This is a genomic window from Solibacillus silvestris, from assembly GCF_051967575.1.
GTDB lineage: Bacteria > Bacillota > Bacilli > Bacillales_A > Planococcaceae > Solibacillus > Solibacillus silvestris_B.
This window is the reverse complement of the sequence record NZ_JBQCJW010000006.1, coordinates 1-115,343: the sequence shown is the minus strand read 5'-3', so window position 1 is coordinate 115,343 and position 115,343 is coordinate 1. Positions and strand designations below refer to the sequence as shown.

General features: G+C 40.8%; 114 protein-coding genes and 5 pseudogenes (1 of these 119 running past the window's edge). 33 read left to right on the top strand and 86 right to left on the bottom strand.

Translation table 11 applies throughout. The features are described 5' to 3' along the window. A protein-coding gene (locus tag ACTHOQ_RS05890; protein WP_440494804.1) for a YusW family protein crosses the window boundary here: on the top strand, positions 1–68 show its final stretch. Its footprint begins 403 nt before the window's first position; only the last 68 of its 471 coding nucleotides appear in the window; its start codon lies off the left edge, out of view; its stop codon occupies positions 66–68. A 71-nt stretch (positions 69–139) separates the two neighbouring features. Here the strand turns inward: ACTHOQ_RS05890 and ACTHOQ_RS05885 are convergent, their stop codons facing one another. The 4 genes from ACTHOQ_RS05885 to ACTHOQ_RS05870 form a co-directional block, all read right to left on the bottom strand. Beyond that, entirely contained in the window at positions 140–1,957 is a 1,818-nt protein-coding gene (locus ACTHOQ_RS05885; RefSeq protein WP_440494802.1) for an S-layer homology domain-containing protein, read from the bottom strand. 296 nt (positions 1,958–2,253) lie between these two features. Further along, positions 2,254–4,062: an ABC transporter substrate-binding protein gene (locus tag ACTHOQ_RS05880; protein WP_440494801.1), complete on the bottom strand. Its 1,809-nt coding sequence runs from the start codon at positions 4,060–4,062 to the stop codon at positions 2,254–2,256. A 20-nt stretch (positions 4,063–4,082) separates the two neighbouring features. Then, entirely contained in the window at positions 4,083–5,579 is a 1,497-nt protein-coding gene (locus tag ACTHOQ_RS05875; protein WP_440494800.1) for an ABC transporter permease, read from the bottom strand. Between the two features lie 14 nt (positions 5,580–5,593). After that, entirely contained in the window at positions 5,594–6,835 is a 1,242-nt protein-coding gene (locus ACTHOQ_RS05870; RefSeq protein ID WP_440494894.1) for an ABC transporter permease, read from the bottom strand. A 471-nt stretch (positions 6,836–7,306) separates the two neighbouring features. On the opposite strand from ACTHOQ_RS05870, the gene ACTHOQ_RS05865 reads away from it, so the two are divergent. Continuing rightward, positions 7,307–9,043, top strand: coding sequence for an ABC transporter ATP-binding protein (locus ACTHOQ_RS05865; protein WP_440494798.1), 1,737 nt, complete (start codon positions 7,307–7,309; stop codon positions 9,041–9,043). Positions 9,044–9,192: 149 nt separating this feature from the next. On the opposite strand, the gene ACTHOQ_RS05860 is transcribed toward ACTHOQ_RS05865, so the two are convergent. From ACTHOQ_RS05860 to ACTHOQ_RS05800, 13 genes are all read right to left on the bottom strand, one after another. Next, positions 9,193–10,317: a Ger(x)C family spore germination protein gene (locus ACTHOQ_RS05860; RefSeq protein WP_440494797.1), complete on the bottom strand. Its 1,125-nt coding sequence runs from the start codon at positions 10,315–10,317 to the stop codon at positions 9,193–9,195. Further along, on the bottom strand, positions 10,292–11,407 hold the full coding sequence (locus ACTHOQ_RS05855) for a GerAB/ArcD/ProY family transporter (RefSeq protein WP_440494795.1): 1,116 nt from the start codon (positions 11,405–11,407) through the stop codon (positions 10,292–10,294). The genes ACTHOQ_RS05860 and ACTHOQ_RS05855 overlap by 26 nt, the downstream gene beginning before the upstream one ends. Beyond that, positions 11,404–12,747, bottom strand: a complete 1,344-nt coding sequence (locus ACTHOQ_RS05850; protein ID WP_440494794.1) for a spore germination protein — start codon at positions 12,745–12,747, stop codon at positions 11,404–11,406. The genes ACTHOQ_RS05855 and ACTHOQ_RS05850 overlap by 4 nt, the downstream gene beginning before the upstream one ends. A 218-nt stretch (positions 12,748–12,965) precedes the next feature. Continuing rightward, entirely contained in the window at positions 12,966–13,556 is a 591-nt protein-coding gene (gene leuD, locus ACTHOQ_RS05845) for a 3-isopropylmalate dehydratase small subunit (protein WP_440494793.1), read from the bottom strand. A 12-nt stretch (positions 13,557–13,568) separates the two neighbouring features. Then, complete coding sequence (gene leuC, locus ACTHOQ_RS05840; RefSeq protein ID WP_440494792.1) at positions 13,569–14,978, bottom strand: 3-isopropylmalate dehydratase large subunit; 1,410 nt, start codon at positions 14,976–14,978, stop codon at positions 13,569–13,571. 15 nt (positions 14,979–14,993) lie between these two features. Continuing rightward, positions 14,994–16,094: a 3-isopropylmalate dehydrogenase gene (gene leuB / locus ACTHOQ_RS05835; RefSeq protein WP_440494791.1), complete on the bottom strand. Its 1,101-nt coding sequence runs from the start codon at positions 16,092–16,094 to the stop codon at positions 14,994–14,996. 75 nt (positions 16,095–16,169) lie between these two features. After that, a complete protein-coding gene (locus ACTHOQ_RS05830; protein ID WP_440494789.1) occupies positions 16,170–17,714 on the bottom strand; it encodes a 2-isopropylmalate synthase in 1,545 nt (514 codons plus the stop codon). Position 17,715: 1 nt separating this feature from the next. Further along, positions 17,716–18,729 (bottom strand): ketol-acid reductoisomerase, encoded by a 1,014-nt coding sequence (gene ilvC, locus ACTHOQ_RS05825; protein ID WP_440494788.1) that lies wholly within the window; start codon positions 18,727–18,729, stop codon positions 17,716–17,718. An 85-nt stretch (positions 18,730–18,814) separates the two neighbouring features. After that, positions 18,815–19,330 (bottom strand): acetolactate synthase small subunit, encoded by a 516-nt coding sequence (ilvN, locus tag ACTHOQ_RS05820; RefSeq protein ID WP_440494787.1) that lies wholly within the window; start codon positions 19,328–19,330, stop codon positions 18,815–18,817. Beyond that, entirely contained in the window at positions 19,327–21,075 is a 1,749-nt protein-coding gene (gene ilvB / locus ACTHOQ_RS05815) for a biosynthetic-type acetolactate synthase large subunit (protein WP_440494786.1), read from the bottom strand. Before ilvB ends, ilvN begins: the two co-directional genes overlap by 4 nt. Positions 21,076–21,510: 435 nt before the next feature. Then, positions 21,511–23,181 (bottom strand): dihydroxy-acid dehydratase, encoded by a 1,671-nt coding sequence (gene ilvD, locus ACTHOQ_RS05810; RefSeq protein WP_440494784.1) that lies wholly within the window; start codon positions 23,179–23,181, stop codon positions 21,511–21,513. Positions 23,182–23,542: 361 nt separating this feature from the next. Beyond that, a complete protein-coding gene (locus ACTHOQ_RS05805; RefSeq protein ID WP_440494782.1) occupies positions 23,543–24,865 on the bottom strand; it encodes a D-arabinono-1,4-lactone oxidase in 1,323 nt (440 codons plus the stop codon). Beyond that, positions 24,853–26,028, bottom strand: a complete 1,176-nt coding sequence (locus ACTHOQ_RS05800; protein WP_440494781.1) for an alanine racemase — start codon at positions 26,026–26,028, stop codon at positions 24,853–24,855. Before ACTHOQ_RS05800 ends, ACTHOQ_RS05805 begins: the two co-directional genes overlap by 13 nt. Before the next feature lie 369 nt (positions 26,029–26,397). Between ACTHOQ_RS05800 and ACTHOQ_RS05795 the strand changes: the two genes are divergently transcribed. Together ACTHOQ_RS05795 and ACTHOQ_RS05790 are read left to right on the top strand one after the other, a co-directional pair. After that, positions 26,398–26,943, top strand: a complete 546-nt coding sequence (locus ACTHOQ_RS05795; RefSeq protein ID WP_440494779.1) for a cysteine hydrolase family protein — start codon at positions 26,398–26,400, stop codon at positions 26,941–26,943. A gap of 114 nt (positions 26,944–27,057) precedes the next feature. Next, positions 27,058–27,315, top strand: a complete 258-nt coding sequence (locus tag ACTHOQ_RS05790; RefSeq protein ID WP_440494777.1) for a GlsB/YeaQ/YmgE family stress response membrane protein — start codon at positions 27,058–27,060, stop codon at positions 27,313–27,315. A gap of 51 nt (positions 27,316–27,366) precedes the next feature. Here the strand turns inward: ACTHOQ_RS05790 and ACTHOQ_RS05785 are convergent, their stop codons facing one another. After that, on the bottom strand, positions 27,367–28,059 hold the full coding sequence (locus tag ACTHOQ_RS05785; RefSeq protein ID WP_440494776.1) for a lytic transglycosylase domain-containing protein: 693 nt from the start codon (positions 28,057–28,059) through the stop codon (positions 27,367–27,369). 159 nt (positions 28,060–28,218) lie between these two features. Here ACTHOQ_RS05785 and mscL point away from each other — a divergent pair, with 159 nt between their 5' ends. The 3 genes from mscL (at position 28,219) to ACTHOQ_RS05770 (ending at position 31,069) form a co-directional block, all read left to right on the top strand. Next, complete coding sequence (mscL, locus tag ACTHOQ_RS05780) at positions 28,219–28,611, top strand: large conductance mechanosensitive channel protein MscL (protein ID WP_440494774.1); 393 nt, start codon at positions 28,219–28,221, stop codon at positions 28,609–28,611. Between the two features lie 182 nt (positions 28,612–28,793). Further along, positions 28,794–29,909, top strand: a complete 1,116-nt coding sequence (locus ACTHOQ_RS05775; RefSeq protein ID WP_440494772.1) for a methionine biosynthesis PLP-dependent protein — start codon at positions 28,794–28,796, stop codon at positions 29,907–29,909. Then, on the top strand, positions 29,906–31,069 hold the full coding sequence (locus tag ACTHOQ_RS05770; RefSeq protein WP_440494771.1) for an aminotransferase class I/II-fold pyridoxal phosphate-dependent enzyme: 1,164 nt from the start codon (positions 29,906–29,908) through the stop codon (positions 31,067–31,069). Before ACTHOQ_RS05775 ends, ACTHOQ_RS05770 begins: the two co-directional genes overlap by 4 nt. Positions 31,070–31,125: 56 nt before the next feature. Here the strand turns inward: ACTHOQ_RS05770 and ACTHOQ_RS05765 are convergent, their stop codons facing one another. Both ACTHOQ_RS05765 and ACTHOQ_RS05760 read right to left on the bottom strand, forming a co-directional pair. Then, positions 31,126–32,259: a DUF4362 domain-containing protein gene (locus ACTHOQ_RS05765; protein ID WP_440494769.1), complete on the bottom strand. Its 1,134-nt coding sequence runs from the start codon at positions 32,257–32,259 to the stop codon at positions 31,126–31,128. Next, positions 32,259–32,672, bottom strand: a complete 414-nt coding sequence (locus ACTHOQ_RS05760) for a hypothetical protein (RefSeq protein WP_440494768.1) — start codon at positions 32,670–32,672, stop codon at positions 32,259–32,261. Before ACTHOQ_RS05760 ends, ACTHOQ_RS05765 begins: the two co-directional genes overlap by 1 nt. A 137-nt stretch (positions 32,673–32,809) precedes the next feature. Here ACTHOQ_RS05760 and ACTHOQ_RS05755 point away from each other — a divergent pair, with 137 nt between their 5' ends. Genes ACTHOQ_RS05755 through ACTHOQ_RS05745 form a run of 3 tightly spaced genes read left to right on the top strand, consistent with a single transcriptional unit; the run spans position 32,810 to position 35,277 of the window. Continuing rightward, a complete protein-coding gene (locus ACTHOQ_RS05755) occupies positions 32,810–33,244 on the top strand; it encodes a MarR family winged helix-turn-helix transcriptional regulator (protein WP_440494767.1) in 435 nt (144 codons plus the stop codon). A 25-nt stretch (positions 33,245–33,269) separates the two neighbouring features. Beyond that, positions 33,270–34,208 (top strand): ring-cleaving dioxygenase, encoded by a 939-nt coding sequence (locus tag ACTHOQ_RS05750; protein ID WP_440494765.1) that lies wholly within the window; start codon positions 33,270–33,272, stop codon positions 34,206–34,208. Between the two features lie 13 nt (positions 34,209–34,221). Next, positions 34,222–35,277: an LLM class flavin-dependent oxidoreductase gene (locus ACTHOQ_RS05745; RefSeq protein ID WP_440494763.1), complete on the top strand. Its 1,056-nt coding sequence runs from the start codon at positions 34,222–34,224 to the stop codon at positions 35,275–35,277. Positions 35,278–35,321: 44 nt separating this feature from the next. Here the strand turns inward: ACTHOQ_RS05745 and ssuE are convergent, their stop codons facing one another. The 5 genes and pseudogenes from ssuE to ACTHOQ_RS05720 form a co-directional block, all read right to left on the bottom strand. Then, a complete protein-coding gene (gene ssuE, locus ACTHOQ_RS05740; protein WP_440494761.1) occupies positions 35,322–35,858 on the bottom strand; it encodes an NADPH-dependent FMN reductase in 537 nt (178 codons plus the stop codon). A 244-nt stretch (positions 35,859–36,102) separates the two neighbouring features. Next, a complete protein-coding gene (locus ACTHOQ_RS05735; protein ID WP_440494759.1) occupies positions 36,103–36,333 on the bottom strand; it encodes a hypothetical protein in 231 nt (76 codons plus the stop codon). A gap of 69 nt (positions 36,334–36,402) precedes the next feature. Beyond that, a pseudogene (locus ACTHOQ_RS05730) lies at positions 36,403–36,513 on the bottom strand (amidohydrolase family protein); the annotation flags it as partial. A 4-nt stretch (positions 36,514–36,517) separates the two neighbouring features. Next, positions 36,518–36,631: pseudogene (locus ACTHOQ_RS05725) on the bottom strand (amidohydrolase family protein); the annotation flags it as partial. Between the two features lie 281 nt (positions 36,632–36,912). Then, positions 36,913–37,806, bottom strand: a complete 894-nt coding sequence (locus tag ACTHOQ_RS05720) for a 3-hydroxyacyl-CoA dehydrogenase (protein WP_440494757.1) — start codon at positions 37,804–37,806, stop codon at positions 36,913–36,915. 124 nt (positions 37,807–37,930) lie between these two features. Here ACTHOQ_RS05720 and ACTHOQ_RS05715 point away from each other — a divergent pair, with 124 nt between their 5' ends. Together ACTHOQ_RS05715 and ACTHOQ_RS05710 are read left to right on the top strand one after the other, a co-directional pair. Continuing rightward, the gene (locus ACTHOQ_RS05715) at positions 37,931–39,016 is read left to right on the top strand and encodes a response regulator transcription factor (protein WP_440494755.1); all 1,086 of its coding nucleotides are present in this window, start codon (positions 37,931–37,933) and stop codon (positions 39,014–39,016) included. Between the two features lie 158 nt (positions 39,017–39,174). Then, positions 39,175–39,483: a hypothetical protein gene (locus ACTHOQ_RS05710; protein ID WP_440494753.1), complete on the top strand. Its 309-nt coding sequence runs from the start codon at positions 39,175–39,177 to the stop codon at positions 39,481–39,483. A gap of 8 nt (positions 39,484–39,491) precedes the next feature. Here ACTHOQ_RS05710 and ACTHOQ_RS05705 read toward each other — a convergent pair whose 3' ends face one another. Further along, a complete protein-coding gene (locus ACTHOQ_RS05705; protein ID WP_440494751.1) occupies positions 39,492–39,929 on the bottom strand; it encodes a hypothetical protein in 438 nt (145 codons plus the stop codon). Positions 39,930–40,006: 77 nt separating this feature from the next. On the opposite strand from ACTHOQ_RS05705, the gene ACTHOQ_RS05700 reads away from it, so the two are divergent. Continuing rightward, the gene (locus ACTHOQ_RS05700; RefSeq protein WP_440494893.1) at positions 40,007–40,297 is read left to right on the top strand and encodes a multicopper oxidase domain-containing protein; all 291 of its coding nucleotides are present in this window, start codon (positions 40,007–40,009) and stop codon (positions 40,295–40,297) included. A gap of 437 nt (positions 40,298–40,734) precedes the next feature. Here the strand turns inward: ACTHOQ_RS05700 and ACTHOQ_RS05695 are convergent, their stop codons facing one another. Both ACTHOQ_RS05695 and ACTHOQ_RS05690 read right to left on the bottom strand, forming a co-directional pair. Beyond that, positions 40,735–41,409: a hypothetical protein gene (locus tag ACTHOQ_RS05695; RefSeq protein ID WP_440494750.1), complete on the bottom strand. Its 675-nt coding sequence runs from the start codon at positions 41,407–41,409 to the stop codon at positions 40,735–40,737. A gap of 27 nt (positions 41,410–41,436) precedes the next feature. Then, positions 41,437–41,748 (bottom strand): hypothetical protein, encoded by a 312-nt coding sequence (locus tag ACTHOQ_RS05690; RefSeq protein ID WP_440494749.1) that lies wholly within the window; start codon positions 41,746–41,748, stop codon positions 41,437–41,439. Positions 41,749–42,433: 685 nt separating this feature from the next. Between ACTHOQ_RS05690 and ACTHOQ_RS05685 the strand changes: the two genes are divergently transcribed. Beyond that, positions 42,434–43,186, top strand: a complete 753-nt coding sequence (locus tag ACTHOQ_RS05685; RefSeq protein ID WP_440494747.1) for a lysozyme inhibitor LprI family protein — start codon at positions 42,434–42,436, stop codon at positions 43,184–43,186. 31 nt (positions 43,187–43,217) lie between these two features. Further along, positions 43,218–43,727 (top strand): SH3 domain-containing protein, encoded by a 510-nt coding sequence (locus ACTHOQ_RS05680; RefSeq protein ID WP_440494745.1) that lies wholly within the window; start codon positions 43,218–43,220, stop codon positions 43,725–43,727. A 211-nt stretch (positions 43,728–43,938) separates the two neighbouring features. Here ACTHOQ_RS05680 and ACTHOQ_RS05675 read toward each other — a convergent pair whose 3' ends face one another. Further along, complete coding sequence (locus ACTHOQ_RS05675; RefSeq protein WP_440494743.1) at positions 43,939–44,082, bottom strand: hypothetical protein; 144 nt, start codon at positions 44,080–44,082, stop codon at positions 43,939–43,941. 569 nt (positions 44,083–44,651) lie between these two features. Here ACTHOQ_RS05675 and ACTHOQ_RS05670 point away from each other — a divergent pair. Continuing rightward, a complete protein-coding gene (locus ACTHOQ_RS05670; RefSeq protein WP_440494892.1) occupies positions 44,652–45,896 on the top strand; it encodes a GntP family permease in 1,245 nt (414 codons plus the stop codon). 66 nt (positions 45,897–45,962) lie between these two features. After that, positions 45,963–46,718 carry an SDR family oxidoreductase gene (locus ACTHOQ_RS05665; protein WP_440494741.1) on the top strand — a complete coding sequence of 252 codons (756 nt, stop codon included), beginning with the start codon at positions 45,963–45,965 and terminating at the stop codon, positions 46,716–46,718. Positions 46,719–46,961: 243 nt separating this feature from the next. On the opposite strand, the gene ACTHOQ_RS05660 is transcribed toward ACTHOQ_RS05665, so the two are convergent. From ACTHOQ_RS05660 to ACTHOQ_RS05650, 3 genes are all read right to left on the bottom strand, one after another. Then, on the bottom strand, positions 46,962–47,696 hold the full coding sequence (locus tag ACTHOQ_RS05660; RefSeq protein ID WP_440494739.1) for a glucose 1-dehydrogenase: 735 nt from the start codon (positions 47,694–47,696) through the stop codon (positions 46,962–46,964). A 78-nt stretch (positions 47,697–47,774) separates the two neighbouring features. Then, positions 47,775–48,407: a TetR/AcrR family transcriptional regulator gene (locus ACTHOQ_RS05655; protein ID WP_440494737.1), complete on the bottom strand. Its 633-nt coding sequence runs from the start codon at positions 48,405–48,407 to the stop codon at positions 47,775–47,777. Between the two features lie 32 nt (positions 48,408–48,439). Continuing rightward, positions 48,440–48,808, bottom strand: coding sequence for an SLAP domain-containing protein (locus tag ACTHOQ_RS05650; protein WP_440494735.1), 369 nt, complete (start codon positions 48,806–48,808; stop codon positions 48,440–48,442). A gap of 112 nt (positions 48,809–48,920) precedes the next feature. Between ACTHOQ_RS05650 and ACTHOQ_RS05645 the strand changes: the two genes are divergently transcribed. Then, complete coding sequence (locus tag ACTHOQ_RS05645; protein WP_440494733.1) at positions 48,921–49,304, top strand: SET domain-containing protein; 384 nt, start codon at positions 48,921–48,923, stop codon at positions 49,302–49,304. A 130-nt stretch (positions 49,305–49,434) separates the two neighbouring features. Here ACTHOQ_RS05645 and ACTHOQ_RS05640 read toward each other — a convergent pair whose 3' ends face one another. Beyond that, the gene (locus ACTHOQ_RS05640; protein WP_440494731.1) at positions 49,435–50,163 is read right to left on the bottom strand and encodes an alpha/beta hydrolase; all 729 of its coding nucleotides are present in this window, start codon (positions 50,161–50,163) and stop codon (positions 49,435–49,437) included. A 169-nt stretch (positions 50,164–50,332) separates the two neighbouring features. Here ACTHOQ_RS05640 and ACTHOQ_RS05635 point away from each other — a divergent pair, with 169 nt between their 5' ends. Then, entirely contained in the window at positions 50,333–50,887 is a 555-nt protein-coding gene (locus ACTHOQ_RS05635) for a copper resistance CopC family protein (protein WP_440494730.1), read from the top strand. Further along, positions 50,884–51,963, top strand: coding sequence for a CopD family protein (locus ACTHOQ_RS05630; RefSeq protein WP_440494729.1), 1,080 nt, complete (start codon positions 50,884–50,886; stop codon positions 51,961–51,963). The genes ACTHOQ_RS05635 and ACTHOQ_RS05630 overlap by 4 nt, the downstream gene beginning before the upstream one ends. Positions 51,964–52,056: 93 nt before the next feature. On the opposite strand, the gene ACTHOQ_RS05625 is transcribed toward ACTHOQ_RS05630, so the two are convergent. The 7 genes from ACTHOQ_RS05625 to ACTHOQ_RS05595 form a co-directional block, all read right to left on the bottom strand. Next, positions 52,057–52,677, bottom strand: coding sequence for a LysE family translocator (locus ACTHOQ_RS05625; protein WP_440494727.1), 621 nt, complete (start codon positions 52,675–52,677; stop codon positions 52,057–52,059). Positions 52,678–52,749: 72 nt separating this feature from the next. Beyond that, on the bottom strand, positions 52,750–53,130 hold the full coding sequence (locus ACTHOQ_RS05620) for a VOC family protein (protein WP_440494725.1): 381 nt from the start codon (positions 53,128–53,130) through the stop codon (positions 52,750–52,752). A gap of 1,157 nt (positions 53,131–54,287) precedes the next feature. Then, a complete protein-coding gene (locus ACTHOQ_RS05615; RefSeq protein WP_440494724.1) occupies positions 54,288–55,574 on the bottom strand; it encodes a M48 family metallopeptidase in 1,287 nt (428 codons plus the stop codon). Positions 55,575–55,836: 262 nt separating this feature from the next. Further along, positions 55,837–57,030 (bottom strand): hypothetical protein, encoded by a 1,194-nt coding sequence (locus ACTHOQ_RS05610; RefSeq protein ID WP_440494722.1) that lies wholly within the window; start codon positions 57,028–57,030, stop codon positions 55,837–55,839. Positions 57,031–57,047: 17 nt separating this feature from the next. Then, on the bottom strand, positions 57,048–58,013 hold the full coding sequence (locus ACTHOQ_RS05605) for a M23 family metallopeptidase (RefSeq protein ID WP_440494720.1): 966 nt from the start codon (positions 58,011–58,013) through the stop codon (positions 57,048–57,050). 998 nt (positions 58,014–59,011) lie between these two features. Further along, on the bottom strand, positions 59,012–60,211 hold the full coding sequence (locus ACTHOQ_RS05600; RefSeq protein ID WP_440494718.1) for a DUF2812 domain-containing protein: 1,200 nt from the start codon (positions 60,209–60,211) through the stop codon (positions 59,012–59,014). Continuing rightward, positions 60,204–60,521 (bottom strand): PadR family transcriptional regulator, encoded by a 318-nt coding sequence (locus ACTHOQ_RS05595; protein ID WP_440494716.1) that lies wholly within the window; start codon positions 60,519–60,521, stop codon positions 60,204–60,206. Before ACTHOQ_RS05595 ends, ACTHOQ_RS05600 begins: the two co-directional genes overlap by 8 nt. A gap of 416 nt (positions 60,522–60,937) precedes the next feature. Here ACTHOQ_RS05595 and ACTHOQ_RS05590 point away from each other — a divergent pair, with 416 nt between their 5' ends. Beyond that, positions 60,938–61,135 carry a hypothetical protein gene (locus ACTHOQ_RS05590; RefSeq protein WP_440494714.1) on the top strand — a complete coding sequence of 66 codons (198 nt, stop codon included), beginning with the start codon at positions 60,938–60,940 and terminating at the stop codon, positions 61,133–61,135. 292 nt (positions 61,136–61,427) lie between these two features. Here ACTHOQ_RS05590 and ACTHOQ_RS05585 read toward each other — a convergent pair whose 3' ends face one another. Beyond that, a complete protein-coding gene (locus ACTHOQ_RS05585) occupies positions 61,428–61,742 on the bottom strand; it encodes a spore coat protein (protein ID WP_440494712.1) in 315 nt (104 codons plus the stop codon). A gap of 17 nt (positions 61,743–61,759) precedes the next feature. Further along, entirely contained in the window at positions 61,760–61,966 is a 207-nt protein-coding gene (locus ACTHOQ_RS05580; RefSeq protein ID WP_440494710.1) for a spore coat protein, read from the bottom strand. Positions 61,967–62,186: 220 nt separating this feature from the next. Between ACTHOQ_RS05580 and ACTHOQ_RS05575 the strand changes: the two genes are divergently transcribed. Next, entirely contained in the window at positions 62,187–62,972 is a 786-nt protein-coding gene (locus ACTHOQ_RS05575) for a M15 family metallopeptidase (protein WP_440494709.1), read from the top strand. A 142-nt stretch (positions 62,973–63,114) separates the two neighbouring features. On the opposite strand, the gene ACTHOQ_RS05570 is transcribed toward ACTHOQ_RS05575, so the two are convergent. From ACTHOQ_RS05570 to ACTHOQ_RS05545, 6 genes are all read right to left on the bottom strand, one after another. After that, positions 63,115–64,332 carry an MDR family MFS transporter gene (locus ACTHOQ_RS05570; protein WP_440494708.1) on the bottom strand — a complete coding sequence of 406 codons (1,218 nt, stop codon included), beginning with the start codon at positions 64,330–64,332 and terminating at the stop codon, positions 63,115–63,117. A gap of 521 nt (positions 64,333–64,853) precedes the next feature. After that, positions 64,854–65,486, bottom strand: a complete 633-nt coding sequence (locus ACTHOQ_RS05565; protein WP_440494707.1) for a LysE family transporter — start codon at positions 65,484–65,486, stop codon at positions 64,854–64,856. Positions 65,487–65,687: 201 nt separating this feature from the next. Next, positions 65,688–66,302 (bottom strand): SCO family protein, encoded by a 615-nt coding sequence (locus ACTHOQ_RS05560; RefSeq protein WP_440494705.1) that lies wholly within the window; start codon positions 66,300–66,302, stop codon positions 65,688–65,690. A 115-nt stretch (positions 66,303–66,417) separates the two neighbouring features. Next, positions 66,418–66,558, bottom strand: coding sequence for a YvrJ family protein (locus tag ACTHOQ_RS05555; protein ID WP_440494704.1), 141 nt, complete (start codon positions 66,556–66,558; stop codon positions 66,418–66,420). Between the two features lie 93 nt (positions 66,559–66,651). Beyond that, entirely contained in the window at positions 66,652–66,873 is a 222-nt protein-coding gene (locus ACTHOQ_RS05550) for a DUF2922 domain-containing protein (RefSeq protein WP_440494702.1), read from the bottom strand. A 32-nt stretch (positions 66,874–66,905) separates the two neighbouring features. Then, positions 66,906–67,124 carry a DUF1659 domain-containing protein gene (locus ACTHOQ_RS05545; protein ID WP_440494701.1) on the bottom strand — a complete coding sequence of 73 codons (219 nt, stop codon included), beginning with the start codon at positions 67,122–67,124 and terminating at the stop codon, positions 66,906–66,908. Positions 67,125–67,243: 119 nt separating this feature from the next. On the opposite strand from ACTHOQ_RS05545, the gene ACTHOQ_RS05540 reads away from it, so the two are divergent. Then, the gene (locus ACTHOQ_RS05540; RefSeq protein WP_440494890.1) at positions 67,244–67,678 is read left to right on the top strand and encodes a DUF2621 domain-containing protein; all 435 of its coding nucleotides are present in this window, start codon (positions 67,244–67,246) and stop codon (positions 67,676–67,678) included. Between the two features lie 75 nt (positions 67,679–67,753). On the opposite strand, the gene ACTHOQ_RS05535 is transcribed toward ACTHOQ_RS05540, so the two are convergent. From ACTHOQ_RS05535 to ACTHOQ_RS05500, 8 genes are all read right to left on the bottom strand, one after another. Further along, positions 67,754–68,245 carry a CcdC family protein gene (locus ACTHOQ_RS05535; protein WP_440494700.1) on the bottom strand — a complete coding sequence of 164 codons (492 nt, stop codon included), beginning with the start codon at positions 68,243–68,245 and terminating at the stop codon, positions 67,754–67,756. 138 nt (positions 68,246–68,383) lie between these two features. Then, positions 68,384–68,773, bottom strand: coding sequence for a response regulator (locus ACTHOQ_RS05530; RefSeq protein ID WP_440494698.1), 390 nt, complete (start codon positions 68,771–68,773; stop codon positions 68,384–68,386). A gap of 55 nt (positions 68,774–68,828) precedes the next feature. Further along, a complete protein-coding gene (locus ACTHOQ_RS05525) occupies positions 68,829–69,539 on the bottom strand; it encodes a cytochrome c biogenesis CcdA family protein (protein WP_440494697.1) in 711 nt (236 codons plus the stop codon). A 136-nt stretch (positions 69,540–69,675) separates the two neighbouring features. After that, entirely contained in the window at positions 69,676–70,053 is a 378-nt protein-coding gene (locus tag ACTHOQ_RS05520; RefSeq protein ID WP_440494696.1) for a hypothetical protein, read from the bottom strand. 125 nt (positions 70,054–70,178) lie between these two features. Beyond that, a complete protein-coding gene (locus ACTHOQ_RS05515; RefSeq protein WP_440494695.1) occupies positions 70,179–70,811 on the bottom strand; it encodes a GIY-YIG nuclease family protein in 633 nt (210 codons plus the stop codon). 968 nt (positions 70,812–71,779) lie between these two features. Continuing rightward, positions 71,780–72,496: a DUF2812 domain-containing protein gene (locus ACTHOQ_RS05510; RefSeq protein WP_440494694.1), complete on the bottom strand. Its 717-nt coding sequence runs from the start codon at positions 72,494–72,496 to the stop codon at positions 71,780–71,782. Continuing rightward, on the bottom strand, positions 72,493–72,810 hold the full coding sequence (locus ACTHOQ_RS05505) for a PadR family transcriptional regulator (protein ID WP_440494693.1): 318 nt from the start codon (positions 72,808–72,810) through the stop codon (positions 72,493–72,495). Before ACTHOQ_RS05505 ends, ACTHOQ_RS05510 begins: the two co-directional genes overlap by 4 nt. A 601-nt stretch (positions 72,811–73,411) precedes the next feature. Further along, the gene (locus tag ACTHOQ_RS05500; protein ID WP_440494692.1) at positions 73,412–73,855 is read right to left on the bottom strand and encodes an immunity protein CdiI family protein; all 444 of its coding nucleotides are present in this window, start codon (positions 73,853–73,855) and stop codon (positions 73,412–73,414) included. 483 nt (positions 73,856–74,338) lie between these two features. Here ACTHOQ_RS05500 and ACTHOQ_RS05495 point away from each other — a divergent pair, with 483 nt between their 5' ends. Next, on the top strand, positions 74,339–74,686 hold the full coding sequence (locus ACTHOQ_RS05495; RefSeq protein WP_440494691.1) for a hypothetical protein: 348 nt from the start codon (positions 74,339–74,341) through the stop codon (positions 74,684–74,686). Positions 74,687–74,751: 65 nt separating this feature from the next. On the opposite strand, the gene ACTHOQ_RS05490 is transcribed toward ACTHOQ_RS05495, so the two are convergent. The 12 genes from ACTHOQ_RS05490 to ACTHOQ_RS05430 all read right to left on the bottom strand — a co-directional run bounded on the left by ACTHOQ_RS05490 (position 74,752) and on the right by ACTHOQ_RS05430 (position 88,147). After that, positions 74,752–74,955 (bottom strand): hypothetical protein, encoded by a 204-nt coding sequence (locus ACTHOQ_RS05490; RefSeq protein ID WP_440494690.1) that lies wholly within the window; start codon positions 74,953–74,955, stop codon positions 74,752–74,754. A gap of 245 nt (positions 74,956–75,200) precedes the next feature. Beyond that, complete coding sequence (locus tag ACTHOQ_RS05480) at positions 75,201–75,440, bottom strand: transposase (protein WP_440494689.1); 240 nt, start codon at positions 75,438–75,440, stop codon at positions 75,201–75,203. A 137-nt stretch (positions 75,441–75,577) separates the two neighbouring features. Beyond that, on the bottom strand, positions 75,578–77,509 hold the full coding sequence (locus tag ACTHOQ_RS05475) for a M28 family metallopeptidase (RefSeq protein ID WP_440494688.1): 1,932 nt from the start codon (positions 77,507–77,509) through the stop codon (positions 75,578–75,580). A gap of 427 nt (positions 77,510–77,936) precedes the next feature. Continuing rightward, positions 77,937–78,119 carry a hypothetical protein gene (locus ACTHOQ_RS05470; protein WP_440494687.1) on the bottom strand — a complete coding sequence of 61 codons (183 nt, stop codon included), beginning with the start codon at positions 78,117–78,119 and terminating at the stop codon, positions 77,937–77,939. Next, the gene (gene cbpA / locus ACTHOQ_RS05465; protein ID WP_440494686.1) at positions 78,120–78,761 is read right to left on the bottom strand and encodes a cyclic di-AMP binding protein CbpA; all 642 of its coding nucleotides are present in this window, start codon (positions 78,759–78,761) and stop codon (positions 78,120–78,122) included. 115 nt (positions 78,762–78,876) lie between these two features. Then, the gene (locus ACTHOQ_RS05460; RefSeq protein ID WP_440494685.1) at positions 78,877–80,211 is read right to left on the bottom strand and encodes a dehydrogenase; all 1,335 of its coding nucleotides are present in this window, start codon (positions 80,209–80,211) and stop codon (positions 78,877–78,879) included. A gap of 15 nt (positions 80,212–80,226) precedes the next feature. Next, positions 80,227–80,850 carry a serine protease gene (locus tag ACTHOQ_RS05455; protein WP_440494684.1) on the bottom strand — a complete coding sequence of 208 codons (624 nt, stop codon included), beginning with the start codon at positions 80,848–80,850 and terminating at the stop codon, positions 80,227–80,229. Positions 80,851–81,225: 375 nt separating this feature from the next. After that, complete coding sequence (locus ACTHOQ_RS05450; protein ID WP_440494682.1) at positions 81,226–82,413, bottom strand: NAD(P)/FAD-dependent oxidoreductase; 1,188 nt, start codon at positions 82,411–82,413, stop codon at positions 81,226–81,228. 123 nt (positions 82,414–82,536) lie between these two features. After that, positions 82,537–82,962, bottom strand: a complete 426-nt coding sequence (locus tag ACTHOQ_RS05445) for a DUF1641 domain-containing protein (protein ID WP_440494681.1) — start codon at positions 82,960–82,962, stop codon at positions 82,537–82,539. 641 nt (positions 82,963–83,603) lie between these two features. Beyond that, positions 83,604–84,503, bottom strand: coding sequence for an EamA family transporter RarD (rarD, locus tag ACTHOQ_RS05440; protein WP_440494680.1), 900 nt, complete (start codon positions 84,501–84,503; stop codon positions 83,604–83,606). A 124-nt stretch (positions 84,504–84,627) separates the two neighbouring features. Beyond that, entirely contained in the window at positions 84,628–86,394 is a 1,767-nt protein-coding gene (locus ACTHOQ_RS05435) for an ABC transporter ATP-binding protein (protein ID WP_440494678.1), read from the bottom strand. Next, positions 86,384–88,147 carry an ABC transporter ATP-binding protein gene (locus ACTHOQ_RS05430; protein WP_440494677.1) on the bottom strand — a complete coding sequence of 588 codons (1,764 nt, stop codon included), beginning with the start codon at positions 88,145–88,147 and terminating at the stop codon, positions 86,384–86,386. Before ACTHOQ_RS05430 ends, ACTHOQ_RS05435 begins: the two co-directional genes overlap by 11 nt. Before the next feature lie 317 nt (positions 88,148–88,464). On the opposite strand from ACTHOQ_RS05430, the gene ACTHOQ_RS05425 reads away from it, so the two are divergent. Beyond that, positions 88,465–89,043, top strand: a complete 579-nt coding sequence (locus ACTHOQ_RS05425; RefSeq protein WP_440494676.1) for a copper resistance CopC family protein — start codon at positions 88,465–88,467, stop codon at positions 89,041–89,043. Between the two features lie 875 nt (positions 89,044–89,918). Here the strand turns inward: ACTHOQ_RS05425 and ACTHOQ_RS05420 are convergent. From ACTHOQ_RS05420 to ACTHOQ_RS05390, 7 genes are all read right to left on the bottom strand, one after another. Further along, positions 89,919–90,107, bottom strand: a complete 189-nt coding sequence (locus ACTHOQ_RS05420) for a hypothetical protein (protein ID WP_440494675.1) — start codon at positions 90,105–90,107, stop codon at positions 89,919–89,921. 173 nt (positions 90,108–90,280) lie between these two features. After that, complete coding sequence (locus ACTHOQ_RS05415) at positions 90,281–91,474, bottom strand: class I SAM-dependent rRNA methyltransferase (protein ID WP_440494674.1); 1,194 nt, start codon at positions 91,472–91,474, stop codon at positions 90,281–90,283. A gap of 188 nt (positions 91,475–91,662) precedes the next feature. Beyond that, positions 91,663–93,486, bottom strand: coding sequence for an ABC transporter ATP-binding protein (locus tag ACTHOQ_RS05410; RefSeq protein WP_440494673.1), 1,824 nt, complete (start codon positions 93,484–93,486; stop codon positions 91,663–91,665). Further along, on the bottom strand, positions 93,476–95,233 hold the full coding sequence (locus ACTHOQ_RS05405; RefSeq protein WP_440494671.1) for an ABC transporter ATP-binding protein: 1,758 nt from the start codon (positions 95,231–95,233) through the stop codon (positions 93,476–93,478). Before ACTHOQ_RS05405 ends, ACTHOQ_RS05410 begins: the two co-directional genes overlap by 11 nt. Before the next feature lie 273 nt (positions 95,234–95,506). Further along, a complete protein-coding gene (locus ACTHOQ_RS05400; RefSeq protein ID WP_440494670.1) occupies positions 95,507–96,511 on the bottom strand; it encodes a YeiH family protein in 1,005 nt (334 codons plus the stop codon). Positions 96,512–96,775: 264 nt separating this feature from the next. Continuing rightward, the gene (gene bioB, locus ACTHOQ_RS05395) at positions 96,776–97,771 is read right to left on the bottom strand and encodes a biotin synthase BioB (protein ID WP_440494669.1); all 996 of its coding nucleotides are present in this window, start codon (positions 97,769–97,771) and stop codon (positions 96,776–96,778) included. Between the two features lie 12 nt (positions 97,772–97,783). Continuing rightward, a complete protein-coding gene (locus ACTHOQ_RS05390) occupies positions 97,784–98,377 on the bottom strand; it encodes a biotin transporter BioY (RefSeq protein ID WP_440494667.1) in 594 nt (197 codons plus the stop codon). 377 nt (positions 98,378–98,754) lie between these two features. On the opposite strand from ACTHOQ_RS05390, the pseudogene ACTHOQ_RS05385 reads away from it, so the two are divergent. Next, positions 98,755–99,042 (top strand): annotated as a pseudogene (locus ACTHOQ_RS05385) (VOC family protein); the annotation flags it as partial. Between the two features lie 132 nt (positions 99,043–99,174). Next, a pseudogene (locus tag ACTHOQ_RS05380) lies at positions 99,175–99,387 on the top strand (IS1595 family transposase); the annotation flags it as partial. 162 nt (positions 99,388–99,549) lie between these two features. Here the strand turns inward: ACTHOQ_RS05380 and ACTHOQ_RS05375 are convergent. The 6 genes and pseudogenes from ACTHOQ_RS05375 to ACTHOQ_RS05350 all read right to left on the bottom strand — a co-directional run. Next, positions 99,550–99,810: a hypothetical protein gene (locus ACTHOQ_RS05375; RefSeq protein WP_440494666.1), complete on the bottom strand. Its 261-nt coding sequence runs from the start codon at positions 99,808–99,810 to the stop codon at positions 99,550–99,552. Between the two features lie 280 nt (positions 99,811–100,090). Further along, a complete protein-coding gene (locus tag ACTHOQ_RS05370; RefSeq protein ID WP_440494665.1) occupies positions 100,091–101,332 on the bottom strand; it encodes an ABC transporter permease in 1,242 nt (413 codons plus the stop codon). Next, positions 101,316–102,218 carry an ABC transporter ATP-binding protein gene (locus ACTHOQ_RS05365; protein WP_440494663.1) on the bottom strand — a complete coding sequence of 301 codons (903 nt, stop codon included), beginning with the start codon at positions 102,216–102,218 and terminating at the stop codon, positions 101,316–101,318. The genes ACTHOQ_RS05370 and ACTHOQ_RS05365 overlap by 17 nt, the downstream gene beginning before the upstream one ends. Before the next feature lie 14 nt (positions 102,219–102,232). Continuing rightward, a complete protein-coding gene (locus ACTHOQ_RS05360) occupies positions 102,233–102,769 on the bottom strand; it encodes a DUF2812 domain-containing protein (protein ID WP_440494662.1) in 537 nt (178 codons plus the stop codon). Then, positions 102,769–103,080: a PadR family transcriptional regulator gene (locus tag ACTHOQ_RS05355; RefSeq protein ID WP_440494661.1), complete on the bottom strand. Its 312-nt coding sequence runs from the start codon at positions 103,078–103,080 to the stop codon at positions 102,769–102,771. Before ACTHOQ_RS05355 ends, ACTHOQ_RS05360 begins: the two co-directional genes overlap by 1 nt. A gap of 377 nt (positions 103,081–103,457) precedes the next feature. Beyond that, a pseudogene (locus tag ACTHOQ_RS05350) lies at positions 103,458–103,617 on the bottom strand (VOC family protein); the annotation flags it as partial. Between the two features lie 750 nt (positions 103,618–104,367). Here ACTHOQ_RS05350 and ACTHOQ_RS05345 point away from each other — a divergent pair. Further along, a complete protein-coding gene (locus ACTHOQ_RS05345; protein WP_440494660.1) occupies positions 104,368–104,829 on the top strand; it encodes a hypothetical protein in 462 nt (153 codons plus the stop codon). 69 nt (positions 104,830–104,898) lie between these two features. On the opposite strand, the gene ACTHOQ_RS05340 is transcribed toward ACTHOQ_RS05345, so the two are convergent. From ACTHOQ_RS05340 to ACTHOQ_RS05330, 3 genes are all read right to left on the bottom strand, one after another. Beyond that, positions 104,899–106,773: an N-acetylmuramoyl-L-alanine amidase gene (locus ACTHOQ_RS05340; protein ID WP_440494659.1), complete on the bottom strand. Its 1,875-nt coding sequence runs from the start codon at positions 106,771–106,773 to the stop codon at positions 104,899–104,901. Between the two features lie 284 nt (positions 106,774–107,057). Then, on the bottom strand, positions 107,058–107,960 hold the full coding sequence (locus tag ACTHOQ_RS05335; protein ID WP_440494657.1) for a stalk domain-containing protein: 903 nt from the start codon (positions 107,958–107,960) through the stop codon (positions 107,058–107,060). Positions 107,961–108,021: 61 nt separating this feature from the next. Further along, positions 108,022–108,756, bottom strand: a complete 735-nt coding sequence (locus tag ACTHOQ_RS05330) for an N-acetylmuramoyl-L-alanine amidase (RefSeq protein WP_440494656.1) — start codon at positions 108,754–108,756, stop codon at positions 108,022–108,024. A 116-nt stretch (positions 108,757–108,872) separates the two neighbouring features. Between ACTHOQ_RS05330 and ACTHOQ_RS05325 the strand changes: the two genes are divergently transcribed. Next, positions 108,873–109,772: an EamA family transporter gene (locus ACTHOQ_RS05325; RefSeq protein ID WP_440494655.1), complete on the top strand. Its 900-nt coding sequence runs from the start codon at positions 108,873–108,875 to the stop codon at positions 109,770–109,772. A 126-nt stretch (positions 109,773–109,898) separates the two neighbouring features. On the opposite strand, the gene ACTHOQ_RS05320 is transcribed toward ACTHOQ_RS05325, so the two are convergent. After that, positions 109,899–110,921 carry a serine hydrolase domain-containing protein gene (locus ACTHOQ_RS05320; protein WP_440494654.1) on the bottom strand — a complete coding sequence of 341 codons (1,023 nt, stop codon included), beginning with the start codon at positions 110,919–110,921 and terminating at the stop codon, positions 109,899–109,901. Positions 110,922–111,155: 234 nt separating this feature from the next. Next, positions 111,156–111,602, bottom strand: a complete 447-nt coding sequence (locus tag ACTHOQ_RS05315) for a hypothetical protein (RefSeq protein WP_440494653.1) — start codon at positions 111,600–111,602, stop codon at positions 111,156–111,158. A gap of 517 nt (positions 111,603–112,119) precedes the next feature. Here ACTHOQ_RS05315 and ACTHOQ_RS05310 point away from each other — a divergent pair. From ACTHOQ_RS05310 to ACTHOQ_RS05295, 4 genes are all read left to right on the top strand, one after another. Next, positions 112,120–112,851, top strand: a complete 732-nt coding sequence (locus ACTHOQ_RS05310; RefSeq protein WP_440494651.1) for a conserved phage C-terminal domain-containing protein — start codon at positions 112,120–112,122, stop codon at positions 112,849–112,851. Then, positions 112,848–114,104, top strand: coding sequence for a replicative DNA helicase (locus tag ACTHOQ_RS05305; RefSeq protein ID WP_440494650.1), 1,257 nt, complete (start codon positions 112,848–112,850; stop codon positions 114,102–114,104). Before ACTHOQ_RS05310 ends, ACTHOQ_RS05305 begins: the two co-directional genes overlap by 4 nt. Positions 114,105–114,107: 3 nt before the next feature. Continuing rightward, on the top strand, positions 114,108–114,587 hold the full coding sequence (locus ACTHOQ_RS05300; RefSeq protein WP_440494649.1) for a hypothetical protein: 480 nt from the start codon (positions 114,108–114,110) through the stop codon (positions 114,585–114,587). Between the two features lie 152 nt (positions 114,588–114,739). Continuing rightward, positions 114,740–114,931 carry a hypothetical protein gene (locus ACTHOQ_RS05295; RefSeq protein ID WP_440494648.1) on the top strand — a complete coding sequence of 64 codons (192 nt, stop codon included), beginning with the start codon at positions 114,740–114,742 and terminating at the stop codon, positions 114,929–114,931. The last annotated feature ends 412 nt before the right edge of the window (positions 114,932–115,343 follow it).

The window sequence follows — 115,343 nt, the reverse complement described above, 5'->3', positions numbered from 1 at the left end:
TTTTGGAAGTGGAAATTGAAATAAAATTTGCTGACGGCACGACAAAGGAATACCACCGGACGCAATAAAAACAAGTGTGCAAATATTCCGTTTGCACACTTGTTTTTTATATAATTACAACGCCCTACCTTTGGCATTATTACATCATTTTTGCTATTTGCAATGTACGGTACAATACTTTCGCCATTTGGGAACGTGTCAACTTGCCATCCGGATCAAACCTGCCATTTTCCTTTCCTCCAAAAATGCCAAAATCATATGCCAATGCGATATAGTAGCGATCAGAAGAAGAAAGCTGTTTGACATCGGTAAAAGGATTACTTGAATAATCCGGGTCGGCAATCGCAACTCCCGCATGCTGAAGCAAACGAATGGACATGATTGCCGCTTCCTTCCGTGTCATGATTCGTTCTGCATGAAGGAAATTGGATTGCCTTTGCTCTAAAACGCCTGCCTCTATAAGGGACTGAATAGACGATTCATACCATTTCCCTTGTACATCGCGGTATGCGGAGCCTTCATTTGCCGTTAATGCCATTGCACGGGAAACCATCGTCGCATATTGCGCCAATGTTACATGTTCACGCGGTTTAAATGAATTATTCTCATCTCCTTCAACAATTTTCCGTTTTGCCAATTGCTCAATTTCATAACGATGCCCGTCTGCATGAATATCGAATAATCGGGGCTGATTATTTGTTGCCGTATACTCACCGGAAGTTTTCGTTTTAATAATATGTTTATTCGCCACTCTCGTATAAGGTGTAGCGCTATATTCTCCATCATCGCCTAAACGCAGCAATGTCGCCGTAGCTGGCAAGCCTTTCACTTCAATATCAATATAAGAGGCAAACTGCAGATTATCATTGTATAAACTTGCAGAGAATGATACTGATTGTCCGCTTGTTTCCTCTATCGTCATTGCGACTACCGCTTGCTCATTTGTGCCAGGTATCGCATCACGCGGAATCGAAAGCGCAATATTATTGGAAACGGTTATTTTTGTCGGTGTATAGCGATTCATATCCGAAACAGGCATTAAAACCGTATATGTTTGATCTTGCTTCGTCACTTCAATCCTTGTCGGGCTTTCCTTTTCCTGTAGCTGTTCGTCATCATAATAATATGGGTCCCAGCCATGGGGAATATTGCTTTGCACGTCCTCTATATATATCAGATCTTTAATATTGGTCACTAAGCTTTGCTGCGATATGTTTAATCCATTATATTGAGCGCGCACTTCTTCCACTTGCTGTTTCGTCGAAGAAGTCGTTAAGTTCGAAATGGCCGTCATTACTTGCTGAGCAATTGAGCGATTATATGAAGGAGAATGAAATGTTTCATATTCCCTCATTTTGTCGTTTGCCATTGTCGTCAATAACAACTTAAAATCATACGGAAGCAAATTGTATGCATACATCGCAGACTGATAATTGGATACATAATTTCCGTCTTTTACATTCAATTGTTCAAAGCTCTGTTGAACAGCCTCCGTTTTTCTTGCATTTTCCACATAATTTTGAAGCTGTATGTATAAATGATGCGGTATGACCGCTTTTTGGCCGGCCGTCAATGAATTGTAATAACGATTGGCTTCTTCAATATCACGGATAAATGTACTATTCCGAGAAGAAATCGCAGCCATTTTTGCAGCAAATGTATTTTGCGCATGCTGCTGATTTTCATTTGTGCCTAAATAATAAAATAAAGTCGCCGCATTACGTACTTGTGTTTGCTGGTAATAAGTTAGTGCATTGTAGGCATTGCGCGCTTCCGTTAAATAGTATTGGTATGTAGTGTTCGCAGGGTTAATTTGGTCAATCAAATTTTCTGCATTTTGAACTTGCCAATCATACGAATACGATGTGTTCGCGGAAACGGGTGCATCGCCCACCACCGCAGCTGTTGCGGGAATGGCGAAAAGCGCCAATAATGCTGCTGATTTTTTGTATGCCATGAAATTCAACCTTCCTTTAGTCAATTATGCTTCTGTATAGTATTACTTTCAGTTTATCACGAAATATGCAGTTGTTGTTTATTTTACCAAATTTTGATTATACAGTCCCTTCATTTAATTGTTTAAAATAAATGGCTATTCGCAGGGCTGCTGCTTTTTCTTAGGATGTGCAGGGCTGGCCAAATTGAAGCTGATGATGAGTGAAAAGCGTACACCGTTGTACAGTATTCCCGTTCGCACGCAAAAGAAAAAAACCGGGGTACCCTATAAAGAGTACGCCAGTTTGCTGAATTCCTTTATTTAGATTCGTTGTAAGCATTTAAAAATTCTTTTACTTTTGCACTGTCTGCTTCCAGTTTTAAACCTGTGTCTATTAAAGGTGTTACAGTTGATACAGCAGGCTTTTTCTTGCCTTGGTAGTAGCTGATGAACTCATCTTGATTAATCGAGTATAGCACCGCTTTGCGTAAGTCTGCTGATTTTGCAGTTTCGCGGCCGTTTGTGTTGAATAATAAGTACGATACCGCATTGCTGTCAGCTGTTTTTAGCTGCAGGTTTTCATCGCCTTCCACAACATCGGTTTTTGTTTCAGGCACTGATTGCAATACATGAATCTCGCCATTGCGCAATGCTGAAAGTGCGCTGTCATTGTCTTGGATAAAGCGAACACTAATATTGTCGATATTCGGCTCGTTTTCTGTTCCGACTTGATAAGCTGGATTTTTTACAAATGTTGCTTCATAGTCGTTTTTCTTTACTAAAACATATGGTCCGGATGCGGCTAAATGGTTTGCATAGCCTGCACCTTCCGTAATTGTCGACTGGTCGCCGTAAGCAATATCCGAGTTCGGGTCATAGCTTGCAACATCAAATGTATTCACTGCTGTTACGGCAGCTTCCGAAACAATACCGCCGGATTGGTGCGCCAAGTAGTTTAATACTTGCGGGAAAGGATTTGGTGTCGTCAATTTAACAACCTGATATTTCCCTGCTGCATTGTCTACGTCTTTTTCATCCGTCACGACTTCGGAAATCGCTGCCGGCAATTCATCTGATAATTCTTCTAAAACTGACTTGCCATCTGCTGTTTTCACAGATTCCAAAGAAGTAATATCCGATACGATTTCAACTGTCTCAATATTTTCATGGATTGAATATGTGCGGTGGTCCGGCACCGATGTTTCGTCTTTCGCACGATTAAGCGAGAATACAACATCTTCCGCAGAAACTAAATCGCCCGTATCGACCGCTTTTTCGCCTTCCACTTTTGCGAAGTTAATATCATCGCGCAGTACAAAATAATATTCTTCGTTGTTTTCAGCAATTGCATGGTCATATGATAATGAGCCTTCAGACACAACTTCATCTGTATCAGATAAGTTCACTAATCGAACATACATATTTGTATTTAATGTGTTAATGGAACCGTCATTTGCTTTTACTGGGTCAAGCGATGTCAAAGAGGCCAACGCTTGGTGCAGTACCAAAGTTTCCGAAGCATTTTTCCCTTCATCGTTGAATGAAATTGTTTCCCAAGCTTGAGCACGTGATTTCGGAAGACGAACTGTATCAGGATTTACTTCTGTTTTATAAATACCCTGGAATTTTTGAGAAATATATAATGGTGCGATATAAGCATTGTCGAATACTAATGCCTGTTCCAGTTCTTTATATTTTTCCTTTGCTTCATCACCTGTCAAAGTGCTCGCCTCATCGATTAATTTATCGACTGTTTCATCAGCTGTACGGCTATAGTCGCCGCCTGTTTTGAACAAGCCGCGCACTGCATAGTCCGGGTTCCCTGTTACAGTCGTCCAGCTTGAAATGGCGATATCAAAATTCCCTGCATCTTGCTGTGCTGTGAATGAACCGTAATCAGGCTGGATGTTCAGTTTCACATCAAAGCCGTTTTTCACTAATTGGTCACGTACGATATTCATATCCTGCTCAGAAGAAGACATGCCCAATAGTTCGATAACCGGCTTTGCACCAGTGTTTTCTGATGCATCATTTTCTTTTACATCCGATTTTGTTTCAACACAGCCTGTCAATGCTACCGCCGCTACTGTCGCAGTTGATGCTAACGTAAATAATTTTTTATTCATGAAAAATTCCTCCAAAATGATTAATTAGATTTTGGGTCCAATGCGTCACGCAATCCATCGCCAAAAAAGTTGAACGATAAAACGAGCAGCATAATGCATAGCCCTGGGAAAATCGCTAAATAAGAATGTGACTCTAAGTAAGTGCTCCCAACTTTTAAAATATTGCCCCACTCTGGAATATGAGGCTCAATGCCAAGACCGAGGAAGCTTAAACTGCTTGTTGAAATAACCGCCCCGCCAATTGTTAATGTCGCTTTTACAATCATCGGCGCCAAAGCATTTGGAACGATATGCCTGAAAATAATCGAGCGATCGGTAGCCCCTAATGCACGCGCCGACTCGACAAATTCATAGTTGGAAATTTGCATTACATTGGCCCGCATCGTACGTGCATATGTTGGAATCGCCCCGACACTTAATGCGATGATTAAGTTCGTCGTGTTCGCTCCAAACGCCGCAATAATGGCAATCGCAAGTAAAATACCGGGAATGGCATATAAAATGTCCAATGCACGCATAATGATATTGTCCGTATTTTTACCGTAATATCCTGAAATCGCACCGAGCGCCCCGCCGATTAATGCAGGAATAATCGTTGCGCTAAATCCGACAATCAATGAAATCTGCGCCCCGAACACAATGCGGGAAAATAAATCCCGCCCGAAATTATCGGTGCCTAAAGGATATTCAAGTGTCGGTGTTTGCAATAATACGGCGTAATTGTTTTCTACCGCGAAATCATAGTCAAATGTCCATGAGCTGACAACAGATAAACTAAACATGAATACGATGAAAAACAAGCCGAAAACCGCCATCGTATTGCGCAAAATTTTGTTCCATGTTTTTTGCCATTTTTCAACAGCGGACGGGTCTGTATTGCGCGCTTTCCTTATTAACGTAATCGCTAATAGCAACGAGAAAAAGTTCCCTGTTACTGTCGGGATTAGCAATATAATTCCTAATGGCAGCATCCATTTTGGCGCTGAATCCACAGTTGCATATTTTGCAATTAAAGCGGCTGTTATTAAATACAGCAGTGCCAATACAGCAAATGCGCCCATTGCGAGCAGAAAAGTATCGACAACATACGGCTTGAAAATATTGAAACCGGAAATCATCATGATGAAGATTTGCGTCAAAAATGCATAAACAGCAAATGTATATTCAGCCGTTTTATTTTTCGATGCAAGCATAAAGCCGAATCCTGCCGCAAATACATTGCCTGCGAAAATTGTTAAAATCAACGGGATACCGAGAAATCGTGTACGCTTTGTCAGTTCTCGGTGCTTCGCTAAATCCTTTTTAATAAGCAGTGATATTAGCCATACGTATATTGTTGTACTAATATAAATCGCAAAAAATACAAGTACATAAGGCCGCCATACACCTTCTGAAAAATTAAAGCTATAAAGTAAAAACAGCAATGAAAAAATCGCAGAAAAAGCTATGGTAAACTGTCCATTTACATACTCTTGTGTTATTTTCAACAGCAGTTTTACGTCTGATATGAATTTCACGTCGTTGCCCTCTCCTAAGATTTTTTCATTTTTGATCGTATTCTTGGGTCAAAGAATGCGTATAAAATATCGATGAGCATATTGACAATCGAAATCGTAATCGCGATATATACAACCCCGCCCAAAATAGCAGGAATATCGGGAATGAATTGTTTATCGACAATATAGCTTCCGATACCGCTAATATTAAATACTTTCTCCGTTACGGAAGCACCGCCAAGCATTCCGCCAAATAATAATCCGATCACCGTAATAATCGGAATCATCGCATTGCGAATGGCATGTTTCGTAATGACTTTTCGTTCACTTAAACCTTTTGCTTTCGCTGTAATAATATAATCTTCGTGGATGACTTCCAGCATACTCGATCTCGTCATACGCGCAATCGAAGCGGTAATCGAAGTTCCAAGCACGACAATCGGCAGAACAATCGACATCCAATTCCCTGGGTTATACGTTGCCGGGAACCATTTCAGTTCCAGCGAGAACGTCATAATGAAAATTAGCCCTTGCCAAAAACTTGGGATTGATAGCCCGATTAAAGCAATCAGCATAAACATATAATCGATAAACGAATTAGGACGCACTGCCGAAATAATGCCGACCGGAATTGCAATTGCAATCGCCATCAATAAGGAGAACAAAGCAATTTCAAGCGTTACTGGAAACTTGTTTAAAATACTTTGCGTCACATCCTCCTTCCCTGCAAAAGAAGTCCCTAAATCAAATGTAAAAAGTCCTGATAAGGAATGCCAAAGCTGAACTAAATACGGCTGATCTAACCCGTAAAGCTTATTAAAGTTTTCGATTTGTGCAGGTGTCGCTTCCACCCCAAGCAAATTTCGCGCCGGATCAAAAGGCGAAATGTACAAAATCGTAAACACGAGTGTTGCCACGCCAATAATGACGAATACACTTTGAAGTAAGCGTTCAAAAATAAAGCGAATAAATGGATTGCTCGTAACTATTAATAGTAAATACATGAAAATACCAGGTATTATACTAATAATTAAAAATGGGGGTTTTTTAAGTAGATTGCTAAAATAACTTTTATACGAATCTTTTAAAGCACCTGTAGCAGCAAGCTGTTTCTCCACTTCCCGGTTCAATTTTTGCTCTGTTAACATATTGGCCGTTGCGCTAATTTTTTGCTCATCGATTACCTTTTTGAAAAACCGCGCTTTCGTACGCTCTTCCACTTCATATTGCTTTTGCCAATGCAGTACTGCCCCATCGTCTATCCACTGTTGTTTCACGTTCAATGCTTTTTCCGCATACGCTGATTTAGAACGATTTGCTAAATAGAATGGAAATGTGACGATGTGCACGAGTAGACCGAGCAGTACATATGCAAAATAGTAGCTTTTTTTGAAGCATTTTTTTGAAAGCTTTCAAAAAATAAATGCTGCATGTGAATATGACAGCTCCTTTCTTATATATTTTTGCTGCTCGTTATAGCATTAGGAATAGTAGCTATTAATAATTTGAATGCAATTAAGTGAATGCATAATTGATATATTGTATAATTCCTACCTGTATAGTAATGTATTATGTAGAACGGAAATCAATAAGTCAATAATATTATTTTATTTTCAATCAATTATACTGAGGTGTATCTTGATTCAGCATGCGTCCTAGAATCTCGCTGAATCTTACTAAAAAAGCATTGATCACTCACTTGAACAGATGAGTGTTTACTGCTGAATTAAAATAAAGGATGAACATTTATGAGTGAAAAGTTGCTTCATGTAAATAATTTACGCGTTTCTTTTATTACAGGCGAACAAGAATTCGAAGCAGTAAAAGGCGTTAGTTTCCATGTGAATAAAGGAGAAACAGTAGGAATTGTCGGTGAATCCGGAAGCGGTAAAAGTGTAACTGCGCGCTCAATCATGCGGCTCCTTCCGTCTCCCCCGTCATTTTTAAAAGAGGGGACAATTGAATTCCAAGGGAAAAATTTGATCACACAAACAGAAAAACAAATGGAAGGAATACGCGGAAAAGATATAAGCATGATTTTCCAGGATCCGATGACATCAACAAATCCTACCATCCGCATCGGAGACCAAATTGCTGAAGGTATTATGAAACACCAAGGGCTCTCGAAAAAAGAAGCTTATGCGAACACGATGGAGCTGCTAAAACTTGTCGGCATTAAAAATAGTGAAGAACGCTATAATCAATACCCGCATGAATTTAGCGGAGGAATGCGTCAGCGTGTCATGATTGCGATGGCCCTTGCCTGCAATCCATCTCTTCTGATTGCAGACGAACCGACAACAGCGCTTGATGTAACAATACAAGCACAAATTTTATCGTTAATGAAGGAAATGCAAGAGCGCTTCGGTACATCTATTATATTAATTACCCACGATTTAGGTGTCGTAGCAGGTATGTGCGATCGGGTCGTCGTTATGAAAGAAGGCGAGGTTGTGGAACAAGGTACAACAGAGGAGATTTTCGCAAACCCGCAGCACTCTTATACAAAGCGCCTTTTGAATGCACTGCCGAAGCTTCATGAAAAGAAGGAACCGAAAGCAATGCCTAATTTATCGGCAGATTTGGATATAAATATGCCTTTAGTGGAAGTAAAGAATATTTCAAAGCACTTCGAACTAGCAAAAGGCAATGTATTAAAAGCGGTAAATGATTTATCATTTCATATTTATCCGGGTGAAACACTTGGTCTAGTCGGAGAATCAGGTTCTGGTAAATCAACTACAGGACGCACATTATTGCAGCTGCATGAGCCAACTGACGGTGAAGTGCTATATAAAGGGGTGCCTGTTAGCCGCTTAACGAAAAATGAATTAAAAAGTATGCGCCGCTATATGCAAATTATTTTCCAGGACCCTTATTCAAGCTTAAATCCAAGGAAAAAGGTGCTGGATATTATCGGTGAAGCGCTTGATGTGCATAATTTAATCTCATCCAGAGAATCACGCCGTACTCGTGTGGAGGAATTATTAGAGCTTGTAGGATTAAAAAAGGAGCATGCTCTCCGCTACCCCCACGAATTCAGCGGCGGTCAGCGCCAGCGAATCGGAATTGCCCGTGCACTCGCAGTCGAGCCCCAATTCATTGTCTGTGATGAACCATTATCTGCATTGGATGTATCGATTCAGAAGCAAGTCGTCGATTTATTAAAGGACTTGCAGCAGAAGCTCGGATTAACTTATTTATTTATCGCGCATGATTTGTCAATGGTAAAGCATATTAGTGATCGTGTCGCCGTTATGTATGGCGGAAAAATCGTCGAGTTGGCCGAAAGTGAAGAGCTGTATGCAAATCCGCAGCATCCGTACACGAAAATGCTGCTTGACTCGATTCCCATTCCGGACCCGGTAATTGAAAAACAGAAGAAGCGTCGTGTTATGACCGACGAAGAGCTCATTTCCAATCGTTTTGATGTGGAAAATACGAAGCTTGTTGAAGTGTCAAAAGGGCATTGGGTGGCGATTTAACAATAGAAATATATTTAATAACAACAGTTAATGAACCTTACTTGAATCATAAGAAAAATCGATTGTTTCCGCTTTTGGCTAAACAATCGATTTTTTTGCGGTAAAATAATGATTCCCTGGTCGGATAAGCTCTTTAGCAAATCCATTCCCTATTGAATCGACCCAGTACTTTTTAGACCGGGTGTTACCTTTACATTAATTTGCGCATTTTTATATGCCTCTTCCCATTCCGTATCACTCATGCGTCGGTTGTGAAGCACTTTTCCTTTATAATCAATTCCAAAACCAAGCGGGTCATAACCCTCTTCTATCATTTTTGAAATAAATTCAGTAATTACCTCCTCGCCCTCTTCCTTTAGTAGTTTATTGTATTTGGGCAAATCCCGATTTAATAGCGGTTTTTTGGATTCAGATATATAGCCGTACAAACCGACTTTCAGTTCCAATTCGATATTTTCGGATTTTTTGATGTTCACTTTGTATTTTGATTTGATTGTATCAATTCTTGCAATAAAATGTTCATCGTCTCTTTTTATAAGAAAATCTGCATGTTTCGTTTCCTTCGCCAGCATATTATAGATCCCGGTATTTAAAGAATCCAGTTCGTACGGTTCCTTTTTGTCAGCCAATACTAGTGATTTATTAATTTCAAAATGTGTCCCTTCCTCACTGACTTTGATGATTGGAACAACAGTATCAATTCCCCGCTCTTCCATATTTCTTCTAAATTCAAATAAATAGGTTGTGACAATATATTGACTTGTCGTTCCATGATGATCGAAATAATTGAAAAGTTCGGGGTATGCGGCTGTTTCCCCTTGCGGAATTATTTTGATTACTTCCTCTGCAGTTGGTTTTCCACTCGCAATCCAGGAGATCATTTGTATATCCGGTCTTCTTAACAAAAAATCCAGAATTTCTTTACTTCGATTTTCTTTAAGCAGCTCTTCTCCAATGATCAGTAGTTTGGAGTGGCCAAATTCCAGCTCCTTATCTGAGGCCGATTGAAGTACACGGATTGCTTCAGACAAAGTTTCACCTGTTTGTGTGAGATACGAATAGCCGGGCTGTGTCGTCTCTTTAAACGAGCCGGTTGGTTCATACAGCTTCAATGTTATTTTATAAGGTTTATCTTCTTCTTCTGATTTATCAATAGCAATCATCGCGACAAATACACTTTTATCAATATCTTTAAATGCACAGCCTGTTAAAACAAAAAGGCTGAAAAAAAAGAGAATAATGGCTAATTTAGTTTTTAGAAAGGGATTCGGCATTTTTCATCCTCCTTTTTATAAACAAAAATAAAACGACCATTAAAGGGAAAATAAATACTAATATGTTATAAAAATACCTCGTGTAAAGGAATAGCTGATATTCATTTACTTTACGTACTATTACTAGTGAAATAACGATGAAAAACGGTATTGGAAGTAAAGTACCAACAATCTTTCCTTTATATTTTATTTTTTCCAGCTTAAAGACAAATTTCAGAAATTCCATCGCTGCATGCCAGTGGATGAGAATGCTTAAAAAAGCGATGCCCAAATAGAACAGCAGGAAAATGAACAGAACGCGTTCAATTACAAAAAAGTCCATTCTTAACGAGTCTGTTGTCGTAATCCAAGGATAAACAAGCTGATCAATATTTTCAAAGCCATTAAATCCAATTGGAATAAAGTATGTTGTAAATAAAGTCGCAATCGATATGCATACAAGTATAGCAATTTGCTTAAAGCCGAATGTTTGTTTCTCAGTAAAGAAACGATTGAAAACAAACAAATTGGCTGCCCCCAAAAATAAGAAAAAGCAGGCGGAAAATGAATGGTAATTCGGCATTTGGTTAATATATAAAGCCGCTTCCTTTACAAAATCCCAATTTAAACTTTGCGCACTGTACGCTTTAATAAAAATAAAAAAGATGAGTGGACATGTGATGAGTATTAATATTTCAATCGTATAGAAAACACGCTCTGTTTTCATAACACATCCAAAGATGACGGCCAAAATAATCGTCAGGCATATTTGAATAATGGGCATTTCCGGCGACAGGTATCGAATTAGAAGAAATGTAAAAGTAATCAATGTAATTAAGCCTGCTGTAAACCAAAGGACAGCAAGCGAGAAGACGAACGGCAAGTAAAACCATTTTGAGGTTGTTTTTTGCAGTAGTTCGGGCAATGTTGTTCCGGGAAAGGAAATAAAAAAGCGGGTGTATATTGTTACAAGAACGACACCTGCAACCGCCCCCAAAATCATTGAAGAAACCGCCCCATCCTTATGGGAAGACAGAAGAATCGCAGGGACGGAAGCGATAATATTCGCCACCATATTAATCAATATTAAGTAGTAATAAAATCGACTCATGTATTCCCTCCTGGTTTTCCCTTGCCCGCTTTTGAAGGAGAAATTTTTAAATACGGTTCCCCAAAACTGTTAATGCTTACCAAATACATAATAAATGCAAATAAGCCGAGCGTTAATCCTGCTAATCCAAAAATCGTTGTCGTAAATATAAAAAATAGCCGTACTATTCGAATTGCAAACGCCATTTCATTCACGGGAATGACAAAGGTCGAGATCGCTACAGCGGAAACAAGGATAACCATGACATTCGATGCAAGTGATGCCTCTGTCACGGCAGTCCCTAATATCAATCCGCCTACAGTGGTGGCAGTGGCACTTACAGCTTTCGGGAGCCGAATACTTGCTTCTAACAGCATTTCCATAAAAAGGAGCATAAACAGCACTTCGATGAATGATGAAAATGGAACCCCAATTCTGCTCCCTGCGATTGTCAGCGCAAGCTCCGTTCTGAATACTTCCGGTGCAAATGATGTAATGCCAATATAAAGACCCGGCAAAAGCAGACTGATGATTAACCCGATATAGCGCAGCAATCTTAAAAAAAAGGAGATAAAAAACGTATGGTAATTGTCCTCCATTGTCGTCATAAAATCAAAAAAAGCAACAGGTGCTGCAAGTGCTTGAGGATTTGCATCCAACAGCAGGACAACTTTGCCGTTTGATAGATTGTAGGCGATGCGGTCCGGCCGTTCTGTCATAATCATTTGGGGAAATAATGAAATCCGTCTATTATTCAAAAAGTTATTCAATTGATTGGTCGATGTAATGAGCTGTTTATCGATTTTCCGGAGTCTTTCCTGAATCACCTTTAATACCTTTTTATTTACTTTTTCTTGGTCGTAAATAATAGCGAGTTTTTGCTGATTGACTTCTCCTAAAACTAAATATTCCACATATAAAGTTTGCTGATGGTAATTAGTGCGGATGATATTTATATTTGTTGCGAGATTGTCGCTAAGTGCAAGTTGCGAGCCATGGATTGTCATTTCCACGGATGTTGTATTCACCTGATCGTTTGTTGAAAATTTCAAATCCAGCAAAAAGTATTCATTTTGAATAACGACGAGTATATTCCCGCTTAATAATTCTAATTGCAGCTGTTCTTTTGAATTGGTTTCCTGATACTGCGGCAATGCTTTCAAATATTGGATAAATTTATTTCCATCCGTCATTTCAAAAAAGGGCTTAATGATGATTTGCTGGAGCTGTTCCATGTTAATAAGGGGCTTTATATAAAATAGCAATGCCTGCCTTTCCTCGTTTTCCAAGGTCTTCTTCGTTAATTCGTTCGTATTCGCGAGCTGTTCTGTGATCCACTTAACGGTTTCTGCAGAAGACATATAAATTCTCCAATCATTTATAAAAATATTATTATTAGATTGCCCAATATTTGAAATATAATTCATAGAAGACGAGAAAATATGAGTGAAAAAAAGACAGTTCGCTTCAATATCTCGCATGTTGATATCGCTTGGGATTTGGTTACTTACATTTCCTTTTCCCCGCAAAAAAAAAACGCTTCAAACAGCCGGTGTGACCATTCGAAGCGAATCTATATTTAATAGGCAATGCGTTTTTTCTCAAATTCCGCGATTTGTTCTTCGTATTGAAACGTCAACGAAATTTCATCCCAGCCATTTAATAGCATTTGTTTATAATATGGGTCAATCGTAAATGCATATGTCTTGCCATAGCCGGTTGTGACAGTTTGCTGCTCTAAATTCACTTCAATTGCCTGTGCGTTTGCCATGCCTTTTTCCAAAAGCTCATTACATTCGGCTTCCGTCAGCTTAATCGGCAAAATGCCATTTTTGAAGCAGTTGTTATGGAAAATATCCGCAAAGCTTGGTGCAATCACTACACGGAAGCCATAATCCAAAATTGCCCAAGGTGCGTGCTCGCGTGATGAGCCGCAGCCAAAGTTGTCTTGTGCAACCAAAATTTCAGCGCCATTATATTCCGGTTTATTTAAAACGAAATCCTCGACCTGCTTGCCGTCTTTATCAAAACGCCAATGATAAAAAACAAATTGGCCGAAACCAGTGCGCTCAATACGCTTTAAAAATTCCTTTGATATAATTTGGTCTGTATCAACATTTTTGCGGTCAAGCGGTGCATAAATGCTGTTCACGATATTAATCGGTTCCATACTAATCTCTCCTTATGCTTCCTGCTTTTGCAGTTTTCGAACATCTACAAAGCGACCGTGAATCGCCGCTGCCGCTGCCATAGCCGGTGATACAAGATGCGTTCGTGCACCGGCACCTTGACGTCCTTCAAAGTTGCGGTTTGAAGTTGATGCGCATCGCTCGCCGGATGGAATGATATCTTCATTCATCCCTAAGCAAGCCGAGCAGCCTGACTCACGCCATTCAAAACCTGCATCAAGGAAAATTAGATGGAGTCCTTCTTCTTCTGCTTGACGCTTTGTAGACCAGGAGCCGGGAACGACAATCCCTTTCACGCCAGATGCCAGCTTTTCGCCTTTTACAATTTCAGCTGCTGCACGCAAGTCATTAATGCGCGAGTTCGTGCATGAGCCGATAAATACATGCTGAATTTCAATATCAGTAATTTTTTGGCCTTCTTGCAAATCCATATATTTCAGCGCTTTGTCCAATGCCGCCTTATCTGTATCATTATCGTAATCGGCCGCAGTCGGCACAGTTTTCGTTACGCCGACGCCCATCGCCGGGTTCGTGCCCCATGTTACGATTGGCTCGATTTCCACTGCTTCGATTTCCAGTACAGCATCATACGTCGCATCCGCATCAGACGCTAAGCTTAACCAGTATTTCGCAGCTTCTTCAAATTTCTCTCCTTGGGGTGCATGACGGCGCCCGCGAAGGAAATCGACCGTTGTTTCGTCAGGGGAAATTAAACCGGCCTTTGCCCCCGCTTCAATCGACATATTACAAATCGTCATACGTTCTTCCATTGAAAGCTTCCGTATCGCTTCACCAGTGTACTCAACGATATGGCCAGTTCCGATACCGATACCCCATTTTGCGATGATCGCCAAAATGATGTCCTTTGCTGTCACACCAACTCCAAGCTCTCCATTCACGCGGATTTCCATTGTCGGTGGCTTCAGTTGCCACAATGTTTGTGTTGATAATACATGCTCGACTTCCGATGTTCCGATACCGAATGCAATCGCGCCGAATGCACCATGTGTGGCGGTATGCGAATCACCGCAAACAATAGTTTTGCCTGGTTGTGTAAGTCCGAGTTCCGGTCCGATAACATGCACAATCCCTTGATCAGGATGTCCGATATCCGCTAGTTCAATGCCGAATTCCTTTGCGTTTTCCGCCAGTGTCATAATTTGCTTTTTCGCGATCGGATCGTTGATTGTCGGCAAGTTTTTCGTCGGTACATTGTGATCCATCGTTGCAAAAGAAAGATCTGTCCGGCGCACTTTTCGCCCTGCTAAGCGAAGCCCCTCGAACGCTTGCGGACTCGTAACTTCATGAATTAAATGCAGATCGATATAAAGTAAGTCCGGCTTCCCTTCTTCGCGATGCACGACATGCTGTTCCCACACTTTTTCAATAATATTTTTCCCCATAGTTCTCACCGTTCCTTAATTGTATGAAATCATAATGCTATCCGAGACGAAGCTTGCGTCGATTTCGTTCAGCACTTTCTCTGTCCATTCTTCTGTTGATAGTGAACGTGTATGTTCTTGTGCCAAATCCGCGGTATAGTATCCATCATCGAATACGGCTGTAACCGCACGTTCGATTTCCGCTGCTTCTTCTTTCAGGCCGAATGAATATTGAAGCATCATTGCCACCGACAGAATTGTTGCCGCAGGGTTGGCGACACCTTGCCCTGCAATTTCCGGTGCTGAGCCATGCACGGGCTCATAAAGTCCGAAATTATCGCCGCGAATTGATGCGGAAGGCAATACGCCGAGTGAACCTGTAATAACAGAAGCTTCATCACTTAAAATGTCGCCGAACAGGTTTTCCGTCACGATAACATCATAATGACCAGGGTTTGTAATAAGTTTCATCGCCACCGAGTCAACTAAGTTATGTTCTGTTTCTACATCTGGGTACTGCTTTTTCTTCTCTTCGACAATTTCACGCCACAAACGTGAAGTGTCAAGTACATTTGCTTTGTCTACCGAGCAAAGTTTTCCACGACGTAAACGAGCTAATTCAAAAGCATTTTCGACAATGCGCTCGATTTCTTCACGGGAATACACACATGTATCAATAGCACCTGCATCTGTTTTTTTACGTGGTTCCCCAAAATATAGCCCGCCTGTCAATTCACGAACGATCATTAAGTCTACATTTTCTGCAACTTCACGTTTTAATGGAGAAGATGCAAGTAAACTAGGGAAAGCTTTCACAGGACGTAAATTCGCAAATAAATCAAAGTGCTTGCGGATTTTCAGTAAACCTTTTTCCGGACGTAATTCAGGTGTGTTGTTATCCCACTTCGGTCCCCCGACAGCACCTAATAAAATCGCATCACTCGCTTCACACATTAAAATCGTCTCATTTGGCAATGGATTGTTGAACTGATCGATTGCCGCCCCGCCGATTGCTCCGTAATTTAAATGAAATGTATGATTAAAACGTTTCCCGATTACTTGTAATACTTTTACTGCACTTGCAACAACTTCAGGACCAATTCCGTCCCCTGGTAGTACTGCAATTTTCTTTTCCATTTGAAAAACACCTTTCTTTCTTCGTGAAGTTACTTGATGTAGAAGCGCCATCAGCTGTGATGGCGCACAATGATTTTATTGCGCAACAGCTTGCTCTTCCCGAACATGCTGTTGGATCAATTGTCGGTTAACTGCATTTAAATAGGCTTTTGCGCTTGCTTCCAGTACATCCTGCGCTGAATCTCGCCCTGTTGATGTATAGCCGTTATATTTCAGATTAATGACTGCTTCTCCAAGTGCGTCGCGGCCTTTGCCGACGGATTGCACACGGTAATCCAAAATATTGACTTTGCCTTGTACAAGCTGTTCGAGTGTATTGAATATAGCTTCGACTGAGCCTGATCCTGTTGATGCAAGTGTTTTTGTTTCGCCTTCAGGGGTCAAAACAGATGCGGTAGCCGTCGGGATATTTTCCGTGCCGTACTGTACTTGAACCGATTTCAGTTCAAATAATGGAACATCTCCAACAGAAACTTGCTGCTCCGTTAAAATTGTCGTTAAATCTTCTTCTGTCACTTCTTTTTTGCGATCTGCCAATTTTTTGAACTCTGTAAATGCTTTATTCAGCTTTTCATCCGACAGTTCAAAGCCCATCGTCTCTGCACGGTCACGGAATGCCGCACGCCCAGAATGCTTCCCTAAAACTAACGGGATGTCATCTTCACCTACAAGTGCAGGAGAAATAATCTCGTATGTTTCAGGATTTTTCAATACCCCATCTTGGTGAATGCCCGATTCATGCGCGAACGCGTTTTTCCCGACAACCGCTTTATTTGGCTGGATGACAACATTCGTCAGGCGGCTGACCATTTGCGAAGTGCGCTTAATTTCCTTTAAATTCAGTCCTGTTTCAACACCGTAAAAATCTTTTCGGATGTGCAATGCAACACCGATTTCCTCCAATGCGGCGTTTCCTGCACGTTCACCGATCCCATTAATCGTACATTCCACTTGGTCTGCACCGTTTTGGATGGCCGCCAAAGAATTTGCTACAGCCATCCCTAAATCATCATGGCAATGTGCGGAAAACTTGATTTTCTCTGCACCGTTTACATTTTCCCGCAAATAGCGGAATAATGCGCCATACTCTTCAGGTGAAGCATAGCCAACTGTATCGGGAATATTGATTGTTGTGGCACCGGCTTTAATCACTTCACGGCAAATGCGCACTAAAAACTCCTTATCAGATCGGAAGCCATCTTCAGCGGAAAATTCTACAAGCGAAAATTTTTCTTTTGCGTACTTTACAGCTGCAACTGCCTGCTCGACTACTTCATCCGGATTCTTTTTAAGTTTGTATTCCATATGGATCGGGCTCGTTGCGATAAATGTATGAACATGTGGCTGCTCAGCATGGCGAATTGCTTGCCAAACAGCATCAATATCCCCTTTAACAGCGCGGGCCAATCCCGTAACGATCGAATTTTTCACTGTTTTCGCAATTAGCGATACTGCTTCCAAGTCACCTGGTGATGAGGCAGGAAATCCCGCCTCAATGATTGTGACACCTAAACGCTCTAGTTGTTTTGCGATTTCAACCTTTTCTGCTGTATTTAAATTAATGCCAGCCGATTGTTCGCCATCGCGCAATGTTGTATCAAAAATGTCAATTTTCTTCATATTATTTCACTGTTACCTTTTGTTTTCCCTGGTTGATGAATGGCATCATTGCACGTAATTTTGCGCCAACCTCTTCAATTTGGTGGTTTGCCCCAGCCTCTTTGAATTTCGTATATTCTGGACGACCATTTTCGTTTTCAGCGATCCAGCGTTTAGCGAATGTACCGTCTTGAATATCTGTTAATACATCTTTCATGCGCGCTTTTACAGATGCGTCGATAATGCGCGGACCTGAAACATAGTCGCCCCACTCCGCCGTATCCGAAATCGAGTAGCGCATTGTCGCCATGCCGCCTTCGAACATTAAGTCAACGATCAATTTCAGTTCATGCAATGTTTCGAAATATGCCAATTCTGGTTGGTAGCCAGCTTCCACCAATGTCTCGAAACCAGCTTTTACAAGCTCTGTTGTACCGCCGCATAATACCGCTTGCTCACCGAATAGATCTGTTACCGTTTCTTCGGCGAATGTTGTTTCAAGCAGACCGCCGCGTGCTGAACCGATTCCTTTGCCGTATGCAAGCGCTAATTCACGAGCAGTGCCTGTAGCATCTTGGTGGATTGCGAATAAGCCTGGCACGCCTGCACCTTCCGTGAATTGGCGACGTACTAAGTGACCTGGGCCTTTTGGCGCTACTAAGAATACGTCAACATCTGCTGGTGGTGTAATTTGACCGAAGTGTACATTGAAGCCATGTGCGAACATTAATGCTTTGCCAGCTGTTAAATATGGGGCGATTTCTGCTTCATAAACCGCTTTTTGGCGCTCATCCGGAAGCAGGATTTGGATTACATCTGCTTCTGCTGCTGCTTCTGCTACTGATTTAACTTCTACGCCATCTTCTTTTGCTGCATCATATGATTTACCTGGTCGAATGCCTACTACTACATCAAAACCTGATTCTTTTAAGTTAAGCGCATGTGCATGACCTTGTGAACCATAACCGATGATCGCGATTTTTTTCCCTGTAAGTACTTGCTCGTTGATTTCGTTTTCATAATACATTTTTGACATTTTCATTTCCTCCAATTAATTTAAGTAATTTATTTTTGATATAAGGGCATTGGATGGCATCCGCCGCCCCGTATGGAATGCCATGCTATTTTAAAATCGAAAGCTGGGGGCCTTCGACTTTCTGTGCTTCGCGTATTGATGCTGTTGCGCCTGTTCGAGTCAATTCCTTGATGCCATATGGCCGGATAAGCTCGATAAAGGCATCGATTTTTTCCGGGTGGCCGACCACTTCATATGTCACGACATTTTTGGAAGTGTCGACGACTTGCGGACGGAATGGCTCGACAATTGCATTCATCTCTAAGCGCAAATTTGGCGGCGATACAACTTTTATAAGCGCCAATTCGCGAAGGACAATTGATTTTTCGGTAATATCATTTACTTTCAATACGTCAATCTGCTTTGATAGCTGTTTAATTAGCTGTTCGATTTTATTTTCATCTTCCACATGTACGATGAACGTCATCTTTGAAAAGTTTGGCTGTTCCGAATGACCAACCGTAATCGATTCAATATTGAATTGACGTTTCATTAATAAACCTGTTATACGATTCAGTACACCACTTTGGTTAATTACTGTAACTGTGAGAACGCGTTTCATGGCTTTTTCACTCCAATCATTTCATGTAATCCTTTTCCTGGTGCAACCATTGGGAACACGTTTACAAGCTGCTTGACACGGCAGTCAATTACGACCGGCTCATCCGAATTGATCGCTTCGGCAAATATCGCTTCCGCCTCTGACAATGTTTCGATTTTATAGCCTTTAATTCCATATGCATCCGCTAACTTCACGAAGTCTGGCTGGATTGGCATTAAACTTTGTGAATACCGTTCCTCGTAAAACGTTTCTTGCCATTGGCGCACCATCCCTAAACAGCTGTTATTTAAAATGACAACTTTTACTGGTAAGTTGAACTCCTTCAGCAATGCCAATTCTTGGTTCGTCATTTGGAAGCCTGCATCACCGACGATGGAGATTACTTTCTTTTCCGGCTTTGCAAACTGTGCGCCAATTGCTGCCGGGAAACCGAAGCCCATCGTTCCTAAGCCGCCTGATGTCACCCAGCCGTGCGGATTGTTCAAATGATAATATTGTGCCGCCCACATTTGGTGCTGCCCAACATCTGTCGTGACAATTGCCTCGCCATTTGTCAGTCTATGGAGAATTTCTATTGCCTGCTGCGGCAAAATTTCTTCGCCGGCTTCCTCGTACCAGAGCGGATATTTTTCGCGGCTATCATTCAAGTAGTGAATCCACTCGCTCGTATCCGGGCCTTGAAAATCTTTTTTCAGCAATGCATATAATGCTTCTTTCGCATCTGCCACGATCGGAATGTCGGTCGGGACATTTTTTCCGATTTCTGCAGGGTCGATATCGATATGGATAATTGTAGCGTTAGGCGCAAATGTTGCCAGGTTTCCTGTTAAGCGGTCATCGAAGCGTGCGCCAATATTGATTAATAAGTCGCATTTTGTAATGGCATCATTTGCTGTAGCATAGCCGTGCATCCCAGCCATCCCAAAAAATTTCTCATGTTTTCCGTGAACACTTCCTAAGCCAAGCAACGTATTGACAATAGGCAAATTGTATTTTTCGATAAATTCCGTCAATTGCTCGCGCGCATCGGCAAATAATACACCTGCACCTGCAAGAACTAATGGTTTTTTCGCTAATGATAATGCTTGGATCGCTTTTTGAATCTGTAAATAGTTCGGCTTGGTCGTTGGTTGATAGCCAGGCAAATAAATATCATCCGGTGCTTTAATTTCTTCAAAGAGCACTGTTTGCGAAATATTTTTCGGGAAATCTATGACAACCGGCCCTTTACGTCCTGTATTCGCAATATGGAATGCTTCTTTAATAATGCGGGGAATATCAGCTACATCCTGCACTTGGTAATTGTGCTTCGTAATCGGTGTCGTGATCCCCATAATATCCGCTTCCTGGAATGCATCTGTGCCGATTACCGAAGTAGCGACCTGACCCGTGAAAATAACTAACGGAATAGAATCAATCATCGCATCCGCTATTCCCGTCACTAAGTTTGTCGCACCCGGTCCTGATGTGGCGATGACAACACCCGGCTTATTCGTAACACGGGCATATCCTTCCGCTGCATGAATCGCACCTTGTTCGTGGCGAGTCAGGATGTGACGGATCGGATTGCGGTATAGCGCATCATAAATTTGCAGAACGGCACCGCCTGGATACCCGAAAATGATATCCACATCCTGTTCATGTAATGCTTGCACTAAAATATCTGCGCCATCTCTCGGTTTTGTTATTTGTTGTTGTTCATCGGGCTTTTCAATTTCTTGGTTTATAGAAACATTTGCACTCATATAAAATTCTCCTTCCTTTTTTGAAAATCTATGTGAATTATTATTAATGAAAAAAAGAAAAAGCCTCTTCTCCGCACGCAAAAGAAAACCTCTTGCGCAGGGATGAAAAAGACTTTTCATGGTACCACCCTCGTTTATAACATCGGTGAAAAGCCTTTTTGAAAGACATTTTCAACCTTGTTACCTCGCGAACCGCTATCATCTCTCCATTCCAAACCCCCTATTAGGAAATTTGTGCAACTAAATGTAGAGAACGATTCATTAATAACGAGCATTTGGATTATGCCCGGAGCTATCTAATGGCTTATGCGTTTAACAGCTCACTCCGAGGGGATGTCGAATATAGTTGTATCACCGGCTTCCACCAGCACCGGCTCTCTGGCAAATACAAATATCCATATTCTTTAACCTCATCAACGTTTTAAATTATTCAATTTATATTTTCATGATGCCGCCTTGCGAGGCATTCGTCACTAATGCTGAGTAGCGTGCCAGCCAGCCGCGCTTAATCTTTGGTTCGAATGGCTGCAAGCTTTGACGACGCTCTGCAAGAACATCATCCGGCACTTGTAAATTAATCGTTCTGTTCGGCAGATCGATTTCAATTGTATCCCCGTTTACGACTAAAGCGATTGGACCGCCTTCAGCCGCTTCCGGAGAAATATGGCCGATTGAAATGCCGCGTGATGCACCAGAAAAACGTCCATCCGTAATGAGCGCGACTTTCGTTCCTAATCCTCGGCCTTGAATCGCGGATGTTGGTGCCAGCATTTCCGGCATACCCGGACCGCCTTTTGGACCTTCATAACGAATGACGACAACATGGCCTTCTCGAACTATGCCAGCATCAATCGCCTGCTGTGCCTCTTCTTGAGAATCGAATACAATCGCTTCTCCTGTAAAAGTCTGTATCGAAGGATCGACCGCACCTACTTTAATGACTGAACCTTCCGGAGCGATATTTCCGAACAATACTGACAAGCCGCCTACAGCACTGTATGGATTATCCTTTGTGCGAATGACACGCTCATTTGTAATTTCATAATCTTTTACAAGCTCTCTCATTGAAACGCCTGCGATTGTCGGCCTGTCAGGGTGAATTGCCCCTGGAATTTTCGTTAATTCATTAATAATTGCCTGAACACCGCCCGCTTTTGCAATGTCATCCATCGAAACATCCGATGCCGGCATAATTTTCGCAATGTATGGAACACGTTCCGCTACTTTATTAATCTCTTCAATGTTGTATTCGATTTCCGCTTCATTGGCGATCGCCAATGTATGAAGCACTGTATTTGTCGAACCGCCCATTGCCATATCCAATGCAAATGCATCATCAATCGCTTCTTTTGTCACAATATCGCGCGGCTTTACATCTTCTTTAATCATGCGAACTAAATGTTTCGCTGCTTCGTAAATCAGCTCTTTCCGTTTTTCGCTTGTTGCAACAATTGTACCGTTACCCGGCAATGCCAAGCCTAGCATTTCCATCAAGCAGTTCATCGAGTTTGCCGTGAACATCCCTGAACATGAGCCGCATGTCGGACATGCATTGTTTTCAATATCGAGCAGCTCTTCAGCCGACATTGTGCCCGCTTTATGTGCACCGACACCTTCAAATACGCTTGTTAATGATAATGGTTTACCAGCTGATGATGTTCCAGCCTCCATCGGACCGCCTGAGACAAAAACAGAAGGCACATTCGTACGAACAGCAGCCATTAGCATACCCGGTGTAATTTTGTCGCAGTTTGGAATATAGAACACACCGTCAAACCAGTGTGCGTTAATAACTGTCTCCGCTGCGTCCGCAATAATTTCCCTTGATGGCAACGAATAGCGCATCCCGATATGTCCCATCGCAATGCCGTCATCAACGCCAATCGTATTGAATTCGAATGGAATTCCGCCTGCTTCTATAATGGCTTCCTTTACAACATCTGCAAACTCACGCAAATGAACATGGCCTGGAATAATATCAATATATGAATTGCATACACCGATAAACGGCTTCTCTAAATCTTTTGCCTTTACTTTCCCTGTAGCATATAAAAGACTACGGTGCGGAGCCCGGTCAACTCCAAGTTTGATCATATCACTTCTCATATTAAACGCCCCTCAACGCATTGCTTATACTCTTGTTGTCATCTTTATCTATTTTCATATTTCGATGATCCTAAAATAATTTGAATATTCAAACTTCTTTAATTAGGAGTTATCGAATATGCCACCTCATACGATACAGCTTAACATTGCTTTGCCGTGCTTGAATGATGTGGTGTACTAAATTGTTGTTATCATAGTACGAAACGATTGCGGACGTCAACACTATTTTTTGAATTTTTTATACAATTCCAAAAGTTCTAATTTATTGGAATCGCTTTCATCTTGATTGCTGTGCCCTTTCTTCTCTTTCATTACCTGTTTTCCGAAATTTGAATTTTTTAAAAATTTAATTCATTTTTATTTATTCATCGAAAATATTTTTAAAATACGTTGTTAAAAATACATTTTGCGGATCCATTAATTTTCGTTGTTCATTAAAAAGAGAGGCGTTTCCATAAAATTCTTCTATATTATTTTTGCTGTAATGATTCACTTTCCCCCAATGCGGTCTCCCTCCATAGCGCTTCATCATCTGACGTATCCATGTAAAATAGATCGATTCATCCATTCCTTTATACATATGAAAAGCAATGAACGCGCTTTCCTGCCCTTGTGTCGGACTTAAATATCCCTGCTCCCCGGCAGTTGTGCGGATTTCAATCGGAAAATGCACATGAAATTTCCCGCTTTTGAACATTGCATGCACTTCCTCGATACATGACTCGAAATGGCTGAGCGGAATGGCATATTCTGTTTCGACGAACTTTACATTGCGGGGCGAAGGGTAAATTTCGTAGCTCTTTCCTGTACGGCTTTCCTGGCCGACAACCTTTGATGCGAGCCGGCTGATCGCCAAACTTTGCGACGGCTTGTACTTGCAAAGCTCGGATGCGACATAGAACAGCCCATTTTCCAATGCCTGGATTTTCGCTTGCTCGACATATTTTTCCCATTTTGGCTGATCGATCGGCGCGACAGCCTTCATTTTTTTCACTTGGATATGCTCGCTTCCCGGAAAGTAAAACCATTCAATATTTCGGTGATTACGTATTTCACTTTGGAAGTTTTTTACTTCTGATTGCAAATTTGATCTTTCCGAAACATATGCCAAGCTGTATAATGGCACGACTTTCAGCACGACGGTCACGACGATTCCCAATAAACCGACAGATAGATGCAGCGCCTCGGAAATCGCGTCTGTCGTCCGTTCAATTTCGATATATTCCCCTTCACCCGTCACGATCCCCCACCGCAGCACCATAGAGGAAAACGAACCTAGTGAGATGCCTGTACCATGTGTCCCCGTGGAAATTGCCCCAGCCAGTGTCTGCTGCTGGATATCGCCCATATTGCTCAATGCCAAGCCGTACTGGGCGAGCATTGGACCGACTTCGTATAAGTAAGTGCCAGCATGAAACGTGGCTGTATAATCATCTTTTTGCACCGATATGAGCCCGCGCATATTGTGCAGTGACAGTGCCGTTTGCTCAGGCATTGCGACAGGGCTAAATGAATGGGCGGCACCTGTCACACGAATCGTCCTTTTTTCATATGCATGCTGCTTTACAATTTCGCATAATTCTTCAATCGTGTTCGGTGCGTAAAATTGACTTGGATATGCTGTATAATTTTCACACCAGTTTGTCCATTTTTGCCCGTTGCGCCACTTTTTTATAGAAAACATTGTCCATCCCCCCGATATGTTTGAAACTGTTCTTTGTAAAGTCCATCCTCAATCGCATGCAGCACTAAAAATCTTTCACACAGCTCCCCCGCCTTCGCATGCCGGAAATAAACGGTATCGCCAATTTTGGTTTTGCCCTTTTTGACGATAACCGGTGTTTGCACTTCACCTGCCCCTTCTAATGGCACTAAGGAAAAACGGTCTTTTTCCATAAATACAGGTGAACGGTCTGGCCCTGATGCCCCTGAAGCAATATAGCCTCCTCCATGGCATACGACAATATTTTCGGAAAATTGCCGTGTTACACGAAGGGCAAACCCAGCGGCAGGCTTTAATGATAAGCTTTTGTATTGGTCGAATAATGCTGAAGCAAAAAATGCAGAGCCTACCGTCACTTCTGTCACATCTTTTTGCACGGCTGTTTGTGCCATGCTCCCGGAGCCCCCAGCGTTCACAAATGCTATATTGTACATCGCTTTTAAATGGGCGACCAAAAATTGGCGCGATTTTATTAGCGTTTTCGCAGATTGCTTTTTTAATAGACTGATAAGGGCATCTTTTGCACCGAAATAGAGCTTTGTTTTGTCTGTCACACCAGCAATTTGCGCATCATAACCCATCACCCCTTGAACTGTTACATGCTGAAGCTTATCAATTTGCTGCAATAATTCATTTAAACTATGAAAATTGGAAATTGGCGAGCGCTTCGTGCCGAAATAAAGCACTTTAAAATCGGTCGATACATTCAAATCGATGCATATCGAAAATTGCAGCTCGTCGCGTTGTGCTATATCGTTAAGCAATTGCGCTTGCTGAATATGATCTACCATAAATGTGATGGATTTCCCTCTCTTCACCCAATGAGCAAGTTTTAAAATCGCGTTTCTTTCATAAACCGGATAGCCAATTAACAGTTCGTCGAGCCCTTGTTCCAGCAAGTAGTTCGTTTCGCTTGCAGTAAATGTCATGTAGCCTGCAAAATGGGTTAAACGTTTTGCTATGTATTGGAGCAATGGGACGGAACGAATTGATTTTGTCGCAATACGTATTTTTTTTTCGCCGCATGCTTGATTGACATAGTCGATATTTTGCTGCAATGCATTCAGGTCAATCCATGCAAACGGATGTTCAACATTCGCAAAAACTTCATTTAAATGCTTCATATGTTCACCTCAATTGGAAGTCTATTCATTTTACTTTTAATAGTTGTGAAATATTCTTCTGTAAAAAATAAGAACCTAGCATTGTTTTGCTAGGTTTATAAATATTTTATTCGATTAAATTAATAACAATTCAATTGCAAAGTTCAATATGATTAAGCTGTGGATTGCTGCAAAAGCCAGACCTTGACGATTCAACTTTTTCATTAATGCCATATCCATCATTAACCACCCCATTAATTTTTATATTCCTACTATACAATAACCAAGCGCGTAAATCAAAATATTTCGAATATTTTGTGAACATTTTTCTTCAACATTTTTTCTTCTGCCATGGCATAATGGTTTTACAACATATGAGGAGGATTGGCTATGTCGAAAAAAGCATTGATTGTCATTGATTATACGTATGATTTTGTCGCAACGGACGGTAAATTGACAAGTGGAGCACCAGGGCAGGCAATCGATAAAAAAATCAGCTCTTTAATCGAACAGTTCGTTCAGCAAAATGAGGTCGTTGTTTTTGCGAATGATTTACATGTCGAAAATGATCCGTATCATCCGGAATCAAAATTATTCCCGCCGCATAATATAGAAGGAACAAAAGGTCGGGAACTATTTGGCACGGTAAAAGAGATGTATGAAACATATAAGGAACATGTCATTTCGTTTGATAAAACACGTTACAGCGCGTTTGCGGGAACGAATCTGGATATTTTATTGCGTGAGCGGAAAATCGAAGAAGTTGTGCTAGTTGGGGTTTGCACAGATATTTGTGTGCTTCATACCGCTGTGGACAGTTATAATTTAGGCTATAAGATTACGGTGCCGGAACATGCTGTCGCAAGCTTTAATGAGGCTGGTCATAGTTGGGCACTTGATCATTTCAAATCAAGTTTAGGCGCAAAAATCATTTAATTTAATAAAACAAATACACTTATTAATAAAAATATGTTTAACCCTTTGCAAGATAGGAAATAATTAATTAGATGCAATTATCTTTAAATAATTTCTACAAAGGAGTTGGACAGTATGATGAGTTTCATTTGGTTTTTAATCATCGGAGGTATTTTAGGTTGGTTAGCAGGTGTTATTTTAGGTAAGGATGTTCCGGGAGGCATTATCGGTAATATTATTGCAGGTATCGTTGGTTCTTGGATTGGAAGCATGATATTAGGCAACTGGGGTTGGAAAGTTTCCGACTTCTATGTATTCCCGGCATTAATCGGTGCCATCGTATTGATTTTCATCGTAAGCTTTATTTTAAGATCTATGCGTAAAGCAACGTAATTCATGCATCTAGAATAACTTGCAAAAAGTGTGACGCAATGTCACACTTTTTTATTTTGGCTCTTCCATTGCGATTTGCTTTAATTGGTCCCCATAATCGCGGTACAGCTTGTAATAATATAGAATATCTTCTACATATGCATCACTATGGTTATATTGGAAAATTGCCTTTTTCAATTCGCCATTATTTACACCGGCAATCGATAAAAACTTCGCTGCGCTAAATACAGCATCTTCAATATCAAAAGGATCTGCAATGCCGTCGCCATTTGCATCCACCCCATACCCGCCATATTTATTGATGATCGCAGGGTCCGTTTTATCTTTTTTCGGGATTTCCCCTTCGCCCAACCCTTTGCATGATGGATGTTTCCACCCGACAAATGTGCAAGGCATAAATTGCAGATGTCCTTCTGCCCCAACTGGCGAAACAAGTGTTTTCATAGTGGAAAACCGTGTTTCGACACGATGATGTGCGGCAAGAAGCGTCCAGGGCACATTATATTTTTGTTCTGCAGCGACGTAGACCGGTATGTATTCGATTGGTATTTCCAAATCAAATTGCTCCTGAATTTGCTGGTATACCGATTTTTCTGTGAAGCGCTCGATAAAAGGCAACACGCGGAGTTGCTGCCAGCTGAAAAAAGCAAAAATGTAAATCGTTAAAGTGATCGGAATTAATAAAACGATTAAGTATATTTTTGTTTTTGGGGACAACAATAGTTTTTTTTTGCTTTTTGCCATATACGCCACCAATCTTTAATTTGTAAACTGATAAATAAGCACCCTTCTTATTATCTTCCATTTTACTAAAATTTCAACTCTATTTCATAGTTGATATATTTTGGAGCTATCGGTAAAATAGATAATCGCAGAAACAATAGTCATTAGGAGTTGTTAAATATGTGGAAAGACTTTAAAGAATTTGCCATGAAAGGGAATGTCATCGATTTAGCTGTTGCTGTAGTAATTGGCGCGGCATTCGGCAAAATTGTTACATCTTTAGTGGAAAACATTATTATGCCGCTTGTCGGAATGCTGACAGGCGGAATCGATTTAACAAATGAATGGAAATTTGGCTCAGGTGAAGCTCAGGTCGCGCTTGGTGTATTTGCCCAATCCATTATAGACTTTATTATCATTGCCTTTGCAATCTTTATGGCATTGCGTTTATTAAGCAAATTAAATCGCAAAAAAGAGGCGGAAGTCGTTGAGGCACCGACACCGGAACTTGATGCGAAAGAAGAGCTATTAAAAGAAATTCGCGATCTATTGAAAAAAGAACAAGCTGAATAATCGTCCAATCCTAGCATACTTCTTTCACGGTATTCTAGGATTTTTTGTTTTTTGCATGAATTAGCGCCCATTTTATTAATTACTTGTTTCCTCTATTGTTCGTTTCATCTGTTCATGTTAAATTGATTTAATAATCGATTCATTCCAAATGTTTCGCAAATTAAGTGTAAGGAAGTGTTTTCATGTCACAACGTTCAATTGAAACAAAATTAGTTCAGCTTGGCAATTTAAGCGATGCAAAGACAGGGGCAATCAATCCCCCGATTTATATGTCAACAGCGTATCAGCATACGGGAATCGGCGAATCTACCGGCTATGACTATACACGCACGAAAAATCCGACGCGCACCATTCTGGAAAATGGAATTGCGGAGCTGGAAGGCGGCGATGCAGGATTTGCATGTAGTTCGGGGATGGCGGCGATTCAGCTTGTCATGTCACTTTTTAAACCGGGCGATGAACTGATCGTACCCGAAGATTTATATGGCGGGACATATCGTCTCTTTAAGACATTTGCCGAAAACTACAATATTAAGCCTGTTTATGATTCGTTTGCAGCTGTCCACGGTGTCGAAAGTTTAATAAACGAAAACACGAAGGCATTATTTATCGAAACACCAACAAACCCGCTCATGCAAGAAATTGATTTAGCCGCATATGCAGCTTTAGCAAAAAAACATAATTTATTATTAATCGTCGACAATACCTTTTACACGCCGTATTTCCAACGTCCGATCGAGTTAGGCGCACATATCGTATTACATAGTGCAACAAAATATATTGGCGGGCATAATGATGTATTGGCTGGGCTGGTCGTTGCAAAAGGTGCGGAGCTATGCGAAAAACTAGGCTATTACCATAACGGGATCGGCATGGTGCTGTCACCGATGGATTCCTGGCTGCTCATTCGCGGGCTTAAAACAATGCATCTGCGTTTAAAGCAGCATGACGCAAACGCGAAAAAAATTGCCTACTATTTGGCGGATGAACCGCTTGTTACAGATGTATTATATACAGGAAAAGGCGGCATGCTGTCATTCCGGGTAAAGGATGCCGCGATGGTGAATGCGTTTTTAAAAGGGATAAAACTTATTACATTTGCGGAAAGTTTAGGCGGTGTGGAAAGCTTTATTACATACCCTGCCACGCAAACACATGCCGATATGCCTTATGACGAACGAGTTGCCCGCGGTGTATGTGACCGATTATTGCGTTTTTCAGTGGGAATTGAAGAGGCAGAAGATTTAATCGCCGATCTGCAGCAAGTTTTCGATACACTGCGAGGTGAATTTGCATGACAAACCGTATCGAAACAGCACTTATTCATGGAGCAATCCGCGAAGGCTATGCCGATAAAAAAGGTGCGGTCAATGTACCGATGTATTTATCGTCCACTTTCCATCAGGAATCAATCGATGAATTTGGCGAATATGATTATGCGCGCTCCGGCAACCCGACACGTGCGGGCCTAGAAAAAGCAATCGCTGAACTGGAAGGCGGCATCCGCGGATTTGCGTTTGCAACAGGGATGGCTGCCGTTTCTGCTTGCTTTATGGTGCTGAGTGCCGGCGATCATATCGTCATCACAGAGGATGTATACGGCGGGACGTACCGTTTCGTCACAAAAGTGCTGCCCCGCTACGGCATTACACATACATTTGCAGACTTTACGGATATCGAGGCCGTAAAAGCGGCAGTACGCCCTGAAACGAAATTGCTTTATATCGAGACACCGTCAAATCCAACATTGGGCATTACCGATATTCGTGCCGTTGTAGCGATTGCGAAACAATATGGTGCAATGACATTTTTGGATAATACATTTATGACCCCATTGCATCAAAAGCCGCTTGAGCTAGGTGTGGATGTTGTTATTCATTCCGCGACAAAGTTTTTGTCTGGACATTCGGATATCGTTGCCGGTTTAGTTGTGACAAAGGATGAAGAGCTAGGCAATCAAATTTATTTCATCCAAAATTCATTTGGCTCTGTGCTTGGTGTGCAAGATTGCTACACGCTAATCCAAAATATGAAAACAACCGCAGTGCGCTTTAACGAAGAATCGCGTGTCGCAATGCGCATTGCACAGTTCCTGCATGCACATCCATTAGTTGAAAATGTGTATTACCCGGGCCTGCCGACACATCACGGCTATGAAATTCATGCAGCCCAGTCCACTTCCGCCGGTGCGGTATTATCGTTTAGCCTGCCGAACTATGAAACCGCCAAAGCTTTTGTGGAAGCGATGAAAATTCCTGTTTTTGCCGTCAGTCTTGGCGGTGTCGAGTCGATTTTGTCATACCCTGCAAAAATGAGTCATGCGGCGATGGAACAGGAAGAACGTGCGAAACGCGGCATTACTGATGGCTTATTACGCTTTTCGGTCGGTTTGGAAAATGAAGAAGATCTCATCGAGGACTTCACACAAGCATTGGAAATCGCCCGTACAGCGAAATAATTTTAAGGTCAATAAAATCTCCATAGCGGATTTTATTGACCTTTTATTTTTATCGATTATTCAATTATTAATGCTGTTGCATATGTTGCACGGTTTTCTCCCCAATAGCCTACAAATTCCACAATGACAGGTCCTCTTTCTTTAATATCCGTGAGCGAATTGTATGTCGCAATAATTCCTTCATCATTCCAAACGTTAAATTCTACATTAGTAGGCTCCCTTTCAAACATGATTTCGATAGGATCATTCAAATTTACTTTCATCCCGCTCGCAATATCAATCATTTGATTCGGCGAAGCGTGGTCCGTCATGGTCGTTACCGTTTGACCTGTTGATGCATCTAAGTATTGCCATGAATAGGCGCCTTTATATGTTTTTATTTCCTTATTCCCTATTGTAAAGCTGACATCCGGAATTTGAAGCTTATTAAATGCTGACGTATTTTCCGTTTCTATCGACAATAAATTCAGTTCAAAATCTCCGCCGCAAGCCGTAAAGTTATAATCGATCAATGTCCCGGTTGCAGCCCGCTCCAGATTGTCGCATCGGTAATGTTCAATTTCTTTGCTACCAAAGGCATCTTCTCGATTATCGATTTCAATGTCAAATTGCTCGCCGTCATATTTGGCAGTCCAATAAATTGGATCACCTTCAATCGTATAGCGTGTCACCTTAATTGCCGTTTGCCTATTTACTTCTATATCCGCTAAAAACCGCTCGAATTGCTCGACATTTTCAAGCTGGCCATGCCGATCGATCACATGATTCCTATCACCCGTTTTTGTATCCAGCAGCTGTTTAAACGGTTTGCCGTACTTTGCAGCCAATCGGCCAAACCCTTCTGCTTCCACATTGCTTATTATCGTCATCGAATCATTTTGCTCAAACCAGATGAGGTAATCGTCAATCCGTTCCGGCATGTTTTGTTCCGCTTCAACGAATAGTTTTAAGTTTACATCTTCGTGCCTTGCCATATCCGGCTTCGTATTCGGCTGCCAATCCGTCTGCGATAAATAATGCCGGATGTCTTCAAGCTCCTCTGCATCAAAAACCATTATTTCCTCAGTTTGCCCTTTTTCGCCGTCAACTTTCGTTTCGATCACAGCGCGCTCAATTTTCTCGGGATGCTGCACTACATCCGTGCAGCCGACCAAAAGAAGCATCACGGCAAATACCAATATTCTTTTCATCATTCGCCCTCCTTAATTTGCTTTAAACCTTCTTGAATTTGTTCATCGTACGGAACAGATGCAGCTAAATTCTGCTCATGCACATAAAAAATCAGCAACTGATCTTGCCTGTACATTTCATAGGAAACGATATTTTGCGCAGCCGTTTTTTCATGGAAAATTAGTTCAGCTTTCGAACGATCGGCGCTTCGTTCAAACGAATAGATCGCCAATAGCTTCCCGTCAATCAAATACGTTTTCGGCTTCTGTCCATTTAAATTTTGCGTGAAAACCTGTTCCTGCTTAGCTGTCGTCGCTTTGATCGGGATTCCTTGCCCATTTAAAGCTTCAATAAACTTTGCATCATCTGTTTGCTGTTGTGACTGGCACCCCGCTAAAACAACAATGAAAATCATAAAGAGCCATTTTTTCATCTGCTCACTTCCCTTTCCATATATGTCGCTCAGAAAACGAAAAGGTTACATTGCCTATTTATTTCGAATTCGAGAATTTTTCCTTGCAGCTTAATCAGTTGAGTAGTAAAGTGATAAACAAGAAAGGTCGTGATGAAATGAAAAACAATACATTAGGCTCGCTTATTTGGCTTCGTATCATGCGCTTCACCCATGAAAGCAATAACCTTTCCAATGAATTTTTAAAGCAGTTTGACTTAACGACCGCACAATTTGATGTGCTTATGCAAATATCATTGTACGAGCCGATTACACAAACGGAACTCGCCGGAAAAGCAACGGTCACGCAAGGCGGCATTTCCCGCATGCTAGCACGTCTTGAACAAGAACAGCTAATTGTCAGAAAGCAACACTGGAAAACGAAGTACATTTCCTTAACGGAACAAGGCAAAATACTTTTAAACAATGCATTTGATGCACAGCTCGCCTTTCAATCATCGTTTTTTGATGAAACATTGACGAAGGAGGAGCAAAAAACATTATACAGGCTCATATCACGCGTCCAAAAAAACAGCGGGCAGCGAAGCAACTAAACGATACCAATAGGAGGAAACCATTATGTATACAATTCCAGGACACCATCATATTTCGATGATTACAAAAAATGCCCAGCAAAATAATAGATTTTACCGTGATATTTTAGGATTGCGCCGCGTGAAAATTACCGTCAATCAAGATGATACATCGATGTATCATTTATTTTACGGAGACAAAACGGGCAGCCCCGGCACGGAGCTGTCATTTTTTGAAATTCCGCTCGTTGGACGCACACACCGAGGCACAAACTCGATTACGAAAATCGGATTAATTGTGCCATCAATGGAAAGCCTTCATTATTGGGTGAAGCGTTTTGATGAATTTGGGGTAAAGCATGAAGGAATCGCCACTTATTCGAATCGCCCTGCCCTCTTGTTTGAAGATGAAGAAGGCTTGCGCATGGCACTCCTCGCAGCCCCGAACACAAAAGTTCAGTATTGGGAAACACACGAAAAATCCTCTGTTCCTGTCGAGCATCAAATACAGGGAATGGGCACTGTCGAAATAACAGTGAAAAATATGGGCAAACTCATTCGAACATTGACTGAAATTTTCGGCTATAAAGTGAGCGCGCAAACTGAATCGACTGCCCTTCTTCAATCGATCCACGATGAGATGTTTGGCGAAATTTACATTGTCGAGCAAGACGGACCATCCGAAAAACCAGGACGCGGCAGCATTCACCATTTAGCAATCCGCGTAAAAAATGACGAAGAACTGGCATACTGGGATGAGCAAGTGAAGATGCGCGGGTTTGTTTCATCAGGCATCGTCGACCGTTTTTATTTTAAAAGCTTATATTTCCGTGAATCAAACGGCATTTTATTTGAAATCGCAACAGATGGACCAGGCTTTTTACGTGACGGGCATATTGATTCCCTCGGTGAACAGCTCGATTTACCGGATTTTTTGGAGCCAAAGCGCGTAGAAATTACAGCAAAACTGAAACCAATCATATAGGGAGGCTACAAACATGGAGCAATACCGGATCAATGAGAAAAACGGGATGGAATTTGGGCTGTACACATTAGGGGACCATATTCCGAACCCATTATCAGGGACACGCATTTCCGCACAGCAGCGCATTCAGGAAATTATCGAGGCGAGCCGATTAGCTGAGCAGGCGGGAATTGATGTGTTTGCCGTCGGGGAAAGCCATCAGAACTATTTTACAACACAGGCACATTCCGTTGTGCTCGGCGCAATTGCACAGGCAACGAAAAGCATTAAACTGGCAAGCTCTGCGACAGTATTAAGTGTGGCGGATCCAGTACGTGTTTACGAGGATTTCGCAACTATTGATCTAATTTCGAATGGTCGTGCCGAAATCGTTGCAGGCCGCGGTTCACGGGTCGGAGCACATGAACTGTTCGGTGTGAGTCTGCGTGATTACGAAGAAATATTTGAGGAAAAGCTAGCTTTATTAAAGCAATTAAATGACAATTCAGTTGTGAACTACAACGGAAAATTCCGTCCTGCTTTAAAGGACGCTCATATATTACCGCAGCCTTTAAATGGTTCGATTCCTATTTGGCGTGCTGTTGGCGGACCACCCGGAAGTGCGATTAAAGCAGGCTATATGGGTATTCCGATGATGCTGACAACATTGGGCGGACCTTCGATTAACTTTAAAGCTTCTGTCGATGCATACCGCGAAGCAGCAGATCGCAGCGGTTTTGATGCGGCTTCATTGCCGATTGCAACGACGAGTCTGTTTTATGTAGCGGAGACGGAAAAAGAAGCGGTTGACGGGATGCACCCGCATTTGAGCGGCGGTTTCCAGGCAATTCGCGGTCAAGGCTATCCGCGCTGGCAAGTCGAGGATGCACCAAAAGTTGAAGATGCGCTTATGGTAGGCAGCCCGGACCAAATTATCGAAAAAATGCTGTATCAATACGAGCTGTTTGGCATGCAGCGCTTTATGGCACAAATCGATTTTGGCGGTGTGCCGTTTGATAAAGTGATGAAGAATATCGAGATTATCGGCAATGACATTATTCCGGCGATTAAAAAGTATACAGCGAAGTAAATGCGAAAAGAGTGTCCAAGTAAATATGGGCACTCTTTTGCTCCTCATTGCACATGAAATTCTTTTCTTGGAATAACGTTTTCCAGCACCTTTTCAATCCGATTCACTGCAGCTTCGTCCAACGTAAAGCCGTTTTCTGTTCTCGTCACTTGTGAATCGACAATATAAATCGGATTCGCAATCGTTGTAGCGCCTAAAATGGATAGTACAGGCTTCAAGGAATACTCTAAAGCTAATAAATGGGCAATCGATCCGCCAATCGCTACTGGTACGGCAATTTTGTTTTCCAACCCTTTTTGCGGCAATAAATCGATGAATGTTTTTAAAATCCCTGTATACGAGCCTTTAAAAATCGGCGTCAGAAAAAATACGATGTCCGCCTCCCCGACTTTTACGATTTCATTTGCAATCGCTTCACTTGCATAATTGGCCGTAATTAAATGTTGTGCAGGCAGTTGATGCACTTGGATTGCTTCGAGGCAAATGCCTTGCTCCTCCAACAATGTTTCGATGTATTGCTGAATGCCTGTCAACCGCGACTTGATGCTATTGCCGCCATTAATAATAATCGCTTTCGTCATATTGCATATCCTCCCCATCTGTTATTAAGCATAGTAAGTTGATGCTTATTGCAGCCTTAATTCTCCCTCCGCCTTTAAAAGAGGCGGAATTTTCTTTCATTTAAGGAAATCTTAATTCGTTAGTTTACAGATGCATGCAATTAAAGTCAATAGTTAATTTCAATAATTCTTACTGGAATAGTATGTTTAGAGAAGTATGAAAAAAAACCGCTATTCTCATAGCAGTTTTCTGGTAATGAAACGATTAATATTGATTCATTACTTGGTAGTAGAAATAAAGCTGATAAAAAGCTGGTGTTAGCAAGGCAAAAGCAAGCGATAATACTGCTGCCCACTTGGATAGCTTTATGCGACGCTCATCTCCGCTTTTCAAATGCTGGAAAAACGAAAGCGAAAAGTACAGGCAGCTTAATAGGAAAACCGGTGTAACAAAGGATATCCATAATGCTGAACTGAATTGATTGGCCATTTCCATAAAATCACCTCAACATTTATTATACATTAATTCCCATAGGATTTTTACATAAATTGAAAATCGGTTATTTCATGGCGCATTTATATAGAGGATCTTATCGACCGCCTGTTCATCAAACAGCTGCTTAATTAATTCAAGATCGTTAAACTTAAAAGGTCTTCTTGCTCTTGTGGAAGGCAAAATGCGCCGTTTCCAGATTATAATCGTTTACCGTATAGCTGGGCGGCAAATAACCTTCGTTTTCGATAACCGGAAAATCAAAATCAATAATATGAAAATGGGCATCAAAAATTCTCACGACAATCCCCCCTTCTTTCCTTCATCGTATCAGTTTTTATCCATCAATATAATTAGAGGTCATTATTCCAAGGGCATAAGTATTTCTAATTAAATGAATAGAAGGATAGTAAATCGCACCATGAAATTGAAAGTGGGTGAGCTCCTTTTTCGCTGTTACAGCTATTCCTGCGTCTTTAACAAAGGAATTGATTCAGTTTCTTTTCAAGAATTTCACGCCAATTTTTTAAAATCCCCAACAAAAAACGCGCACCTTTTTTTCGGATGCGCGTTTTTTCACTATTAGTTTGATTTTAAAAAATTCGGATCCATATAGGCAGGGTTTGGGTATTTGTAGAAGCCTTCGCCTGTTGAAATTCCCATTTTCCCTTGATCAATCATTTCACGCTTAATTTTTTCGGCTGCTAATTTCGCATTCGGGTCATGCTCTGCACGCATTAAATTCAAGTTGTACGGTGTTTCCATTCCTACAATATCGTATATCGCGAATGGTCCGCGCGGTGAGCCTGTTGAAATCATCCAGTTTTTATCGATTGTCTGCGGATCCGCAATATCCTTCACCCAAAGCTCCATTGCCGCAGTTAAAAATGGCACTAATAAGGAATTTAAAATATAGCCAGGCTGCTCTTTTTTCAGCACGAATGGAATCATGCCGATTGCGCGTGCGAAGTCTGCCACTTGTTCCACATATTGTGCATCAGTGCCAGGGTGCCCCATCACCTCTCCTGTATTGTTTTGCCAAATTGAGTTCGCAAAGTGCAATGCAAGGAATTTTTCGGGACGGCCTGTAAACTCCGCAAATTGGCTCGGCAATAATGTTGACGAGTTTGATGCGAACACTGTTTTTTCAGGTGCAACTTTCCCCAGGTTTTCATAGAAACCTTGTTTAATTTCAATGCGTTCAGGCACTGCTTCAACAACGAGATCCGCATCTTTTGTCGCCTCGCCTAAATCTGTGAAAAATTGAAGACTTAAGTAGGCTTTTTCAGCACGGTCTGCATCATTGAAATACTCGGCATACGTAGTTTTCAATGTTGCCATACGCTCTTTTGCTGTCGCAATTGCCGCATCATTAATATCGTAAACATTTACATTGAAGCCGAAAAATGCGGATTGGAATGCGATTTGGCTTCCTAAAACACCACTGCCTGCGATTGTTACATTTTTGAAATTCATCGGAATCTCTCCTTTTTTAAGTAAGAATTATTTCTACCTTTATTTTAAAGCGTTTTATTGGCATAATATACATATAAAGGAATGTATATTTAAAAATAAATAACATACAAATGTAGGTGAAATGATGGCATCTGACCAGTTTCCATATTTATTGTTTTTAAAAATGTACCGAAGCGATCTGCAAAAGGAAGCGACGACGTACATTGAGAGTATTCCCGATTTAACCATAAATGAAAAGCGGCAATTTCATTTAATCGCTATTTCCTTCATTCAATTTTTGGCAAGTCAAATGAAGCAGCAGCAAGTTCATGTGGAAGCATTGCAATATTGGGTGCGCATGCATCAGCATAGCCTGCCTGTGGAAAAAGCAAGCCATTTCCCAAAGGCGATCGAGCATGTATTAAGAACTGTTTTAAAGACAATCGGGCATTCGAATACTGAGCAAATACTGCATACGCATGAGACGATCATGGAGCAAAGCATGCATTCGTTTATGCATTTACTTGAACAGCCATTAGCGGCAATCGAGCTTTCAACACCGTCCTTTAAGCAGTTGGATGCGTTCAGTATGGAGCTTATCCAGCTAAATGGCACGGAAGATTTGCCGCTCGTCCTAGTAAAAGCGGAAGAAATTTTTCAGTTTAAACGCTGTGTCTTTTATAGCTATAATCCGTGGCTCAATGAATTTTCCGGCGTCATTGGTCTAGAATTGCCGAAAATTCAGCGTATGCAGGGTAATATTGACATTGAACCGGTTTTTGCATTGAAAAAGCCTGTATTTTTAAAAGAGCCCGCGCCTTACGTACAGCAAGTGGCAATTGATTTATTTAATTTATCGTCGGTTATTTTTATTCCGATTGAGTTTGAGCAGCAGCTATATGGCTGGATATCATTCGATCAAATCGGCGAACCATTTGACTGTGATAACGAAAAACTATATTTGCTGGAGCAGGCAGGTCATCGGCTAGGCATGTATTTGGCCCGCAAACAGCTGCGCAATCATTTAAATCACCGTCTGCAAATGAGCGAAAAAGAATTTACAATTTTATATTTGCTTGCGGAAGGCTATAAAAATAAGGAAATTGCTGAAGTGCTGTTTTTAAGCGAATTTACGGTGCGCGATTATGTACAAAAACTGATGGAGAAGCTTCAGGCAAAAAACCGCACCCAAATTATCTCGACCGCCTTTCGTATGGGGCTGGTGGAATAGAGGCTATGGATTAACAAATGCGATGGACGCTTTTTATCGGGATGGATTTTATTTTGCAATGAATTCGTGTGGAAATTTGCTTATGAAACAAGTCCTGGCTTTTTTCCTTTTCGTTCGATGCAAATATATTTTAATTGAAGATATAGTGGGATGAATTTTTGAGGAAATATTTTTTAAGTCCAGGAATATTGCTGCTTGCGGCAGTAGCGGTTTTTTTATTTTACTTTAAACAGCCAGTTTCAATTACAGCATTGTTACCTGCTGATATTGCCGGTGATGAATTGGATTCTGCCGCACTCTTTGAAGTGGAAACGATCAGCTTTAACGAAGAACAAAACGATCGTTCAAATATGCTTTTTATTGACTTGGATAAAGAAGTGATTTTAATCGAGGATAAAGGAAAGCTCGAATCATTTACGGTAATGGATGCGAGCGAAATTTTGGTGTTTGTATATAGTTCAGATTGAAGCCGTCATTAAAAGCTCGCCTTGCCACATTGGTGGAAGACGAGCTTTGCTATATCACTTTTTTTCGTGATTAAGTAGCGATTATCCTTTATCTCGTAATCGCCAAATTTCCTGCTTAAATAAACGGATTCAACCATCTTATTCCCATCCGCGAATACGAGCAGAAATTCCGTTTCCATCACATCGATACTGCTGAAGCGAATGTCGATCGCCATCGTGTCTTCAATCACTCCGGTCGTCGTGTACGGTCCAAACACATCGGCTTTTTGCCATTGGAAATTTGCGAACTGCGTTAAATCGATTTCCGTCACTCCCTGTTCGAGCAGCTCGTATAGTTCCGCTTTTGATATGGAGTTTTTTTCCGCCTTAAACGCCCACACTATTAATAAGCCGACAACGGCAATAACTGGTATAGCAAGAGTAAGATTTTTCTTCAAATTCTTCACAGTAATTCGCCCCCTTTTTAATTGTTACGCAATCCCGCATAAAAAGTTCCATTTACATAATATGAAAACAGGTTAATCTGCAAAAGGTAAGCTCCTCTATCGGTCGCTGCTACCCTTTAACGGAGCCTTTACTAGTGAACTTCGGGGATACGGTTAACGTGCGTTTTGGCAACATTCAAATGAACCACCACCCGATTCATTTGCATGGACATCAGTTTAAAGTGGCTGGTGCGGACGGCTTCCCGATTGAACTTCAAACACAAATTTATAAAAATACAATCCTTGGGCTCACCACCAAAAATGCGGATGACAATACTAAATGTCAGAGAAGTTGTTTGGAATGGAGCGGAAGAGGGTGTGCGTGCTGAAGGTTCCACCTTTCGCACTGAAAAAACATCAGATGACGGCTTGAGCCTTTCGCTACAAGATTTTCTCTGTGATGAAAGCATTAGCGACAGTCACAAGTATGCTTTCAGCGGGAATAGCATATTATTTTGCGACGAAAGCGATGCGGCAGGAGCACCGAGGGAGAGACGCTCATGTAGAGCAATGCCCTCGGAAAGAATCCGACCCGCAACGGAAGTCGACTCCATATTATGGTGATGAACCCCTTTTAAAGCAAAAATGCTATATACACCCCTATTTAAAAAGCGATTGCATATTGAGGATTTTTCCCCCTATTCGCTTAGAAACTAGAAAATTATTCAGATTTAAAGGGATGCTACTTCTTTATGAAAAAGACATCACTTCCCGCCAGCTGACGGAAGGGATGTCTTTTCCTAATTCGAACTATCCGGCAAAACGTCTATTTCTTGCCTGTCTGATCAACGGCCAGTTGCAGTGCTTCTAGCGGATCTGCTGTTTTTTGATCGATTGTATACACTTTATTTCCTTGCTGCCATTGAATAAGTGTTTCAGGATGCTGGCGGAAACCGTTTATCTGGATAAGACCGTGCTGATCCGGAGGCGGCAAAAAATGTTCTTCCAAATACGCTACGACAGTCTTCGCCAATGATTCCGCATTTCCATACCCGTCTATTGCATATTCGGGGTCGGATGGGAAGTTCACCTCAATCAGCCAGTTGCCTTCATTCCAGGAGATGTATTGATGTCCTGCCGCTCCTTCGGCAAAGCCTTTAATACCATAGCCCAACTCCACATTCGTCTGGTCTATCACTGCATACTTTTCAATTGCATTGACAGCTTCCTTTTCGCTCGCATAGCTTTGTTCCTTCACCGGACCTGCCTTTTGACCGGAAGTGGCGTTTTCGTCGCTGCCGCTTTCACTGCCATCCTTGCTTGCAGTATCGTCAGCTTCATTGTCCTGACTGCTGTCTTTAGCCGCCGTTCCTTCCGTGCCGGCGCTTCCTGTTTGTTCTGTTGGCACCGGGCTGTCCGGCTGTATTTGATCACGGTCTTGACAGGCAGCCAGCACCCCTGCCACAAGTAGAACGATAGCAAAATTGATTTTTTTCATCATCGCAAATTCCTCCTTACTCTCAACTTATTATTCCCTTTTTCCCCTGCATGGAATCCTGCTTCGGTTGTTCGAATAATTAGTCGTTTTATGAGATCGAAAAGTTACAAAATTTTTAGCTGTATAAAAGTTTGGGCAGAACTCGCCGAACATTTTTACGATATTCTGAATTGTCTCCGTCTGGTTTATAAGTATCTGCAGTTCACCCATATTTTCATTCATTTGGTGCACAATCTGATTGATCGTCGGCGCTACTTTAATAATGACCTGGATTTCCCCAATTGCGCCTACAACAGGGGTATAAGTCGCTTCCAGCCAGACCGTTTTTCCTTGCTTCGTCACCCACCGGATTTTGTCCTGAAGCGAATTTCAGCTCTGCAGGCTATTCCTGAAGGCCTTGTATTCAGGGCTGTGGACAAATTCGGGTGCACAGAAATTGCTGGGATGTATGTCCGCCAAATTTTCTATATTATATCCTATCGCCTTTGCAAAGCTACCGTTTTCCCGCAACACATATCTTGAGGATTGAATTCGATGATGGTCGATGATTGTTCTAAGCCAGCAAACCCAGCATTCTGATCTTGCGCTAGGCTGCTTTATGAAACGCTTCGAGAAAAATAGCTTATCGCAATATGTTTGTCTCCATCTCAAATCATATATTTTTGAACCCAACTAACTTGCTAAGTGTAACAAAAACATGGATTTACGTCATTTTCTTGTTATTTATTTCTTTTTTTATTTTTAAAGCAAGCTTTTCCTGAAATTAAAGTATACAAACGCATACAATGAAATGACCAAACAATAAGTATAGTGCTACATATTTCACATTACCTGTACTTTTTTGTAACTCTTTCCATGTAAAGACGTCAAATTAAGAGGATACGCTATTTAGAAATGGCAAAAATAAGCAATGCCATTCAATATCAGATGCGGTTTTGGTATAAAAGTACAAATATTCTATCTGGCTACTTAAAAGCAAAACTGCGGCTCTATATTAAATAGCGCGCCGGAAAGAGGAGTGAAGAAAATGCATTTAAAAAAAATGGTCTGCCTATCCGTTTTTTGTCTAATGCTGACTGGCTGCGGGAATGAAAATACCGAACAGGCAAAGGAAGTAGAGGAAGAAACAGCAGCGCCAGAAACTTCAATAGACGAAAAAGCAGGTCTTCCATTAGAAGATGAACAGGCGTTGAATGAGGTAAAAGCGGCAAGAGACAATGCCGACTGGGAAGGCGTGCTGGAAAAAGCACATGCTCTGCTGGAAAATGCCTCATTGGACGACAGCACTAGAACCGAGCTGGAGGAAATGATTGTTGAGGCGGAAACGGAAATCAACAATAGCATCAGAGAGAATTTCGAGCAGAATTCCAGCAAAGCAGATGAGGCAGGCAACCCGCACCCTGACAGCGGATCCGAAGGCGGCTCAAAGGAAACATATTTGATGAAACTGGCTGCGGTCGAAAAAGAGGTGCAAGCGATGGAGGACCCGGCAAAGCTCGTGACACAGGCAGAAATGACCGAGGCTCAGGGCAATATATACGCGAAATGGGATGAAATATTGAATGAAATCTACGGGGAGCTTAAAAAACAGCTCTCTGGCAATGACATGAACAAGCTGAGAGATGAGCAGCGCCAATGGATCCAGGACCGCGATGAACAAGCGAAAGAAGCTGCTAAAAAATTCGAAGGCGGCTCAATGGAAACGCTGGAATATGTCAGCACACAGGCGAAACTAACTGAAGAACGGGCATATGAATTAGTAAAGACGTATATGAAATAAAATAGAAGGACAAAAAAATGGAGGATCTATTATGAAAAAATTAACCATGCTGTTCATAGCACTTGTTTTTATAGGCAGTATTTTCGTCATCAGCAATGAAAATGCACAAGCCGCGGACTTTGAAAAGGCTTCTGCAAAAAAAACCGTACTCGTGAAGTCTGCGCCGGGTGAATCGTATAAAACGCTCGGAAAAATCAAAGCGAAAACTTCTGTGAAAGTATACGGCGGTGTTCCGATCGGCAAAGATCAGGAAGATGCAGCTTCCGCTGACCAATACGGCTGGTCAAAAATTATGTACAACGGCAAATACGCCTATGTCCCGACACATGAACTGAAGTTCGAGCATCCATCTGCATGGACACCGGGCGTGAAAGCGAAAGCCATCGCCGACATCAAGGAACAGTTTGTTTCCAAAAACGATAAAATCCGGCTGGTATACGATGGCAATTCCTATTATGAACTGTTTATCCAAAAGGATGGCAAAGGCGAATACCAGTATTTAGTGTATATCAACTGCAAAACCGGCTGGTGGCACGGCTGATTCCATACTGTGAAAATTCAGTCGTAACACAGCTTTAGGTATTTCCCCCGTTCCAAAAACATCCGTTTGCTTATTTACTCGTAAGCATGCGGATGCAAATTAATATAATTCCCCAAACATTTAGCCTAAATAGATTTTATCAAGACGAAAGACGTACGGAAACCAGTGTGCCTCGACCGACTTTTACTTACCACAGGCACCCACTTGTTTTTCACTGATCGCTTTGGAAAAGGTGTTCGAAATGACCCTGGACGCCTAAACATATTTTATATTCGGATTCATCGGATAGGCTAAACTCCAGGATCATCATCCCGATAAAGGTAATCGATGCCGCCGCAAGTAATATTTTCCTCATTGTGCTATCCCCCTTTCCGTCATCTCCCTCCTCTGTATCAGCTATTAGATTAAATCACTTTTCTATGCTAAAGCATTCATCCTCCCATCTACTACTTTCCTTCTATTTTTATCAAACTATAGCCATACACTGCACTTTCTGCTTATCCAAATTGCTGCAAATCGGTTCCCTTTCGGCAAACGTATAATTCCGCTAAATCGTTTAAAACTAAAAAAAGCGCAATTCCTGCTATAGAACTGCGGCCGTTTTCCGGTTATTCAATCACCCTTGCACATCATAAAAATTCTTTGTTATAAATTTTAAACGCCAGGGCACTATAGACGAGGCATGAACAGAAGCCGCAGCCTATCATTTTTATTGCCTGCCTTTCCTCTATTCCGGCTGGCAAGGCAGACTTTACAGAGCCAATCCGCTAAAAAGGAGCTGGCCATAGGAAATTGACCGTACGATACTGCCTGAAATTCAACTCGTTATCACTACATTTTTAAAAGGAGATACAGGATATGGGAACGTTAGGCATTATTATTGCCATCGTGGTCATTATATTCATGGCCGTGAAATGATTCAGTATTGTATTTATTGCTCCTGTAGCTTCGATCATCGTTATCATCACGAATGGGATGGACTTTTTTCCAAGTCTGATCGGAACGGAAGCCTCCTTTATGACAGGGCTCACAGGATTTGTTATCAACTTTTTCGCCGTATTTTTACTGGGCGCTATCTTAGCCCAGTATATTGAAAAAAGCGGCGCAGCACAAACTATCGCCCAAAAGGTCCTTTCCATTACAGGAACAGAGAAGCCTTTTTCGGTACTGGTAGCGATTTTTCTGATCAGTGCCATCTTGACCTACGGCGGTATTAGTTTATTTGTCGTGCTTTTTGTCGTTATTCCGCTGGCAAAACCGCTGTTTCAGCAGCTTAATATCGCTTGGAATCTAATTGTCCTTCCCGTTTTTTTAGGGATAGGGACGTTCACCATGACGATGCTGCCCGGTACACCCTCTATCCAGAATGTCGTACCAACGAAGTATTTAGGAACACAGTTAACAGCCGCTCCATTGATTGGCGTGATCGCTTCGATTGTGGCGGTTGGTTCTGGGCTTTGGTATATGCGCAGTGCCTTAAATAAAAGCCTGAAAAACAAAGAAGCCTTTAAAGTGGAGGATGAAAATGATAAACAAATTGAGCTAAAGGAAGAAACGCCTTCGTTCTTCTTGAGTATTTTGCCGATTTTAGTGTTGATCGTCATCATTTTTACAGGCAGCGCGATGAAAATCGATAATATCGTATTAATCGGCTTGGCAGCGGCTGTCGTTATTTCCGCCATTGTGTTCCATAAATATATTGCCTCCCATAAAAAAGCACTAAGCTTGGGCGCAAACGGCTCTATACAGCCAATCTTCTTTACAGCAGCGTCAGTGGGCTTCGGTGTTGTTATTACATTGGCGCCAGGGTTTAAAGCGATTTCAGACTTTATTCTAGGTATTCCCGGCAACCCTTTAATCAGTCTAACGATTGCTTCTTTGGCATTGGGGGCAATAACCGGCTCAGCTTCGGGCGGACTCGGGATCGCGATGGAAGCATTTGCGGAAAGTTATTTAGCGATGGGCGTAAACCCTGATGCGATGCACAGAATTTCAGCCATCGCATCCGCAGTTCTGACAGGCCTACCTCATGCGGGTGCCATTTTAACACTGTTTTCTCTAACAGGCCTGACCCATAAAAATGGATTCAAATATGCCTTCATCATCATGACCATACCGAACTTGTTAGCATTGATCGCCGCATTGATTGTCGGCATTTCCCTCTATTAACAGCCGAAGAAGCCAAAACTCCTCCAGCTTATTAATAAAATCTATATTCAGACAGGAGCCATTATCATGAAAAAACAACGCACAGTAGTAATCACGGGCGCCGCACAAGGAATCGGGTATTCTATTGCGGAAGCATTCAGCGGCAACGGGGATTTTATAGCGATCTTTGACTTAAATGAAGAGGCCGCCATCAGCGCTGCCGGAAAATTAGGAAATGCAAAAGGCTACAAGGTGAATGTGGCGCATGAGGAAAGCGTTAAAGCCGCCATGGACCAAGTGATGGCTGAACGCGGTACGGTTGACGTTGTCGTAAATAATGCAGGACTTCAATTCATCTCCCCTACACATGAGTTCCCGGAGGAAAAATGGGATTTAGTTGTCGACGTTATTCTAAAGGGGACATTCTTAGTAACCAAACATGCCCTGCCGGCAATGAGAGAACAAAAATACGGCCGCATCATCACCATCTCTTCCGGACACGGCAGAAGACCTGACCAGTATAAATCCGCTTATGTGGCAGCGAAATACGGGCAAATCGGGTTCACCAATGTGGTCGCCATGGAAAATGCGAAATTCGGCATTACAGCGAACTCAATTTTACCGGGGCCGACCCGCACAGCGCTGATCGAAAAACAGCTGCCCGTCCTTGCAGAAAAAGACGGTTCCACAGTTGAAGAAGCACTAAATAAACATATTCTAGGCGGCCAATGGCTAGGACGCCTGCTGGAGCCTTCAGAAATTGCAGCGACCGCTCTATTCTTGGCTTCGGATGGCGCAACCGCAATCACCGGTGAGGCAATCGGGGTTACCGGCGGGGAATAAGGTAAATTGGTGATCATGTGACGAATAATGGAGCAGTTGGTCTAGGCGGAATGTTCACTACCGTGAAATATAAAGAAATAAATTGACGGCTCGCATTGATCGGCAAATTATAATGTGAAATCAGGCCACTATTATGAAAGACTTCGCTTGTAATCTCCATTCGAATGTCTATATTTTTGGCAAGGCAACTATAGCAAAAAGCCTCCAAAGATGCTTTATCGCTCTTTAGAGGCTTTGACTGTTTTATTGTGCTGTAATACCGCCATCTACAACGAATTCCGCACCAGTAGAATAGCTTGACTCATCCGACGCTAAATAAACGACTAATTGGGAAACTTCTTCTGGTTGAGACACACGCTTAAGTGGAATGAATTTAGAAAACTCTTCAATTTGCGCTTTTGCATCCTCTTGCATGATCATTGGTGTCGCGATAACGCCAGGGTGTACAGAGTTAACACGGATGCCCATTGGCGCCAAGTTTAATGCTGCCGCCTTTGTCATTCCGCGCACTGCGAATTTCGTGTCTGTATAGCCTACTGCCCCACCAACTAAGCCGTTGATAGATGAAATGTTGACAATTGAACCACCGCCAGCTTTCATCATGGAACCTGCTACAGTTTTCATTCCTAAAAATACGGAAACTTGGTTAATGTTCACGATTTTCATATATTCATCCAAAGACATTTCCAGCATGTTTTTAGCCATGGAAATACCCGCATTGTTCACAAGCACATTAATAGGGCCAAATGTTTCTTCCGCTTTAGCGATAACGTCTGTCCAGCCTTGCTCAGAAGTTACATCTTGCTTCACGAAAATCGCATTCTCCCCCAGCTCTGCTGCAAATGCTTGTCCTTTTTCTTCATTTAAGTCTGTTAAAACAACTTTTGCACCTTGTTCTACAAATGCTTTTGCGTGTGCAGCGCCCATACCTTGAGCCGCCCCTGTAATAATTGCCACTTTACCTTCTAAACGAGACATAAAATCTCCTCCTCAAAATAATATGATAGTTGACTATCACTTATGCAATTATTAGCTTAACAATGTTTCTTTTATTCGTCAATTATCCGCTCTTATATATTGTAAAAACATTTCCTTCAACAGCCCGAGCTGCTTTTCCGGCAGCAATTCCACCGGTAATGCCGGATCATGGACTGTCAATGAAGATTCTACTGTAAAATGGCTCATATTTTGGACAACCGTAAGAATATATAGATTGACATCGATATCTGACCGTATGGAAAGATCCTCCCTTCCTTTCGCTGCAATATTTATCAGAACATTTGCCATCTCACGGCGAGCCTTCATAAATTCCTCAAATTCATAGCTATCCTTCGACATAGGCTTATATGCTTCAAAAGCTTTGAAAAACTTTATGAATTGATGCTGCGGATCATTGCTTAAGTCCATGTAATAAGTCAAAATACGCTCGATTTGCTCATATGCAGTATCGGATTCGCCTGCGATGGCCTCGATTGATGCGGTCATCTCATTTGTTATCTCATTATTCACGGCCAGCACCAATAATTCTTTGTTGGCAAAATAGCGGTATAAGGTCGCTATCCCTATGCCGACCTTTTTTGCGACGTCCTGCAGTTGAACTTGCTGAATCCCGTCTTTTAAAATTAATTCCTTTGCCGCCTGTATTATATTCGTTCGGCGTTCCAATTTTTTTTGTTCTCGTTTATTCAATGTTTTCTCCTCGGTTTAATTAATAATATGCTTTATTTGATTTCGACCTGCAAAATTTCCATAAGTAAAAAATCGCTGCTATCGTCGAAAATAAATGTCCATGGCATCGAGGTATACGGAGGAACCGCGAGTGCCGGAATCGTAAATTTTTGCGCTATTTCCCCATGCTGTGTTAGGCAGCTCACTTCTCTGTTTTGAAATGTAAGCAGCTCGGAAGTGTGATTATGAACGAGCGCTGTGATGAGCATTTGCCGTCTATGATTAATCGCTTTTCGTATTAAACAACAGGAGATTGCCCGTTGCTTTTCACTTTTGGAGCGATGGAATAATTGTTCAATAAACAGCCGGTCATGTTTGGAAACCGCCTTTTCCCAAGATGCTTCAAATTGGAGTGTTTGCACTGTAATATCATCTCCTTTCCTGTTTTTTAACGTAAATAAGCAATAATGCACCCTTTAATATAAAATTCGTGTTACAGTATGAAAGAATCTTAAAAGTTAGAAGGCGAAAAATATGATTGAAGTAAAGACTTCCCCGATTAGTGAAGGCGAATATAACCGCGGTGTTTTTGCGATGCAAGCAATTGCAAAAGGGACATTATTCCACCAAGCACCTGTTCTAAGCTACCCGAATGAACAACATGAATATATCGAAAAAACAAATCTTGCGGATTACGCTTTTGAATTCGGCATAGGGCGATCTGCTATATTATTAGGCTATGGGATGTTATTTAACCATTCATATGAGCCAAATGCGACATACGAAATTAATTTCGACAATGATACATTCGATTTCTTTGCATATAAAGATATAGAAGCGGGCGAAGAAATTTTCATTAATTATAATGGCGATGTCGATGATAATGATCCATTATGGTTTAATAAAGAAGAGAATTAATCCTCTAGGCAGGGGCTGTGTGAAAGTCAATTCAACTTTTATGCAGCCTTTTCGCATGTTAACGGTAAGCTGTTTTCGCGGCTGCCATCCGCAGTGAATCGTCCGGAAAGACTGCTCCGGCGCTTTCTTTCTATTTGCCTAAAAAGTTTATAATATCCTCTGACAGCATTTGCCGCTCTTTTCCCAATGTGATTAAATGCCCGCTGTTTTCATATTGCTTTTTCACGATGATTTTACTGTCAGCGGCTTCCTCAATGATGTCGATGCTTTGCTGAAAGACAGGCTCATCCAGCGCTCCTTTCGCCAAAAAAAGCGGCTGCCGAATCATATGGACTTCATTTCCCGTTTGCACGATGAATTGCTGCAGCGCGATAAATTTTTCGGCCGGACGCGGAAAATGGTCGTTTAAAAATGCTTGTAATTCATGTTCCGTGCTTCCCCGGTTTTGCAAATAACGCTTCGAGAAAAAAGCTACCCTGTTTTCAAGTCCTTCTACTGGGCGCTCTATAACCGGCGAGGAAATAATGCATAATGCTTTGATCTGCGTAAACTCATTTGCCAGCCGAATGCTTAAAACACCGCCTAACGACTGCCCGACTACATAGATTGTCTCATGCTTTTCCCCGATTAAAAATTGTACCGCTTTTTTGCTATGTTCCCATACTTGTTCGATTGAACTTGCAAATAAATGTTCCGGCGATGCACCATGTCCCGCCAAATTCGGTGCATAGCATGTATAGCCTGCTTTATGCAGTGCATTCGCCAAAAAAAGCATTTCCTCCGCATTGCTCGTAAAGCTATGTAAAAGCAATACTGCTTTTTCGCTGCCCTGTAAGTATATATTTTCAACAAACTGCATGTGAATCTCCTTTTCTTTCCCAATATTATTATAGCATAGCATTTTCCTTTCATTTTCATTTGGAAAAATGCTTAGCTAGGTTTCCAATACAGAAACAGTGAAAATGTTTTATGTTTCCGTTACAATGATAGCTGAGTCAAAAATAACATGAAAGGAGAATCATTTTAATATGAAAACAATATTATTATCGATTCTTGCTGCGTTTATATTATTTGTGCCAAATGCAGCAGCACATACTTATTTAGATACGACAAATCCGGAAGATGGCGCGGTTGTAGTTGAGCCGCTTCAATCAATCGCACTTACATATGCCGGGAAAATTGAAGAAGGAAGCACATTTAAAGTAGTCGCAGGCAATGGCGAACAATTTGAAACAACTTCTATAACATTGGTGGATGGTGTATTAACCGGAACTTTTGAAAATCCATTGCCGAATAATGAATATACTGTACAGTGGAATAGTATTAGTGAAGATGGACATCCATTGTCAGGACAGTTTGCGTTTACTGTCGATGTGCCTGTTACTGAGGAAATCGCAGAAGAGGAAGACAGTGCGGAGCAAGCCGAAGTAGAAGATACGACCCAAAATGACAGTGCAGAGCCGTCAGCGGCAGATGAAGACGACAAATCAAAAATTTCCCCGCTTATGATCATTGGCGGAATTTTGCTCCTTATTATTGCTGTAAGCATCATTACACTCGTAAAGAGAAAAAAAACTAAATGATCGCACTGACGATTTTTAGTCAATTCCTGCTCTATATAAGCTTAGCCATATTGATGGGGACCTTTATTTTGAGCTGTATCCCTCATTCAATTCGTCCAAATATTTATATTTCATCAAACTGGTTAATCATCAGTGCAATATGTTTACCGATTGCATCATTCGTCCCTAATATTCAATTGCTCATAATTTTAACGCCTCAATTGGGCTTTTTCGAATCGATGGGGATGCTTCTTTCCAAATTCAAAGTTGGGCATTCCTGGCTCGCGATCGTTTGCTTTACGATCATTTTGCTTTTAATAATCAGGTTGTATGCAAAACAACATTCAAAACTTGCTGCGGCCATGGCGATTATTATCCTCATAGCGGTCATGGCTGCAATCGGCTATATTAGTCATGCAGGCTCCATGTCAGGCATGGTCGGCTCGGTATTGGACTTTGTTCATTTGCTTGCTGTCAGTGTATGGCTCGGGATTTTAGTCCTAATCAGCTTTTTCACGAAAAATGCGGAAAACTGGGAAGCCTATCTGAAATGGTTTTCCCCTGTTGCACTCGTATCATTTACGGCAATTGCACTAAGCGGTGTTCTGATGACTGACACGATCGTGCCAAGCTATGTCACGAGCTGGGCGAGCGATTATGGGCAATTCCTGTTCATCAAGCATGTTCTATTAGTGCCGCTGACAGCCATTATTTTGGCCAATAGTCTATTAATTAAGCTGAAAATGAATAAGCCGCTTTTTGAACCGCGTACATGGGTGAGAATCGAAACGGTTTTGCTCATTTCCATTTTATTTATTACCGCACTATATAGTGAGCAGCAGCCGCCAAATTTTTCCGTACAGGAAATCTCGCCTTTTTTTGAGCTGTTTTACAATAGCACAATCGAGCCGAGTATGAGAGCATACTTGCAAATGACCGGCATTGGCATAGCATTTTTCCTCATGACAGCGCTGTTTATCGGGCTTGTCATTATAAGCTATGTAAAGCAGCTTCCGACCATCATCTCGGTTTGCATGACGATTGCCATCGCATTATGCTTTTATATGGGCTTTATGTCAATCGTCTTTTTCAGATGAAGCATTATCATTTCAAATAAAAGGTTGCAGTAAAAGTCCTGTTTGGCTTTTACTGCAACCTTTTTGCGCCTTCAGTTTGAACGGGCAGGAGATTCACTGCTTCTCGAATGCCAGTTTAAGCCCGAATCCTATAAGAACGGCCCCTGTCAGCATTTCGATAACCGATTGTGTTGCTGGCTTCTTCATGAAATCCCGGATTTTGTTCAGCAAAAATACATAAAGTGCGAACCATACAAATGTTAGCACAATATAAATAATGCCCATCGTTAAAAAAGGCCAAAACGGATCATTGCCCGGCGCCAAAAATTGCGGTAAAAACGTCAGGAAAAACACCGCCACTTTCGGGTTTGTTATATTCGTGATAAAACCTTGCTTAAAATAGGAATTGCCCTTTGTTTCTATTGTCGGTACGTCATCGATTTCCGTCTTCTTGACACGCATACTGATCAATGTTTTCACGCCTAAATAGCATAAATAGATCGCGCCGACATATTTTAAAATCGTGAATGCTGCGGCAGACTGCACAATAATTGCCGATAATCCAGCAACCGCGGCAATCGTGTGGATCGAGAGTCCTACACATGAGCCGACCATCGTCTGGAAACCGCCCTTTTGACCATTAACAATCGTGTTTTTCGTTACAATGGCTGTATCGGGACCCGGCAATATGATTAGCAGCACACACGCAATAATAAAGAGCACAATATTGTCCATATTCCCACCTTCATTTTCTGAATTTTTAGTTATGTTAACATAATTCAGCAGCAGGAAGCTAGTATTATTTTTTTAAATGGCAGAACAAATTTCGATAAAATGACCGTCCGGATCTGCTATATATGCCACAGTCTGGCCCCATGGTTTTGTGACAGGCTCTTTTATAATCGTTGCCCCTCGCTGTCTTAACTCATCAATCGCAGCTTCGACATTTTCGACGACGAAACCGACTTCGAATGTTTGTGCCGCACTCATCGCTTCTGTCACTTCCAAACCGGTGATTTCCCTGACGGATTGACGTGTGTTGATGGCAAGAATCGTGGCGCCTGTATCAAATTCAACATATGTGTCCTGCTGCATTTTAATCGGCAATTTCAAAATCGTCTTGTAGAAATGCATCGCTTTATCAAAATCATTTACATAGAGAATAATATACTTCATCGATAATTTCATTTATAGCCCTCCCGAAAATGGATTCATTGTCATCTTTATAATAACGAATGAGGGCTGCTTGGCGCAATTGTAAAAAGAAGTAAAAACGCAAAGCTTTTAAAGCACTAATTACTCCATATATATTTTAAAGAAGCCTCCAATATAGCTTATTATTAAGTTTGGGAGGAGGCCGCACAGCTACAGCAAAATAGAAATTAAATAAGGAACAAAGGCGCATTAAGTACACATATTTTGTCGGGACTGAAGCAATCGGCAACTTCCTAATCTCATTTTTATAAGAACAAAAGTGCTAAAGCGCCCGTTCAACTCCGACAGATATTGGAGGATCCGACGCAAAAGTAAACGTTCCACCACTTTTGCAAAGGGCGCTGAAGATCTGTCTTTTTAATTTTGGGCTTTCATTTCAATTAACAGTTTTTTACGGGGACAACTACCATTCTCGTTTCTTCAGTTAATATGTCTGTCTATTTTATTCGCCAGCTGAAAATCCCCGAGGAAATCTAAGCAACTTTTCAGTAAAGCGGCTTCATGGCAAAAAAGAAACAGATTCCCGCAACTTGGATGAAGAGGAATCCGCTATTAACGGGGGCGGTCCGTTTAAGTGCCTCTTTAAGAAATAGACGGAAAAATTCCCCTTATTTAAAAAATACAAAAGAAAATGGCCTCAATAGACGGAGAAATTCCGCCTATTAACCTAAAAAACATGAAAATAGAGTATTTTTCTTTGGATAACCGGAAAAATTCCTCTTATTTACTCCAAAAAGAGCCACATTGCGCAAATAACCGGAAAATCTCCGGTTATTTTTCTTATTAATTTAATTAAGAGCCGGAATTTCTATCAGGGAGTGTAAATTTCGCCGACTCCAATCCAAAAGAGAAGCCCTTATTAAAAATGATAGTGGATTTTAAATAACCGTGGATTTTCCGTGCCTTTCTTTTGCACGGTGGGGTCTAATGGTGCGAAAAGTTGGCGCGGTTTGCCTGGACGGGGACAACACTTTTTTATAAAGTTATCTACATTGCCAAAATCTATAGTTTCCTTAAAAAATAAAAAAAACTGCTTAGCACCCGTTCAAAACAGGCAGTAAGCAGTCTCCTTTATTATTTGATGAAGATCTTTCCCGGCGTATACTGTTTGGCAGATCATTTTTCTTTGATCAGAAATTTTGAATATACTCCGCAAGCTCCAGAAAGCCGTATTCTAACGCAAGCTGATAAGCGTCATAGCCGTCCGAGTCTTTTATTGCTTTATCTGTTCCCGCATTTAAAAGAAGCTCCACCATTTCATAGTTTTCATAGCCTACTGCTTCCATTAGCGGCGTATATTCATACATGTCCATCGTATCAGGATTTGCCCCATGCTCCAGCAAATATTGTGCCGCGTCATAATTGTTTTCAATGACAGCGAGATGGAGTGCCGTATAGCCATCCTCATTCTTTTCATTTAACATAGTCTCATCTGCCGCATATTCTTTCACTGCATCCAAATCATAGTTAACGACGGATAGCATCAGCTCATTCATGCTTTCAGAGCTGTCTTCGTAAGTGAAGTCATCATACAGTAAATCATCTCCGAGAAGGGCTATATTTTCGATTTTCTTCATAACCCATATGCTGCCAAAGACGAATAGTCCCATTGCTAAAATTAAAACACCAATACCTAGAACAACGCCTCTTTTGGAAGATTTAATTTGCGGCGTATTTTCCGCATCAAAGAATCGGTTCAATTCATGGATGCGTTTCGGTAAATTAGGATGTGTCGACATGATTTCATCAATCCAGCTGAAAACGCCGCTCTCTGTTGCGATTTGCTGCGAGTATACTGACTGGTCCACCTGTTTATATAACTGTGGCCCGATTGCCAATACTGCTAAAGCATTTTTTGCGCTTTCATAGGATTGACTGTAATATGCGCCGTACCGGTCACATGTAAATTCACAAGCGCGCGAGTAAGCCGAGCCGAGGAACGGAAAGGCAAGTCCCGGCATCAATAGCCAGCCATAGCCGACATGCTTGCGTTTAATATGGGCAAATTCATGTGCGAGAATATAAAGTACTTCCCCTTCTCCTTGCTCTTCTATTAAAGCAAAAACATCCGAATAAAGGACGACCATATTTTTCATCCCAAACTTTGTCGCAAATGCATTTAAAATCCCGCCTGACTGCATTACATAAATATCGGGCATTTTCGCTAAATTCATTTGTTCCGCCACTGCTCCAGCTTTCGCATAAAAAGCCGGAAACTGCTGTTCACTGATTTTAATACCATTTTTGCGGATGTTCACCATCGACAAATTATGTATAAATGAGTAAAACAAAAATAAAACGGCCAAAATTACTATACCAATAATTGATATAAACATTGCCACATATATTAGTATGCTCACAATTAATAATATTGCAAAATAAAGTTTTTCTTTGCGATAAACTAAATCTTTTTTCAAATCCAAAACTCTTTACCTCAATTCCCATCATACTATATTTCAGTAATATTCCATATTTCACACTATTTTCCGCCCATTTTTTTCAGTAATAACGACTTGCGGCATTATTAAAAAATAGGATAGCAAAAATATTGCGGAAATAATTACAATTAGTATAATATAATAAAAAATTATGTAAATGAATAAGGATAAAGACCTTTTCCCTTTTCCTACAATAGTAATTCATATTTAATCGCCATTCATATGGACGTATTTCAATTACTTATACCACTATATGGATCGAAGACGAATTTTTTGAAACAAGCGTTCCCCGCAATTCCCCGACTCCTTCAACTGCAAATCGATTCCCGTTTTGGATGGGCCATTTCCTCATAAATAAAATGATGGAATTTGCTTGCGTAAAATGATGGTCGAACATTGCTGAAACGGGCTGCTCAATAAAATATTCCTGATCGTCTATGCGGATTTTTAAAAAATGATGATGGATTGCCCTATTATCGAGCATAGTAATATTCATCGGATCAAAACCGGTTAAGCCAATCTCGCCGGTAATCGTCAATTTTATCCCGTCGGAGTTATCGAACTTTCTGAATGCATCCAGCTTTTGCTCTTTCGCTTTAGCCATTATTTCCGCCGCTTCCGCACAATGATCCGGCATGTTTATAATCACTGAATTGCAGCTGCCATACCGTTCTTTGAAAAATTGGAACAAAGTTAATGGCGAGTCCGTAAAATCCATTTGCCAATCTGCGGAAACTTTGTCCAGTAGTAAACAAAGAAATAAACCCGAGCTATAACAGCTTTTCCTAATATTTATATTCGATGATTCATGATCTGCGAGAAGGTCAGCATAGTCTTTTATAATGTTTTCACTATTCATGCTCACATCCATCAATGCCCTGTATTCAACAAAATAGGCTGGTCCTTCGATTGTTTCAATGAGATTCTCATATTCCACATAGTGTTGGAACAATTCCATCCTTTTTTCTCTAAGTGCAATAAATTCACTTATATGGCAGTGCTGCTCTGCCGAATTCTGCGCAAAATACGCATCATAAAGTTTCTTTCTTTCCTCGATCCGAAGTTGAATATTCCTGTAATCTACCGGATAGCTGAACCCTAGAAATTCATTCGGCAAGCGGCTTTCCCCAAACAAATACTGAAAGCCATGAAACGATTCATGCACAAGCAAAGAATACATATCTTCCATTGAATCGTAAATTGCAGCATCCACTATAGCGGTCGGGATGTCTTCATAAAGGATGCATGTACAGGCACAAAATTGTTCGGTTTTAGGAAATTTTACATATCGTTGCTGTTTGCATTTCGGATGATTGAACAAATAAACATCCTTCTCATCAAAAATCGCAAAAGCAACGGGCTTGAAGCCAGTCCAGTAATGCTGTAGCTTTTGTGATGGCAAGTTAAGTAAAATCCAGTCTAATAAATTTTTCATCATACTCTCCATTATATTTATTGAAAAATCTGTCCGATAATTCTTCGTATCGTCAGGAGGATCTCCCCAACTGACAATGAATTTTCGATTTTGTGAAATGCTTCATCCGAACTATCCATTAAAAGGGCGGGTTTTACTATCTCCCCCTGGATTGGTTCATGGCCGTCCCGGAATTGTATGCGGATCGACTTTGCCTCATGCAGATCGGCATTGTCCATCACCTGAAAATGGATATGCGCTTCTGAAGAATTGCCTGAATTGCCGCATTGGCCCAGCAGCTGCCCTTCTTTTACGCTATCCCCCGGCTTCACAATAATCGAATCCTTTTTAAAATGCGCGATCATGCTATATTCTTCATTCGGATGTGCAATGACAATATAGTTGCCTGCCGGGTTTTGTTCATCCATTTCTCCGGGGATGTTGTCTTTTAAGCCATCGACTACTGACACTACTTTCCCGGCATATGGCGCGACGACATCTTTGCCGAACGCATAATAATTTTCATTGCTTATTGGTGAATCTTTAAAGCTTTGCCCTTCATTGATGATGACCAAATCATAGGCGTAGCGCTGCTGTTCATAGGCATAGTGGTAATTGATGAATTCATTCGCGCCTCCCCAAAATACAAACCATTCATCGTGTATTGGCAGACGGTAGCTGTTTTTTGTGTATGTTCCGTCCGTTTCAGGATAGGTAACATACGGTTTTAAATAAAGCGTTTGGATAATACGATTCTCGTCAAAAGCGACGACGACTGCCTTCTTCTTTCGATCATCAAGCAAAACGAGCTGCGTCAAGCTGTCCAATTGTGCCTCGTACGCGATTTCGTAATGGTCCACGCCTTCATTATATTCCGCACACAGCTTTGCAAACTGCTCAAATGTGACGAGATTTTTAAAGTCATCCGCCGTCGCGGCATAAATCGTCTGGAATTCATTGTTGATAAAGTATGTACCAAAATCATACCAGTCTATAGCACGCATAAAATCCCTCCGATAATTGTATTCTCTTCATGTACGAGCTTAGCAATGCCTTAGTTTCAAATTGCACAAAAATTTAAACTATGAAGAATAAATGCGCTGACATGCCCGTTCAATTCCGAGAGAGCTAGGAAAACTTGATGCAAAAATAAATAAACGCTCCGCCATTTTTGCACAAGGCACTGAAAATCCACGGTTATTTAAAACCCACTATCATTTTTAATAAGGGCTTCTCTTTAGGGTTGGATTGGGCAAAATTCATATTTCCTGATAGAAATTCCGGCTCTTAATTAAATTAATAAGGAAAAATAACCGGAGATTTTCCGGTTATTTGCGCAATGTAGCTCTTTTTAGAGTAAATAAGAGGAATTTTTCCGGTTATCCAAAGAAAAATACTACATTTTCATGTTTTTCAGGTCAATAGGCGGAATTTCTCCGTCTATTGAGACCATTTTTTATTGTATTTTTTTAATAAGGGGAATTTTTCCGCCTATTTTTCAGGTTGGTACTTAAACAGTTCCCTCCAACCGGTAATAGCGGATCCTCTTCATTTCAAATTGCGGGAATCTGCCTCTTTTCTTGCCATCTAGCCGCTTCGCTGAAAATATACTTAGATTTCCTCGGGGATTTTCAGCCGGCGAAGAACAGAAGTGCTAAAGCGCCCGTTCAACTCCGACAGACATCGGAGGACCCGACGTAAAAGTAAACATTCCACATTTTTGCAGAGCGGCCTAATGATGCGAGTAGTTTGCTTAATTTCCCGGACTGATAACACTTTCTTGCAAAGTTACCCGCAACGCCAAAATCCGTGCTTTTCTTAACAATTAAAAATGGAACGATATGCGGCTTTATTTTAGCTCGCAGCATCTCCGTTCTTTAAAGTTTTGAGGAGAACATTTTATTATCAATAATTGTTTCGATGGAAAAAGACGGATTCCCTCTTAATTTAAATAGAAGAAATCCGGTTATTTTTGATATGCTCCAATTTTTCTAGCTAAAGTCTATTCATCTGTAAGCAAACGGATTTTTTCGGCGGCATTTTCTATGATGGTATCCAGTTTCGCATATCCATAATACCGGATAAAGATCACCACATTATTTTTTGAGGCGAATATTTGCTTCTTTTCCGCTTCCTCATAAACGATGAGCTTATCGAAACCGGAATGTTTTTTCTCCAAAAACGGCTCCGTTTCGTCTCCATACGAATACCATTTAATCAAATCTGAAAGCAATGGTGAGGCAAATGCTTGAAACGTCAATTCATATACTTCCGATGAAATGCTCGGCGAATAAGTGCCGCTTTCATCGAGCCATGCCATTCCCTCGATCATGCCGCTTTCATCGGTTTCATATTGTACAGGGGCAAATAGGCTCCAATTGGTTGAATAGCGGTTCGCCCAATCTATCCCGTCATCGCTATAATGCTCATCCCGAACGAGCATCGGATTGTTTTCGATATCCGCTAAACGAACGATCGGCAAGTGTGTATCCCCATTTGGCATCGTATATGTATCCATTTTCACTAAATGTGACAATGCCAATAGGAAACCAGCGATGGCAATTCCGACAAATACCACTGAAAATGCGGTATTTTTCCGCAAGCTTTTTTCCCATGGCGCATGATGATTGATCGCTTTCCCCTCTTTCAAATCTCTCCTTAATGCCCGAATTGCCCGCAGTGCACGTATAGAGGTGTACATATAATAAACATATATCAGGCTCATAATGCTCTGCTGAACGACAGGTCCTTCGACTAACCGCAAAACAGGCGTACCATCCACAAACCAAAGTGCTGCCAGCATGCCGATAATGAGCGAGGTTCCTAAAAAAATTGCGGCTGAATTTACGCTGAGCCTCTTATCCAGCTGCTGCAATGTATAGGATTGTTCAGCAAAATCTGTATGAAGCTCGATTGCATTGCGTTCTTCCGGGGATTCAAACACATGAAAATATTGATAGCTCGTCACATATTCCCAGCCATTTTCCTCGTACAGCTCGATTTGCTCGTCGGAAATCCCTTTATTTTTTGTCACTTCTATCCGGTATTCCATCCGCCTCGGCTCGCCTTGTTCAAAATGCGCAAAATATATGCCCATTTTCCGGAGATGAAGCCCTTTTAATGCCATGTCCGAAAACCAGCTTTCATGTTCCCCGATACGCCAATAGTTGCTAGGCCGGATTTTTCGTACATTTTTATCCATCGTTTTCCTCCTCTAATACACTGCTGTCAATGATCAAAGATTTTAAGCGCTCATACTCCAGCCGTAGTGCATGCTCTCCCTCTTTTGTAATTTCATATGTTTTTCTTCGTCCATCATCATTTGCTAAAGCAATTAGCCCATCCTTTTGCATACGGGAAAGAACCCCGTAGAGCGTCCCGGGTCCCATCTTTAAACGTCCTCTCGAAACTTCTGTAATGGCTTGCATTAACTGATAGCCATGATTTGGACGCATCAGCGCCAATAAGACATAATACATTGCTTCTGTCATCGGTCCGCCACTATACGTCATGTTTACCACTCCTACAATATTATGTCACACGATATATCGTATAACATAATATTAAATCACAAGTAAATATTTGTAAACCATTCCTTTGTCATAATTACATTTATGAACAAAAAAGCAGCGGGAACTATGCTGCTCTTGTTGTAGTTATAATTCCCCCTATTAGCCATCTCATTTTGTTACCGTTTTATATTGAAGCCTTGTTCGGGAGTTTTAATTTTTCAATTTTAAATTCGCCCAACATGCTAACCTGTTTCATTCAGTTGCGGTAATTCGTATTGTTCTCTTCACACCAGTTCAGTTGGTAAACGAGGGTGATTCTTCTTCCTGTTCAATGGTGGCTTTACAGAAAATGTCGCTCACTGCCCAATTTTTATGGTAATATTTTCTAAGGAACGTTGAATTGGAGGTTGTTCTTAATGGAAAAAAAGAAAGTTGTAAATGCTCCTGAAGCAATTTTATTAGTTGGCTCATTTTTTATGTTTATGTTCGTTTGCAAATATTTGGTGTTTATACCTGAATTCAAATACTTTTTCGAAAGAGGCTCATTGTGGTTTGCATTCCCTCTTATCACACTTATATTAGCAGTTCATTCTTTTATTAATAGGAAGAGCTAATGCGATTTTGCAAAAGCCTCTAAAAGTCGGCCTCATTTATAAAGAGGGTTTTTAAAGTTCGTCCACTTCAAGAAGATGCCGGCTTTATTGTACAGGCGGCATCTTTTTTTACTTTTTCAAGCTGTCTATCTTTTCATTTACATTAGCGGGTCTCCTTTAATTCGGCAATTCCGATTGATTTTTTATGAAAGTCCCCCCTGCCGCCGCCAGCATTGTCACGATAAGTACGTCAAATCCCAGCAGTGCAATATACAGAAAGAAGGCGGCTGATGCTAGTTTCAGCCGCCTCCAATTATTTTTTCGCCAAATCCAGGGCGATATCCGCTTTTTCCAAATCATGCTCTATTTGCTCAGTTAAATCATAGGCATGATACATTTCGTTTCTTATCATATATTGCGCGATTTTGTCATGTGTATCGATCGCATTGTCTAGCTCGCGACGCAGCAGCTTTTTGACAGATGGAGTAGCGGTTTCCGTAATAGCTACCGCCAAACTTCTGACTGCCGCTTTTGATGTGATGAGCAAGTCGGTCGCAATGGCCATATCATCAATAATTGATATATCAAGCTGTTCATTGTTTGTTTCTTCCGATTTTTCTGACGGCATTGTCCATTCCTCCTCAACTATTTTTTACTCGCATCCGCAAGCACTTTTTTTAAGTCTTTAATTGCCTTGACCGAAAGTTCCAGGTCTTCTTCAAGTATTTCCTTCAGCTTCTTATCCTGAACAAGATCGACGAATAATTTGCCCTTTGTCACACAATTCGTTTTGAAAATCAACACTTCATGGACTTCCAGCTGTTCGTGCAAAGCCAATTCCTTTGTTGCCATAAAAAAACCTCCTCCTTTATGCGTGTCCATCTTTATTTACCCATAAATAAAAATACTAACCAGAAGTTTAATAGGTTTATCCGGGTTTGGAACAGCAACAGATAAATTCACTTTGAAACGAGGCTTCCTCTAAAATTAAGAAAAAATTAAGATTTTCCCTACTTTAAATTTAAGCTTTCTTCTTTATCATAGGAACTAGGAGAAAAAGGAGAGAGTTTTAATGAAAAAGATAATATTTTCGTTTATCATTGTAATCGTTGTTTATCTGTGCTTTTTTAAGGAATCCCCAACACTCGAGCAGGAAATTTCACTTATTGATGAATCGGTTTACAGCGGGGATCTAATTTTAATTAATAAAGAAACTAAGCTGCAGCAGGATCCAACGAACTTATCGGTTATCCCTGAAAACATCGCAAAAAACGTAGTGGTCGATTCTGATTACTTACTGCAAATAAATGTCATGAAACCTTTGCAGGAAATGTTTGAGGCTGCCGCCAAAGACGGGGTTCGGCATTTTAAAATCAACAGCACTTACAGAAGCGGAAAGGCACAGCAGCAGCTATATGAGGAAAATGGTGCCAGCTATGCACTTCCATCGGGATATAGCGAGCATCAGAGCGGGCTTTCTTTGGATATCGGCTCGACGCAAGGTACAATGGATAAAGTTATTGAAGGTGATTGGCTGGCAGAAAATGCGGCAAAATTCGGTTTCATTCTACGCTATCCCGAAAACAAAGTAGATGTTACAGGCATTGCTTTTGAGCCTTGGCATTTTCGCTATGTAGGACTGCCGCACAGCATCATCATCGATAAAAAAGATTTGGCGTTGGAGGAGTATATTAGTTTCCTGAAAAATAAAAAAGAGCATGTGGCGAAAATTGCAGGTGTAACGTATTTTCTTCAGTACGAGCATGGTAAGGAGATCGCTAAAATTCCGGACACCGAAAATTTCACTGTTTCAGGCGATAATACCGACGGATACATCATTACATCGATTATCGAATAGCCGGAATTTAAACTATAGTCTTTAATCGCCGCTTTATCGGCATCATAAAGAGCCTGCCCAAGCATTATGCTGGGCAGGCTGAATTTTTGAATAATTGCCTACTGATTTGTCTTTAAATAAAACTTCCAATACTCTTTAAAAGCTAATTGGCGCTTCTCGGCATGTTATACAGTTTTATATAAAGAATCAGACTTGCGAGTGCGCACAGCAGGATAAAACTGAAAACTATGAATGGCTCAAAAAACTGTGCCAGTAAAATCGTACACGGCGCCAAAAAACGGCCAATCGTAAATTGCATATTCGAAGCAGCCATATATTGGCCTCTCGCATGTTGCGGCGCATATTCACTCACAAAATTATAGAGTACAGGCGCTCTTACAATTTCCCCGAATGTAAAGATGATTGTCAGCACAAATAATAGCCAAATATTTGCGGTAAAAACGACAGCGAACATACCAAACCCCGACAGCAGGCAGCTTAAAATAAAAACATGCATGTCCTGCCATGATTTCAGCCATTTCGTGACAGGCAAAATAAATAAAACGAATAAAATGCCATTTACCCCTAACAAATAACCTAAAATCTGTTCGCTCGAAAGCTCATAATTCAAAAATGCGAACAATTTCTGGCTTGGCACTGCTTCGTAAATATAAATGGCAAGATATAAATCCAGCTGCATAATCGCAATGACCGAAAATATTCCCGCGCCTAAATAATAGGCAAACTTTTTATCGTTCAGTATGGCTGTATAGCTCATAAATTCTTGTTTAATAGAAGCTGCTTCTTTTGCAGAAGCTGTCGGCAATGTTTCTTTAAAACGTCTAAAAATTAATATGAAGTAAACGATCAAAACAATGGCACAGCATGACAGCAATTCCTCCCGGTAATCAAAGAACAGCCAAGCACCCACTACAGGCCCCACAACCGCCCCAATGTTGCCACCCGTCAAAAATGTCGCGAATACTGCCTTTCTCTCCTCATGAGGAACCGTATCCGCAACCATCGCATCACTTGCTGGTTTATACAAGCCTTTTCCAATCGTGATTCCTAAAAAAGCCGCATAATCCAGCCAAATGAATTGTGAGCCCGCAAATAGCATGAACATTATGATTTGTATGCCTGTGCCCCAAAGCATCACCTTTCTGCGTCCATATTTATCCGCAAAAGCCCCTCCCGCCAATCCGGCAATTAAGCTAATAATTGGCGGGAGCGTCATTAGTATACCTGTCCAGCCTAAACCTAAAGTTCCGCTAAAATATATTGCGATGAACGGGAAGTACATCCAGTAGAAAATATTAAAAACAGTCTCCGCTGCAAGCCTTATTCTCAAATTACGATTCCATACAAATTTTTTGCCCATAAAAAACTCCATTTTATTATTTCGGCCGATGGATTTATTTTAGATGTAAAATAATTGAAAATATAGACTTTTATTTAAATTTCAGCTATACTAATAATATGAAAAGCGAATAGTGCAGACTTCTATTTGAAGAGCACTATAAACAGAACGTATATTCCCTTCAATCCTTACGATATTTATAGCCGGATAGAAAGCAAATGATGCCATTTGTTTCTCTGCCCGGTTTTTTTACCGCAAGCCCAATACAGCAGTCAATCACAATAATCTGAAGGCGGATTTACCATCCAGCTTACCGCCACCGTAAATGTCATTTCCCACGAAACATCCCGAAAGAGTAATTTTCCGTGAATCCTGAATGTGATTTAAATGCACGCCAACAATCCCGAACAATTGCTACACCTTCAAATATGTTGGAAGCCGCTAAACAATTCGGCTGCAAATTTCCCCTGTTTGATTGGCCCGTAAATAAAAACGGATTTAAAAAGCGCCCTTAAATATTTCATTTAAGGACGCTGCTAGTATTATATTAGATTTTTCGCATCAACATAAAATTCATAGAGAAAATAGCAGCCAAAGCCAAATAACAACAGACCTGCGATAATCGATGTCCATTTGATCATTTTTCGGTTCATCACTTTCCTTGATAAAGAGACAATCGTTAACAGCCCGATATCATGCAGCAAAATGCCCGATAAAATTCCTAAAGCTACAATTAAAAATTGATTGGCACCATTTCCTGAATAGGAATCTGCCAAAACTGCGCCAAACACGGAAATCCAAAATACTAAATTCCCTGGTGATACAGCTACTAAAAGGCCATTTCGGTAAGTCGAGAAAAATGATTTATTCACTTTTTCCCCCGCCAATGTGATATCCTTGTCCGCATTTTTTATCGAGTCATATGCAAGCATAAATAAAAAGGCCGCACCGATAATCCAAAGAGGCATCTGGATATACGATAAAGACAAAAATTTCGCCACGCCAAAATACAGCGCCAATATTAACGCGACATCTATCGTCATTCCGCCAAGCCCAACTGCCCAGCCATGCATAAATCCGTTTTTCAGGCCTTGTTTCGTCATTTCGACTGTAATGGCACCGACTGGCATCGCAATGGCCAAGCCGACCATCACATACGCAAAATACAAACTCATGTAAACACTTCTTCCAAAGGGGATTCCTTCATACGTCCGTTTATAAATATAATTATAATTGAATATTTATGTACATTCAACGAAAAATTAGTCTTGCTGTAATATTTCGGGTACATTGGCGGAATATTTTATTTCGTGTGAATTTAGATTTCTTCATATAAAAACCCGCTAAAAGCATTGCACTTTTCAGCGGGTTTATCATTAATTTTTTAACCGTTCCTTTATTAAAGCTTCCATATCACTAACAATCGTATCAAAAGGCACTTCATCGCCGATACCGCCATTGCCGGAATAGTTTTTCACGGCAACTCCCTTTTCATCGACTAGGAAAAATGTATCGGCATGGATCACCTGATCATCTCCTTCAATAGCCTGTACTGGGGTTTTAAACGAATTTCTTGCAAATTGCTCAATGAATTTCTGGTTATAGCCTGTCAGCATATACCATTTCGACTCATTTGATGGATTAAAGCGATTTAAATATTCTGTCAGGCGTTCAGGTGTATCATAGGTCGGATCAACGGAAAATGCGACAATTTTATATTGTTCAAGTCCCTCCTCCTCAAGCTTGTCCTGAATGAGCTTCATGTTTTGCGTCATTGGCGGGCAAATGGACGTACAGTTTGTGAAAATGAACATCGCCAGCCACGGTTCCCCTTTCAAGCTTTCCAGCGTTACTTCCTCGTTGCGCTGGTCGGTCACCGTAAAATCGCCAATTTCAAAGTTTGTCGTCGGTTTGAATTGATAATTGCTGCAAGCTGAAAGCACTGTTGCTATTATGAGTACAAATGCCAATACTAAGTTTTTCTTTTTCATTTCTCTCTCTCCACTCTTCCAAACATTATCTTCATCTTATCGAATGTTGTGTACATTCTCAATACAAACAGTTCGAAAGGTTCTGTGTCAAAATTGTGAAAGGGTGATTCACAACTCATATGCGTTCATTCGGATTATGAAGTACAACGAGTGCACTATGAATCGCTTCTAGCTTTGTTTCGATGCGATATAACAAATAGAATGAAATAAAGATCGGAAACGTCACTTCCTGAATGATTGCAATCCACTGGTCCATCAAAATCCCTCCTTTGTTTTTTCTTATGGAGGCTATCCGCTCCATTCCACTATGAAAAAGCCGGCAAAGCATTACACTTCACCGGCTTTACTTTTAGTTCATCAATTCAAAATCCGTCACATGACGCTCGACAATTCTCGCTGATTTTTTCGCGTTGAATAGAAAACCATCCTTCGAGAAAGCGGTCTGGTCGATAATTGTTTGCATCGCCGCATTTATTTCCGCTTCAGTCAAATTCGGTTTCGGATCACTAATATTGATCGTCATCGTGTTGCCGGCAGTATTCGCAAATGTCAATTGCAGTACTTGTGCCATCATCTCACCTCCATTCCATTCGTTTTACCCGATTAAGCCGTTACGCTTTCTTTTTGGGTTTTTACAGATTCAATATAACTGTAATCCGTCAACCCGACGATGGCCAATGCGACTGTGTGAAGCTGCTGTGCAGTCACATTATTTGCCAAATTGCGGTACGTAGCGCTTTTAATGATTGGCTCATTGTATTCGTCTACACCCGTTTGAAAAAACACTGACAATGATGCAGATAAAAATCCGAATTCGTTCATGTTCCTCACCTCCTTGCCCTATATATGTCACGATTTATCGAAAAAAGGGACAAGGACGATGAAATATTTTACAAAACCTTATATAATAGACAATATTGAGTAAAATTGAGGTGAACATTGTGGACTTGGAAGGCTGGTTTTTATGGTTTATACTATTTTGGGTTGTAGTGTTGATTTCGCTTATGGGGATTGGCGGCTTTTTTATGTTCCGCAAATTTTTGAAGGCGCTGCCGAAACAGGACGGGAAATCCGATTTGGATTGGCAGAATATTTACTTGGATAAAACGGTCCATTTATGGGGAGACGACGAAAAAGCTTTACTTGCAGAGCTTGTCAGTCCTGTTCCAGAGCTGTTCCGCCAAGTAGCGAAAGAAAAGATAGCCGGCAAAATCGGAGAAATAGCACTTGAGGAACATGCGACGAAAATCAATCTGGATTTAATTATCCGCGGATATATTATCGCCTCGCCAAAGCGCGACCATAAATTTCTGCGCAAAAAACTGAAGGAAATGGAAATTGACACGACGAATTACGACCATTTGTTTGAGGTTTAATGGGCAAATATGTCAGTTGCTTAAACGCAGAAAAAGCTGCCCTGAAAAGTGGAAAACTTTCAGCGGCAGCCTTTTTTATGCAACAATTTGAGATTTTTCAAGCCTTTTGTACTTGATGAGCATGCCGATGCGCCACGGCAAAATCATCGAGAATGCCAGAATAAAGAACATTCCTGCAAGCTCTCCGACGTCAAAGCTTTCTGCAAATATTAATTTCAAAATAACCCGTAAAATAAGTAATCCCACTAATATAAAAGGAAACGCCTTTGATTGCTTCATGTAAATCGCGCCATCTCTTACTTCAAATTTCGATGTAAGTATTAGTACGAGCGAAAATAGCAGGCCAATTACCGCCGCTTCCACTATTTGAATCGGAGCCACACGAAATTCCTCAAAAATAAACATCAATGCCCCTGTTGACATTGCAAATGGCGGGATGAGTATTTTTTTTGTCGATACTGGCTTTTTTTGCGCACGGAGCCGTATGACCATCACGAACGAACCCATTATTACGGCCATAATCGTCGAACCAATTAATAAATAGTGAGAAGGTATACTGTCAAACATCATATTCCTCCTCTTATGTTGACTTATTTTATGATCAATTGCCTCACGATGTCATTGTATGTACCTTATTGATCTGCAGGAGTTTGACGCGTTTTGGACACCGTAAAAAGGCGGCCGGCTGGAATTCTCCCGCTATCTTCAAGTTGGGAATTTGCTGCTGAAAGAAGTCAAATTGAGTACATTGAATGCTACCTCTTTCAGCTGTTCCGGCTGAAAAGGTTTCGTAATAAAATCTTTCGCACCGCTCTCAATTGCCGCTTTGATTTTATTTTGCTGCCCCAGTGCCGTAATCATAATAATTTTTGCATCTGCATGTTTTTCAATAATTCGTTTCACAGCCTCAATACCTGTCATGACAGGCATTGTTATGTCCATCGTCACTAAGTCCGGCTGCAGCTGATCATAAAGCGCAACTGCTTCTTTGCCGTTCGAAGCTTCACCTACAACGTCAAAGCCAAATTCTTTTAGCATATTGCCAATTGCTGCACGCATAAACAGCGCATCATCTACAATTAAAACGGTCGGCATTTATCGATCACATCACTTTCCCTAGTATAGCACGGTATGAGTATGCATGGAACTATTAGAAACCTTTAAACCCGCCGAAAATTGGCAAGAAGATTGTAATGATATATGTCAATCCATCAAAGAACAATAGGATACCGACAGCGATCATAATATAACCGCCCACTTTAATGATTTTTTGGCTATGTGTGCGTATCCAGTTCATTCGCGTAATGAAGAACGACAATGTAAAGAATGGAATCGCAAACCCTAAATAATAGGCGATCATATACCAAATAGCCGAGTCTGGATTTGTCCCGCCAAGTGTAATAATGGCCATTAATATCGGCCCTGTGCATGGTGTCCAGCCAGCAGCGAACGCCAAACCAATCAGCATAGATCCGAAATATCCTGATGGGCGGTTTTTAAACTGGAATTTCCGGTCCTTCATCAAAAAGTCTATTTGCAGTAAGCCAACGATCATCAGCCCGAATGCGACAATTAAAATCGCCCCAATTTGACGCAATAAATCTTGGTATTGGAAGAAAAACTCTTTCGCTAAAGATGTCCCGAATCCGATGGCAATAAATATAAGAGAAAATCCGAGCAGGAAAAATAATGTATGTAAAATGGCGCGTTTTTGCATCATTCCACGTTCGGTTTTCAGCTCATCCAGCGTCATGCCCGTAATGTATGACAAAAACGCCGGATAAAGCGGTAAGGTGCACGGCGAGATAAAACTCAAAAAACCAGCACCGAACGCTAAGAAGATATTTAAATCTGTATTCATGCTGCATTCAATCTCCTTCACATTGATGCCTCAATCGTACCAAATTTTCCAATACATTACTCACTTTTTTAATGTGAATTTTTTTTGACGGCGATGTGAGATATATGTGAAGCAAAGAAAGCCAATAAAAACCCCGTTAAAGGACCATATCAATAATGAACAGACTTGAGAAAATGACCGACGAAAATAGGACTACCGTCAAAAATGTAATGGACTGGAATTTTAAAAACCATCGCCAGACACTTTCTTCGGGATAACTCTTTTTCCATCGAAGCGCCGCCTTAAAATTAATAAACCAGCAATGCATTGTGACGATAAATGACGGAACGGTATATAGGGCGATTAATATTAGCAATTGCTGGAACGCTGTTGTTGAGTAATTGCCGTAATTAATCATGAAGTATGGAAGCACAAACCAAAATACCGACGTAAACACTAATACGACCGCCACCAAAAAATGGAGCCACAAATATTCGCTATGGACTTGCCTGTAATATTTCAATGCTGCCTGCATGACAATCACCTACCCTTTTTTCACTTACTATTCCCAATAATATAAGTAAATGAAACAAGAATAACGACAATAATCCATCGGTTCATAAATTTCATACGTGCAAACGGAGGCGGAGGCAAATTTAGTTAAAACATTGTCGTCAATTCATATATATCCCTGTTCGAGCGCAAATTCCATTCCGGCTCGAAACGTTTAATAATCGCATTTTTCAGGCTGTTCATATCTTTTTCATGCTCCATCGGATAAATGGCGAAATGCACATCGTTCGCCGGCAGCATTTGCGTAATTTTAGCATTGACGTGGCAATGTGTCGCCGTGCCGTCACGGAAGCACCCTTTTGCATAAATATTGCCGATATGCTGGTTAAAGCGCTCTTTAAACGATCTTGCGCACACACCGCAAAACTTCATTTCATTGTTCGCGATAATAGTGTAAACGCCTTTCTGTTTTAATAAATGCTCATCCCCTTTGACGATAAACCGCGAATATGCGAGGTCTCCATAATTATTCAGAAACTGTTTATAAAAGATGTTCCCCTCATCCTTTAATTTTTTTAAAGCTTTCCCTGCCGGTAAATCCTTCATATGTACAGCATGCTTTTCCACATAGCTTTTTAAATGCTCATATTTTTTTTGCGCCGCAAGCTCATGCAATGTTTTCTTGTCAAAGCTTTCAAATAAATCCGCGATCCCCTGTTCTATTACAATTAACTCGACTTTCGTGAAGTCAATTCTTTCACCATTAATTTTAATGAACATTAATCTTCCCCCTTTAAAAATTCCCCTTTCTCATTTAATTTCGCTACAAATCGCCAAAATCCTCTAAATTTAACTGTATTAGTACAACGTTACGGATTTTAAATGGCGAGTCGTATTTTCCTGAAGTTTTTTAACCGATTTATATGATGCCCATTCGTTTTTCTTTAGGATATTTTTCGGGAATTAATCATAAATATCTTTATAAGGACGGACGGTTGAACATTGGCAGTGTAGCAATCACGATCCCATAAACGGTAAGGCTGAACAGTTTGCTAATTATACTTGTAATGCCAGCAAAGGTTGCGCTGCAAATTTTTTTTTGTGGGCTTACAAGCATCCGGTGGAATAAAATAAAAACAGACAATCAAGGAAGAGACGTTTATATGGCTGCTGTCCGGTTAGTAGTTATATATTGAATCTTTATAAAATGGGGTGGCTATTTGGATTTTCTTTCTTTTGTAACATTTGGGGTAGCTGTAGTGTATTTTATCGTCTGGTTAAAAAAGAGAAAACAGCATCGGGAAAATGACATAGGCTATAAGGTTTTTTTTACAATTGTCTTGTTCCTCCTAATAACACCTCAAATATTTCTATTATTAGGTAATTTAGTGGATTAGTGGCTCAGCAAGGCTAAAAAGGATTGAGGACAAGTCCAACAATGAATTTTTTGAAGGTTCAAGGGATCGGTCGGCTTTAGGAGCTGTTGGAGCGGAAGTTAAAGTTCATCTTAAAGGTAATCAATGGGAGGCGAAAGAAGTGCAGGTGATCCGGATTAGCTAATGATGATTGTGCAGACAGTCCATTATCCCCAGTGTAAAACGATTTTCATGTTATTAGATTTTGCAGAAAAGAAAGAGCCTTACTGCATGCATTGCGGCAAGGCTCTTTGAGTTCGTTGGTTCTGTTTGGAAAAAGGCAGCTGGAAGCCCAATCACCTTATGTGAAAATTTGATTATCCGAATCGTATACTAAATATTATTTGCCCCCATTTTATGATAAAGAGACATGATAACCCAAATAAAACCGGGAAGTGCAATTGCTCCAATGATTATTGATGCCAGCATATGCAATGCATCGCCATCGACTAATAACAATATGAAAACAGCTATGAAGAAGAGCAGGATCGGTATAGTTTTCGCAAATTTTACCAGTCCCCCTTTTTCCTCCGCTTTCCATTTATTGCTGTATATTGCGGTTACAGTCCACGCTGCCGGTACCGCAATCACCGTTAATATGACAGCTATCACCTGCAGCAAAGCTTGTAAAACATCGGTGCTAACCATTGCCCCTATCCATGCGATTACTGTTAGCAGCACAAGCGGAATTGCGACATATTTCGTAGAACGCGCAGAGTTTTCATACTTTTCAACCGATGTATCACGGTCGCTGTAAATCGGATTTGTGTCAGGGTATGCCCTGAATAAATGAATATTTCCTTCTGAAGCAATATGCGACCATCCGAAAGATGAAAAAAAGCCAAAGTATTCTTCTTCTTCATCCTCATTTAATGAACGATAATCCACACTGTAAATATACTCTGAGCGTTCCCCTTTTTTAAGCGTATAACCCATAAACTTGAAATCGCTGACATGCCACCCCTTCAAAGAAAATCGGCGTAATTTTTCCATATCCTTTTCCTCGGAAAATGCTAATCCGCCTGACATAATATACTTTGTCTGTTTCATTCTTCGCCCTCCTTCAACCCTGTTTCCGCTAATTGGATCATCCGTTTTCTTATCTTCACATCTTCTGCTATTACTGCCCTGCCCTTCTCGGTAAGCAAATATGTCTTCCGCCTTGAATCCGACCCGTCATATAAATATATCCACTCAAGCTTTAACAACTTTTTTATTATCGTGTACATTGAAGCTGGACCTATCGCAACCGCCCCATCTGTCGTTTCCTCAATCAAATTCATAATTGCGTATCCATGCCTTGGCTTCGTTAAGGCTGCCATAATATAAAACATGGAATCTGTTAATTGCTCAGCTTTCTTCAACAAAACACCACCTATATTCAATTATGATATATCATAAAGTGATACATCCTTAAAAAGAATATATCATTATATGATATATCAGTCCAGCGTTATACCGTAATCTGATATATCATTATTTGATACTTATCCATTATGCTCCGACAGCAATATATACAAGGCTTTATTGAAAGTGCTAATGGAATGTCGCTCACGATAGCCCCTCACCCGTTCTTGCAACCTGAAGATATGAAAATAAAAAAATACCTGCAATTGAAACAATTTTTTCAAAATGTCCCCGCTGCAGGCCTCAAATTACGTTATAACCTATTTAAATCTGACCATTTTATAAATCAAAGTAAACGGTCACTGGATCACCCGATAAATCCATTGTGAATCCTTTGTCTGTGTTTAATTTGACTTGGTATAAAATGTTTTGAAGCAAAATATTTTGCCGCAAAAACTGGTCGAAGCTTTTTATCCAAGAGATTGCCCCATCACTGGCAACAATGCTAATTGAAATATATTGATTAATCGGTAAATCCCACTTTTTCCTTGTATCTTATTGAAGTTTACGTTCTTCAGTGCAGGTATTTGTGAATTGGATTTTTAAACAATATAAAGTTTACAGGGCATTCTTTATGATTCTTCGCGAAAATATGGCAGGTGCGAAGACGACATCATATTGATCCTCCAGTGTGAGCTTCACCCTCCCCGCCAAAACAACACCGCGCATATTATGCTGCTCTTCCATTAATGCGCCGCCTTTTACAATTCCGTCATTTTCCCAATCAATCCATTGCCCGTAATCGGCAATCCAGGCTTGAAGTTCTTTTTTGAGTTCTGGAGGCAACGGAAAATCATTCATATCCAAATTGGCGAAGCATCGGCCGCACCATAGCGGATCTGCACTTATATCCGCTTCTACTTTTACTTGTTTAATCTTCTGACAACGACAAAGCCGCATATAATCACTCCCTTTACCTTTTATGTATAATAACTTTTTTTCGGCTTTCCGAATCGAACTATTGAACGATATTTGACGCTGAAATTCGTCATAGTCCAGCAAACCGACATCCTCTTATCGTACCGTCCATTTACAACCCGTGCAAGAGATTAGTTGGGCGCAATAATTCAGCCTAACACATTAGCCTTATAGCAAAAAGAGCATAAAAAAAAAGATGCTATTGACGGAATTAATTTTGGAGCCATTCCCTAGTTAAGTTGCAAACCAAAACACTATCACTATACTTCTTAATATCCGAGATGCTGTCAACCTGCTTATTCATAAAGTTTCATTTAATATATTTATTATTTTAGGAATTGTAATTACTTCACCCGGTATTTATGTTAATTTTATTGTAATGAATATGAAAATAAGGAAATCAGAAATTGAGGTGTCAGGAAGATGAAGTCAGCAAAAAATCAAAAGAGCAAAACGAATATCGCTTATTATGTTTTCACTGGATTGGCAATCGTGTTATTGCTTCTTAATTATTTTCTTTTTGAATAATCAGCGCTCAGCTGAAATTTCATTGGAAGTTGGTGAATCATGAAGAAGAAACTTGTAAAATTTTTAGTTTTCATGTTTATTCTGTTGTTTGCCGGTATTCTCTTTTTCCTGCTATCTGTATCATTCTACGAAAAATCTGAGGAATTAAGTAATTTTCCTCTTCCGAAGAGTGCTCAGTTAGTATATAAAACCGATAACGTTAGAGGGTATAATTGGGAAAAAGCATCATTCGAAAATGGAATTCCTGTTAGCTACAAACTCATCATCCACTTAAACAATTGGAGAAAAACAGAACAGGAAGGCAGTGTGACAACATATACGAATGGAAAATATATCATTCATTTATTATGTGATAGAGACTATATCGAAATAATTAAAGAATTATAAAAGCTCGTTCGCTGAAATCGTTAACTGCGCCTCCAGTTTCTTTTCATACGTCGTTAGATTTGCTTCTATTTCCCCTTGCTCAGTGAGCTAGGCAGCGTGTTCTTCCTTTGATTTACGCCCCGTTTTTTTGGTGGTGCAGCTTCTTTTTTCTCAGAAGGCTTTGATGCATCACGAGACTCAAAATGTGTAGCATCAAAACCAAGATGTTCATCACAAAGAAACCCTTCAATAAAGACTGTTTGAATGAGTTCATCTTGCATCGTATCCATTACATCTGGCTCACTAATCACGCGAATCATCCGTGAATAGGACGCTTCCGATGACAATTGAATCTGAAACGGGAAAACCGCAATCCAGACGAAATAGAGGATCGTTGACTAAACGTTTGACTAAATGGAATGCGTTACCCTGTAGCCCTTCCCAGAGAAAACGTGTAACGATACTATGGTGCGGCATTTTATGAAAGGGGGAAATCCCTAAAAACCAGCGATGGGTAGTATTGGATTGAATTTGTTTACAGATGAACCGAACATAAGCCTTCCAGTCCCTGAATCACCAGAATTTTAATGAGAAAAAGAGGGTCAACAGTAGGACGCCCTGTTTTTGTAGGAGAATAATAAGGTAAAAGTTTTTGGTAAATCCACTGCCAATCGATGAGTTTGTCCAGTTGAATTAACGGGTGTCCTGACTCGTACATAAATCGATAAAATTGGTGATTTTTTCCGGTTTCTTGACGCGAGTGCATAAAAAACATAAAAATCCCTCCAATTCATAAAAATGATGATTTGGAGAGAATTTATCCGAATTTCTACAAAATATCTATTGATATCTGAGTTTATCAACAGAATGAAAAGCCAATTCTCCCTCGGGATTGGCTTTTCATACTTAAAGTTATTTTAAACCCATTTGTTTTGTCCAATTTTCTAAATCAAAAGAATGAATAGTTTGTAAGGCTTCTTCTACCTCGCCAGACGTCCATAAAAGGAACCTATCACCATTGTTCTCTTGCTTTACTTTACTTATTGAATAATAGTAAGTTTTATTATCCCACTGTCTTGAAGTACTAATAATTAAATGCGGCTCATAATCGGAGACAATATATTCATGGTCTTGATATGGAACCACCTTATTTTTTGCATCATTTCCGATTTGCGTATTACCAATTGAAATATCATACCCTTCGGAATTGGAATCTAAATAAATTAATTTTAACGAGCTTAGATCCTCAACGGCGAAGTGGCCTATTTCATAGACTTTATCCGTTTCTAATGAATCAAAATTATCTGGTGCAAGAAAAACACTGATATACCCCTTATTGAAAGAATATTCATTTAGTTTGTCAGGGATAGTTAGCCAATTTAATTTAGCTGTTGCAGAAGAAACCGATGTAAATTCTAATTCATCATTAAATGCAACAATTGAATTAACAACTTCAGTTTCCGTTTCTTTAAAACTCATTCGTTTGTATTGCCCGAATTCTAAATTACGCTCTTCTTCATTTGCTAATTCTACAAGTTCTTTTGATATCTTCAATTCTTCCTCGGTTAGCTCGGAATGTTCATGGATTAATTCTAAATCGATTCCTTCTTTTTCTACAATATAATTAAATAAACCTGTTACAATTTCATGGAGTTTATTAGTATCAATAACGTCTTTCTTGTCTTTAAGCGTATGGATCAAATCCAATTCATTTTGGCCAATTGTAACTGCAGGATAGTTCTTTTTAGAAAATGACATATGGTCGCTTGTGATAGACGGATTCTCATCAATAATATTGAATTGATGATCCTTCAAATAACTGATTAAACGTTCACGTAAAGCTTGTCCATTTTCTGTATTTACTAGCATATATTCTTCAATATCTTTTATACCTATGGAGTCGATATTGATATTTGAAATATTTTTGTAACTTTGAGCAATATTTTCAATAAATGCCTCACTACCTTGCATACCTGACTCTTCACCATTAAAAGCAACAAAAATAATATCTGATTGAAAATCTTTTGATAAACTATGTTGTTTTAAATTAAAAGCGAGTTGGATTAATGATGCAACACCTGATGCATTATCAATTGCACCGTCTATACTGCTATCCCCGATTGAACCTACTGAATCAAAATGAGCAGAGATAATTAAGGCATCCCTATGATCTCCATGGCCTGTTCCGGTGATTTTCCCGACTATATTATGAGCTTCAATCACTTCATTAGTTAATTCCATATTCATTTCAATTTGTTGGATATCCTCTATATCCGTTACTAAACGTTCATAGATTTTTTCTTGTATTTGAAAGATGGGAATCCCATTTAAGTTAGTTGGCAAGTGCTTGTAAAAATCGGGTTTTGATATGAGTACGCCTTTTATATAGGGGTTATTTAATGGAAATCCGTCCGTTGTTATAAATATACAATCATCTTTTATAAGTTCTTCTTGTTGGTCACAAATAGGTAACCGACTCTGTAATGATTTTACAGATTTTTGCTCTAAAAAGTCTATTCCGTATTCCAATTTCATTTCCTTATTTTCATAATGAATCGACAACTCAACTTTTTGCTTCTCCGGATTATAGTAAGTATGAGCATAAGAATGTAAATAAGACTCATTAAAAATCGTTTCGAGTTTCGCCATAGCAAACTGCTCTTTAATATAATCCACTGCTTTTTCATTGCCTTTAGTACCGGTCAAACGGCCGTTCATGTCTTCATTTGTTAAATGATTAACTATCGTTAAATAAGGATTATTTTCAGTTTTTTCCGGTTCCGAACAACCCGATATAAACAGAATTGAGAAAATAAATAGGTATATGATTTTGTAAAGTTTCATTGCAACCTCCTGAAAATTAATATATTTATATCTATAACATATTTTACTTATATTTACATTTAATATTTTATACTCTCAATTGTAACTGTGGAGGACTATTTTTATTTGAAATATTCTTATATGAATAAAAATTTATAAACACAACATTATGGGATAGGCAATATCTTTTAACAGGGATTCATTTTCTCAGATACAATTTCAAGTATAGAAGCAAGTGGAATTATCATTTAAGTTGATGTAATTGGGGGATAGACAACCTTCTGCTTAACATTTAAAAAAATAGATCTAATGCAACCCTTATGCAACAATGGGGTGCGTTTATGAAGTAACACATGTAGAAAATAATCAAATTTTCTTAAAAACTGAACTTAAAAATGCTAAGGAGAATTCATTTTGATCAATCTTTTTTCAAAATAGATTCTTCTTATTAATCGTAAAATAAGGATTTACGAGGTGTTTCTTCCGTTAGGGGATTATGCACAAACAACGAGGAGCCGCATTCGCCATGAAACTTTTTGACGAAAGGCTGCGGTGCCATTAAATAAGCCCATTGCGAAATCTCCCTCAACAAAAAACGACCCGCCCAAAATGAACGAATCGTCTCAAACATTTAAAAATTCTCTTTATCAAACACTTCCAAATCGATGATACGCGCGCCTTGTTTTAAAATGGATTGCTCCAGCTCGTCCACTGTCGATTGCTTTGCTCCTTTTGTTAATGTGATGACAACACGGCGCAAATACGTTGTGTCATCGTCCAGCGAGAACACACAATGCAGCGGCCAAACTTTTTTCACGGCCGTCAGCACTTTAATTAAAATCCCGTCGGTGTCCGGCAATGCAATCGTGACCGCACAGCTGCCTGTACGATAGCCCCATGCCTCTTCCAGCAGCTCGAAAACTTTCGAATGCGGCATTATGCCCGAAAAGTTGCCTTTCGTATCAACAACCGCCAAATACGGTAATTGCTTAATCGAATGGAACACTTCAAAAAATGAGCTGTTCTCATGAATAAATGCATCCGGTTCTTCTGCCAACGTTTTTACCGGCGCTTTCATGTCCCCTTCTTTCAATTTATATTCGAGCACTTCCACTTTGTAAATATTCCCGACGAATTTTTCGCCTGCTTCATCCAATACAGGGATGCATCTGTAGCCATTGTCGTTTAATTGACCGAGCACGTCGGAAATCAAATCGGTTTCTTTAACATAGCTTACATCTTTCTTTTTTACATATCTTTGTTTAACTAACATTCGGTTGCCTCCTTTGATGTACTCCCTATATTTTAATATTAGTTGTCCGAATACGGAAGTTATTTTTAGAATTTTTTGTATAATGAATCAATTTAAGTAATACAGAATGCAACCGCTATTTATAAAGCTCGTAATAAATATATGCATAGGCCATATCGAGGCATTTTTCATAGCTGTGCAACCCATTTTCCTTATTGTTGACCGCCGCAAAATAAATGGCTTCCAATACACTGTCATTTTTCGGATAATGTTCGCGGATTTTATGGAAAACCTTCGCGCATAATGTATCGGTAAACTGCTCCTGCAATCGGATAATATAGCCGATCGTCGAGTTATCAATTCGCGTGCTCGCAATGATGAACTCTTTCATTTCCAGCATCATTTTGTCATTGATCAAATAAATGATATCATTCAATGCGTCTTTTCCGTTAGCCCTCACTTTGCAATCGACAAGCACAAGCGTATAGCCGTCATTTGCAATATCGCTTAACAGGCACTCTCCGTCAAGCTTGAACCGGGGCAATGGGGCGGTAAAATATTCATCCCCTTCATGTTCTTTATCGTTGAAAGTTTTAATGTATTTTTCAATATATCGCTTATCCGTTTCCAATCTGCGTTGAAAACGGGCTTGATATTGCTCCATTTTGCGCGAGAGGCTTTCCTCGTTCAGCATTTTGTATGATTTTGTAATTAAGTTATAGCATACTTGCACCAAGTCTTTATTAAAATTCATTTCCATGCAAATAACGAGCACTTCATGCAAAATTTCAATCGCCAATTCATATTCGCCTTTTTGGAAATGGATTTTCCCGCGCAATACACGCACTTGCAGATCGACACGGGAATCCTTTTTGAATTCGTAATCGGTAAAATATTTACTAAATATATTTTCCGCATACTGCACTTTGTCCAGCTTGAGCGAGATTTCGATATGCGCTATAAAACGGACGATAAGATATTGTTCATCGTTCGCTGTGCCAAGCTTCAGAAAAATGGCCGGAATTTTGCTAATATCCCAAAACACATCATCCGGCAGTTTGTCGATTTGCGATGCGTTGTAATTATTCATCGCGAGTGACAGCAATGAATAATTTTCATATTGAAGTGCATAGTTGCTCGCGATTCGGTAATACTTTTTCGCCTGCTCGAGATTGATGTTAAAATAATGGCAATGACCGATAACTAAATAGAGGACGGCCAGGCATTCTTTTAAATTTTGTTTAAAATACCATTCTTGTTCAACCAGAAATTGCAGCACTTTCATATTACTGTTTGATAAAATAAATGGTTCACTATCAAAACGGATAAAATCATTGATCGTTTCTATATTGCCTTCATGCACACAGCATCCGAACATCCTTTTAAATGCTTCATATTGCGCTTCAAGCGATATGAAGCTTTGTGAACGATAATGCTCGAGCTGATGAATTGTCTTTAGATGCTCCCCCATAGAGATGTATACCTCCTACTCTATTTTGCAAAACGGCTTAAAAAGCTCTCTTTCTATAATTGTGATTTCATCGATAAGGCGAACGACTTTCAATTTCCGTTGATCGAATAGTTTGTCATTTTGCCAGATATATTGGCGCAAACTTTTTAAAATGGCCGTCTCGATTTGGACAAGTTTTTTCGGATAATGCTCATAGGCAGAAAAGCGGTCATTGAACAATTGCTTTGAGCTGCTTTCAAATTTCATGTATAAACTATACTGCTCCTTCGGCAATGTCCGGAGCGCTTCGAGCAAGCTGTCCAAAAACAGGTTGACCGTCAGGACGGATGCCATCAATGCATTTGTATACGAGCCTATCGTGGATTTTTTCAATCGTTTAAATTTCTGGCTGATGATGACTTCATTCAGCATAAAATTGCGCAATAAGAAGATTAATGCATGCTCGGAATTGATGACGGGCACTTCCTCAAAATAAAAGTAAGCCCAAATATCGCTCACACTTAAATTGGCGAATGATAATCCATGAAAATCATGGCGAATTAAATGGAAAAAGTAATCATAATGCTCTAGCTTGGAAAACTGGTGCTGCTGCTGCTCTGTTAAAAGAAATAATGAATTGGATGAGTCAAAATATTTCATAATGATACCTCTTCAATAACATTTTCTTCTATTATAGTATTTATTTGATATAATTTCCTCGTTTTTTTATAGAAAAACACATTTTGCAAAAAATAACGTAAAATATTGTCTTTTATAATGTGGAGGCCGTGGGAAAAATTGCTTTTTCATATCTACTAAACAACAAAACGCTAAAGCATATAAAGATTTCCCCCTTCTGTAAATAGTTTAAAGAACCTTCTAATTTGTCTCATCATCAAGTTATGCCGATTTTTTTGCGGACCGCATAGCTGCATTAAAGGCACACCGTAAACGACCCGCCTTTTTCACCCATGCCTTAACAAAATAAAAGGACATGCCTGAAAGTAATGAAACTTTAAGGCATGTCCCTCTCTATTAATACGCTAAACCGAATAGCGCTTTAATATGTGTCATATAACGAATGTTTGATGCTTCTTTCATTAATGTTGCCGGTAGACCAACAAGCTGCGTATTGTTTGCGCCGATTGTTGCGATTCCGTCTTTGCGCCCTAAAGAGCCTAAAGTGCCTGAGTTTGTGAATTTGAATTCTTTTAAATCAGAGCCTTTAATTTGTGCGAAGATGTTATAGCCTGCAACTTCTCCCTGCTGCCATGCAACTTGTGCAGTCGGTGCATATGTCGGGCGGTCACCTGGGTTTGGAATATGCGCAGATGCATCGCCAATTACAAATACGTCCGGATGAGATGTTGATTGCAGGAAGTCATTGATTGTTGCTTTGCCGCGGTCTGCCGCTAAACCAGATTCCGCAACTAATGGAAGTGGTGCTACCCCGCCTGTCCATACGAGCGTGTTTGCAACGATCGGTTCACGGTCTTTTAATTGGATGACATTGCCTTCAACACCAGTTACAGGAGTTGAAGTAATAAATTCAACGCCGCGTTTTGTCAATGATTGTGTTGCACGCTCGATTAAGTTATCAGGGAATACCGGTAAAATTTTCGGACCTGCTTCCACTAATTTAATTTTTAAGTCTTCGAATTTAACGCCGTATTTTTCCGCCACTTTCGGGAAGTGGTCCACGATTTCCCCAACAAGCTCAACACCTGTCAAACCGCCGCCGCCGATTACGATTGTCGCATCAGCCTCGTCTTTTGTTGCCGCATATGCTTTAATGCGGGCTTCAATGTGCTCGCGGATATGGTTTGCTTCGTCAACCGATTTCAGCACCATTGAGTTTTCCTCCAATCCTGGAATACCGAAGAATCCAGTTTGGCTGCCTAAAGCGACTACTAATGTATCATATTGTAAAGTTTTGCCGTTTGAAAGCTCCACTTTTTTGTTTTCCACGTTGAAGCTGTTCACTTTTGCGATTTCCAGGTTAATCTCCTGACCTTTGAAAATTTTCTCAAGCGGTAAAGAAACAGCACCCTCTGCAATAGTTCCGCCAGCTAAACGGTGCAATTCTGTAATGATTTGGTGTGTCGGGAATTGGTTTACGACTGTAATGCTCGCTTCTTCAGTAGTTAAAAATTTACGAGCTGTTTGAGCAGCAAGCACTCCAGCAAAACCAGCACCTAAAATAACGATTTCTTTAGTTACCATGTATAACATCCTCCAATAAAATTAGATTGTGCAAATTATTCAGTGGAATTGAAAGTCTCGGTTTCGATGACATCCACATAAGAAAAACAGTATTTCGCTCTTTGTTTGGCGAAGTATGTTTTCCTATTTTTCTTTACGCTCAGCTGCTACTTGCAAAAAGGCATTGGCAAAACGTAATGCGCCTTGTACTTGAGGGTCTTTCAGCATTTTCAATAAGCCAAACACACCTACTGTTTCATTGCTTACTTCAGCACGGTCCTTCGCTTCCATTGCAGTTTGGGCAATCGATTTAGCTGTGCCTACTACCGGGCTCGCCATTTCTGTAACTGCTGCTACTGTATCATTTTTCAGCGTTTCGTCTGTTGCAATATTTGTCGCGAACTCATACGCTTTTGTTAATAAAGTCGTCATTTCAGCCAATTTTGGCAGGTTGTCAACAAGCGTTGTTAATGAAGCTTGTACCTCTGGCTTTAATAGTTGGTCTAATACGTCTAATTGTTCTTGTGTAACAGACACTTTTTCTACCTGTTGATTATTCATTTCTGACATAATAACTCTCCTTTGCCAACACTTAATATTTTTTCAAATGAAAAGTTCATACCCATTTGTAAAAACTTTCACATACCATTCATTAAGCAACGATAGCACAAAGAAAGCGTTGTTACAATTAGAAAAACGAAATAAAAGCAGCAAAACTTAATTTATTAAATATTCAGTAATCTTGCTTTTTTCAAATGTTTTTCCATTCGTAAATTTTAGAGTGGAGCGAATTGGAATTTTGCGCAATCGTGCTAACAATTTTATTTTAAACAGTTGATGAAACTTTTCAATGTAATTAATAAGAAGAAACTCTATAATCCAATCTGTATTTCTGCAAGGATTTCTTTTTTAGATTATTCCTTTATAAATGCATAAAAACGCTGTTTTAACCTTTGCACATGCAGGCTTGCGGAATTTTTAAGAGCCGCTTGCGTTAACATTATGGCGGTATACAAGTTTTAGATGATCGCCCTTTACAAACGCTAATGCGCACTCCAGAGCTGCAAGCAGCCGCCTATATTAAGAAGCGTTCAAATCTTTGGAGGGCTCCGTTCAATAGTTTTTCTTAAAAACAAGCAAATTTATACTCCAAGCAGAAACTTTAATTTTCAAAAAAACACCTTGCAGCATACACTGCAAGGCATCTCGGTCTAGATTGCTTGGCGCTTTCTTGCTTCGATAAGCTTTGAGAGCGAGAAGATGAGCACGGCAAGCCATATACAGCCGAATGTTACGAATTCGGTCGTTGTAAACGGCTCTTTATAAACAAAAATCCCGATTAGTAAGCTCATTGTCGGTGATAAAAACTGGATAAAGCCCATTAAATATAGCGGGATCTTTTGGGCGCCTTTCGCAAATAGCACGAGCGGAAAAGCGGTTACGATCCCGCTGCCGATCAAGAATAAATTCGTTTTCCAATCGACTTGCATAAAAGCGATATCCGATGTTTGCATTAAATAAGCATAGCCGATCAGCGCAATCGGTAAAATAAAAAGCGTCTCGATGGCTAATCCGCGTGTGGCATCAAGCGGGATTTTCTTTTTGATCACCCCGTAAAATGCAAACGATAAAGCAAGCGTCAATGATACCCATGGGATCGTTCCGCCTAAAATCGCCTGATAGCCAACACCGATCGCCGCAATGATGACCGCGATGGCTGTAGCCTGGGAGATTTTCTCTTTAAAAAAGATAAGGCCAAACAATACCGAAATAAGAGGATTAATATAATAGCCTAAACTCGCCTGCAGCAGATGATCATTGTTTACCGCCCATATGTAGATTCCCCAATTGAGCGAAATAATGAATGATGCGATAAAAAGCAGCCAAAACTGCTTTTGATTTGCCCATAATTTTTTAATATCCGCGGTCATTTCCTTATGCTGCCTAATGATCAAAATAAAAAGCAATGTGAAGGCGAATGACCAAATGACGCGCCCCATTAAAATTTCCACACTGCCGACATGCTGTACTTGCTTCCAATAAAGCGGGATCAATCCCCACATTAAATAGGCGCCTGCAGCAAACAGGACGCCCTTTTGTTGTTCTGACATTGTTGCACCTTCTATTGTTATCGATATTTCCTTAATTATAGTAGTCGAAATTTGAGAAGTAAATGTCGAATTGAAAGATTATGTTACAGCCGGGCTTTCCAGTCATAGAAAACAGACTCTATCATTATTCTACAATTCCATTTTGCAGCAAGAACATCTTTTCATATAAACCTTTTTGCGCGATCAGCTCCTGGTGGGTGCCGCGCTCGATGATTTCCCCCTTATGCAGCACTAAAATCTGCTCTGCATCCTGGATCGTCGAAAGTCTGTGCGCAATCGCGATTGTAGTGCGGCCTTTCCGCATTTTCTCCAAAGACTGCTGAATGCCGACTTCTGTCTCTGTATCAATCGCTGCGGTCGCTTCATCCAACACTAAAATTTTCGGATTTGTCGCTATCGTGCGTGCAAATGCGATCAATTGGCGCTGCCCGCTCGAGAATGTCGAGCCACGCTCCGTCACGCGGCTTTCATAGCCATCCGGCAGCGATTCAATGAAGTCGTTTGCCTGTACAAATTCGGCTGCTTCCTTCACCTTTTGCAAGCTTAGCTTTTCACTGTACAATCGAATATTCGAATCAATCGTACCGTAAAATAAAAACGGATCTTGCAAAACGAGGCCCATTTTCTCGCGTAGCTCCTGCTGCCTGAAATCTTTGATCGATTGCCCATCGACTAAAATATCCCCGCGCTCAAACTCATAAAAACGCATCAATAAATTGATGATCGAGCTTTTCCCGCTGCCTGTATGCCCTACAAGCGCCACTGTTTCACCAGGATTCACCGTAAACGATATATTTTTTAATACATCTTGCTTCCCGTCATAGCTGAACGAAACATCTTTGAACTCAATACGGCCTTCCTTTACAGTGACAGGCTTGTTTTGCTGTGCCGGCTCAAGCTCCTCATTGTCCATTAAAGCAAACACGCGGGAAGCTGCCACAATCGCTTGCTGGAACAGTGCCAGACGCTCCATCACTTGATTGATCGGATCAAAGAAGCGGTTCATATATGTAATGAACGCATACACAACCCCGACTTCCACCGCTGTTTCAAACGATGTCCACCCGAAATAGAACAGTAAAATGACAATCGCCGTAAAGTACACTAAATCAATGATCGGGCGCAGGAGCAGACTGTTCATCTTCGTATTGGCCATCATTGATTGGAAGTGCTCTTCATTCACTTTGTCGAACTCGTCATTGAAGCGCTGTTCTTGGCGGAATGCCTGCACTATGCTCATCCCCGACAATGTTTCGGATAGCTTTGCATTCAGTTCACTCAGCTTTTCGCGCATGCGCATATACACGACAGAACTCATTTTGCGGTAAAGCCAAATAATATAAATAATGACCGGCAGCAAAAGCAGCATAAATAATGCGAGCTTTGCATTCAGGAAAAACATCGCGATATACACGCCGACAATTAAAAAGGCGGCCTGGACAAAACTGATCAATACCGAGACGAACATATCCTTGATCGCTTCCGTGTCATTCGTCGCTCTCGAAACGATCGACCCTGCCGGCACCTGATCAAAATAGCGCATGCCAAGCCTGTGGATTTTCGAGAACACATCAATCCGAAGCTGCTGAATAACTTTCAAAGCGAGCTCCTGGAATTTAATGTTTTGATAATACGTAATGACGACATTCAATATTTGGATTGCAAAATAGCCGGTCGCCAAAATCAATATAGGCTGCAAATTGAAATTGCCGATCATTAAATGGTCGTCGATGTACACTTTAATTAAATAAGGTCCGATAATATCCCCGATTACAGTTAATACAAGCAGAAAAAGCGCGACAGCCAACAGCTTTTTATGCGGCTTTAAATATGCGAAAAGCCGCTTAAGGACGATCCGCTGTTCTTTGCTTGAAATTGTATCATTGGCCATGTCCATCGCCCCCTTGCTCAACTAGTTGCTCCAGCTGCTGTAACTGGTACATTTCATAGTAGCTTCCCTGCAATGCCATCAGCTGTTCATGTGTCCCCTTTTCGATGATCGAGCCTTCTTCCACGACGATAATGACATGCGCCTGTTGTATCGCGCTTAATCGGTGTGACGTAATGATCGTCGTCGAATCTTTGCGTTCTTCCTTCAATGCATGCAAAATCGCTTCCTCTGTCCGCGCATCCACAGCCGATAGCGAATCATCCAAAATAAGCAGCTCAGGCTTCATCAGCAGCGCCCTCGCAATGGAAATTCGCTGCTTCTGCCCGCCGGAAAGCGATACGCCCCGTTCACCAACAAGCGTTTTATAGCCATCTGTAAAGCTCATAATATCGTCATCAATGTTGGCAAGCTTTGCGGCTGCCCGCACTTCCTCTATGCCTGCACTTGGATTGGCAAATGCGATATTCGAAAATAGTGTGGCCGAAAACAAAAAGTGGTCCTGTGGCACATAGCCGATTGCTTCACGCAAACAGCCCTTTTTATAGTCGTTAATATTGTATTCGCCAAATCGGATAGTACCTTCATAGCCTTCGAATTCGCGAAGCAACAGCTTTAATATCGCCGTTTTTCCTGCACCCGTTTTCCCGACAATGCCCAATGTTTCGCCTTGTTTCAATTCAAAATGGACATCGCGCAATGTAGGGTCTGCATCCCCGGGGAATGTAAAGGATCTGATGCCAAATACAATATCCCCTGAAGGACTTTTCGCAATCGCATCATGCTTATCGTCAATTTCGATCGGTGTATTCAAAATCCTTTCAATACGGTCATATGAAACACTGCCGCGCTCCACAATATTAAACAGCATCCCAATCGCAAGCATCGGCCAAACGAGAATGCTCAAATATGTCGTGAACGTCACTAAATCCCCGACCGTTATTGCACCGTCCATAATGAATTTCGTCCCAAACCCTAAACTTAGCATGAAGCTCAGGCCAACGACAAAGCTGATCGTCGGGTCAAATAATGAATCCACTTTCGCAACACGCATATTTTTTTCCACGACTTCATCAGAAAGTTTTGTAAAATCAGCGACATCCTCGCCCTGCTGGCCAAATGTTTTCAATACTTTCATACCGCTGATGCTTTCCTGTGTTTTATCGTTCAAATCCGAAAACGCGGCTTGGGCATGGCGGAAACGCTCGTGCAGCAATTTACCGTAATAGCTCGTCGACAAAGCGACTAGCGGCATCGGAATGAGCGCAATCAATGTCAGTCGCCAATCAATCGTGACCGCCATCGCCAAAATGACGAACCCCCCTGTCGTAACCGAGTCGAACAATGTTAAAACCCCGCCGCCTGCTGTTTGTTGGACCGCGCTAATATCATTTGTCGCATGTGCCATTAAATCGCCGACACGATGCTTTTGATAAAATGACGGGGACATTTGCGTAAAATGACGATGCAATTTTTCGCGCATTATACGGGCCAAATAGTTGGACGAGCCAAAAATCATTTGTCGCCAATAATACCGCAGTACATACATCGACAGCGCCACGGCGACAATGATTGCCAACCATTTAAACAGCCCGGCCTTCGTCAATGTTTGGTCACCGATCTCATCAATCGTATAGCCGATGATTTTCGGTGGCACAAGCTGTAAAATGGCGACAAGTATGAGCATCAGCAGTCCGACACTGTACTGAAATTTCCGCTCTTTAAAAAACCAGCTTAATTTAAGAAACACCTTCATTTTTTCACCCTCTTTTTTACTCAAGTTCCACCATTTTAACAAAAATTTTAATTTTCCGATATATTAAACAGCTATTTTTTTCGGAATCCGAATTATTTTTAACGCATAGAATTCCCAATACTCGGAAATGATGCCTCTGCTCTATAAAAACATTGGTTTTCGGCAGTCTTTATGCTATACAATCCAATATTTCAATATCTTTTCGTCCATACTAAAAGCAGCGCTCCATGCACAGCGGATTTTAATGCACCTATATCTACGTTTCTTTCGCTGCATTCGGGCACAGGTAAATATGATGAAGGAAGGAATTAATTCTGATGATGAAACAATTATTGTTATCGCTAGTTGCTATATTTTTATTGTTTATGCCTCACGCTAACGCACATACGTACTTGGACTCAACAACCCCCGCAGACGGCACAACGGTGACAGAGAAATTGCAAACGATCATTTTAAACTATTCAGGCAAAATTGAAGAAGGCAGCATATTCAAAGTGCTTGCAAGTGACCGTTCAGAAATGGCAATGGAGTCGATTGCATTAAATAACGGTGTATTGACAGGGACATTAGCTTCTCCTCTTCCTGATGATACTTATACGGTTGAATGGAATAGCATCAGTGAAGACGGACACCCGTTATCAGGGTCTTTTTCATTTACAGTCAATGCGCCTGATGCTTCCGCAACGGCTGACGGCAAGGATACAGCAGCCGATACGACAGAAAAAATAGGGTCTGATGTATCGAATCTTGTGGATACATTAAAAGATGAAACCGATTCCGAGGATGATAATTCTATATGGACTTTAATTATCGTCATAGCCATTATTGTTCTTGTTCTGACAGTACTCACGATATACAGCTATAACAGATGGCTAGTAAAGCGAAAAGGAAAATAATTGATTATCCTCGCAAAATAAAATACACGGTTGGGACAAAAAGCGGATAGTTTAATGCGAAGGGGCAGGCGAGAAATAGAGGATGATTCCTCGATACGGGGTGACGAGGGTCCGCTGCTACCTGCTGAAAGTTCAGGCTAGGCGCCCATTTCATTATGTATATGCGATTGTGTAAAAGGGAAAAGGGAAAGTCATATCCATTCCTGAATAGTGGATTGTGCAACTAAATACAGGGCGGGGTATTATAGGGAAATCCGAGCATTATATTTTGCCGGATTAGGATCAAAAATATGAGTGAAGATTATCTTGAGCCAATTGAGGATTATATCATACCAAGTGGGGAATAAGAAAACGCGATTGACGATAATCCTGGGCATAGCAGGGATTATCTGCCTTGGATTGAGGATTATATTTCTCCTGCCAGCCGACTGAACACTTTTTGCCCTCGACCGCCCATTTTGATGAATAGACGGAGAAATTCCGTTTAATTGGAAATTGATTTAAAAAACTGCTGAAATAGACGGAAAAATTCCGCTTATTGAATCGGAAAACGGGAAAAAGGCGGATTTTGGTTGGCTTAGCCGGAAAAAATCCCTTTATTTCCCCTAAATCAAATGCCATTTAGCTATTAGCCGGAAAATATCCGCTTATTCGGTTCATTACAATCGTATGGGGTTGATTTGACATGAAGTTTCATCATCCTCAACTTTCGGTTTAGAGCCGATAACTTTCTATCCCTTCTTACTTAATGATTGACCGGGATTCAGAAAAGTGTCTCCGTAACGGAAATCCATTTTGACTAAAGCAGAGAAACATCAATTTCCCCGATGCAGGAACAATTGATGTTTTTCGTTTTATCCATATGACACAAGATCTTAGCGCAGTCTTTCCAACTCCTGATAATCTTTCATATAAGGGCCGTCTTCCGCCACTGCCGAATGATACAGTGCTTTCACCGCAAAGTTTTTCTCAAGGCCCATTTCCGATTTCAGTTTTTTCAGTTCATCATGCAGTTCGCGATGCTCATTAATAAGCTTAAGCATCGTTGTTTTATTGTATTTCATATAATATCACTCCGATTAGTTCATCAATTATTTCAATCCGCTCGCGGTATTTTCACGGAGCGAGACATATCTGTGCGGATTCTCTCTTTTCAGTGGGAAAACCGTCCTGCTCCGCTCCACCGACAATTGGCTAGCCCGTCTTCCTTTCCCCCTATAAGGATGGAGACAGCTGCTTAAATACATTGAATAATGACTACTTTTAAATAATTGAATTCCGGGAAGTTATGCGGCACCGTGAAATCTTCCGGCAGCTGGTGCTCTTCTAAAATCTTATAGCGTGCGCCGAAATCTTTAAACGCTTTGTCGATAAACGTCTTGAACTTTTTCATATTGAAGCTTGCATTGTTCGTCGATGCGATAATAATACCCCCATCGTTCGTAATTGCCAGCGCATCCTTCAATAGTTTCGGATAATCTTTCGCTGTGCTGAACGACATTTTTTTCGTTCGCGCAAAGCTTGGCGGGTCAAGCACGACAACATCAAATTTCAGGCCTTTCCTCGCTGCATAGCTAAAGTAATCGAACACATTCATCACTTTAATATCCTGTGATTCATAGTCAATCCCATTCACGCTGAATTGCTCGATTGTTTTCGGCAAGCTGCGTTTTGCCAAATCGACGCTTGTCGTGCCCGAAGCCCCGCCTAAAGCAGCTGCTACAGAAAACGCACCCGTGTATGAAAATGTATTCAATACAGTTTTATCTGTTGAATAGCGGTCACGTAATGCTTTACGTACATTGCGCTGATCAAGGAAAATGCCCGTCATCGCCCCATCATTCAAATCAACCGCAAAATTCATGCCGTTTTCCTGGACAATTAACGGGAAGTCGCCTTTTTCGCCCGATACATAGTCATCCTGATCGATATATTGGCCATTCGTATTGAATCGCAGTTTTTCATAAACACCGCGCGTATTGACCGCTTGCTCCAATGCCGCATAAATATCTTCGCGGAATGAATATATCCCTTCGCTATACAAGCTCACCATATAAAAGCCATTGAAAAAGTCGATCGTCAAACCGCCAATACCGTCACCTTCACCATTAAACATACGGAAGGCACTTGTATCGTCCGACGCAAAAAAGTCTGCGCGCTTTTCAGCAGCTTCCCTGATTTTTTTCGTGAAGAACTTCACATCAATCTGCTCTTTTTCTTTACGAGTCAGCACCCAGCCAATGCCTTTATTTTGAATACCGTAATAGCCTGTTGCGATATAGCCCCCGCTTTTATCGACAAGATGAAGCAGGCTGCCCTCCTCAATCGCCACTTCAGGCATGACAACCGCCTCTTTTAAAATGAGCGGATAGCCATTCGTCAAATCTTTGATCGCTTTACCATCTACTTGCAATTCTACTATTTTTCTCATCATGTCATCCTTTTTATTTAGCGTTCCATTAAAAAGAGACTTGCCGTAAAAGACAAGCCTCTCGTATATTTCTAGTGTACTACGATTAGGCGTGAATAGCTACTCGCACCTTAAGCAATTACAGCGAAAGTGAACGAATCATAGAACTCTGTTTCGAAAGCTCCAATTATGACCTGCAGCTTTTAAATTTACGACACACTTTCAAATTGACTGTTATACAGTTCCGCATAAAACCCGCCACGCGCAAGCAGCGTTTCATGGTCCCCTGTTTCTAAAATCGAGCCGTCTTTCATCACAATTATCATATCCGCATTACGTATTGTCGACAGGCGGTGCGCTATGACGAACGATGTTTTGCCAACGGAAAGCTGATCCATCGCTGCTTGAATTTGCACTTCAGTACGTGTATCCACTGAACTTGTTGCTTCATCCAAAATAAGTAATGGGGCATTTTCAATCATGGCACGCGCAATCGTAATTAATTGCTTTTGTCCAATCGATAAATTGACCTTATCATTTAATAGCGTATCATAGCCATCAGGCAGCGCTAGAATGGTTTGATGCATTCCGACAGCCTTTGTTGCCGCCACTACTTGTTCCTCCGTTACATTTTCTGTTGAATAAATAATATTATCGCGAATCGTTCCTTCAAATAACCACGTATCTTGAAGGACCATACAAAACTGGTCATGCACCTGTTCACGCGTTAGCTCTTTAATCGATCGTCCATCAATTTTAATATCACCGGAATTCATTTCATAGAAGCGCATTAATAAATTGACAATCGTTGTTTTCCCGGCACCTGTTGGACCGACAATCGCAACCTTTTGCCCCGCCTTCACATCGAGCGTGAAGTCTTTAATAATTTCCTGATTGTCCATATAGCCGAATGATACATGTTCAAACGATACATCGCCCTTCACTTCACCCATTACTGCTTTCTTCGCCTGCTCATTTTCGAGTTCGGGCTCTTCGATAAATGTGAAGACACGTTCCGCAGCCGCTGCTGTTGACTGTAAATTCGTTGCCGCTTGTGCAATCTGCGCTAAAGGCTGTGTAAACAACCGGATATAAACCATAAATGCGACAATGACCCCCATTGTAATCACATCATTCACTACAAGAAGTGCGCCGACAATGCAAACCGCCACATAGCCGAAGTTGCCGATAAATTGCATGAGCGGCATCATCATCCCTGACATAAATTGTGCACGCCAAGCGTTATCATACAGCTTGTCATTAATTGAATGGAACGTTGAAATCGCCCGTTCTTCCCCGTTATACACTTTGACAATTTGATGCCCTGTATACATTTCTTCAATATGGCCGTTTATTTCTGCGAGCTGTGCCTGCTGATTATCAAAGTATTTTTGCGAACGCTTCATAATAACAGACATTACCGCAAATCCGATCAGGGTAGATAAAATTGCGGTAAGCGCCATAATCCAGTTCGTGTAAAACATCATAATGAGCACACCAATAAACGTGGCCGATGCCGTTACAAGCTGCCCTAAACTATTGTTTAACGTTTGCCCAATTGTGTCAACGTCATTCGTTACACGGCTTAACGTATCCCCGACAGTCGTTTTATCAAAATAATTCAGCGGTAAACGATTGATTTTTTCCGACAAATCACCGCGCATTTTTTTCGTAATACGCTGTGTAATCGTGGCCATCGTATAGCCCTGCACATAGCTGAAAATGAAGCTCAAGCCATAGAGCACAACTAAAATATATCCGATTTTTTGGATTGTCTGCATATCCATCGCGCCTATTAAGCCGCGCTGAATTTCATCCGTCATATCGCTTAGTAAATCAGGGCTAAATACAGTGAAAGCCGTACTAATAAAGGCTAAAACAAGTGCAAAAACGATAAATGGCATATATGCTTTACAATAACGCACAAGCTTCGCAATCGTTTTTTTAAAATGGTTTGCCTTTTCCCCTTTCCTGTCAGCACCATGCGGAGAACCAAAACCAGGACCACCACGACGTTTTTCATTATTGGCCATCGTTTAATTCCTCCTTTGAAAGCTGTGAATACGCAATTTCCTGATAGGTTGCACAATTTGCCATTAATTCCTCATGTGTCCCTTTTCCGACGATGCGTCCATGCTCAAGAACAATGATCTGATTCGCCTCTTTAATCGTGCCAATTCGCTGTGCCACAATAAATGTAATGGCTTCTTTTGTCTGCTGCTTCAATGCGCTGCGCAGCTTCCGGTCGGTTTGGTAGTCCAGTGCAGAGAATGAATCATCAAACAAATAGATGTCAGGCTGATGATAAACAGCACGGGCAATCGATAGCCGCTGTTTTTGCCCGCCAGATACATTTTTACCGCCCTGCGCGATTTCAGCTTCGTAAGCGCCATCCAGCTTTTCTACAAAATCCTGTCCTTGTGCAGTCGCAACCGCTTCTTTTATGCGTGTAAGCTCTGCCTGTTCATCACTGTAGGAAACATTCGATGCTACCGTACCACTAAATAAAACAGCCGCTTGCGAAACATAGCCGATTTTTTCATGCAGCTTGTTTTGCGCGTAATTTTTCACATTGACTCCATCGACAAGCACCTCGCCAGAAGTCACATCATACAACCGGGGAATTAAATTGAGAATAGTTGATTTTCCGCTGCCGGTCGCACCGATAAAGGCAACGGTTTCCCCTTTTTTTGCACTAAAGCTAATGTCCTCCAGTACCGCTTCTTCCGCACCTGGATATTGAAAGCTAACATTATTAAATACAACGGTCCCATCAAATTGCGGATTGCCGTTCGTAACAGTCCCATCATCAATCGTATTTTTCATTTTCAATACTTCTAAAATACGCTTTGCTGAAACAGCAGCACGAGGAAGCATAATAAAAATCATACTTACCATCATAAAGGCCATAACAACTTGCATCGCATACGACGTAAACACGACCATGTTCGAAAACAGAGGTAATTTGTCGATTGCCTGTGCCTCATTAATCAAAAATGCCCCTATCCAATAAATCGATAAGCTCAGCCCTGACATAATGAGTCCCATCGTCGGGAAAATTAAGGCCATTAAACGCATCGCATAAAGATTTGTTGATGTTAACTCCGTATTGGCCACATCAAATTTTTGCTGCTGGTAGTTTTCTGCATTATAAGCACGCACAACGCGAATGCCTGTCAAATTTTCACGCGTAACCCGATTCAAGTTATCGGTTAACGTTTGAATAATACGGAATTTTGGAATGGCAAATATGACAACAATTGTAATTAATACGATCAGAACGAGTACAGCTACCCCGGTTGCCGCAGTCCACTCTAAATTTTTATTCGCTATTTTTGTAATCGCCCAAATGGCCAGTATCGGTGCTTTAATGACAACTTGCAACCCCATTGCCACAAGCATCTGCACCTGTGTAATATCATTTGTTGAGCGGGTAATCAGGCTCGATGTTGAAAAATGATTCATTTCCGTCATCGAAAACGATAATGTTTTCTCAAATACTTGCCCGCGCAGCCTTCTTGCTAGGCCGGCTGCCACCTGTGCCGCGAAATACCCGACGATAATCGCTGCAAACATACTGCCGATTGCACATAACATCATAAAGCTGCCAGGGATAAGCAAATCCCCTATTGTCGTACCTTCTGTTAAAATAAGTGTCGTAATTTCCGCCATATAGTCCGGCAATTTTAAATCAAGCCATACTTGTACGACAATGAATGCAATACTAATGGCGATGAGCATCCATTCCTTTTTCTGAAAATACGAAAAGATTTTGAGCATGATGTTTCCCTTCTCTCCTGACATTTCTTTCTTTAGTAACCGCCACTTAAAACTTTTTTCATTTTTCAAATTTTGTTCTAAAGTAAATTTATATTATCGTTTAACAGGGATTCCGACAATGAATTACTCTAGCAAAACGTCAACTATTATTCTATATGTCCACAAAAAATGAGCGCCGGCAATTTATAGCAAGCCCCCATTTTACGCAGGATGATTACCCGTGAAAAGCCCTTGCCTCTACACATCGAGACAAGAGCTTAAAACAATGCCATTCTACTGAAACAGAACAACTAACAGATAACCAAGAACGGATAAGCAAACGGATCCGACAAGTCCTGCTCCAAACGCCTTTCCTCCTAATTTTTTGAACGCTTTTATTTCAACATTCAATCCTAGACCAGCCATCGCCATGGCAATTAAAATATAGGCAATATTAACAATAGCCTGTGCAGCAGACTGCGGTACAATGCCAAGTGAATTAAAGGCGCTCACTACTAAAAATCCGACAATAAACCACGGTATGGCCGATAAGGAAAATGCCTCTTTCTCTTGCCCCTTTTCACTTCTTCTATACCAAATGCCAATCAAAATCGCGACAGGTACCAATAAAGCGACACGTGTCAACTTTACAATGATTGCGATATCGACAGCTTCATCGCCACCAGCTGCAGCTGCTGCAATGGCATGGGCAATTTCATGCAATGTCCCGCCGGCGAAAATCCCGTATTCTGCAGGTGTTAAACCAAGTAATTTATACAACAATGTATAGCCAAGGGTAAATAACGTTCCGAGTAATGCCACAATCGCGACACTGACTGCTGTTTCTTTTTCATCTGCTTTAATTTGCGGGGCAATCGCCACAACTGCAGCCGCACCGCAAATTGCTGTTCCGCACGCGGTTAAAATCCCGAGTTTTTTCTCTACATGGAAAAGCTTTGATAGTCCGTATACGACAAACAATGCAAAAACTAAATTAATAAAAGCGATAAGAAATACACTTGCACCCGCCTGATAAATATCCACTAAATTTAAACGCATCCCGAGTAAAATAATTCCCAGACGCAATAATTTTTTACTTGAAAACGAAATACCCGTCTGCCACGGTTCCGGAACATCAACTGTTGCTTTCCAGATCATCCCGAGTAATATGGCAATAACAAGCTGTCCCATAATCGAGAAAAAAGGCAGGACTGAAATGTATTTCGCGACGATTGCGATGCCAAGTGTCAATAATAAACCTTTCACAAAAGAGGAAGAAAAATGCTTTCCCGTGTCCATCTAGTTCACTTCTTTCATTCTTTTTAACTTATACTCTATACATAGTACAATCATTAGTAAATGAAATATAAATAATCGCCATTATGAGATATTAATAGACAAGACATGTATCTTGGAAAAAGCTTAATGAAAAACAGATAGTGTGCAACAAAATGCACATCTATCTGTTTACAATTTATACTTGATTATGCATACCATATACAAAACAATCGGGCATATTCCGCGTTTCATGAAATGCAGAATACACCCTCTTTTTATTACTGATTATTCATGTAATGCTGCTTGTTTTTCATTGACTTCAATTTCAAAGCCTAAATCGCGAATTAACGCATAGTCCGCATTTTCCTCTTGTCCTTCTGTCGTTAAATAATCGCCTACAAAAATACTGTTTGCGGCATACAACCCGAGTGGCTGTAACGAACCTAAGTTGATTTCACGTCCTCCTGCAATTCGTATTTCCTTCGTCGGGTTAATGTAGCGGAATAAGGCCAGAACCTTTAAACAATAGCGGGGATCTAGCTCCTTTGTTCCTTCCAGCTTTGTCCCGTCAATTGCATTTAAAAAGTTGACCGGAATGGAATCTGCATCGAGCGCATGAAGTGCATAGGCAATATCGACAACGTCCTGTTTCGCTTCACGCATGCCGATAATTGCCCCTGAGCATGGTGACATCCCATATTTTTTAGCAATTTCAACCGTATTCACCCGATCTTTATATGTATGTGAAGTTGTAATATAATCGTGGTGTTTTTCGGATGTATTCAAATTATGATTATAGCGGTCGACTCCTGCTGTTTTTAATTGTTTTGCCTGTTCATCTTTCAGCAGCCCTAAGCAAGCACATACTTTTAAACCGTATTTTTCTTTAATTTCCTGAACCGCCTCACTCACTACATTTACATCTTTGCGTGTCGGTCCGCGCCCACTTGCTACAATACAAAAAGTACCAATCTGATTTTCAAACGCTTTTTTAGCTCCGTCTAAAATTTCTTCTTTTGTAATAAACGGATATTTCTCAATTGGTGCAGTCGAAATGGACGATTGCGAGCAATAGCCGCAGTTTTCAGGACAATAGCCACTTTTGGCATTCATAATCATATTTAATTTTACCTTTTTACCGTAATAGTGTTTCCGAATTGTGAATGCTCCTTGCATTAATAGCAGTAATTCATCATCGGGTGAATGTAATATGGCTAATGCTTCTTCATGTGTAAGTATTTTTCCTTCGAGAACTTCTTCAGCTAATCGAATCCAATTCATTATTGTTTCCTCCTATTTGACCGGTAAGATTTTTAGAACCTTTTGTAGGCGATAAGCAAATATCCCTGCAAAGATGGCCAATACAAAATCTTTTGGCATCGGTGGTATCATCCAAAGCCATGCCAGACCATAAGTAAAACCATCCGGTGCACTTGTCCATAATTTATACGCAGCATACATCCAATTCGTCCCTAAAAAGTAATTTATAAATGTTGCAATTAGGGCAGCGACGATATACGCTGTACGAGTTTGATATTTTTCGACCACGACACCTGCTACATAGGCAATTACGATGAACGTGACAATAAAACCGAATGTTGGTGCCAAAATCATTGAAAATCCTCCGTTAAACTTTGCAAATACAGGTGCCCCTGCAAGTCCTATAAGCATATAAACTGTACAAGCGATTGTCCCGCGCTTTTTCCCAAGTACTAAGCCTGCTAGCACTGCAAAGAATAATTGGAATGTTATAGGTACACCGCCTACTGTTAAAAATGGTGCAAATGAAGTAATATTTGCCCCAATCATCATCAGTGTTGCAAATAAACCGCAATACACCAAGTCGATTGTTTTCCATGAAGTGCTTGACCGTGATACAGATTCCATAATAACCTCCCATTTGCGTTAACCTTAAATCTTATTAGGTTAACGTAAATATAAAGTAATGGCGTTTTCACGTCAACCTTTTTTTATTTTAAGTTAACTTATATGAATATGTACCTTTGATGTGCATTTTAGGCTCTCTAGACAGGAAATCCAATAGCAAAATTCGAGAAGGATATATTTTACTATAGCTTATTATTTTGCATGTGAATTGACGACACCGCATAAATTTATGTTGTCTTGCCAAAATCAATGTCAAAAATAGTTTTAATTATTCTCTCATTTTAAGCGAATTTTTTCTTTTGGAAGGTAAATGGGAAATTTATGCTAAGATAAATTTATAGATTGTGAAAGAATAAGCTGTGGCGGAGGAAGTTTCAATGGCAAAAGGATTGCTTCATCATATTGAAATATATGTATCGGATATGAAAAGGACAGTAGATTTTTGGGGATGGTTTCTTGAAGAATTGGGATACTCTTCTTTTCAAGAATGGGAAGGAGGTAAAAGTTGGAAAATCGATGATACATACATTGTTTTTGTACAAGCTGAGGACAGGTTTTTACATATTCCGTACCATCGATGCCGAGTAGGTCTTAATCATTTGGCATTTCACGCAAGTTCACGTCAGCACGTAGATGAAATGACAAACAAATTAAAAGAAAAGGGAACTTATACTAACAAGTTCTAAAATAATATCTAAAGTTGTTAAAGGTTTACTAAGCATTCGCAAGCAGATCAGCTATTATCAACGTTAAGTATCTCTCTCCCCTTGCCGCTTTGGAATATAGGGTTTAAGGAGATGTGGCAAGATGAATATGAAAATTTCAGCGAACTAACCAAATCCGAGTTATGGGCGTTGTTTAACGCTATTAGACAGGACTTGTTTCCTTATAAACCATATACTACTCGAAAGCATTCGTGAACCCTATTTGTCTCTGGTTTAGGCTGTGTTCATCGAGGAAGTACATCGGTTAAGTGGAGCGGTAAATATCGTTCAAAACAACGCTATATAGGTTCCGCTAGTTTGAATTAGGCAAGAATTTGGCATTTGAAACCGTATTATGCAAATGGTTATTTCAAATGTCAAAAATCGAGCAACACCACAGTCAATTTTTCAATGGCTGCTTTGTAAGGCTTTATAAAAGGATAGCGTATGCTACCCATTCTGCATCAATTAACTTTCTGCAATACCGTAAGCAAGTAATGAAATGTACCCGATTGTACAGATTGCAATAATATTAAGTATGATCAGTAGCCATTTCAATAAACCTTTTTTTGCTTTGAATCCTAAAACGGTCCCTAATAATGGGAACAGAAACATTGAAATAAAGTATGGTCTACCTAATGCTCCTAACGACACGCCACTCCACATTGTAAAAAACATAACTATGAAAATTACTAAAGTGGATAGTGAAAAAACACTATATTTATTCATATAGTTCACCTCCTGAGAGTTAGTTGTTATTCCTAATTATATCTAACCAAAAAGCACTAAGTGGATACTTGCAACCACTCCATAGATTTGCGTCCTTGCCTAAACAATATTCTCGGTCCTTCTTTCACGAATCTGCTTTGTTAATGGCAGGAATGAAAAAACTCCCCATTTCGATGAACAGATTTTATTTTTAATCTGTCTGCCTAATGGGGAGCATATCATAAAATTTTCCCGCATATTTCTCGTTTACTACGAAAATGCCCGAAAAACAACTCGTATACTATGTTGTCACTTTAAATACCGTTTTCATTTTTTCGATGATTCCGCCTGACGAATATGTTAATACACTGCGCTTGTAGAACGATAGACTAATGAAATAAAGCGCCAATACTGTCCCTGCCAATACGACGAAGCTAACGATCGGCTCAACGGCATTCATATCCGTTGCCCCTAAACGCATCGGCATGACCATCCCCGATGTAAATGGAATGTATGAAAATACTTTGATGAGCATCGTATCCGGATTGCCCATCCCAGTGAGCATGACATAGAATCCGACAAGCGTCAGCATCATTGCCGGCATCATCACTTGCCCTGCTTCTTCTACTTTTGATACAAGGGAACCGAACAATGCACCGATGATCAAATACATGAAAATCGTCAAGAACAGGAAGCCGATCACATACAGGAAATAGCCGATCGACATTGAATCAAGCAAATTAGTGACAATCGACCATTTGTTGCCGCCATCCGAAAAGCGCAGCAATAAGAGCAGGCCGCCAAACAGGACGACAAATTGCGTTAAGGCGACTAAAAACACACCGACAATTTTTGAACGGAAATGAACTTCAGGCTTCACGCTGACAAGCAGCATTTCCAGTGCGCGCGATCCTTTTTCAGATGCGACGTCAGTAGTGATCATTGATAAATATGTTGCCACAAATATATAAATAATAATTCCAATGGCATAGGAAATCCATACACCGGCCATTTTTTCCTCTGCCGATTTGCCATCTTCCGCTGCTTCATTGATGGAATTCAGCGTAATCATCGGCTCTGATGATAATAGTAGCTGTTGCTGCTCCGTTGATAAATCCAGCTGGCTCATCGCATACATTTGCCCGACTTGACTTAGTACCCCTTGATATGTTTGCTGATCATTCAGCGGCAGCGGGTCATATGATTCAACTTTCGCCGCCAATTTTCCGTCGGCATCACTTAATGTGAATGCTGCATAATAATCGCCGTCTTTCAATTTGTCCGCGACTTCGCTTGATGCGACATATTCATATTGATAATCATCCGTATCCTGCAACACTTGCGATACATCAAAGTTTGTTTCATTTACAACCGCGATCGTATCCGCGTCGCCCGAGAAAATCAGTTCTTTAATTTCGGACCAATACATAATCCCCGCAAGAACGACCAAATAAAGCAATGTCGTTAAAATAAACGATTTGGACGTAAACTTCTGTTTATACAATTTTTTTACTAGCACCATAAATTTAGACAAGGCCGGCACCTACTTTCTCTTTGAAAATTTCGTGCAGCGATAAGTAATCCAAGCTGAACTTTTCAATATACGCGCCATTTGAAAGCAATTCGAAAATTTGCGGCGCATATGATTCATCTTCGAGCGTCAGCACTGCCTGCATGTCACGCTCCATTTTCACATGCTTCACGCCCGGGTACTCGCTTAGCACTTCGAACGGCTTGTCGGTGCGTACTGTCAATCTCGTTTTGCCATATTGCTTCTTAAGATCGAGCAGTGAGCCGGAAAACAGTGATTCGCCGCGCTTTAATAGGCAAAGATGATCACAGAGTTCCTCGACATTATCCATCTGGTGGCTGGAGAATAAAATCGTCATTCCTTGATCGCGCAAATGCAGGATTGCATTTTTCAGCAGCTCCATATTCACCGGGTCCAGCCCGCTGAATGGCTCATCCAAAATCAGAAACTGCGGCTTATGAATGAAGCTCGCAATCAGCTGCACCTTTTGCTTATTTCCTTTAGACAATGTTTCCGCTTTGACATTGCGCTTTTCCTCAAGATCGAAGCGCTCAATCCAAAAGTCGATATCCTTCTTCAATTCGGCTTTATCCATGCCATGCAGCTCGCCAAAAAAGTACAGCTGCTCCTCCACTTTCATTTGCGGGAAAATTCCGCGCTCCTCCGGCAAATAGCCTAAAATATCGCGGTTCACTGACTTAATCGGCTGCCCTCCCCACGTAATCGTGCCTTCCGTCGTATCCTGTAAATCCAGAATCATGCGGAATGTCGTCGTCTTCCCCGCACCATTTTGACCGATTAATCCGAATATTTCGCCTTTTTCAATCGTAAAATTGAGCTGATTGACAGCGACGAAATCTTTGTAGCGTTTTGTCACGCCTTGAAGCTGTAACACCATTATCATTTCCCTCCTTAAATTTCAAACATCGCGATTTCTTTCTTTAAATTTCGCTTGCGGAAAAAGGTTTTTGCCAGCGGATACAAAAGCGCAATGAAAATACCCGTGTTCAGACCTGCTATAAAGCTGTTGATATGCGCGCTTTCATCAAGGGCCATTACAATGCCGTTGCCTAGTGCCCCTGCTAAATTCAGCGCTGACACAACACCATAAATCGTATAGATGCGATTAATGTATGAAAGCTTCGAACCCGCATCACTATACAACACAAAATCGCCTTTGCTTTTATGCTGGCGGTAATACACCCAATTAAAGCGTTTTTGCACAACTTCCACACCTGTGCCTTGAACAAATTCCAAATATTCCTTTGCTGCTTTGCCATAGCCAATCCCTTCAAGCATTTCAGTGCGATACACATATTCGCCCGGTTCCCCCTTTTCAAAGGTGTAGAACGGAAAGTGAAAGCTTTTGAAATGCCAGCCATCGTTGGCCAGTTCATTGATCCATCGCTCTTCTTTCGCATCATCTAGCATAATATTAAACTTACGCATCACAAATCCCCTTTCGCCTGAATAATTTTTCGTCCATTATCGTACAGTTCTTTAATGCGGGTAACTTCGGACTCGACAGCTTGTTTTCCAAGCGATGTGATGACATACTCTTTTTTACGTCCTTCCCCCGCTAAAGTTTCAATATATTTTTTTTCCTGCAAATTTTTCAGCGCGCCATATGTCGTGCCCGCACCCAGCTTCACGCGGCCATCGCTCCATTCCTCGACAACCTGCATAATGCCGTAACCGTGGCGTGGCTCATAAAGCGCCAGCAAAATATAGTATATGCCTTCTGTTAAAGGCTGCTGCAATCGAATCCCTCCTTACTATCGAACGATGATATATCGGGTGCTGATACATTTAGTATATCGTCAGCTGATATAGTCGTCAATAAAAAAATTGGAAAATAATGAAATGCGATATTCCCATGTTTACACTGCGATTATGTATGTATTCATTCTCTTTCCCAAACCCCGCTTCCAGCAACGAGTGGTCAAACGATCCTTTCTGCTTAAAATATCCCATTGTAAAGACGGCTGGCATCTTTATTTCGATAAATACTTATTAAAACCTTATTATTCCCATTACAACTATTTGTTTTAGTAGCTTCATTTCACCTTAAAAAAAGCCAAGCTACATTTTGCATGCAACAAGGCTTTAGGAAGTAATATTCATAAATCCGCAACAGCTTCACTAAAAAAATACCTTGATCGGCAAAATTTAAAATAGCCTGGTCTTGATCTTTGAAACTTAATTCCGCTTCTACTTTTTACATACCAATCAGAAGAACGTTCTGCATTTGTTACTCGTATATAGGTTATTCCTATCCTTAATAATTTTTGCCCCATTTTTATCCATCTTCCATTTTTATTGTATTTTAAGCTTCGGCTGATGGCGGAAAAAAAGAGGCGGATTCCCCTAATTTATGATGAAGGCGGCCTTTATTACAGGTTGGGAGATCATTTTAAGTATCCTCTCTAATTAAATAGACGGAAAAATTCCCCTTATTAAAGAAATACAAGCAAAAACCGCCTAAATAGACGGAGAAATTCCGCCTATTGATCCGAAAAGCAGGAAAATGAAGGATTTTTCTTTATATAGACGGAAAAATTCCCCTTATTTCCCTCGAAACGAGCCCTATTGCGTATATAGGTGGAAAATCTCCGCTTATTTCTTCATCACTTAATTAAGAGCCGCAATTTCTCTCAGTACATCTTATAGGAGAAGGGATTTTACATAATCGCAGTTTTTCATCGGCCTCCTCTTGCACGCTCGGCTCCAATCATGCGAGGAACTGGCGGGGCTTGCCTGGACTGAACAACATTCTCTTGCCAAGTTATCTCCCCTGCTAAAATCTGTATCTTCCTTGCCTATAAAAAAATTTTACTGTAGTAATCGACAATACTGCTATAAATCGATTGTGCATAAATTTCCGCATACTTATCATTGCACAATTTTTTGCAGGAACGAACGGTTTTCCGTATGGAACGGAACACAATCAACTGATAGTATTTATCGACTTTCAATAAATAAATATTGACTTGCAATCGACGGAACTTTATATTGTAATTAGGCAAATATTCTGGGGGTGCATAAGATTGAAAGCGAATAAAACGTCCCATATTTTAAAAATCTTATTAGTTTTGTTTGCAATAGGAGTAATATTCATCGGGGTGTATGTGTTGCCGACTATGGCGGAAGAGATGAGTATTCTGTATCCCGAGCTTGATTATGCGAAACTGCGTATCCTTATAGCATGTGAATTATTGTCGGTCCTATTGCTGGCGGGAATAGGAATCATCATCTATTTGCTTGCACTGTTCGACAGTCGTCTCGTATTTGACCGAAAATTTATTAGAGGGACAGAAATACTTGCGTGCATGTGCATTGTAGCATCTATAGGAATGATTATTTTATTCCAGTATATGAGAAGTTTTGGGGGCCCCGGTCCATTGCTGGCATTAATGATGATCGGTATAATCATTGTCATATGGATAGTTGCGGCAGGAATGCTGCTCACGCGGAATATCGTAAAAAAAGGGCAAAGTTCAACTCGCTGAACTTTGCCCTTTTAAATGCGGAATATCTATTATCACAACATTGCTTCATCTGCTGAAGCGGTAATTATTCTATTTACCGTAGTAATCGACAATCCCGTTATAAATCGATTGTGCATAAATTTCCACATACTTATCATTGATCAATTTTTTGCGATCCTCCGCATTCGAGATGAACCCTAGCTCCACTAAAACAGAAGGAATCAGCATATTGCGCGTCACATAAAATTGCGCTTCTTTCACGCCGCGGTTTTTCATATTCGCATTGTTGACGATCTCGGTATTAATATAGGTCGCCAGTTTCTTGTCTTCCTCGTACTGATCGCCCGTTGTAATGCTGTAATATGTTTCCGTTCCTTGCGCGCTTGCGGATGTCGCGGAGTTTACGTGAATACTAACGTAAATTTCACCGAATTTATCCTTCGTAAATTGCACGCGCTCCTGTAATGATGGGTATGTGTCGCCTGTGCGCGTCATCAAAACCTTCGCGCCGTCAGCCTCTAGCTTTTGCTTTACGAGACCGGAAACTTTCAGGACGATCGCCTTTTCCGTATGGCCGGAATTTACCGCGCCCGGATCTTTACCGCCATGTCCCGGATCGATGATGATAATGCGATCTTTAACCGCAGTGCCTTTTTGATTGATCAGTTTAATGTACGATTTATGAACATATCCTGTATCACTGCCGGCTGTTACCTTTGCCCAATATCCTGTAATCGAATGAACCGAAATAACAGTTCCCTTGGATAAAGTTTTGATTGAAGGGGATGACCCTGATGCCGATTGACGCATATTCAAATTGCCAACCGTCACTTTCGCCATCGTATTCGTCGTCACAACAGAATCATTTTTATCTGGCGTTTCCACTGCTGAACCTTCTACATCTGTCGTACTATTTTTCACTATATATCCTGGTATGCCATCAACGGTCGTTAAATAGTAGCCGTCGATTTCCTTATAAACAGAAAGCACTGTTCCAACATCGATTTGAGTAATTCTTTTGGATGACGATGTTGGTTTGTAATATAAATTGAGCGTATCATTTGCAGTTACAGCCTTTTTTGATGAGCCAATCGCATTGCCGTCCTGCTCAAGGAATTTGGCATACGATTTGCTAATGTAGCCATATTGCCCTTGATAAGAAACTTTCAGCCAATTGCCTTCCACTGCATAAACCGATAATTTGCCGCCCGTATCGACTTTTCCCAATACTGAGCTTGATGTATTCGGCCCAGTGCGGACATTTAAGCCATCTGTCGTAACCGAAACAAGACCAATCACTTGTGTCGTATCAATCGCTTCCGGTTTTTCAGGCAATGCCAGACGGAATTCGTCGCTCTTTGCACGGGCAATAAATGATGCAAACTGTGCACGTGTCACAGAGCTTTTTGGCATATATTTGCCGTCGCTGCCTTTTGTAATCCCATTATAATATATTGCTTTTATGTATGAAGCATATGTATTCGATGTCGATACATCAGGGAAAACGATTGCTAAATCCTTGTATTCGCTTGCATTTAGATTGAATGCGATTGCCAAAACATGACTCATTTCTTCACGTGACAGTGGTGCATTCGGAGAAAATTTTCCGGACTTGGCAGTAAATAAGCCAAGCTGTCTTGCGCGTTCCACATAAGTGGACAATTCGGTACCGACTTTCACATCTGTGTAAGAGGATTTGCTTACAGTTAGCGGACTTTTGCCCGAAGCAATGACTGCCATTTTAGCAGCTTGTCCGCGCGTCACGCTATTATTTGGCTTGTAGTATGTTCTACCCTTTTCCTCATATCCTTTAATCGCCCCTAGGCTAATTAAATATTGGATTTCATCATAAGTGGCATCGGTTGTCGCAACATCTGCAAATACAACTTTAGCTGATGTCGGTGTAACAGCTAGTGTACAAACGAGGAAAATTGCAACAACCAATGTAATCAGTTTTTGATTCATTGTTCCCTATCCTTTCATAAGCTGTTCTCCCCTATTGTATAGTAGAAATAATGAAATAAATAGAGGCAAAACAGGTATATACATCAAAATTTTGTTACATTCTGGTTACAAAACCATTACATTCGATTAGATTTCCGTTTATTTCGCGATAAAAACGGGTATAAAGTTTTTTTAATTTTCAAATACGAAAGAGCAATTGCTGTATTTTTTTGCTGCTCCCTTTCTAAATAAAAATGACTAAAATCCACGGGAATGTGAATTTTAGTCATTAGCAGACCGGGTTTTTACTTCAGTAATTCCAATGCAAAATCGTATTGCACATATGTTTTGTTTTTCTCCAATAATGCAGGAGCGACATCAAAATAGTTTAGTGCGCGATTGTAGCCGTACGCTTTTTCGCCGCGTGTTATTGTGTATGACACCGGGCCTTTCGATAGAATCGCGCCATTTCCTGTTGAAGCGACTTTATAGCCAAGCCCTTCTGCAACAATGCGGAGCGGCACCATTGTTTCGCCATCCACTTCTTTGTAGTCATCGCCGATAATTGCGCTAATTTCAGGAGCGATTGCCGGTGTTTCAACATTATAATAATCTTCCAGCTTCGGGAACACGACGATTTTCTCCGGTGATGTTTGCGGCGGAATGCTTTTTGTTGTCATTTTGTAAAAGACAATGGCGCTATAATTTTTTAGATTTTTTGCCTCGATTTTTTCGCCATTTGTATCGACAATGACCGATTTTTCATGCAAGTTCAGCTTTAACTCGCCATCATCGCTTAAAAAGTTGTCATCAAACTGCGCGACTTTCACTGTTCCGATTGAATTTTCCTTTTCAACGATTACAACTTGCGGCGAATACTGAGGCGGATAAATTAAAATCATCGGCTGATTCGCAAATACATAAAGCGAAATCGTGTCCCCTACTTGCAATTCTACTTCATTGCCCTCCTGATCAAACACGAGCGTCTTGTCATCCACATAAAAATTAAATACATTGTCTTCTTCGCCAACCGCGAATAGTTTGGCGTTTTCCCGCTGTTCGACCGCAGTTATTTTTCCTGTCTGTTTAGAGAATGCGGCATCTTTCACGCTTTGTTCGATCCCTTCCAAATTCGTCGGCTGCTCTGCCCCTACTGATACTGTTCCTAATAGAAGTGCAGATAGTGCTAAAGGTGCTATTTTTTTCATAATGCTCCATCCTTTCGGTAATTTCACAGTATTAGTAGTATTGGCTATGAAAAAGTTTCATTTAATTTCTGCTTTTTTTAAATTGCAATGCCGTGAGCGCCAAATAATCGGGCAATGTTAATTTGCCCTGCTTGAAATTTTCCAGCCATATTGATTGGAAATGCCCTGCCTCAACTCCTTGTTCCAGCTGTTGCCGTACATAATTTTCATCATTAAATATCGCTTCAATCGATTGCTGAAGCGTCAAACTGGACAAATATAGCTTCGTCGGCGACAAATGGTTTGCCAATATTTGGGCGATTCCCTCGATAATCTGTTCTTTATGCAATTTGTATAAACGTGCATCATCCTCCGAGTTGACAAAGCAAATTTCGATTAAGAGCGCTTTTTTCGCTGTTCCATTCAAAAAAGCCAAGTTCGTCCGTTGTTTTGCGCCGCGGTTATTCAATTTGCCCGTTTTTGCGATTTGGGTACTTAACTTCTGCGCAAGCGAAGAAATAGCCGGGTTGGCATAGAGCACTTCGGTGCCAATTGCCTGTTTTTGATTATTTTTGGTCGAATTGAAATGAATGCTTACATCCAACTCCCGCTTTGTAGCATTATGCTGTTTAATGATATACGCTAAGTTTTGCTGCTGATTTTTTGACTGTTTGTCGATGATCATGCTTACTTCGATTCCTTTTAGACGCAAATTTTTCTCCAGCTGCTGCACAATATATATCGCTTCTTCCCCTTCATCGATAAACCCCGACGCTCCTGTTCCTTTGCCAAAATGTCCTGCGCTAATCGTTATCATCTTCATCCCTCCTTTCGTTTCTATATATATGCACTCGTAGCACTGTAAAAAGGGACATAGAATTTCGAATAAAAATTCGCTACAATGAAGTCATTAAACATGATTAGAGGTACATAATGAAAAATAAACGAATGATTGGCTTTTTATTAGTTGTGAGCGGCTGTTTTTTCTGGGGAATCGGCGGAACGGTGGCACAACAGCTATTTTCCCAAGGAATTGAAGTGGGCTGGCTCGTATCGACACGGCTCGTTATCGCGGGGATATTACTTTTAATTACCCAGGCAATATTTAAAGACCGCCATCAAATAATTGATATTTGGCGCGAAAAATATACGGCTTTCCGATTAATCATTTTTGCCATTGTCGGCATGCTCGCCGTGCAATATACATATATGGCTTCGATCAAGGCAGGCAATGCAGCAGTCGCAACATTGCTGCAATACTTGGCTCCGGTCATGATCATCGTGTGGGTCGCCTTGCGCGGACAATCGAAATTCACAAAAAAGGATGCGGTAACAATTGTGCTTGCCCTTTGCGGAAGCTTCTTTTTATTAACAAACGGCTCTCTCTCCGCATTTGCTGTTCCGTTGCCGGCGATTGTTTGGGGACTGTTATCGGGTGTGACGCTCGCTTTTTATACACTTTATGCAATCCCGCTGCTAAGACGCTTCGATTCCCTCGTCGTTGTCGGCTGGGCGATGGTGCTTGCAGGTGCGGCAATGAGCTTCGTGCAGCCGCCTTGGGATGCCGATGTTTCAGCATGGACGCCCGAAACGATTGTTTATTTGGTCATCGTCATCATTTTCGGGACGATGCTCGCCTTTTGGTTTTATGTTGAAAGCCTGCAAACCCTTTCCGTTAAAGAGACAAGCCTGCTCGGGAATATCGAGCCGTTGACAGCCGTTTTGGCAACGGTCTTATGGCTGCACGAACCTTTTGGCGCTTTCCAATGGCTTGGCACATCGCTTATTTTGGTGATGATGATCTATATTGCCCTGAAAGCGGAAAAGAAGTGAATATTGAAAAGCAGGATTATGCAACCCATTTTATATGTTGGCAGTCATTAGAATGAAAAATCAACCGCCGCAAGCAGTTTTGCTTTCGACGGTTGGTTTACATTTAATGTGCACTACTATCAATTTTTATTTGCTCAATTCAATTTCTTTGAAAACAGCAAAAGCCCCATCACTTTTGTTTGAACAAACGACCGTAATTAATTGCCGATCCGGATAATATGCGGAGTGGAAGCTTACTCCCGGATCATATCCCATTACATGATACTTCGTAATGGTGCCGTCCAGGACATCTATATAAACCCCATAGCCATAAAAACGGTCATAGTCTTCATCTGTATGAATATATGGTGTAAGCAATTTCCTCGTAAAGGGCTCGCTTAATAATTCAAAGCCGGCAAGCGCATTCCAAAAGCGATGCATGTCCCCCGCTGTTATAAATGCTCCCCCATCAGCCCCGCCTTTGACCGGTACTGAATACACATTCGACTTCCATGAGCCATCCTCTTTCTCGATATAGCCCAATGCGGTATTGTCCGGTAAAGCATCCAATGCAAAATATCCGGAATGCTGCATACCGGCCTTGCTGAAAACAAACTCCGCAATATACTCTTCAAAGCGCCTATTGCTGATTTTCTCAACGACAAGTCCAAGCAGTATATATGCTGCATTATTATAATGGAATCGTTCCCCTACGGCTTGCTTCATCGGTTCATATTGAAATAGCGGCAAAAAATCATAGCCATTGCGCATCCTGTACATAGGATGCTTCACCCATAGCTCTTCAAAGTCATCCATAGCTTCCTCGTCAAAATAATCGGGAATGCCTGCTGTATGTGTCAATAAATGATGAATCGAAACACTTGGATCAAAATGCGGAAATGGCATATCCAATACATCCATCAATTTCGATTCGAAAGAAAGCCGCCCGTTTTCAACAAGTTGGCAAATGGCTACAGCCGTGAATATTTTGCAGCCTGAAGCAATGCCAAAGCGCGTGTGCCCATCATTCAGCACATGATGCGTCCGATTGGCATAGCCATGGCTGAATTGCTGCAATTGATCATCCGTGCTTTTTATTAAAACTGTCCCCGAAAAATCAATTTTTTCGATAACTGCTGTCACATTTTTATTCATCATATTCATTTTCATCTTATTCTCCTTCAATTTGGCTAATTGATTTAAGATAAAAACTGGTTTACATATTTTCTGATTGGAATTTTCAGAATAACAAAACTTGGCAAATATAAGTTTAGCACAAATTCCTTGTTTGTAGGTGTATAAAAATGAGCGGCAACTATTCTTAAATGCACATTCCCGCAAGCACTATTATTTCAAAATAATTCTAATCCACGTTTTCCCCTTTCAAGTTTTCATCATCTTTCTTTAAATATACGATTCGAAAATTGTCACTTTATTGCCTTTAAGTTCTAAAATGATATAATCAAAACCGCTTTCTTGAAGGAAAAAATAGCTTGCATCCTTATCTGTTTCTTTTATTAAACTAAGAACCCTTTCAGGTAAGCTTTCCGTTTCAAATTTTTCGCCGCTCACCCATTCTTTTGAAAGAGCTTTTATAAGCTCGACATCAGATTCGTTATTGTAATATAACTCGGTAATCGCATCTCCATCTCCATGAAAACCGCCTCTGTCATTATAAATATCAACTTCTTTTTCGGGAGGAGGCAAAGATAAACCCCAATTTGATTCAATTGTTTCCACAAATGTTGGGTATAAGCCCGGAAATAGCCATTGCGGAAATGTCAGTACATATCCCGCAACTAAAATGAAGCCCATAATGACTACCATAAAGATACGCTGTTTTTTAAACATGTTGATATCCCCCCCTTTCAAAATAAGTTAAATAATTCCTTTTATATAGACTGGCTGAATTTCAATAAGTTCCCGATGCGTCCCTATCCAATTAAACGACCTGATTGTAGAACCGGAAAAAAATTCCGCAATTCAGCACAGTTTATTAATCAAACTTTTCCATGAATGATCAATCTATATTTTCAATAAGCCAATAACTTTTTAGCTGATCAATTTTATTTATAAAACTGCAATTCTCCTCATTCAATTATGCCCTTCTTATTTTTCCGGTTTTGTTTTTTCCGCAACATACGTTTTCATCTGCTGCAAAGCATACATTTTCGTACGCTCAAAAAGATTTAGTATTCATTAAAAAAATAAAACTATATATTGTCGCGCTTAAACGCGACACGATGAATGCAACTTGTTTGTATAAATTATTTTCAAGATGCTTCAAAAAGATTTTTTCAATCCTGTCCCCTTTTTCAATTTCCAATGACATATACAGGGCAAGACAAAAATTTGGAGGTTTGAAAACATGAACTTTTTAGTCAATGAAAATCAGCTTTTTGTTTCCCCGAGTTTAGCAGCAAGAATTGGAGTCCAGGAAGCATTATTGCTCCAGCAACTGCATTACCGATTACTAAAACAAGGTGTGGAAAAAGAAGGACAAATTTGGTATTGCCAGACACATCACAACTGGACAAAGCAGCTTGTCTTCTGGAATGTCCCGAAAATCAGGCGAATGTTCCTGAAGCTCGAGCAATTCCAAATCGTCGTTTCGTCCAACAAGTTCAACAAGTTTTGCACAGACCGTTCGAAGTGGTACCGCATCGATTACGAAAAAATAAACGAACTGCTCAGCACTGAAGTTCATGTTGCGGATGAGCTTTCCCCGCAAAAACACCGTTCCTTTGAAAATGCAAAAAAGAATGGGGATGCTGCTCGCAAACAGGAAATCGCGATTGTGATCAGCCATTTAAATAAAATGGCGAATAAGCAATTCAGCGAACATACGAAAACGAATTTCCGTCTTGTGGATTCGATTTTAAATGCCGGCTATACAGTGGATGATTGCCTTTTAGTCATTGATGAACAGGTGGGCTGCTGGCTGCAGGATATTCAAATGCAGCAATATTTGCGGCCGATGACTTTGTTCCGGCCCGCCAATTTTGAAAGCTATTTAAACAATGCGCTGACGAAAAAGCGGCAATATGAACAGATTCCAAAGCCGGTCATCCTCGATTTTGAAGAAGGTGAACAGCGATGATCAAAAAGGAGTTTCTGGAGCAAAGCATTTTAGCGACGATGCTCGAGGAAAATTACTTGATTTTGGATAGCCAGCTCAAGCCGGAAATGTTTTACGGTCAGTATCACCGGCAGCTATTTATGATGATGCAGCAGCTCGCAGCAGGGGGCCATCCCGTTGATTATTTAACATTGAGTGCACGCTTTGAAGAAATCGAAAATATCGGGCTGGCATATGTAACCGAACTGATGATGTTTGCCGATGCCGAAAAGTTTGATGATTATGTCCAGCTATTACGGGAAGTTTGGCGTGAGCGACAAAAAGCCCATCTATTATTTCAGGCAACAGAGGGGGATTGGGCGATTCCTCAAATTATTGAACGGCTCGACAATGTTCAGCTGGAGGGAAATATGATCGATACGAAGATCACGCAAAACTTGGTGGATATGCATAATCGCCCGTGCGTGGAAGTGAACACATCAGGGCTGATCATCCCGCATATTCGGGAGCTCGCCTTGCTGATCGATGGTTTCCGCCCAGGGGAGCTGACGATTATCGCTGCCCGTCCTTCGATGGGAAAAACCGATGTGATGAACAATTTGGCCCTATACGCAGGCTGGCAAGGGCATTTACCGATTTTGTTTTCTTTGGAGATGAGCAAAACGATATTACTTGACCGGCTTATTGCCACGACAGGCCACTATTCACGATTGAAGATGCGCAACCCGAAAAAGCATTTTACAGATGAGCAAAAAAGCAATTGGATGCATGTGCTCGATCGGGTAAACAAGTCCAATGTCCATATCGATGACCGCAGCAGCCTGACGATTGCGCAAATCCGCAGCCAGGCACGCCGGATTATTCGTCAAAACGCCGGTAGGACACCGATTATTTTCATTGATTATTTGCAAATTATTCAAGCAGACGGGGACTATGACTATTCCGCCATAGCGATGAGCAAAATTAGCCGCGCATTGAAGCAAATGGCCAAGGAATTTCAATGTCCGGTTATTTGCCTGTCTCAGCTTAACCGAAATGTGGAATCCCGCGGCAATAAGCGGCCTTTAATGAGTGATTTACGGGATTCGGGCTCGATTGAACAAGATGCGGACATCATTATTTTGCTGTACCGCAATTCCTATTATCAAACAGAGACGACGAATGCGCCAGATACGCTGGAGCTGATCGTCGCCAAAAACCGGAATGGCCCAACAGGTACAGCTACAGCATCCTACAATAAAAATACCGGACATATTACGTCAAAGGAGCGATGAATGATGCGAGTTAAAAACGTTTATGAACTTTTACTGGAGATGATTAAATACGAGGAGAATTTCGGCGCTTACTGGATATACCTCGCTTTAAAAAAAGGCTATCTGCAAAAGCAGGATGACCCTTCACGCATATACGATGTCCCGTTTACCGCAGAGGAAATCAACGAAATCAGGGAGATGGATGAACGCGATGTGCTCGGCATCAACCGGGTGAAACTTTACGCAACACGGGTCTCTCCTACTAGCTACGCCTTATACTTTGCCAAAACACCATATGATGCCCAAATGCTGCATGCAAAAATTTACGGACATAAGCCGTCGAAATGGCACAGTATCTACAATCAGCATAAATACTCGAGCATCCGCGTTGGCAAGACGGGTGAGGAAATTTATATTTTTATACTGAAGGATCGGTTGAAAGTGTTTCCTCATTATTTGGGGGAAGTTGCTGTGGAAAAAGCCGAAAGCAAGGCTCTAGTGTAATTGAATGCTTGTTGAAGCAACATATAAAATACAAAGCTACCCTTCTCCTATTAGAACTTTTGCGAAAAAAAGCCGTACTATAATAAGCAAATTAATGGTAGAATTTAAGTTTAGCCATTTAATTGAAACGAAAAGTTGGGGGTGAAAGTGAAATGAATACGTTCTTTTTCTTGTTTTTACTTTATATCGTCATTTTTTTGGGCGTAAAGCATGGCATCAATTATTCGCATATTGGGCAAATCGCCAAAAATAAATTTCCCGATGATATAGACAGCGCAAACTTAAACGATGAGGAAATCGAACATAAATTGCCGAAGAAACCGGAAAAGCCCACTCAAAGCTGAAACATTACTTAAAGCGAGATGCACAGATTGGAGAGCGCTGAAAAACTGCGGCTATTCAAATTTATCCAGAAAACAAGACCCTTTCTGTTCAATTTGAATAGAAAGTGGCCCATTTCATTTAATAAAACCCCTCTCTCATATTGGATAAAATTTTCATTTGCCGATAGCGATTTCGGCTATTAATTGATGGATGGGGGAAGACAAATTAAGCGGAATTTTGAGACTGTCGATTAAGTTATATTTTCTTTTGGTCCTAACCCATTTTTTTCACACATTTTGTGGTAATTAAGTTTTTTTGTACATTTTCATGATATTATACGGATTCATCCTTATTGAGGGCGTTCCGTTTGCCTTGATTTCCTTAATTTGGGCAGACGGGGGCCTTAACCCGTTTTTCGCATTTTTTGAAACG

What these genes read in the sequence shown, in the direction of transcription:
- ACTHOQ_RS05620 (WP_440494725.1), bottom strand. Translation starts at nt 53,130, where the DNA reads ATGAAATTATCGATGAAGTATATTATTCTCTATGTAAATGATTTTGAT.
- ACTHOQ_RS05675 (WP_440494743.1), bottom strand. Translation starts at nt 44,082, where the DNA reads ATGAGGAAAATATTACTTGCGGCGGCATCGATTACCTTTATCGGGATG.
- ACTHOQ_RS05720 (WP_440494757.1), bottom strand. Translation starts at nt 37,806, where the DNA reads ATGAATTTCAAAAATGTAACAATCGCAGGCAGTGGTGTTTTAGGAAGC.
- ACTHOQ_RS05605 (WP_440494720.1), bottom strand. Translation starts at nt 58,013, where the DNA reads ATGCGTGCTATAGACTGGTATGATTTTGGTACATACTTTATCAACAAT.
- ACTHOQ_RS05415 (WP_440494674.1), bottom strand. Translation starts at nt 91,474, where the DNA reads ATGAGAAAAATAGTAGAATTGCAAGTAGATGGTAAAGCGATCAAAGAT.
- ACTHOQ_RS05445 (WP_440494681.1), bottom strand. Translation starts at nt 82,962, where the DNA reads ATGTCAGAAATGAATAATCAACAGGTAGAAAAAGTGTCTGTTACACAA.
- ACTHOQ_RS05390 (WP_440494667.1), bottom strand. Translation starts at nt 98,377, where the DNA reads ATGGAATCTGTATCACGGTCAAGCACTTCATGGAAAACAATCGACTTG.
- ACTHOQ_RS05665 (WP_440494741.1), top strand. Translation starts at nt 45,963, where the DNA reads ATGAAAAAACAACGCACAGTAGTAATCACGGGCGCCGCACAAGGAATC.
- ACTHOQ_RS05625 (WP_440494727.1), bottom strand. Translation starts at nt 52,677, where the DNA reads ATGGACAATATTGTGCTCTTTATTATTGCGTGTGTGCTGCTAATCATA.
- ACTHOQ_RS05660 (WP_440494739.1), bottom strand. Translation starts at nt 47,696, where the DNA reads ATGTCTCGTTTAGAAGGTAAAGTGGCAATTATTACAGGGGCGGCTCAA.
- ACTHOQ_RS05580 (WP_440494710.1), bottom strand. Translation starts at nt 61,966, where the DNA reads ATGGCAACAAAGGAATTGGCTTTGCACGAACAGCTGGAAGTCCATGAA.
- mscL (WP_440494774.1), top strand. Translation starts at nt 28,219, where the DNA reads ATGTGGAAAGACTTTAAAGAATTTGCCATGAAAGGGAATGTCATCGAT.
- ACTHOQ_RS05545 (WP_440494701.1), bottom strand. Translation starts at nt 67,124, where the DNA reads ATGAACGAATTCGGATTTTTATCTGCATCATTGTCAGTGTTTTTTCAA.
- ACTHOQ_RS05735 (WP_440494759.1), bottom strand. Translation starts at nt 36,333, where the DNA reads ATGGAAATGGCCAATCAATTCAGTTCAGCATTATGGATATCCTTTGTT.
- ACTHOQ_RS05360 (WP_440494662.1), bottom strand. Translation starts at nt 102,769, where the DNA reads ATGCGTAAGTTTAATATTATGCTAGATGATGCGAAAGAAGAGCGATGG.
- ACTHOQ_RS05330 (WP_440494656.1), bottom strand. Translation starts at nt 108,756, where the DNA reads ATGATAACGATTAGCGCAGGACATTTTGGCAAAGGAACAGGAGCGTCG.
- ACTHOQ_RS05600 (WP_440494718.1), bottom strand. Translation starts at nt 60,211, where the DNA reads ATGGATAAAAATGTACGAAAAATCCGGCCTAGCAACTATTGGCGTATC.
- ACTHOQ_RS05610 (WP_440494722.1), bottom strand. Translation starts at nt 57,030, where the DNA reads ATGAAAAATTTATTAGACTGGATTTTACTTAACTTGCCATCACAAAAG.
- ACTHOQ_RS05765 (WP_440494769.1), bottom strand. Translation starts at nt 32,259, where the DNA reads ATGAAAAGAATATTGGTATTTGCCGTGATGCTTCTTTTGGTCGGCTGC.
- ACTHOQ_RS05325 (WP_440494655.1), top strand. Translation starts at nt 108,873, where the DNA reads ATGAAAAATAAACGAATGATTGGCTTTTTATTAGTTGTGAGCGGCTGT.
- ACTHOQ_RS05770 (WP_440494771.1), top strand. Translation starts at nt 29,906, where the DNA reads ATGACAAACCGTATCGAAACAGCACTTATTCATGGAGCAATCCGCGAA.
- ACTHOQ_RS05335 (WP_440494657.1), bottom strand. Translation starts at nt 107,960, where the DNA reads ATGAAAAAAATAGCACCTTTAGCACTATCTGCACTTCTATTAGGAACA.
- ACTHOQ_RS05850 (WP_440494794.1), bottom strand. Translation starts at nt 12,747, where the DNA reads ATGTCTTCTGCAGAAACCGTTAAGTGGATCACAGAACAGCTCGCGAAT.
- ACTHOQ_RS05515 (WP_440494695.1), bottom strand. Translation starts at nt 70,811, where the DNA reads ATGTTCATTAAAATTAATGGTGAAAGAATTGACTTCACGAAAGTCGAG.
- ACTHOQ_RS05695 (WP_440494750.1), bottom strand. Translation starts at nt 41,409, where the DNA reads ATGATGAAAAAAATCAATTTTGCTATCGTTCTACTTGTGGCAGGGGTG.
- ACTHOQ_RS05525 (WP_440494697.1), bottom strand. Translation starts at nt 69,539, where the DNA reads ATGAATACAGATTTAAATATCTTCTTAGCGTTCGGTGCTGGTTTTTTG.
- ACTHOQ_RS05480 (WP_440494689.1), bottom strand. Translation starts at nt 75,440, where the DNA reads ATGTTTTTTATGCACTCGCGTCAAGAAACCGGAAAAAATCACCAATTT.
- ACTHOQ_RS05880 (WP_440494801.1), bottom strand. Translation starts at nt 4,062, where the DNA reads ATGAATAAAAAATTATTTACGTTAGCATCAACTGCGACAGTAGCGGCG.
- ACTHOQ_RS05295 (WP_440494648.1), top strand. Translation starts at nt 114,740, where the DNA reads ATGAATACGTTCTTTTTCTTGTTTTTACTTTATATCGTCATTTTTTTG.
- ACTHOQ_RS05855 (WP_440494795.1), bottom strand. Translation starts at nt 11,407, where the DNA reads ATGAGTCGATTTTATTACTACTTAATATTGATTAATATGGTGGCGAAT.
- ACTHOQ_RS05435 (WP_440494678.1), bottom strand. Translation starts at nt 86,394, where the DNA reads ATGGCCAATGATACAATTTCAAGCAAAGAACAGCGGATCGTCCTTAAG.
- ACTHOQ_RS05495 (WP_440494691.1), top strand. Translation starts at nt 74,339, where the DNA reads ATGAAGAAGAAACTTGTAAAATTTTTAGTTTTCATGTTTATTCTGTTG.
- ACTHOQ_RS05595 (WP_440494716.1), bottom strand. Translation starts at nt 60,521, where the DNA reads ATGACGTATAGTGGCGGACCGATGACAGAAGCAATGTATTATGTCTTA.
- ilvN (WP_440494787.1), bottom strand. Translation starts at nt 19,330, where the DNA reads ATGAAACGCGTTCTCACAGTTACAGTAATTAACCAAAGTGGTGTACTG.
- ACTHOQ_RS05315 (WP_440494653.1), bottom strand. Translation starts at nt 111,602, where the DNA reads ATGTTTAAAAAACAGCGTATCTTTATGGTAGTCATTATGGGCTTCATT.
- ACTHOQ_RS05520 (WP_440494696.1), bottom strand. Translation starts at nt 70,053, where the DNA reads ATGCAGGCAGCATTGAAATATTACAGGCAAGTCCATAGCGAATATTTG.
- ACTHOQ_RS05490 (WP_440494690.1), bottom strand. Translation starts at nt 74,955, where the DNA reads ATGGATACGATGCAAGATGAACTCATTCAAACAGTCTTTATTGAAGGG.
- ACTHOQ_RS05830 (WP_440494789.1), bottom strand. Translation starts at nt 17,714, where the DNA reads ATGAAGAAAATTGACATTTTTGATACAACATTGCGCGATGGCGAACAA.
- ACTHOQ_RS05430 (WP_440494677.1), bottom strand. Translation starts at nt 88,147, where the DNA reads ATGAAGGTGTTTCTTAAATTAAGCTGGTTTTTTAAAGAGCGGAAATTT.
- ACTHOQ_RS05400 (WP_440494670.1), bottom strand. Translation starts at nt 96,511, where the DNA reads ATGGACACGGGAAAGCATTTTTCTTCCTCTTTTGTGAAAGGTTTATTA.
- ACTHOQ_RS05790 (WP_440494777.1), top strand. Translation starts at nt 27,058, where the DNA reads ATGATGAGTTTCATTTGGTTTTTAATCATCGGAGGTATTTTAGGTTGG.
- ssuE (WP_440494761.1), bottom strand. Translation starts at nt 35,858, where the DNA reads ATGACGAAAGCGATTATTATTAATGGCGGCAATAGCATCAAGTCGCGG.
- ACTHOQ_RS05630 (WP_440494729.1), top strand. Translation starts at nt 50,884, where the DNA reads ATGATCGCACTGACGATTTTTAGTCAATTCCTGCTCTATATAAGCTTA.
- ACTHOQ_RS05635 (WP_440494730.1), top strand. Translation starts at nt 50,333, where the DNA reads ATGAAAACAATATTATTATCGATTCTTGCTGCGTTTATATTATTTGTG.
- ACTHOQ_RS05640 (WP_440494731.1), bottom strand. Translation starts at nt 50,163, where the DNA reads ATGCAGTTTGTTGAAAATATATACTTACAGGGCAGCGAAAAAGCAGTA.
- ACTHOQ_RS05340 (WP_440494659.1), bottom strand. Translation starts at nt 106,773, where the DNA reads ATGAATCAAAAACTGATTACATTGGTTGTTGCAATTTTCCTCGTTTGT.
- ACTHOQ_RS05805 (WP_440494782.1), bottom strand. Translation starts at nt 24,865, where the DNA reads ATGTTTTCTATAAAAAAGTGGCGCAACGGGCAAAAATGGACAAACTGG.
- rarD (WP_440494680.1), bottom strand. Translation starts at nt 84,503, where the DNA reads ATGTCAGAACAACAAAAGGGCGTCCTGTTTGCTGCAGGCGCCTATTTA.
- ACTHOQ_RS05590 (WP_440494714.1), top strand. Translation starts at nt 60,938, where the DNA reads ATGGAAAAAAAGAAAGTTGTAAATGCTCCTGAAGCAATTTTATTAGTT.
- ilvC (WP_440494788.1), bottom strand. Translation starts at nt 18,729, where the DNA reads ATGTCAAAAATGTATTATGAAAACGAAATCAACGAGCAAGTACTTACA.
- ACTHOQ_RS05800 (WP_440494781.1), bottom strand. Translation starts at nt 26,028, where the DNA reads ATGAAGCATTTAAATGAAGTTTTTGCGAATGTTGAACATCCGTTTGCA.
- ACTHOQ_RS05550 (WP_440494702.1), bottom strand. Translation starts at nt 66,873, where the DNA reads ATGGCACAAGTACTGCAATTGACATTTGCGAATACTGCCGGCAACACG.
- leuC (WP_440494792.1), bottom strand. Translation starts at nt 14,978, where the DNA reads ATGGGGAAAAATATTATTGAAAAAGTGTGGGAACAGCATGTCGTGCAT.
- ACTHOQ_RS05750 (WP_440494765.1), top strand. Translation starts at nt 33,270, where the DNA reads ATGTATACAATTCCAGGACACCATCATATTTCGATGATTACAAAAAAT.
- leuB (WP_440494791.1), bottom strand. Translation starts at nt 16,094, where the DNA reads ATGGAAAAGAAAATTGCAGTACTACCAGGGGACGGAATTGGTCCTGAA.
- ACTHOQ_RS05365 (WP_440494663.1), bottom strand. Translation starts at nt 102,218, where the DNA reads ATGGTGTTACAGCTTCAAGGCGTGACAAAACGCTACAAAGATTTCGTC.
- ACTHOQ_RS05475 (WP_440494688.1), bottom strand. Translation starts at nt 77,509, where the DNA reads ATGAAACTTTACAAAATCATATACCTATTTATTTTCTCAATTCTGTTT.
- ACTHOQ_RS05560 (WP_440494705.1), bottom strand. Translation starts at nt 66,302, where the DNA reads ATGAAAAAGAAAAACTTAGTATTGGCATTTGTACTCATAATAGCAACA.
- ACTHOQ_RS05470 (WP_440494687.1), bottom strand. Translation starts at nt 78,119, where the DNA reads ATGTTTGAGACGATTCGTTCATTTTGGGCGGGTCGTTTTTTGTTGAGG.
- ACTHOQ_RS05860 (WP_440494797.1), bottom strand. Translation starts at nt 10,317, where the DNA reads ATGCCGAATCCCTTTCTAAAAACTAAATTAGCCATTATTCTCTTTTTT.
- ACTHOQ_RS05305 (WP_440494650.1), top strand. Translation starts at nt 112,848, where the DNA reads ATGATCAAAAAGGAGTTTCTGGAGCAAAGCATTTTAGCGACGATGCTC.
- ACTHOQ_RS05320 (WP_440494654.1), bottom strand. Translation starts at nt 110,921, where the DNA reads ATGAAAATGAATATGATGAATAAAAATGTGACAGCAGTTATCGAAAAA.
- ACTHOQ_RS05530 (WP_440494698.1), bottom strand. Translation starts at nt 68,773, where the DNA reads ATGCCGACCGTTTTAATTGTAGATGATGCGCTGTTTATGCGTGCAGCA.
- ACTHOQ_RS05775 (WP_440494772.1), top strand. Translation starts at nt 28,794, where the DNA reads ATGTCACAACGTTCAATTGAAACAAAATTAGTTCAGCTTGGCAATTTA.
- ACTHOQ_RS05310 (WP_440494651.1), top strand. Translation starts at nt 112,120, where the DNA reads ATGAACTTTTTAGTCAATGAAAATCAGCTTTTTGTTTCCCCGAGTTTA.
- ACTHOQ_RS05680 (WP_440494745.1), top strand. Translation starts at nt 43,218, where the DNA reads ATGAAAAAATTAACCATGCTGTTCATAGCACTTGTTTTTATAGGCAGT.
- ilvB (WP_440494786.1), bottom strand. Translation starts at nt 21,075, where the DNA reads ATGAGTGCAAATGTTTCTATAAACCAAGAAATTGAAAAGCCCGATGAA.
- ACTHOQ_RS05450 (WP_440494682.1), bottom strand. Translation starts at nt 82,413, where the DNA reads ATGGTAACTAAAGAAATCGTTATTTTAGGTGCTGGTTTTGCTGGAGTG.
- ACTHOQ_RS05760 (WP_440494768.1), bottom strand. Translation starts at nt 32,672, where the DNA reads ATGAAAAAATGGCTCTTTATGATTTTCATTGTTGTTTTAGCGGGGTGC.
- ACTHOQ_RS05405 (WP_440494671.1), bottom strand. Translation starts at nt 95,233, where the DNA reads ATGCTCAAAATCTTTTCGTATTTTCAGAAAAAGGAATGGATGCTCATC.
- leuD (WP_440494793.1), bottom strand. Translation starts at nt 13,556, where the DNA reads ATGGAACCGATTAATATCGTGAACAGCATTTATGCACCGCTTGACCGC.
- ACTHOQ_RS05410 (WP_440494673.1), bottom strand. Translation starts at nt 93,486, where the DNA reads ATGGCCAATAATGAAAAACGTCGTGGTGGTCCTGGTTTTGGTTCTCCG.
- ACTHOQ_RS05565 (WP_440494707.1), bottom strand. Translation starts at nt 65,486, where the DNA reads ATGAGTTTGTATTTTGCGTATGTGATGGTCGGCTTGGCCATTGCGATG.
- ACTHOQ_RS05375 (WP_440494666.1), bottom strand. Translation starts at nt 99,810, where the DNA reads ATGAATAAATATAGTGTTTTTTCACTATCCACTTTAGTAATTTTCATA.
- ACTHOQ_RS05715 (WP_440494755.1), top strand. Translation starts at nt 37,931, where the DNA reads ATGGCATCTGACCAGTTTCCATATTTATTGTTTTTAAAAATGTACCGA.
- bioB (WP_440494669.1), bottom strand. Translation starts at nt 97,771, where the DNA reads ATGAATTGGATTCGATTAGCTGAAGAAGTTCTCGAAGGAAAAATACTT.
- ACTHOQ_RS05460 (WP_440494685.1), bottom strand. Translation starts at nt 80,211, where the DNA reads ATGGGGGAGCATCTAAAGACAATTCATCAGCTCGAGCATTATCGTTCA.
- ACTHOQ_RS05865 (WP_440494798.1), top strand. Translation starts at nt 7,307, where the DNA reads ATGAGTGAAAAGTTGCTTCATGTAAATAATTTACGCGTTTCTTTTATT.
- ACTHOQ_RS05645 (WP_440494733.1), top strand. Translation starts at nt 48,921, where the DNA reads ATGATTGAAGTAAAGACTTCCCCGATTAGTGAAGGCGAATATAACCGC.
- ACTHOQ_RS05685 (WP_440494747.1), top strand. Translation starts at nt 42,434, where the DNA reads ATGCATTTAAAAAAAATGGTCTGCCTATCCGTTTTTTGTCTAATGCTG.
- ACTHOQ_RS05575 (WP_440494709.1), top strand. Translation starts at nt 62,187, where the DNA reads ATGAAAAAGATAATATTTTCGTTTATCATTGTAATCGTTGTTTATCTG.
- ACTHOQ_RS05510 (WP_440494694.1), bottom strand. Translation starts at nt 72,496, where the DNA reads ATGAAACAGACAAAGTATATTATGTCAGGCGGATTAGCATTTTCCGAG.
- ACTHOQ_RS05420 (WP_440494675.1), bottom strand. Translation starts at nt 90,107, where the DNA reads ATGAAATACAATAAAACAACGATGCTTAAGCTTATTAATGAGCATCGC.
- ACTHOQ_RS05555 (WP_440494704.1), bottom strand. Translation starts at nt 66,558, where the DNA reads ATGGACCAGTGGATTGCAATCATTCAGGAAGTGACGTTTCCGATCTTT.
- ilvD (WP_440494784.1), bottom strand. Translation starts at nt 23,181, where the DNA reads ATGAGAAGTGATATGATCAAACTTGGAGTTGACCGGGCTCCGCACCGT.
- ACTHOQ_RS05455 (WP_440494684.1), bottom strand. Translation starts at nt 80,850, where the DNA reads ATGAAATATTTTGACTCATCCAATTCATTATTTCTTTTAACAGAGCAG.
- ACTHOQ_RS05745 (WP_440494763.1), top strand. Translation starts at nt 34,222, where the DNA reads ATGGAGCAATACCGGATCAATGAGAAAAACGGGATGGAATTTGGGCTG.
- ACTHOQ_RS05585 (WP_440494712.1), bottom strand. Translation starts at nt 61,742, where the DNA reads ATGCCGTCAGAAAAATCGGAAGAAACAAACAATGAACAGCTTGATATA.
- ACTHOQ_RS05785 (WP_440494776.1), bottom strand. Translation starts at nt 28,059, where the DNA reads ATGGCAAAAAGCAAAAAAAAACTATTGTTGTCCCCAAAAACAAAAATA.
- cbpA (WP_440494686.1), bottom strand. Translation starts at nt 78,761, where the DNA reads ATGTTAGTTAAACAAAGATATGTAAAAAAGAAAGATGTAAGCTATGTT.
- ACTHOQ_RS05570 (WP_440494708.1), bottom strand. Translation starts at nt 64,332, where the DNA reads ATGGGCAAAAAATTTGTATGGAATCGTAATTTGAGAATAAGGCTTGCA.
- ACTHOQ_RS05300 (WP_440494649.1), top strand. Translation starts at nt 114,108, where the DNA reads ATGCGAGTTAAAAACGTTTATGAACTTTTACTGGAGATGATTAAATAC.
- ACTHOQ_RS05425 (WP_440494676.1), top strand. Translation starts at nt 88,465, where the DNA reads ATGATGAAACAATTATTGTTATCGCTAGTTGCTATATTTTTATTGTTT.
- ACTHOQ_RS05795 (WP_440494779.1), top strand. Translation starts at nt 26,398, where the DNA reads ATGTCGAAAAAAGCATTGATTGTCATTGATTATACGTATGATTTTGTC.
- ACTHOQ_RS05755 (WP_440494767.1), top strand. Translation starts at nt 32,810, where the DNA reads ATGAAAAACAATACATTAGGCTCGCTTATTTGGCTTCGTATCATGCGC.
- ACTHOQ_RS05535 (WP_440494700.1), bottom strand. Translation starts at nt 68,245, where the DNA reads ATGTTTGACAGTATACCTTCTCACTATTTATTAATTGGTTCGACGATT.
- ACTHOQ_RS05885 (WP_440494802.1), bottom strand. Translation starts at nt 1,957, where the DNA reads ATGGCATACAAAAAATCAGCAGCATTATTGGCGCTTTTCGCCATTCCC.